The sequence below is a fragment of the Gemmatimonadaceae bacterium genome (assembly GCA_036003045.1).
Lineage (GTDB): Bacteria > Gemmatimonadota > Gemmatimonadetes > Gemmatimonadales > Gemmatimonadaceae > JAQBQB01.
In genome coordinates this window covers 57,672-173,014 of record DASYSS010000022.1, presented here as the reverse complement: position 1 = coordinate 173,014, position 115,343 = coordinate 57,672, and the positions used below count along the sequence as shown (strand labels likewise).

At 66.2% G+C, this 115,343-nt stretch carries 91 protein-coding genes (2 of these 91 cut by a window edge); 56 read left to right on the top strand and 35 right to left on the bottom strand.

From position 1 onward, the window contains the following. The 3 genes from VGQ44_04705 to VGQ44_04695 form a co-directional block, all read left to right on the top strand. Positions 1–398, top strand: partial view of an ABC transporter permease gene (locus VGQ44_04705; protein HEV8446091.1) — the final stretch only. It extends 484 nt beyond the left edge of the window; 398 of the gene's 882 nt are visible here — the last part of the coding sequence; its start codon lies off the left edge, out of view; the stop codon is at positions 396–398. A gap of 194 nt (positions 399–592) precedes the next feature. After that, complete coding sequence (locus tag VGQ44_04700) at positions 593–1,882, top strand: MFS transporter (GenBank protein ID HEV8446090.1); 1,290 nt, start codon at positions 593–595, stop codon at positions 1,880–1,882. A 247-nt stretch (positions 1,883–2,129) separates the two neighbouring features. Continuing rightward, a complete protein-coding gene (locus tag VGQ44_04695; protein ID HEV8446089.1) occupies positions 2,130–3,992 on the top strand; it encodes a hypothetical protein in 1,863 nt (620 codons plus the stop codon). Between the two features lie 321 nt (positions 3,993–4,313). Here the strand turns inward: VGQ44_04695 and VGQ44_04690 are convergent, their stop codons facing one another. The 10 genes from VGQ44_04690 to VGQ44_04645 all read right to left on the bottom strand — a co-directional run bounded on the left by VGQ44_04690 (position 4,314) and on the right by VGQ44_04645 (position 17,548). Continuing rightward, entirely contained in the window at positions 4,314–4,934 is a 621-nt protein-coding gene (locus VGQ44_04690; GenBank protein ID HEV8446088.1) for an ANTAR domain-containing protein, read from the bottom strand. A 52-nt stretch (positions 4,935–4,986) separates the two neighbouring features. After that, positions 4,987–7,011, bottom strand: a complete 2,025-nt coding sequence (locus VGQ44_04685) for an ATP-binding protein (GenBank protein HEV8446087.1) — start codon at positions 7,009–7,011, stop codon at positions 4,987–4,989. Positions 7,012–7,023: 12 nt separating this feature from the next. After that, the gene (locus VGQ44_04680; GenBank protein HEV8446086.1) at positions 7,024–8,262 is read right to left on the bottom strand and encodes an NAD(P)/FAD-dependent oxidoreductase; all 1,239 of its coding nucleotides are present in this window, start codon (positions 8,260–8,262) and stop codon (positions 7,024–7,026) included. 10 nt (positions 8,263–8,272) lie between these two features. Next, a complete protein-coding gene (locus tag VGQ44_04675) occupies positions 8,273–9,880 on the bottom strand; it encodes a sodium:solute symporter (GenBank protein HEV8446085.1) in 1,608 nt (535 codons plus the stop codon). Beyond that, entirely contained in the window at positions 9,881–10,039 is a 159-nt protein-coding gene (locus tag VGQ44_04670) for a hypothetical protein (protein HEV8446084.1), read from the bottom strand. It abuts the gene before it with no gap. Continuing rightward, a complete protein-coding gene (locus VGQ44_04665; GenBank protein HEV8446083.1) occupies positions 10,036–10,236 on the bottom strand; it encodes a hypothetical protein in 201 nt (66 codons plus the stop codon). Before VGQ44_04665 ends, VGQ44_04670 begins: the two co-directional genes overlap by 4 nt. Beyond that, positions 10,233–12,875, bottom strand: a complete 2,643-nt coding sequence (locus VGQ44_04660; protein ID HEV8446082.1) for a PIG-L family deacetylase — start codon at positions 12,873–12,875, stop codon at positions 10,233–10,235. Before VGQ44_04660 ends, VGQ44_04665 begins: the two co-directional genes overlap by 4 nt. Before the next feature lie 56 nt (positions 12,876–12,931). Next, the gene (locus tag VGQ44_04655) at positions 12,932–15,685 is read right to left on the bottom strand and encodes a 2-oxoglutarate dehydrogenase E1 component (protein HEV8446081.1); all 2,754 of its coding nucleotides are present in this window, start codon (positions 15,683–15,685) and stop codon (positions 12,932–12,934) included. A gap of 70 nt (positions 15,686–15,755) precedes the next feature. Beyond that, positions 15,756–17,162 carry a HAMP domain-containing sensor histidine kinase gene (locus VGQ44_04650; GenBank protein HEV8446080.1) on the bottom strand — a complete coding sequence of 469 codons (1,407 nt, stop codon included), beginning with the start codon at positions 17,160–17,162 and terminating at the stop codon, positions 15,756–15,758. Continuing rightward, positions 17,126–17,548 (bottom strand): hypothetical protein, encoded by a 423-nt coding sequence (locus VGQ44_04645; protein HEV8446079.1) that lies wholly within the window; start codon positions 17,546–17,548, stop codon positions 17,126–17,128. Before VGQ44_04645 ends, VGQ44_04650 begins: the two co-directional genes overlap by 37 nt. A gap of 153 nt (positions 17,549–17,701) precedes the next feature. On the opposite strand from VGQ44_04645, the gene VGQ44_04640 reads away from it, so the two are divergent. The 15 genes from VGQ44_04640 to VGQ44_04570 all read left to right on the top strand — a co-directional run bounded on the left by VGQ44_04640 (position 17,702) and on the right by VGQ44_04570 (position 41,010). Further along, the gene (locus tag VGQ44_04640; protein ID HEV8446078.1) at positions 17,702–18,517 is read left to right on the top strand and encodes an SDR family oxidoreductase; all 816 of its coding nucleotides are present in this window, start codon (positions 17,702–17,704) and stop codon (positions 18,515–18,517) included. 208 nt (positions 18,518–18,725) lie between these two features. Beyond that, positions 18,726–19,970, top strand: a complete 1,245-nt coding sequence (locus VGQ44_04635; GenBank protein HEV8446077.1) for an enolase C-terminal domain-like protein — start codon at positions 18,726–18,728, stop codon at positions 19,968–19,970. A gap of 16 nt (positions 19,971–19,986) precedes the next feature. Beyond that, on the top strand, positions 19,987–22,227 hold the full coding sequence (locus tag VGQ44_04630) for an alpha-glucuronidase family glycosyl hydrolase (GenBank protein ID HEV8446076.1): 2,241 nt from the start codon (positions 19,987–19,989) through the stop codon (positions 22,225–22,227). A 56-nt stretch (positions 22,228–22,283) separates the two neighbouring features. Beyond that, complete coding sequence (gene xylA, locus VGQ44_04625) at positions 22,284–23,456, top strand: xylose isomerase (protein HEV8446075.1); 1,173 nt, start codon at positions 22,284–22,286, stop codon at positions 23,454–23,456. Then, positions 23,457–24,962 (top strand): xylulokinase, encoded by a 1,506-nt coding sequence (xylB, locus tag VGQ44_04620; GenBank protein ID HEV8446074.1) that lies wholly within the window; start codon positions 23,457–23,459, stop codon positions 24,960–24,962. A gap of 18 nt (positions 24,963–24,980) precedes the next feature. Beyond that, positions 24,981–26,033, top strand: a complete 1,053-nt coding sequence (locus VGQ44_04615; protein ID HEV8446073.1) for an ABC transporter permease — start codon at positions 24,981–24,983, stop codon at positions 26,031–26,033. Continuing rightward, positions 26,030–27,529 (top strand): sugar ABC transporter ATP-binding protein, encoded by a 1,500-nt coding sequence (locus VGQ44_04610; protein HEV8446072.1) that lies wholly within the window; start codon positions 26,030–26,032, stop codon positions 27,527–27,529. The genes VGQ44_04615 and VGQ44_04610 overlap by 4 nt, the downstream gene beginning before the upstream one ends. A 9-nt stretch (positions 27,530–27,538) precedes the next feature. After that, on the top strand, positions 27,539–28,804 hold the full coding sequence (locus tag VGQ44_04605; GenBank protein HEV8446071.1) for an SGNH/GDSL hydrolase family protein: 1,266 nt from the start codon (positions 27,539–27,541) through the stop codon (positions 28,802–28,804). Between the two features lie 370 nt (positions 28,805–29,174). Next, positions 29,175–32,216, top strand: a complete 3,042-nt coding sequence (locus VGQ44_04600) for a SusC/RagA family TonB-linked outer membrane protein (protein ID HEV8446070.1) — start codon at positions 29,175–29,177, stop codon at positions 32,214–32,216. A gap of 32 nt (positions 32,217–32,248) precedes the next feature. Further along, on the top strand, positions 32,249–34,075 hold the full coding sequence (locus VGQ44_04595) for a RagB/SusD family nutrient uptake outer membrane protein (GenBank protein ID HEV8446069.1): 1,827 nt from the start codon (positions 32,249–32,251) through the stop codon (positions 34,073–34,075). A 20-nt stretch (positions 34,076–34,095) separates the two neighbouring features. Beyond that, on the top strand, positions 34,096–36,414 hold the full coding sequence (locus tag VGQ44_04590) for a glycoside hydrolase family 3 N-terminal domain-containing protein (protein HEV8446068.1): 2,319 nt from the start codon (positions 34,096–34,098) through the stop codon (positions 36,412–36,414). Between the two features lie 17 nt (positions 36,415–36,431). After that, on the top strand, positions 36,432–37,985 hold the full coding sequence (locus VGQ44_04585) for an MFS transporter (GenBank protein ID HEV8446067.1): 1,554 nt from the start codon (positions 36,432–36,434) through the stop codon (positions 37,983–37,985). Positions 37,986–37,995: 10 nt separating this feature from the next. Continuing rightward, positions 37,996–39,132 carry an endo-1,4-beta-xylanase gene (locus tag VGQ44_04580; GenBank protein HEV8446066.1) on the top strand — a complete coding sequence of 379 codons (1,137 nt, stop codon included), beginning with the start codon at positions 37,996–37,998 and terminating at the stop codon, positions 39,130–39,132. Positions 39,133–39,157: 25 nt separating this feature from the next. Then, the gene (locus VGQ44_04575) at positions 39,158–39,877 is read left to right on the top strand and encodes a FadR/GntR family transcriptional regulator (GenBank protein ID HEV8446065.1); all 720 of its coding nucleotides are present in this window, start codon (positions 39,158–39,160) and stop codon (positions 39,875–39,877) included. After that, positions 39,877–41,010 (top strand): endo-1,4-beta-xylanase, encoded by a 1,134-nt coding sequence (locus VGQ44_04570; GenBank protein ID HEV8446064.1) that lies wholly within the window; start codon positions 39,877–39,879, stop codon positions 41,008–41,010. The genes VGQ44_04575 and VGQ44_04570 overlap by 1 nt, the downstream gene beginning before the upstream one ends. 227 nt (positions 41,011–41,237) lie before the next feature. On the opposite strand, the gene VGQ44_04565 is transcribed toward VGQ44_04570, so the two are convergent. The 5 genes from VGQ44_04565 to VGQ44_04545 form a co-directional block, all read right to left on the bottom strand. After that, positions 41,238–43,889 carry a glycoside hydrolase family 3 C-terminal domain-containing protein gene (locus VGQ44_04565; GenBank protein ID HEV8446063.1) on the bottom strand — a complete coding sequence of 884 codons (2,652 nt, stop codon included), beginning with the start codon at positions 43,887–43,889 and terminating at the stop codon, positions 41,238–41,240. Further along, positions 43,886–44,935, bottom strand: a complete 1,050-nt coding sequence (locus VGQ44_04560) for an aldose epimerase family protein (GenBank protein ID HEV8446062.1) — start codon at positions 44,933–44,935, stop codon at positions 43,886–43,888. Before VGQ44_04560 ends, VGQ44_04565 begins: the two co-directional genes overlap by 4 nt. After that, positions 44,932–49,554 carry a glycosyl hydrolase 115 family protein gene (locus tag VGQ44_04555; protein HEV8446061.1) on the bottom strand — a complete coding sequence of 1,541 codons (4,623 nt, stop codon included), beginning with the start codon at positions 49,552–49,554 and terminating at the stop codon, positions 44,932–44,934. Before VGQ44_04555 ends, VGQ44_04560 begins: the two co-directional genes overlap by 4 nt. A gap of 41 nt (positions 49,555–49,595) precedes the next feature. Then, positions 49,596–50,024, bottom strand: a complete 429-nt coding sequence (locus VGQ44_04550) for a hypothetical protein (protein HEV8446060.1) — start codon at positions 50,022–50,024, stop codon at positions 49,596–49,598. 110 nt (positions 50,025–50,134) lie between these two features. Further along, positions 50,135–51,223, bottom strand: coding sequence for a THUMP domain-containing protein (locus tag VGQ44_04545; GenBank protein HEV8446059.1), 1,089 nt, complete (start codon positions 51,221–51,223; stop codon positions 50,135–50,137). 111 nt (positions 51,224–51,334) lie between these two features. On the opposite strand from VGQ44_04545, the gene VGQ44_04540 reads away from it, so the two are divergent. Then, positions 51,335–51,847, top strand: a complete 513-nt coding sequence (locus VGQ44_04540) for a hypothetical protein (GenBank protein ID HEV8446058.1) — start codon at positions 51,335–51,337, stop codon at positions 51,845–51,847. 58 nt (positions 51,848–51,905) lie between these two features. Further along, positions 51,906–53,027: a mechanosensitive ion channel family protein gene (locus VGQ44_04535; protein ID HEV8446057.1), complete on the top strand. Its 1,122-nt coding sequence runs from the start codon at positions 51,906–51,908 to the stop codon at positions 53,025–53,027. Between the two features lie 16 nt (positions 53,028–53,043). On the opposite strand, the gene VGQ44_04530 is transcribed toward VGQ44_04535, so the two are convergent. From VGQ44_04530 to VGQ44_04520, 3 genes are read right to left on the bottom strand one after another with little or no spacing between them, the layout of a single operon-like run. Then, positions 53,044–54,117, bottom strand: coding sequence for a dihydrodipicolinate synthase family protein (locus tag VGQ44_04530; protein HEV8446056.1), 1,074 nt, complete (start codon positions 54,115–54,117; stop codon positions 53,044–53,046). Then, positions 54,104–55,108 carry an NAD-dependent epimerase/dehydratase family protein gene (locus VGQ44_04525; GenBank protein HEV8446055.1) on the bottom strand — a complete coding sequence of 335 codons (1,005 nt, stop codon included), beginning with the start codon at positions 55,106–55,108 and terminating at the stop codon, positions 54,104–54,106. The genes VGQ44_04530 and VGQ44_04525 overlap by 14 nt, the downstream gene beginning before the upstream one ends. 4 nt (positions 55,109–55,112) lie before the next feature. Then, on the bottom strand, positions 55,113–55,592 hold the full coding sequence (locus VGQ44_04520; protein ID HEV8446054.1) for a SufE family protein: 480 nt from the start codon (positions 55,590–55,592) through the stop codon (positions 55,113–55,115). Between the two features lie 96 nt (positions 55,593–55,688). Here VGQ44_04520 and VGQ44_04515 point away from each other — a divergent pair, with 96 nt between their 5' ends. The 3 genes from VGQ44_04515 (at position 55,689) to VGQ44_04505 (ending at position 57,392) form a co-directional block, all read left to right on the top strand. Then, positions 55,689–56,117, top strand: coding sequence for an OsmC family peroxiredoxin (locus VGQ44_04515; protein HEV8446053.1), 429 nt, complete (start codon positions 55,689–55,691; stop codon positions 56,115–56,117). 87 nt (positions 56,118–56,204) lie between these two features. Further along, the gene (locus VGQ44_04510; protein HEV8446052.1) at positions 56,205–56,585 is read left to right on the top strand and encodes a cupin domain-containing protein; all 381 of its coding nucleotides are present in this window, start codon (positions 56,205–56,207) and stop codon (positions 56,583–56,585) included. Positions 56,586–56,600: 15 nt separating this feature from the next. Beyond that, complete coding sequence (locus VGQ44_04505) at positions 56,601–57,392, top strand: SDR family oxidoreductase (protein HEV8446051.1); 792 nt, start codon at positions 56,601–56,603, stop codon at positions 57,390–57,392. Between the two features lie 57 nt (positions 57,393–57,449). On the opposite strand, the gene VGQ44_04500 is transcribed toward VGQ44_04505, so the two are convergent. Both VGQ44_04500 and VGQ44_04495 read right to left on the bottom strand, forming a co-directional pair. Then, positions 57,450–57,938, bottom strand: coding sequence for a hypothetical protein (locus VGQ44_04500; GenBank protein ID HEV8446050.1), 489 nt, complete (start codon positions 57,936–57,938; stop codon positions 57,450–57,452). 152 nt (positions 57,939–58,090) lie between these two features. Beyond that, complete coding sequence (locus VGQ44_04495) at positions 58,091–59,011, bottom strand: protein phosphatase 2C domain-containing protein (protein ID HEV8446049.1); 921 nt, start codon at positions 59,009–59,011, stop codon at positions 58,091–58,093. A 208-nt stretch (positions 59,012–59,219) separates the two neighbouring features. Here VGQ44_04495 and VGQ44_04490 point away from each other — a divergent pair, with 208 nt between their 5' ends. The 3 genes from VGQ44_04490 (at position 59,220) to VGQ44_04480 (ending at position 63,217) form a co-directional block, all read left to right on the top strand. Next, a complete protein-coding gene (locus tag VGQ44_04490) occupies positions 59,220–61,052 on the top strand; it encodes an amidase (protein ID HEV8446048.1) in 1,833 nt (610 codons plus the stop codon). Positions 61,053–61,193: 141 nt separating this feature from the next. Beyond that, positions 61,194–62,423 (top strand): histidine kinase, encoded by a 1,230-nt coding sequence (locus VGQ44_04485; protein HEV8446047.1) that lies wholly within the window; start codon positions 61,194–61,196, stop codon positions 62,421–62,423. Continuing rightward, a complete protein-coding gene (locus tag VGQ44_04480; protein ID HEV8446046.1) occupies positions 62,423–63,217 on the top strand; it encodes a LytTR family DNA-binding domain-containing protein in 795 nt (264 codons plus the stop codon). The genes VGQ44_04485 and VGQ44_04480 overlap by 1 nt, the downstream gene beginning before the upstream one ends. A gap of 9 nt (positions 63,218–63,226) precedes the next feature. Here VGQ44_04480 and VGQ44_04475 read toward each other — a convergent pair whose 3' ends face one another. From VGQ44_04475 to VGQ44_04455, 5 genes are all read right to left on the bottom strand, one after another. Continuing rightward, positions 63,227–64,147: a TIGR01777 family oxidoreductase gene (locus VGQ44_04475; GenBank protein HEV8446045.1), complete on the bottom strand. Its 921-nt coding sequence runs from the start codon at positions 64,145–64,147 to the stop codon at positions 63,227–63,229. A 97-nt stretch (positions 64,148–64,244) separates the two neighbouring features. After that, positions 64,245–64,427: a hypothetical protein gene (locus tag VGQ44_04470; GenBank protein HEV8446044.1), complete on the bottom strand. Its 183-nt coding sequence runs from the start codon at positions 64,425–64,427 to the stop codon at positions 64,245–64,247. 1 nt (position 64,428) lies between these two features. Next, entirely contained in the window at positions 64,429–64,806 is a 378-nt protein-coding gene (locus VGQ44_04465) for a response regulator (protein ID HEV8446043.1), read from the bottom strand. A 34-nt stretch (positions 64,807–64,840) separates the two neighbouring features. Continuing rightward, positions 64,841–65,149 carry a hypothetical protein gene (locus VGQ44_04460; GenBank protein ID HEV8446042.1) on the bottom strand — a complete coding sequence of 103 codons (309 nt, stop codon included), beginning with the start codon at positions 65,147–65,149 and terminating at the stop codon, positions 64,841–64,843. 100 nt (positions 65,150–65,249) lie between these two features. Beyond that, a complete protein-coding gene (locus VGQ44_04455) occupies positions 65,250–65,471 on the bottom strand; it encodes a hypothetical protein (GenBank protein HEV8446041.1) in 222 nt (73 codons plus the stop codon). Positions 65,472–65,783: 312 nt separating this feature from the next. Between VGQ44_04455 and VGQ44_04450 the strand changes: the two genes are divergently transcribed. The 3 genes from VGQ44_04450 (at position 65,784) to VGQ44_04440 (ending at position 69,551) form a co-directional block, all read left to right on the top strand. Next, entirely contained in the window at positions 65,784–67,235 is a 1,452-nt protein-coding gene (locus VGQ44_04450; GenBank protein HEV8446040.1) for a sigma-54 dependent transcriptional regulator, read from the top strand. A 3-nt stretch (positions 67,236–67,238) separates the two neighbouring features. Then, complete coding sequence (locus VGQ44_04445; protein HEV8446039.1) at positions 67,239–68,363, top strand: acetamidase/formamidase family protein; 1,125 nt, start codon at positions 67,239–67,241, stop codon at positions 68,361–68,363. Positions 68,364–68,798: 435 nt separating this feature from the next. Further along, a complete protein-coding gene (locus VGQ44_04440) occupies positions 68,799–69,551 on the top strand; it encodes a FliA/WhiG family RNA polymerase sigma factor (protein ID HEV8446038.1) in 753 nt (250 codons plus the stop codon). A 15-nt stretch (positions 69,552–69,566) separates the two neighbouring features. Here the strand turns inward: VGQ44_04440 and VGQ44_04435 are convergent, their stop codons facing one another. After that, the gene (locus VGQ44_04435) at positions 69,567–70,727 is read right to left on the bottom strand and encodes an FAD-binding oxidoreductase (protein HEV8446037.1); all 1,161 of its coding nucleotides are present in this window, start codon (positions 70,725–70,727) and stop codon (positions 69,567–69,569) included. A gap of 207 nt (positions 70,728–70,934) precedes the next feature. On the opposite strand from VGQ44_04435, the gene VGQ44_04430 reads away from it, so the two are divergent. Continuing rightward, positions 70,935–71,345 carry a hypothetical protein gene (locus VGQ44_04430; protein ID HEV8446036.1) on the top strand — a complete coding sequence of 137 codons (411 nt, stop codon included), beginning with the start codon at positions 70,935–70,937 and terminating at the stop codon, positions 71,343–71,345. Here VGQ44_04430 and VGQ44_04425 read toward each other — a convergent pair. Beyond that, a complete protein-coding gene (locus tag VGQ44_04425; GenBank protein HEV8446035.1) occupies positions 71,337–71,993 on the bottom strand; it encodes a hypothetical protein in 657 nt (218 codons plus the stop codon). The genes VGQ44_04430 and VGQ44_04425 overlap by 9 nt on opposite strands. Positions 71,994–72,271: 278 nt before the next feature. Here VGQ44_04425 and VGQ44_04420 point away from each other — a divergent pair, with 278 nt between their 5' ends. The 17 genes from VGQ44_04420 (at position 72,272) to VGQ44_04340 (ending at position 92,493) form a co-directional block, all read left to right on the top strand. Continuing rightward, positions 72,272–72,895 carry a hypothetical protein gene (locus VGQ44_04420; protein HEV8446034.1) on the top strand — a complete coding sequence of 208 codons (624 nt, stop codon included), beginning with the start codon at positions 72,272–72,274 and terminating at the stop codon, positions 72,893–72,895. Between the two features lie 10 nt (positions 72,896–72,905). Beyond that, positions 72,906–73,406, top strand: a complete 501-nt coding sequence (locus VGQ44_04415) for a DUF6644 family protein (GenBank protein ID HEV8446033.1) — start codon at positions 72,906–72,908, stop codon at positions 73,404–73,406. A gap of 11 nt (positions 73,407–73,417) precedes the next feature. Further along, the gene (locus VGQ44_04410) at positions 73,418–73,972 is read left to right on the top strand and encodes a Rieske (2Fe-2S) protein (protein HEV8446032.1); all 555 of its coding nucleotides are present in this window, start codon (positions 73,418–73,420) and stop codon (positions 73,970–73,972) included. 26 nt (positions 73,973–73,998) lie between these two features. Next, positions 73,999–74,448, top strand: a complete 450-nt coding sequence (locus VGQ44_04405; protein ID HEV8446031.1) for a Rieske 2Fe-2S domain-containing protein — start codon at positions 73,999–74,001, stop codon at positions 74,446–74,448. A 54-nt stretch (positions 74,449–74,502) separates the two neighbouring features. Then, on the top strand, positions 74,503–75,183 hold the full coding sequence (locus VGQ44_04400) for a deoxynucleoside kinase (GenBank protein HEV8446030.1): 681 nt from the start codon (positions 74,503–74,505) through the stop codon (positions 75,181–75,183). A gap of 15 nt (positions 75,184–75,198) precedes the next feature. Further along, positions 75,199–75,510, top strand: coding sequence for a gas vesicle protein GvpG (locus VGQ44_04395; GenBank protein ID HEV8446029.1), 312 nt, complete (start codon positions 75,199–75,201; stop codon positions 75,508–75,510). Further along, positions 75,507–77,375 (top strand): ArsA family ATPase, encoded by a 1,869-nt coding sequence (locus VGQ44_04390; protein ID HEV8446028.1) that lies wholly within the window; start codon positions 75,507–75,509, stop codon positions 77,373–77,375. Before VGQ44_04395 ends, VGQ44_04390 begins: the two co-directional genes overlap by 4 nt. Positions 77,376–77,385: 10 nt before the next feature. After that, positions 77,386–78,198: a GvpL/GvpF family gas vesicle protein gene (locus VGQ44_04385; protein HEV8446027.1), complete on the top strand. Its 813-nt coding sequence runs from the start codon at positions 77,386–77,388 to the stop codon at positions 78,196–78,198. After that, positions 78,195–78,425 (top strand): gas vesicle protein GvpJ, encoded by a 231-nt coding sequence (gene gvpJ / locus VGQ44_04380; GenBank protein ID HEV8446026.1) that lies wholly within the window; start codon positions 78,195–78,197, stop codon positions 78,423–78,425. The genes VGQ44_04385 and gvpJ overlap by 4 nt, the downstream gene beginning before the upstream one ends. Next, a complete protein-coding gene (locus VGQ44_04375) occupies positions 78,422–79,174 on the top strand; it encodes a GvpL/GvpF family gas vesicle protein (GenBank protein HEV8446025.1) in 753 nt (250 codons plus the stop codon). Before gvpJ ends, VGQ44_04375 begins: the two co-directional genes overlap by 4 nt. Positions 79,175–79,176: 2 nt before the next feature. Then, positions 79,177–79,539 carry a gas vesicle protein K gene (locus VGQ44_04370; GenBank protein HEV8446024.1) on the top strand — a complete coding sequence of 121 codons (363 nt, stop codon included), beginning with the start codon at positions 79,177–79,179 and terminating at the stop codon, positions 79,537–79,539. A 33-nt stretch (positions 79,540–79,572) separates the two neighbouring features. Next, a complete protein-coding gene (locus VGQ44_04365) occupies positions 79,573–79,926 on the top strand; it encodes a gas vesicle protein (protein ID HEV8446023.1) in 354 nt (117 codons plus the stop codon). Positions 79,927–79,980: 54 nt separating this feature from the next. After that, positions 79,981–80,280 carry a gas vesicle structural protein GvpA gene (gene gvpA / locus VGQ44_04360; protein ID HEV8446022.1) on the top strand — a complete coding sequence of 100 codons (300 nt, stop codon included), beginning with the start codon at positions 79,981–79,983 and terminating at the stop codon, positions 80,278–80,280. 21 nt (positions 80,281–80,301) lie between these two features. Beyond that, positions 80,302–82,536 (top strand): ATP-binding protein, encoded by a 2,235-nt coding sequence (locus VGQ44_04355; GenBank protein ID HEV8446021.1) that lies wholly within the window; start codon positions 80,302–80,304, stop codon positions 82,534–82,536. Positions 82,537–82,769: 233 nt separating this feature from the next. Further along, the gene (locus VGQ44_04350) at positions 82,770–83,678 is read left to right on the top strand and encodes a glycine zipper 2TM domain-containing protein (GenBank protein ID HEV8446020.1); all 909 of its coding nucleotides are present in this window, start codon (positions 82,770–82,772) and stop codon (positions 83,676–83,678) included. A gap of 466 nt (positions 83,679–84,144) precedes the next feature. After that, a complete protein-coding gene (locus tag VGQ44_04345) occupies positions 84,145–88,590 on the top strand; it encodes a DEAD/DEAH box helicase (GenBank protein HEV8446019.1) in 4,446 nt (1,481 codons plus the stop codon). A gap of 150 nt (positions 88,591–88,740) precedes the next feature. Then, complete coding sequence (locus tag VGQ44_04340; GenBank protein HEV8446018.1) at positions 88,741–92,493, top strand: carboxypeptidase-like regulatory domain-containing protein; 3,753 nt, start codon at positions 88,741–88,743, stop codon at positions 92,491–92,493. Positions 92,494–92,711: 218 nt separating this feature from the next. On the opposite strand, the gene VGQ44_04335 is transcribed toward VGQ44_04340, so the two are convergent. From VGQ44_04335 to VGQ44_04315, 5 genes are all read right to left on the bottom strand, one after another. Next, positions 92,712–96,626: a S53 family peptidase gene (locus tag VGQ44_04335; protein ID HEV8446017.1), complete on the bottom strand. Its 3,915-nt coding sequence runs from the start codon at positions 96,624–96,626 to the stop codon at positions 92,712–92,714. A 512-nt stretch (positions 96,627–97,138) separates the two neighbouring features. After that, the gene (locus VGQ44_04330) at positions 97,139–99,640 is read right to left on the bottom strand and encodes a DUF2723 domain-containing protein (GenBank protein ID HEV8446016.1); all 2,502 of its coding nucleotides are present in this window, start codon (positions 99,638–99,640) and stop codon (positions 97,139–97,141) included. Positions 99,641–99,663: 23 nt separating this feature from the next. Further along, complete coding sequence (locus tag VGQ44_04325) at positions 99,664–100,896, bottom strand: M56 family metallopeptidase (GenBank protein ID HEV8446015.1); 1,233 nt, start codon at positions 100,894–100,896, stop codon at positions 99,664–99,666. A 5-nt stretch (positions 100,897–100,901) separates the two neighbouring features. Next, complete coding sequence (locus VGQ44_04320) at positions 100,902–101,297, bottom strand: BlaI/MecI/CopY family transcriptional regulator (GenBank protein ID HEV8446014.1); 396 nt, start codon at positions 101,295–101,297, stop codon at positions 100,902–100,904. Positions 101,298–101,379: 82 nt separating this feature from the next. Then, complete coding sequence (locus tag VGQ44_04315) at positions 101,380–102,945, bottom strand: FAD-dependent oxidoreductase (protein HEV8446013.1); 1,566 nt, start codon at positions 102,943–102,945, stop codon at positions 101,380–101,382. A 114-nt stretch (positions 102,946–103,059) separates the two neighbouring features. Here VGQ44_04315 and VGQ44_04310 point away from each other — a divergent pair, with 114 nt between their 5' ends. The 3 genes from VGQ44_04310 (at position 103,060) to VGQ44_04300 (ending at position 106,181) form a co-directional block, all read left to right on the top strand. After that, positions 103,060–103,584, top strand: coding sequence for a putative metal-dependent hydrolase (locus tag VGQ44_04310; GenBank protein HEV8446012.1), 525 nt, complete (start codon positions 103,060–103,062; stop codon positions 103,582–103,584). A gap of 197 nt (positions 103,585–103,781) precedes the next feature. Beyond that, positions 103,782–104,141 carry a hypothetical protein gene (locus tag VGQ44_04305; protein HEV8446011.1) on the top strand — a complete coding sequence of 120 codons (360 nt, stop codon included), beginning with the start codon at positions 103,782–103,784 and terminating at the stop codon, positions 104,139–104,141. A 186-nt stretch (positions 104,142–104,327) separates the two neighbouring features. Continuing rightward, positions 104,328–106,181: a protein kinase gene (locus VGQ44_04300; protein ID HEV8446010.1), complete on the top strand. Its 1,854-nt coding sequence runs from the start codon at positions 104,328–104,330 to the stop codon at positions 106,179–106,181. A gap of 148 nt (positions 106,182–106,329) precedes the next feature. On the opposite strand, the gene VGQ44_04295 is transcribed toward VGQ44_04300, so the two are convergent. The 3 genes from VGQ44_04295 to VGQ44_04285 form a co-directional block, all read right to left on the bottom strand. Continuing rightward, positions 106,330–106,887 (bottom strand): hypothetical protein, encoded by a 558-nt coding sequence (locus VGQ44_04295; GenBank protein ID HEV8446009.1) that lies wholly within the window; start codon positions 106,885–106,887, stop codon positions 106,330–106,332. A 61-nt stretch (positions 106,888–106,948) separates the two neighbouring features. Continuing rightward, a complete protein-coding gene (locus tag VGQ44_04290; GenBank protein HEV8446008.1) occupies positions 106,949–107,254 on the bottom strand; it encodes a hypothetical protein in 306 nt (101 codons plus the stop codon). A gap of 29 nt (positions 107,255–107,283) precedes the next feature. After that, the gene (locus VGQ44_04285) at positions 107,284–109,020 is read right to left on the bottom strand and encodes a M28 family peptidase (GenBank protein ID HEV8446007.1); all 1,737 of its coding nucleotides are present in this window, start codon (positions 109,018–109,020) and stop codon (positions 107,284–107,286) included. A gap of 256 nt (positions 109,021–109,276) precedes the next feature. Between VGQ44_04285 and VGQ44_04280 the strand changes: the two genes are divergently transcribed. The 6 genes from VGQ44_04280 to VGQ44_04255 all read left to right on the top strand — a co-directional run. Further along, complete coding sequence (locus tag VGQ44_04280; protein HEV8446006.1) at positions 109,277–110,389, top strand: Re/Si-specific NAD(P)(+) transhydrogenase subunit alpha; 1,113 nt, start codon at positions 109,277–109,279, stop codon at positions 110,387–110,389. Then, positions 110,386–110,682, top strand: a complete 297-nt coding sequence (locus VGQ44_04275; GenBank protein ID HEV8446005.1) for an NAD(P) transhydrogenase subunit alpha — start codon at positions 110,386–110,388, stop codon at positions 110,680–110,682. Before VGQ44_04280 ends, VGQ44_04275 begins: the two co-directional genes overlap by 4 nt. Continuing rightward, a complete protein-coding gene (locus VGQ44_04270) occupies positions 110,682–112,070 on the top strand; it encodes an NAD(P)(+) transhydrogenase (Re/Si-specific) subunit beta (protein ID HEV8446004.1) in 1,389 nt (462 codons plus the stop codon). The genes VGQ44_04275 and VGQ44_04270 overlap by 1 nt, the downstream gene beginning before the upstream one ends. A 169-nt stretch (positions 112,071–112,239) precedes the next feature. Continuing rightward, entirely contained in the window at positions 112,240–113,313 is a 1,074-nt protein-coding gene (gene ada / locus VGQ44_04265) for a bifunctional DNA-binding transcriptional regulator/O6-methylguanine-DNA methyltransferase Ada (protein HEV8446003.1), read from the top strand. 152 nt (positions 113,314–113,465) lie between these two features. Then, positions 113,466–113,822, top strand: a complete 357-nt coding sequence (locus tag VGQ44_04260; GenBank protein HEV8446002.1) for a PadR family transcriptional regulator — start codon at positions 113,466–113,468, stop codon at positions 113,820–113,822. Continuing rightward, positions 113,819–115,343 carry the 5' portion of an ABC transporter permease gene (locus VGQ44_04255; protein ID HEV8446001.1) on the top strand. The gene runs 1,130 nt beyond the window's last position, so 1,525 of the gene's 2,655 nt are visible here — the first part of the coding sequence; the start codon lies at positions 113,819–113,821; the stop codon falls past the right edge of the window. The genes VGQ44_04260 and VGQ44_04255 overlap by 4 nt, the downstream gene beginning before the upstream one ends.

Sequence of the window (115,343 nt, the reverse complement as noted above, 5' to 3'; positions counted from 1 at the left end):
GAGTGCGCGCGGTCGGCGAGCATCCGGCGGCCGCGGTGACCGTCGGCGTTCCGGTCACGCGTGTGCGCTATACCGCGGCGGCGCTGTCGGGCGTGCTGGCCGCGCTTGGAGGCGCGTACTTGGCGCTGGACCAGCATCAGTTCAGCGCCGAGATGACGGCGGGCCGCGGGTTCATCGCCCTCGCGGCGACGATATTCGGCCGTTGGGATCCGGTGCGGGCCGCGCTGGCCTGCCTGCTGTTCGCCGCGGCCGAAACGCTCCAGATCCAGCTTCAAGGATCGCAAGCCATCCCGTCGCAGTTCGTCGAGATGATCCCATACGCGCTCACCATCATCGCCCTGGCCGGCGTCGTGGGGCGAGCCGTTCCACCCGCGGCCCTGGGCCGCGTCGCGGAGTAGATGCCGTTCGGATTTGATCAGGACCGTTGCTAGGCGGGCGACATCGGCCGCCTATTTAGGCTCTGGCCGCCAGGCCTCGGGGAGTGCGTTTTACCAAGTGGCGCCGAGGGTTGGTCCGGCAGCGAGATTTCAGGGCGCGGCATCGGGTGCGCGCCGTACGACGACCCTCGTAGGCGACCCCTCCCCTCCCGTTCGTGGCGACTCGCAACAACGATATCGGAAAACTGGTAGTCCTGATGGTCACGGCGTTCATCGACATGGTCGGAACGCTGATGATCATCCCGCTCCTTCCATTCTACGCGAAGAATTTTGGAGCGAACGGACTGATGGTCGGCCTGCTCGTGTCGTCGTTCGCCGTCGCGCAGCTCGTGAGCGCGCCGATGTGGGGCCGATTCTCCGACCGTTACGGCAGGCGACCGGCGTTGATCGTCGGCATGTCGGCGTCGGCGATCGCCTACGTCATCTTCGCCTACTCGAACACGCTGTGGCTGCTCTTCTTGTCGCGCCTCGTCCAGGGGTCGGGCGGCGGGACGGTAAGCGTGATTCAGGCATACGTCGCCGACGCGGTCGAACCGGACCAGCGGGCCAAGGCCTTGGGCTGGCTCTCGGCGGCGACCAACGCGGGCGTCGCCCTCGGTCCCGTCATCGGCTCTCGCTTCGTGGAGATCGGCCCGCACGCGCCGGGGCTCGCGGCTGCGGCGCTTTGCGTTCTCAACAGCATTTTCGCATTGCGGTACCTCGTCGAGTCGCGCGACATGGTGGAAGCCCGCTCGAGTGTCCATAGGCGAGGAAGATCGCGGGATGCGGTGATGCGAGTCATCACGCATTCGAGCGAGGCGCCTTCGCGGCTGGTGTGGATTTACGCGATCGGCATCGGCGCGTTTCAGGGACTCAACGCGATTCTCGCGCTCTTCCTGGCGGCGCGCTTCGGTGTGACGTCGCACACAATCGGGTATTTCTACACGTACATCGGTGTCATCTCTGTCGTGACGCGAGCGTTGATCCTCGGTTGGGCGGTGGACAAGTACGGCGAAGCAAGACTGTCGCGAGTGGGACAGATATTGCTGGCCACCGGTCTGGCGATGTTGCCGTTCATTCACCGGATGCAGGATCCGGCGGCGTTCGCGGCGCGGTTGGGCGGAATTCTTCCGGTCTCGGCCGTAGCGTTTCTGCCGTTTCTGCCGCTCGCATTGGCGGTTGCGCTGCTGCCGCTTGGGACGGCGTTCACGTTCCCGTGCGTCACCGCGTTGCTCTCGCGCGTGATCCCGAGCAGCGAGCGGGGTTTGTACATGGGCGTGCAGCAAACGTTTGGCGGAACGGCGCGCGTTCTTTTCCCGATTCTGGCCGGATTCGCGTTCGACAGGATGCAGGAAGCGCCGTTTCTGATTTCGGCCGCGCTCGTGGCCGGCACGATTTTCCTTGGGTTGGGTATGGAGGAAATTACCCGCCCAAAGCACGAACCTGAGCCCGCGGCGGCGGCTTAGTCGTCATCGAGTGGGCACTACGTCGCGAACTCTTGGGAGGGGCTTCATGTTGTTTGGTCGATCTCGCGCGGTTTCTTTGCTGGTGGCCGGCCTTGTCGCAGGGGGCGCAGCGCTGGCGACAGCGTGCGGCGGGTCTGATGGCACGACAGGTACCGGATCGAATTCTCCGTCGAACCTGTCCATCGTCAGCGGCAACGGGCAGGTTGGCCTGCTCGGCACAGCCCTCGCGGCGCCCCTAGTGGTAAAAGTGACGAGCTCCTCCGGAACGCCTTTGGCCGGCGTCTCGGTGCAGTTCACCGTTTCCTCCGGAACTGCGACGGTCACGCCGGGAACGGCGACCACCGACGCGACGGGGCAGGCGAAAGCGACGGTCACGCTTGGATCGTCGGCCGGAAACATTTCGATTACCGCGACGGTCGCCGGGTCGACCGGGTCGGCTCTATCGCAGCAATTCGTGGTCACCGCCGGAACGTCGTCGCAATCGCTCGCTTGCTCGGCCGGCTCGCCGCAGACGCCCTCCGCGGGTGCCGTGGTGGCGGGTGTGAGCGGAACGGGCATCTGTCTCGGTGCGGCTGCTGGCGGCTCGGACTACGCCGTCGCCGTGTTCTTCGGCAATCCCAATCAAAGCGCTCTGGGCCAAGTCAACGTCACGTCGCACGGCGCGACCGGCCTTTCGACGCCGGATGTCGCGCCGCTGGCCGACGTCTTCGCGACTCCGCAGCGCGGAGCCCCGCTCACCATGCGCGTCTCCGATGCGCAGGAACAGTTCGACCTGAAGCTCCGCCGGATCGCGAAGACGCAACTCGCTCCGCTCGTTCCCTCAGCGCGCGCCGCAATGCGCGGCGGCGCACGGCGCAACGTGATTCCGAGCACGCTTACGTTGAACCAGATCGTCACGCTCAACGCGCAGGGCGAAATTCCGTGCAGCAGTCCGATCAACATCGGCGCGCGCGTCGCGGCGATCTCAAACGCGTCCTACGTGTTGGCCGACACGGCCAATCCGCCCGGGGGATTCTCGGACGCGGACTATGCGTCGTTCGCGGCGCAGTTCGACACGCTCATCAATCCGCTCGACATCGCGACATTTGGCACGCCGACGGACATCGATCACAACGGGAAGATCATCATGATCTTCACCAAGGAAGTGAACAAGCTCACGCCGCGCGGCGCGAACGGTGTGGTGGGCGGGTTCTTCTTCGACCGCGACCTTTTCCCGACCACGACGTCGAACGGTCTGGGCGGGTGCGCGACGAGCAACTTGGGCGAAATGTTCTACCTGCTCGTTCCCGACCCCAACGCCGTGTTCAGTGACAAGCGCCCCTTTAACGACATCCAGGCGCTCACGCCGGGGACCCTCGCGCACGAGGAGCAGCATTTGATCAACGCGGGCCGCCGTCTCTACGTGAACACGACGTCCGATTACCCCGAAGCCACCTGGCTCAACGAAGGACTGAGCCACATCGCCGAGGAATTGTTGTTCTACAAGGCGACCGGGCTCGCTCCGCGACAGAACATCGACCTAAACGCCGCGAGGACGGTCGCTACCCAATTCTCCATGTACCAGGGAAGCAATTTCGGCCGCTACAACGAGTTTCTCTCCAAGCCGGCGCAGACGTCGCCCTACGCCGACAACGACGATCTCAATACGCGCGGCGCGACCTGGAACCTGCTGCGGTATTTGGCCGACCACAAAGGATCCGGCGACGGGTCGACGTGGTCGACGCTCGTGAACGCGGTCGACACCGGCCAGACGAACGTGTCCAAGGTGTTCGGCTCGGACTGGCTCACGCAGACCCGCGACTGGGCCACGTCAGTATTCAGCGACGACGTACCCGGCGTGACCGACGCGCGCTTTCTCGAGCAGAGCTGGAACATGCGCAGCATCTTCCCGGGCCTGGCGAACGGCAGCGGCGGCGCGCTCAACAAGTTCCCGCTCAACGTGACGCCGCTTTCGGACGCGCTGCCGGCGAACCTGCTGATCAACGCGGGCGGCGTGGCCTATCTACGGTTCACGGTTCCGGCCGGCGGGCAAGCGTCGATCGACTGGACGACGGCCGCGGGGCTGCCGGTGAGTCCCTTCTTCCAATTCACGGTCGTTCGAACACGGTAGAAGGGCGGATCGAAAGCCCCCAAACCTCAATGAGGTTTGGGGGCTTTGTTTTGGGCGCAATCGTTCGGTCTTCTTGTTGCGCACCGGCATCGCGTCCGTTGAGGCGAGCCTAGCCTCGAGCACGAGCTTACAGCAAGAGCCGCGAGCATCGGCGGCTCCTCGCTCTCACGGCTGTCGCTCGCCGCTAGGCTCGCGCCAACGAACGCGATAGCCCGCGGCGAAAGAACCGGGAAGCTCTCGCACCACTCCAATCTCAGTTCTCAGATGCAGCAAAGTAAAAGGGCGCCTCACGGCGCCCTCTTTCGTTCCAGTCAAAGACCCTCACGCTTTTTCTTTCGCCGTCTCCGCCAGACTCGGCTCACTGGCCAGCACCGCGCGCGCGATCTCGACCATGGGGACCGACCGGTCCTGGCTCGTGCGCTGCAGGATGCGATACGCTTCCTGCTCCGACGAGCCGGTGCGGCGCATGAGAATTCCTTTCGCGCGCTCGATCGTCTTGCGGTTCTCGAGCGCCTGACGCGCCGACTCGGCGTCGTGCCGCGCGGACGCGAGCTCCTTGGCGCGCGTCGCCGCGAGGCGGATCGTCGAATCGAGCACCTTCGGCGGCGCGGGCTTCGGCAGGAACGCGATAGCCGCCGTCGACGTCACCTCGCGGTCGCTGAGCGACAGCGTGTGATCGCCGCTGAACAGCACGACCGCCACGCCGGGAATCGCTTGCGTGATCGCTTCGGCGGCTTCGATGCCGGACCCGTCCGGCATGTGCACGTCGAGCAAAACGACGTCGGGCGCGACGTCCTTCGAGCGCTCGAACGCCTCGCGTCCCGTCGACACTTCGGCAACGATCGTGTGGCCGAGTGTGCTGAGCAGGTCGGTGAGAAGCGAACGTGCGTTGTCGTCGTCTTCCGCGACGAGGAGTCGAATCTTGGGTGCGGCGTCTGTCATCGTCAGCAATCTGGGCACGCGCCAATGGTGGCGCCAGCGGCGAGCGGGTCCGTCAACTCTCCGCGGCGACCTGCGCAAGCAATTCGGATGTTCTAACGGGCTTGCGAAGAATGAAGTCACCCTCGGCGCCAGCACCGGCGCCGCCGGGTTCCCAACCTGTCACGACTCCAATACGAATCGACGGCCACCGTTGACGGACCGCGGCGATGAGCTCCCATCCGCTGCCGTCCGACAATCCGATGTCCGTCACCAGCACCTCGTAACTCGCTCCCGGCGCTTCGAGCCGCGTCAGCGCTTCCACGACGCCAGCCGCCGCATCGACGTGGTGACCGTCGGACTCGAGCAGCGCCTGCATGAACTCCCGGCTGTCGAAGTGGTCCTCGACGAGCAGGATGCGGCGCGGTGTTCGCCGGCGGTGCTCAACGGCCGAGCCCGCCGATGTGGCCGTCGCCTGCGATGAAGCGGCCGGAAAGATCAGGCTGATCGTCGTTCCCTGCCCGAGTTCCGACACGATCTCCGCCCGTCCGCGATGCCGCTTTACAATTCCATAAACCTCGGCAAGGCCCAGTCCGGTTCCCGCGCGCCCCTTCGTCGTGAAAAACGGCTCGAAGGCGCGCTCGCGCACCTCCGCGGACATGCCCATTCCCGAGTCGCTCACCTCGAGGCGGGCCTCGTTGCCGTCTATCGACGTTCGCAAGCCGAGCGTGCCCCCGTGCGGCATCGCGTCCAGCGAGTTTTGCACGAGGTTGAGCAGCGCCTCGCGGATCTCACCGCCCAATCCGCGGATGATCGCGCCGCGTCCGAGGTCGCGTTGCAGCTTGACCGTGCCGCCGCGCGCGCGCTCCGCCCAGAGCGGCCGGGTCATCGCCACGACCTCGTCGCAGACGAGCGAGAGATCGACGGCTTCCTCCCGCTCCGACTGCATCGGCTCCTGACGAATAAACCGGCCGACGCGCGCCGCGGTCGCGGCGCCGGTCTCCGCCGCTTTGGCGATGCGCACGGCGTAGTCGCGGACCGCGGCCGGATTGTCGGCGTTCGTTTCGAGCAGATACGACGCCGCCATGATCGGGTTGAGCGCGTTGTTCACGTCGTGCATCACGCCTGCGGCCAACTGGCCGACGGCGGCGAGCCGCCGTTCGCGGGCGCGCGCTTCCTGGAGCGCGAGCAGCTCGGCGGTTCGTTCCTGCACCATCCTCTCGAGCCGCTCGGCTTCGGTCGAGACTCGCTCGAACAGTTCGGCGGTGCGCCGGGCCTCTTCCTCGAGCGCTTTGGCGAGGTGCGTCTTCGCCGTGACGTCGCGCTCCACGGTGACGGCGCCGCGGATCTTTCCCTGCTCGTCGTATAGCGGATTCGAGTTGACCTCGATGATTACCGAGGCCCCCTCCGCGCCGCGGCGCACGGAAAGCGTCTCGCCGCGCACGCGTTCGCCGCGCAGTGCGCGCGCCGTCGGGTGCTCGTGCATGAACAGGCTCGTGCCTTCCATCGTACGCGGACGGTCGAGCTGCCAAAGCTCGCGCAGCGTCGTCGGCGGGGTGGCGGCTCCCGCGTGATCCTGGATCGCCTGCGTGTTGGAGCGAACCGTGCGTCCGTCGATGTCCACGACGCGCACCGAGTCGGGGATGACGTCGAAGATCGACTCGAGCTGCGCGACGCTTCGGCCGAGCGTTTCGCGAAGCTCTTCGCGCTCGCTGACGTCCGACCCGGCGAACAGGATCGACCGGCCGCCGGCGTCCTCACCGATGGCGGTGAACGTCGTCTCGATCAGTCGGCGTCCGTTGCGGAAGTGGAACGGCACGCGCTCCGCCGCCCGCCCGGTGACGCCGCGCACCGCGGCGTCGATTTGCTCGGTGAGGTCGGCCAGCGCGTTGGGAAAGGCGTCGTAGATCGATACACGGGTCGACGCCGGCGCATCGACGCCTGTGAGCTCGCGATAGCGCGAATTCGCGCTGGTCAGGCGGAGATCGGCGTCGAAGATCGCGATCGAGAGCGGAATCGTCTCGATCAACGATTCGAAGCGCACGCCGCCGAGTCCTCCGCCGATGCTCACAAAATCGAAGCCGGCCGCCTGTTCGGTCACTCCGACACCTGCTCAGTCATGCGTGATGAGCCGCGCGCCCCGTTGGTACGTGAAGAAGGAATACGCCCATTCGACCAGAACGACCGCCCGGTTGCGAAATCCGGCCAGATACATGATGTGCACCAACAGCCAAGTCCACCACGCCAACCAGCCACGGAGATGCTTACCGGCCACGACCCCGACGGCCTTGTATCGCCCGATCGTGGCCAGGTCGCCCTTGTTGATATAATGAAATCGCTCCCGCCCTTCACGCCGCATGGCGTGAAGAACGTTCCGCGCTGCCGCTTTCCCGCTTTGGATCGCCGCCGGGGCAATGGCAGGCACGGCTTTCCCGCGGCTGCGCAACACCGCCAGGTCCCCGACGACGAACACGTTTGGGAGGCCGGGGACGCTCAAATCGTCCTCGACCACCACGCGCCCGGCCCGGTCGGTCGGGACACCGAGCGATTTCCCGAGCGGCGACGCGGCGTTCCCGGCGGCCCAGAAGACCGTTCGAGCCTCGATCCGTTCTCCGTCGGCCTCGACCCAACCGTCGCCGAGGTTCGTGACACGAGCGTTCGTCCGAACCTCGACGCCGAGCTCGGTCAGATCACGCAGCGCCCGCGCCGACAAATCCTCCGGCATCGCGGGCAGGATCCGCGGTCCGGCCTCGATCAAGAGTATGCGCGCGCTCGCGGTGTCGATGTGACGAAAGTCGCTTGGCAAGGCGAAGCGCGAAATCGTCGGGAGCATTCCGGCCAGCTCGACGCCCGTCGGTCCGCCACCGACGATGACGAACGTCAACTCGGCGCGCCGTTCGGCTTCGTCCGTCGTACGGTCGGCCCGCTCGAACGCCAGCAGCCAGCGCTTCCGAAGCTCGATCGCATCGGCCGCGCTCTTGAGACCCGGAGCGTACGGTTCCCACTCGGGGTGGCCGAAGTAGGAATGGCGGGCGCCCGCCGCGAGAATGAGAAAGTCGTACTCGACGTCCTGCCCGTGGTCGCAGTGGACGATCCGCCGCACCGGATCGATCGACTCGACATCCGCAAGCATGACGTCGGTGTTGCGCTGCTTGTGCAATAACCACCGGATCGGCGCGCAGATGTCCGTCGGCGCGAGTGTCGCCGTCGCGACTTGGTAGAGAAGCGGCTGAAAGACGTGGTGATTCGTGCGGTCGATCACGAGCACCGAGACGTCCGCGTCCTTGAGCACCCGCGCGGCGTAGAGCCCACCGAACCCCGCGCCGACGATGACGACGCGCGGACGAGTCATCGCCGGGGGCTCAGGGCTGCGCGGCGACGCGCGCGGGAGAGGATTTCGGGCTGAGCGCGCTCAACGCCAAGCCGACGGCCAGCACCACGACCACGGCGATCAGGTTGTGCCAGAGGAACGAGACGCGCGGCGCTCGGAAATTCACGACGCTCACCGCGGCGAGTCCGGTGATCATGCCCACGAACGCGCCAAGGGACGTGGCGCGCGGGATCATCGCGAGCAGGAAGACGCCGAGGATCGATCCGTAAAAGAACGAGCCGAAGCGGTTTACGACCTCGATGAGCGACCCGAGATTCACGGCGTAGTGCGCGACGATGCATGCGAACACGCCCCAGAACGCGATCGACGCGCGCGAGACGCGGAGGTAGTGGGCGTCCGTCGCCTGGGGCTTGATCCAGCGGCGGTAGAGGTCGATCACGGTCGCGCTGGACAGCGAGGTGAGCTCGCCGGAAATCGCGTTCATCGCCGCGGCGATCACCGCCGCGATGAAGATGCCGGCCAGCCCGAGCGGCAGATGGTCGATGACGAACCGCGGAATGATGTAGTTCGCGTCGTTGGCCGGTCCGTGCGTCAATCCACGCGCGTAGTCCAGTGCCTGGCTCCTCAGCGCGTCGCGCAACATCGGCGAGCTTGCCGTGTCGTACCGCTGCTGAAGATCGGCGAGCAACTGTGGAAACGCGTTGTGCACCGCGCGCTCGTGCGCCGGATTGAAGAGGATTGGCCCCTTGTGGTACTCGTAGTACACGAACACGAGCACACCGACGAGGAGCACGAGCGCCTGGAGTGGGATCTTCCAGTAGGCGCTCATCAACAGCGACGTGCGCGCTTCGTCCACCGATTTCGCGGCGAGGTAGCGCTGCACCTGGCTCTGGTCCGTTCCGAAGTACGACATCATGAGGAACGTTCCGCCGATGAGCCCCGACCAGAACGTGTACGTATTCGTGAGGCTGAACGAGAAATCGAACACGCGCAGATGCCCCGTCGCGCCGGCGACGTGAAGCGCCGTCGATGGGGACACGGGGATCTGGATGAGCAGCGTGATCACCACCGCCAATAGCGCGCCGACGATGAGGAACATCTGCTTCACGTCGACCCACGTCACCGCCTGCACGCCGCCGATCATCGCGTAGAGGACCGCCGGAACGCCGATGATCGCCACGCACCACCAGAGGTTCCAGCCGAAGATCGCCGAGAACACGACGGCCGGCGCGGCGATGATCGTGCCGCACGACATCCCGCGCGACAACAGGAAGAGAAACGCGGTGAGCGATCGCGTACGCGCGTCGAACCGCCGCTCGAGATACTCGTACGCCGTGTACACGCCCGCGTTCTTGAGCAGCGGCACGAGCGTGACGCCGAGGATCACCATCGCCAACGGCAATCCGAAGTAGAACTGGATGAACCGCATGCCGTCGGTGGCGCCCTGCCCCGTCGTGCCGATCATCGTCACGGCGGAGAGCTGGGTCGCCATCACCGACAGTCCCACCGCCCACCAGGGAAGGCTCCGGTGCGCGAGGAAGTAGCCCTCCATCTCGGTCGTGCCCTTGGACCGGCGAATCCCGTGGGTCACCACGTAGGCGATCCACCCCACCACGATCACCCAGTTGAGCGGATTCATTCAGTACGAGAAGGTGGACTGGAGAAGCCAGAGCAGCAGGAGCGTGATCACCTGGACACCGAGTACGCTGAGGAGCGTCTTCACGAATCGACCGCGCGCGGCCGCGTCCTGCGGCTGTTGCGCCGACCGGCGATCCGCTTTGGCCGATCGGCCGCTCATCGCCGGCCCCATGCCAGCCGAACGCCCAGCGCGATCAGCAATCCACCGGTCGCGCGCTCGAGCCGCGCCTTCACCTTCGGCCGCGTCAGCATGGCACTCAGAACGTTGCGCATCACGAGCGCCATGTCGGCGCCGGGTAGAACCGTCAACACCGCAGCGACGCCGACGAAGGCGACCAGCCGCGGATCGAGACTCACGGACGCACCGCGTCCGACGGCGGATGCGGCGGCCGGTTCGCCGCGGCGGGAGTCGCCGAGAGCAAATTGACGAACAGCCGCGCCGCGCCGGGGTTTCCCGCCGGCAGTTCGCGGAAGAACGCGAACGTCGTGTACACGTAGACGCCTTTGCCGAGCGGTGCGATCAGCACGGCGCCGTCCTGCGGCGGATCGCCCTTGTCGTTCATCGAGAACACGGTGCGATACGCCGGATCGAACGTGCGCGGCATGTACAGCGCGCGCTCCTGCACCCAATCCGCGAAATCGTCCTGGGTGATCTTGTTCGGCTTCGAGAGAAGCGGCGAGCCCGGATCCAACACGCGAACCTGTGCGTTCTCGTCGGTCACTCGGTCCTGCGAGCGCGGCGCGGTGACCGGATACGGAAAGATTCCCGGCCGGCCGTACGGCGCCTGGCCGTACTGCGCGACGAGCGTTCCGCCATTTCGCGCGAACGACATCAGCGTCCCGTTGTTGGCCAGAAGCGCCGGATTCGTCTCGTACGCGCGCGGTCCGACGACGATCGCCGAGAATCCGCCGAGGTCCTGCTGCGGCAACGTGAGCGGATCGAGCTCGTAGACCGAGAGGCCGAGCTCCTCGAGCATCGACATCACGTTGTCGCCCACGCCGCGGATGTAACCGACCTTCATGTTCGCGTACGTGATGTTGACCGCTTGCAGCGTGACGACCGAGCTCCGATAGAACCGAAGCGGCCGGATGTGCGAGTACTCGACCGGCACGAATCCCAGGCTCGACGTGCGTATCGCGCCGTTGTCGGCTGCGAGGGTCGCGCTGGCTTTGATCTCCTGGCGTCCGGCCGGAAGAACACCGCGCACGCGGAAATAGAGGTGCGCGTCGCCGAACGCGGTGAGCGAGGCGTGCCGCGATACCGAATCGGCGTGAAGCCCAGCGGGCAACTGGAGCGTCACATCCACTTGTCGCGCGACCGCGTCCGCCGAGTGCACGTAGACGAGCATCGTGCGGTCGAACGGCGCGCCGGCCCGCGCGTACTCCACCTCGTGCTGGAGCAGCACGGAGATCTCAGGCACCGTCGCGATGGGCCGGCGCACCTCGCCGCGCGCCGGATCGGCGAAGCGATAGACGATCGGCCCCTCGCGCATGACGACCGGCACGCCGTCGACACGCAGTCCGACCTCCGCGCCGGATTCGAGCCGCCGGTCCTCCCCCTCGATCATGTCGGCGCGCGGTTGTACGAACATGTCGCCCTTCGGCGCGCTTCTCAGCCACCACGGAAGCGACAGTCGAGCGGGAGCGCGGTACGTGATCTGTTGCGTCGCCGTACTGTCGGGCAGGATCTCACGCCGCTGCCGTGACGCCACGCCCAGCGCGTTGATCAGCGATACGCGGTCGAGCGCGAGCGACGACTTGCCGCCGTTGTAGACGCGCACGGTGACGGGCACGGTATCGTTCGGCGCGATGAGGTCGCGCGGCGCGGTGATGTCCACCGAGACACCGGCCGCTCCGAGCAGCGCGTCGGTCGCGCGCTCGTTGGTGGTCGAGAGCGACGACCATAGATCGCGCTCGGCCGCCGTGCAACTGTGATCGTCCGCCCCCTCGGCGCCCGAGAACCCGCACGCTTTGCCGGTGCCGGCGCGCGTGACGAGACGCTCGTACGCCGCGAGCGGCGCGACCATCGCCGATGGGTTCACGAGGTTCTCGGCGGCGACGACCGCCGTCCGCGCGGCGGGAAGCGAGTCGAGCGCGGCGCGGGCGGAATCCGCCAGACGCACCGCGTTGAACCGCGCCCACGTCGTGTCCATCCCGTCGAACAGTCCCGTCTCCGGCGCGTCGGCGTTGGACACGCGCGAGACCTCGAGCTTCACGGCGGTGTAGACCGGTCCGACGCGGGGAAGTGCGCCCTGTCCCTGCGAACGATGCTGCGAACGACTCTCGGTCGCGATCTCGGAGTACGATTCGCCGAGCATCGGCGCGTACTCGCCGACGTCGAAGGCCAGCGACGCGCCCGAGCCGTTGCGACGCAGCCGGTAGAACTTCGACGGCGTCCACGCGTCGAGGTCGGACAAGCGCCTCGGCGGAAAGCGCACGGTGTCGCCGGCGGCGTCGAATGCCTCGCGCGCGATGACGCCCGAATACTGATGATGTCCGTGCCCGTCGGCCGGCGTGCCCGACCACACGGAGATGATGACGTGCGGCCGGAAAGCGCGAATCACCGCCACGACGTCGGAGAGAATCGAATCCTTGGGCCAATGCTCGAGCGTTTCCTCGAGCGTCTTCGAGAATCCGAAGTCGTACGCGCGCGTGAAGTACTGATGCCCGCCGTCGATTCGGCGCGCGGCGAGCAGCTCTTCCGTGCGGATCATGCCGAGCGCGGGACCCAGCTCGTTGCCGATGAGGTTCTGTCCGCCGTCACCGCGCGTGAGGGACAGATACGCGGTCTCGACATGTCGCGCCTTGGCCAGCCACGCGATGAGCTGCGTGTCCTCGTCGTCGGGGTGCGCTCCGATCATCAGCACGCGCGCCGTCGTGCCCAGGCCGGCGATCTCTTCGCCCAACTTTGCCGCGTCCGCGCGCTGCGCGTTTGCCCGCGTGTTTGGCGCGATGACGAGGAATGCGGCGCAGAGCAGCGAGGCGATCGACTTCATCCAGGGTGGACGCGTGGACCGGTGGACCGGTGGACCGGAACTGCCGGAGGTCGAGCTCATCGAGCCGCCGGTGTCTTTCTCCGGCCGGCCGGCGAATATGTCAGCGCGTCCTTCACGATGCGAGCTTGCTCCTCGTCGTGAACAGCCTTGTGTCCCTCGGCCGGGCTCGACCGCTCCGGACGTCCGATGTACCGCAGCGTCGTCACCGTGCCGATCGACGCGCGGAGCCGCGGCTGCACGTAGCTCCACGCGCCCATGTTCTTCGGCTCCTCCTGCGCCCACACGACCTCTTCGACGTTCGGGTATTGGTCCACCAGATCGCCGACTTCGCGGGGCCACGGCGCGATTTCCTCGACGCGGATCAACGCGACGTTCGACGGATGCTCGCCGGCCGCAGTGAGATCGTAATAGAGCTTGGCGGTGCAGAAGACGAGTCGCTGCACCGCATCGCGCTGCCGTGACGCGACGGGATCATCGAGCACGCGGTGGAACGAGCCGCCCGCCAGCTCCTCCAGCTTGGAGAGCGCCGCCGTGAGTCGCAGCAGCGACTTCGGCTGCATCAGCACGAGCGGCCGTCGCGGGCGGCGGAGCGCCTGCCGCCGCAAGATGTGGAAGTACTGCGCGGGCGTCGACGGATATGCGACGACCATGTTGTCCTCGGCGCAGAGCTGCAGAAAACGCTCGAGCCGGGCGCTCGAGTGCTCGGGTCCCTGCCCTTCGTAGCCGTGCGGCAGCAGGAGCACGATCCCCGATTCGTGGCGCCACTTCGCCCGGCCCGCCGAGATCAGCTGGTCGAAGATGGGCTGCGCCACGTTCGCGAAGTCGCCGTACTGCGCTTCCCACAAAACCAGCTCGTTCGGTGTGGCGATGCTGAATCCGTACTCGAATCCGACCACCGCCGTTTCGGACAAGGGGCTGTTGTAGATCTCGAATTCACCGCCGGCCTGCGGAAGATGCGCCAGCGGCGTGAACGATTCGCCCGTCTCGGCGTCGTGCAACACGGCCTGACGATGTGAGAACGTGCCTCGCTCGGCGTCCTGCCCGGTGATGCGCACGCTCACGCCTTCCGTGAGGAGCGACGCGAACGCCAGCGCCTCGGCGTGCCCCCAGTCGATGCCGCCGCTATTGATCGCGCCGCGGCGCCGCGGGACCGTCCGCTGGAGCGTCGGGTGCAGCTTGAACGTCGACGGCCACGCCAGCAGCTGTTCGTTGAGCGCCACCAAGCGCTCGGACCGAACGGCCGTCTCCGAATCGCGAACGACTCCGCGCGGCGCTTCCGGTTTCGAGAGCGTCGGCGGATTCTCGTGCTTCATGTCCTGATAGATCTTCTGCAGCCGCGCGCCGATATCAGCGTCGGCCGCCTTCACGTCCTCGTCCGTCACGACGGTTTCCCGAACGAGACGCGCCGCGTAGACCTCGCGCGCCGTCGGATGCGCCGCGACGACCTTGTACATCATCGGCTGCGTGAAGGCCGGCTGATCGGCCTCGTTGTGGCCATGCCGTCGGTAGCCGACGAGGTCGATCAGAAAATCCTTGTTGAAGCGCCGACGGTAGGCGATCGCCAAACGCACCGCCTGGACGCAGCCTTCGGCATCGTCGGCGTTGACGTGCACGATCGGGATCTCGAAGCCCTTCGCGAGGTCGCTCGCGTAGTGGGTCGATCGGCCGTCGATCGCGTCGGTCGTGAAGCCGACCTGGTTGTTCGTGATGATGTGCATCGTGCCGCCGACACGGTAGCCGGCGAGCAACGACATGTTGAGCGTTTCGGGGACAACGCCTTCGCCGGCGAACGACGCGTCGCCGTGCACGACGATCGGCAGCACCGACGCCTCGTCGCGGGTGTTCGGCGCCGAACCGCTGATGCGTTGCCGCGCACGCGCCACGCCCTGCGCCACGGGATTCACCAGCTCGAGGTGACTCGGGTTCGACAAGAGCTCGACGTTCACCATCCCGCCGTTCGCGACGGCGATCGTGGCCGCGAAGCCCATGTGGTATTTGACGTCACCCGTGTCGGAATCGCTCGTCATCGCGACGGGCCATCCCTCGAACTCCTCGAACAGCGCGCGATAGGTCTTGCCCATCACGTGCGTCATCACGTTCAAGCGGCCGCGATGCGCCATTCCGAGCACGACCTGCCGCGCTCCGGCTTCGGCGCCGCGAGCGATCGCTTCGTCGAGCATCGGCACGAGCGCGTCGACGCCCTCGATCGAGAAGCGCTTGACGCTCACGTACGCGCGGCCGAGAAACCGCTCGAGCGCGTCCACGATCGTGAGCCTCGTGAGCAGCGCTTTCTTTTGGTCGCTGGTGAGCGGCTCCGACGCTTCGCCCGACTCGATCGTCTCGCGAAGCCACTGCCGCTCGGTCTCGTCGCTGACGTGCTCGAACTCGTAGCCGAGGCTCGTGCAATAGAGCTCGCGCAGACGTCGAACGAGATCGGCGGCGGTTCCGCGGTCGGATCGTCCGAGCACCGCGGCCGGAACGTCGTCGAGATCCGATTCCGAAATCCCGTGAAACTCGGGCGCGAGCTCGGCCGCGCCCGGCGGCGTGGATCCCAGCGGGTCGATCGGGACGGCCAAATGGCCGAACTTCTCGATCGCGGCGGCGAGGCCGGCGGCGCCGGCCGTCTTGCGCAGAATGCTCGCGTCGTATGTGCCGGAGCCCGGCGCGGCTTCGGCGCGCCCTAGGCTCTCGGCGAAACGAAAAAACTGGCGCCACGATTCGTCGACGGACACAGGGTCGCGACGATAGGCGTCATAAAGCTCGGCGATGTAGCCGTCGTTGAATGCACTCGTAGTGGGAAGACCAGACATAGATGAAAGTTAGTTGACCCCTGCCCCCCCCGGCCCGGAACTCCGTGGTGCGGGGGGTGCGGCGCAACGACTATTCGTCGTCGGTGGGAAGGACGAGGCGGAACGCCGACCCCTCGCCCTGATTCGACTCGAACTCGATGCGCCCGCCGAGGAGGTCAGCCAGGCCCCGGGAGATGTAGAGGCCGAGTCCCGTGCCGCCGTGCCGGCGCGTGAGGCCGGCGTCGAGCTGGGCAAACGGGCGAAACAGTCGCTCGATGTCCCGCTTGGCGATGCCGATGCCCGTATCGCGAACGGTGAACCAAACGGCGCCCGAACGTTTTTCCAGCTCGATCCGCACCTCGCCGAAATCGGTGAACTTGACCGCGTTTCCCGCGAGGTTGATCAGGATCTGCCGCACCTTGTCCACGTCGCTCGTCATGCGAATGGGCTCGTCCGGCACGCTGACGGCGAAGGAGAGATGTTTCTGCCGCGCCATCGGTTCGATGACGGCCGCCGTCGCGCGCACGAGATCCGCGGCGAGAAAATCGGTCGGCCGCACGACCTCGCGTCCTTCGTCCAAACTCGAGAACGCGAGCAGTTCCTCGATCACCGCCGCGAGGTGCTGCGTCACCGACCGCATTCGCTCGAGCACGTCGAGCTGGCTGTCCGACAGCGGCCCGATGACCTGATCGGCGAGCAGCTCTTCGTATCCGGCGAGCGCGGTCAGCGGCGTCCGCAGCTCGTGTGACACCGTGGCGAGGAAGCGGCTCTTCGCGCGGTCGGCGACCTTCGCCTGCTCGAGCAGCTCGGCGTTCCACAGCGCGAGCGCCGCGTAGTCGGCGATGACGCGGAGCCGGTGCGCGTCGCGTTTGGAGAACACCGGCTCGGCCATGTCGCGCGTGACGGCGAGGACGCCGAGGATCACTTCGTGCGCCATCAACGGCGCGAGGAGCATCGGCCCCACGCGTACGTCGGGCACGACGCGCAGCAGCGGACGCGCCGATCCGCTGAAGTTTTCGACGGCGACGACGTCGCGCGTGCGCAGCACCTCGCGCGCCAATGAACCAGGAAGCGCGAAGCGTCTTCCGCGCGCGATGCCGAGCGAGCCGATGGCGGCGACGAGCTCTCCTTCGTTCGCCACCGCTTTGAGCACGGCGGCGCCGCTCCCTCGGCATTGCTCGGCGCCCGCGTCGCAAAGGATTTGAAGCAGCGTCGTCGTGTCGTTCTCGCCCGCCATTTGCCGCGCGAGCCGTCGCAGCGCTTCACTCTCGCTCGCGCGCTCGACGTCGGGCAGCTCGATGACCACGCCGTCGGAGTTGCGGCACACGGAAAGCTCGATGCCGCGTTCCTGCGGGTCGCCGAGGACGACGCGTCGCGTGACGCCGTCGCTTCGTGTCGCGATCAGCGCATCGATGAGTGGCTTGGCCGGGACGATCGCGGGAGCGTCGTCTAGGCTACCCGTCAGCGCGGGTGAGCGCTGAGGGTCGGTCCCGGCCACGGTAGCACGTTTTGCTGGTTGACCCGGCCGCGCCGTAGCCGCACGGCGGACAGGAGACGCTGAGCGTCCTCACGCTCGAGCGTCGGGAGATACAGAAAGCCGGCGACACCGTTCGTGTCGAGCAAATGCGCGTCGCCGGGATGGCGCGTCAAACTCACGGCGATCAACGGTATGCCCGAGCGCAACGGATCACTCTCCCAACTCGCCAAAGGTGTGGCCGCCAGCAGATCGTAGTCGCAGATCACCGCGTCGAGATCGCTCGTCGTAACGAGCGTCATCGCCTGATCCATCCCGACGCACGGCACCGTCTCGGCGCCGAGGTCGTCGAAGTAACGGCACAAGTGCTCGGTCAGAAACGGGTGTCGAGCGACGCACATCACGCGCATGCGTCGAATATACCGAACGCGGCGCGCACTGTTCAGAGGCACGAACGCACAACACGCGCGTGACGTTTGTCACGCGTTCATGCTCGCGATTCTGTCGGGATCGCCATAGTGTTCGTCCGACATGAGCCTGTCGTTCAACTATAGTGCCTCCCGGTGACGAACAACCCGTTCGACCTGACCGGCAAGGCGGCGCTCGTCACGGGCGGCTATGGCGTGCTCGGTGGTACGATCGCGATCGGTCTCGCCGCGGCCGGCGCGCGCGTCGCCGTGCTCGGCCGGCGACAGGATCTCGCGGCGGCGAAAGTCGATGAGATCCGCAACGCCGGCGGCGAGGCGATTCCCCTCGTCGCCGACGTGCTCGAGCGTGACGCGGTTCGTTTGGCCAGCGACGAGGTCCAACGCGCGTGGGGACGCATCGACATCCTCGTCAACGCGGCCGGCGGCAACGTCCCGCGCTCGCGCAACGACAATCGCAGCATCTTCGAGGTGCCGCTCGACGCGTTCGACGAAGTGATGCGCTTGAATCTTCACGGAACGGTCGTCCCATCGCTCGTCGTGGGCGAGGCGATGGCGCGGCATGGCCGCGGGTCGATCATCAACATCTCGTCGATGGCGGCGACATCGGCGATCAGCGGCACGCTTGGCTATTCGGTGGCAAAGTCGGGTATCGATTCCTTTACGCGCTGGTTGGCGATGGACCTCGCGCGGAAGCACGGCGACGGCATCCGGGTAAACGCGATCGCGCCGGGATTCTTTGTGTCGGCGCAAAACCGGGCGGTTCTCGTGGACGACGCCGGCCAGCCGACCGCGAGGGCACGCGCGATCGTTCAACGGACGCCGATGGGCCGCTTCGGCCGCCCCGACGAGTTGGTCGGCGCCGCCCAGTGGCTGGCCAGCGATGCCGCGTCGTTCGTGACCGGGGTCGTGATCCCAGTGGACGGGGGATTCAGCTCGTTCAGCGGCGTCTGATCGCCACTCATATCGATGCGGAGCCTCAACTTGCTCGCTTCAAACGCCGGCCGTCAGATGGCCGCCATTCGAGCGAAACGCAGAACCTGAACGTGGCGAATGCTTGACAGAACCCACCGATTGCGGCCAACATAGCAGAGATAAGGTCAATTGATCTTTCGCTCAACCTTCAGGCGAGAGAGAGTCCAGCCCACTCGCCAGCGGCCGCATGAAGATCATCGACGTCCGGACCACCCCTGTCAGTGTCCCCATCGAAGCGCCCCTTCGCCACGCGAACGGGTGCCACTGGGGTCGCTTCGTGCGCACGATCGTCGAGGTTGAGACCGACGACGGTCTCATCGGACTCGGTGAAATGGGCGGGGGCGGAGAAAGCGCGGCCGCGGCGTTCGCGGCACTCAAGCCGTACGTCATTGGCCACGACCCGGCAAAGCTCGAAGAACTGCGCTTCAAGGTCTCCAACCCGACCGCGTCGCTCTACAACCATCGCACGCAAATGGTCGCCGCGCTCGAATTCGCGTGCCTCGACATCCTCGGACAGGCGTGGGGCGTTCCGGTCTCCGACATCCTCGGCGGGCGTCTACGCGATCACGTGCCCTTCGCGTCGTATTTGTTTTTTCGTTACGCCAACGCCGGTGACGGGAGCGGTGAGGTTCGCACCTGCGAGCAGCTCGTTGCCGAGGCCAAGGCGCTCAAGGCGAAACACGGCTTCACGACGCACAAACTCAAGGGCGGCGTGTTCCGCCCGGAGTACGAGCTCGAGTGCTATCGGGCGCTCGCCGAGGAATTGCCCGGCGACCGGTTCCGATTCGATCCGAACGGCGTCTGGTCCACCGAGCAGGCGATCTGGTTCGGCCGGCATATCGAAGATCTGAATAACGATTATCTCGAGGACCCGGTCTTCGGGCTCCACGGAATGCGGCGCGCGCGCGAGAAGCTGCGCACGCCGCTCGCCACGAACACGGTCGTCGTGAACTTCGAGCAGTTGGCGGCGAACGTGCTGCAGACCGCCGTCGACGTCATTCTGCTCGACACGACCTTCTGGGGTGGAATTCGCGCCTGCGTGAAGGCCGCGGCGGTGTGCGACACCTTCCAGCTCGGCGTCGCGGTCCATTCGTCGGGCGAGTTGGGCATTCAGCTCGCGACGATGCTTCACCTGGGCGCGGTAATCCCGAACATCTCGTTCGCCGCCGACGCGCACTACCATCACCTCGTCGACGACGTCATTCAGGGCGGCAAGGTGTCGTACTGCCGCGGCAGCATCCCCGTGCCGACGGCGCCGGGACTCGGCGTGAAACTCGACCGCGACCGGCTCGGGATGTATCACGAAGCGTTCTGTCGCCTCGGCGGCTATCCGTATGACCAGGATCCGCTGCGACCCGGTTGGGCGCCGCTCGTGCCGAACACGGATTGGGCGGATCATCTCGACGCGCGCGTCCCGCAGATTCCCGTCTGACGGGACGGCCTTCCCCGTGCGCCGAATCGTCGTGCTCAGTGGCGCCGCACTCGTCTTTCTTGCGGCGGCGAGCGTCGCGCAAAAGGCCGCATTTCCCTCGGAAGACGGCTACGATCTCTGGCTCCGCTATCGGCTCGTAGCGAACGCGTCGCGTCTCGCCGAGTATCGCGCGGCGATCACGGCGATCGACGTCGACGGCGAGTCGCCGACACTGAGCGCCGCGCGCGACGAGTTGACCCGGGGACTGTCCGGCCTCCTGGGGGCAGGCAGACCGATCGCGTCGAAGAACTCGATTGTCGACGGCATCGTCATCGCGGGTACACCGACCAGTTCGGCGACGATCAAATCGCTGTCGCTCGACACGGCGATCGCGCGCGTCGGCGACGAGGGCTATTTGCTGCGCGCGATGAACGTGCGCGGGCACCGCTCGATCGTCGTCGCGGCCAAGACGGATGTCGGCGTTCTCTACGGCGCGTTCGCCCTGTTGTCACGGCTCCAGCAATCGATGCCCATCGCGAAGCTCGACGTCGCCGGCGCGCCGCGTATCCGGCTTCGCCTCATCGACCATTGGGACAACCTCGATCGCAGCATCGAGCACGGGTACGGCGGACAATCGCTCTGGGAGTGGGACGCACTGCCCGATTCGGTCTCGCCGCGCTACGGCGACTACGCGCGCGCCGAAGCGTCGATCGGCATCAACGGCGTGTCGATCACGAACGTGAATGCCAACGCGCGCGCGCTCACTGCGGAGTACCTGCAGAAGGTCGCCGCGCTCGCGAACGTGTTTCGCCCGTACGGCATTCGCGTCTATCTCACCGCGCGCTTCAGCGCACCGATCGAGATCGGCGGTCTCGAGACGGCGGATCCGCTCGATCCGGCCGTTCGCGCGTGGTGGAAGGCGAAAGCCGACGAGATCTACGCGGCCGTGCCGGACTTCGGCGGTTTTCTCGTCAAAGCGAACTCCGAGGGTCAACCGGGCCCGCAGGACTACAAGCGCTCGCACGCCGACGGCGCGAACATGCTCGCCGACGCCGTGGCCCCGCACGGCGGTGTCGTCATCTGGCGCGCGTTCGTTTACAGCAATGACGTGCCGGGCGATCGCGTGAAGCAGGCGTACAGCGAATTCACTCCACTGGATGGCCAGTTCCGCGAGAACGTGCTGATTCAGGCCAAGAACGGTCCCCTCGATTTTCAGCCGCGCGAGCCGTTCTCGCCGCTCTTCGGCGCGATGCCGAAAACGCCGCTCATTCTCGAATTCCAGATCACCAAGGAATACCTCGGCGAGGACGCGCACCTCGTCTTTCTCGGATCTCTCATGTCCGAAGTGCTCACCGCCGACACCTGGGTGCAGGGCAAAGGCTCGACGGTCGCCAGGGTGATCGACGGCTCGCTGCACGGCTACAAGCGAACCGGCATCGCCGGCGTGGCCAACACCGGCACCGATCGCAACTGGACCGGATCGCACTTCAATCAAGCGAACTGGTACGCGTTCGGCCGGCTTGCCTGGGATCCCGGGCTGTCGCCGGCGGCGATCGCCGAGGAGTGGACGCGGCGAACCTTCTCCAACGATCCGAAGGTCGTCGCGCCGGTGGTGCACATGATGCTGGTGTCGCGCGAGGCGGTCGTGAACTACATGACGCCGCTCGGTCTCGCGCACATCATGGGCACCGACCACCACTACGGTCCTGCTCCGTGGGCCCGACTCGCCCGCGCTGACTGGACGCCGGCGTACTATCACCGCGCGGACAGCATCGGCCTCGGCTTCGAGCGTTCGCCGCACGGCAGCGACGCCGTCTCGCAATACGCGCCGCCGCTCCGGCAGATGTTCTCCGATCGCGCCACGACGCCCGATTCGCTGCTGCTCTGGTTTCACCACGTCGGCTGGACGGAGCGAACGAGGTCCGGCCGCACGTTGTGGGAAGATCTCTTCCATCACTATCGCGAAGGGATCGACACGGTGCACTCGATGCGGCGCGCGTGGAACACGCTCGCTGGACGCATCGACAGCGCGCGTTTCCACGACGTCGACGATTTCCTCGCCATCCAGGAGCACGAGGCCGTTTGGTGGCGCGACGCCGTGCTCTCGTACTTCCAGACGTTCTCGCGCCTCCCGGTGCCGAACGGATACGCGCCGTTCGCGCATCCGTTGTCCTTCTACCGCGCGCTTCCCTGCCCGGTCGGGACCCCCGCCGATCCGCAGGCGGGCCGGTTCACCGCACTCGACAAGCGCAAGCCGCGCTGTCCGCCCGTGTACTGACGACTGAGCGCTCGGCACCAGCTGTCCACCCGTCCACCTGTCCACCCATCCAATCGATGGCCGTTCACGATCCCGACGCTCCGCGTCCTGAACATCACTTCACATTCGGACTCTGGACGGTGGGCAACATCGGCCGAGATCCGTTCGGCGATCCGGTCCGCGCTCCAATGGCGCCCACGCGCATCGTGCGTGAGCTCGCGAAGCTCGGCGCGTACGGCGTGAACCTGCACGACAACGACCTCGTGCCGCGCGAGGCGAGTGCCTCGGACCGAGACCGGATCGTACGCGAGTTCCAAGGCGCGCTCGACGAGACCGGCATGAAGGTCCCGATGGCGACCACGAACCTGTTCGGCGACCCGGTCTTTCGCGACGGGGCGTTCACGAGCAACGACTCGCGCGTGCGCGAGTACGCGCTGCAGAAAACGATGCGCGCGATCGACCTCGGCGTGGAGCTCGGCGCGGAGACGTACGTGTTCTGGGGCGGGCGCGAAGGCGTCGAGACGAACGCGGCGAAAGATCCGCGGGAAGCGGTGAAGTGGTTCCGTGACGCGATCGATTATTTGTGCGAGTACGCGCGGTCGCAGAAATACGCGCTGCGGTTCGCGCTCGAGCCCAAACCGAACGAGCCGCGTGGCGACATCTTCTTCCCGACCATCGGGCACATGCTGGCGTTCATCTACACGCTCGCGCACCCCGACATGGTCGGCCTCAACCCCGAGATCGCCCACGACACGATGGCCGGCCTCGATTTCTCCCACGGCGTCGCGCAAGCGCTCGAGGCGGGCAAGCTCTTTCACATCGACCTCAACGCGCAGAGGCCCGGCCGGTTCGACCAGGATCTGCGCTTCGGCAGCGAGGACGTGAAGGGCGCGTTCTTTCTCGTGAAGCTGCTCGAGGACGCGAAGTGGCCGGGTATGCGGCACTTCGACAGCCACGCGTATCGCACGGAGGACGACGCCGGCGTGTGGGACTTCGCGCGCGGCAGCATGCGCACGTACCTCATCCTCAAGGAAAAGGTGGCGCGCTTCAACGGCGACGCCGAGGTTCAGGGAATGTTGAACGAGCTCAAGTCTCGCGGCGCGGCGGCCGGGGCGCGGAAGCGATTCTCGCCGGAGGGCGCGCGCGACCTCAAGTCGCGCGAGTTCGACCTCGACGCGATGCGAAACCTCGGCTACGCCTACGAGCGCCTCGATCAGCTGACGATGGAGATCCTGCTCGGAGTGCGCTGAGTGGCGCGCGCCAGCTTTCTCGGCGTCGACGTCGGCACGAGCGGCGTGAAAGCGATACTCGTCGACACTTCGGGTGAGGTTCTCGCCTCGGCGATCACACCGCTTCAACTCTCGACGCCGCACCCCGGCTGGGCGGAGCAGGATCCGGACGCCTGGTGGGCCGCGACATCGGCGGCGATTCGTACGGTGCTCGCCGCGCGACCGGGCGAGAGCCCGGACGCCGTCGGCGTCTCGGGGCAAATGCACTCGTCCGTGTTTCTCGACGCGCATGGCGAAGTGATCCGCCCCGCGCTCCTGTGGTGCGACGGCCGTACGACGCAAGAATGCCGCGAGATCACCGAGCGCATCGGCGGCGAACAACGTCTGCGCGACCTGGCATCCAATCCGGCGCTCGAGGGATTCACGCTGCCGAAGGTGCTCTGGCTGCGCCGGTACGAGCCCGAAGCGTTTGCCCGTCTGGCGACCGTGATGCTCCCGAAAGACTTCATTCGATTCAAGCTCACCGGCGTCGTGGCGACCGAGCCGTCGGACGCGTCGGCGACGTTGATGTACGACACCGCGCGAATGCGCTGGAGCAACGAGATCCTCGATGCGGTGAACGTGCCGCGATCGGTCGTTCCCGACGTCGGCGGCTCTTCCGAAATCCTCGGACGCGTTTCGGTCGAAGCGGCCGGAGCGACCGGACTGCGGCCGGACACGCCGGTCGTCGGCGGCGGGGCGGACAACGCGTGCGGGGCGGCGGGCGTCGGCGCGATCGCGCCGGGCGAAGCGGTGTCGAGCTGGGGCACGTCGGGAACCGTACTGGCGCCGATGTCCGAGCCGCGTGTCGACCCGTCGCTCCGCGCGCACACATTCTGCCACGTCGTCCCCGGCGTGTGGTATCTGATGGGCGTCGTGCTCTCGGCGGGCGGCGCCTTCGCCTGGTATCGCGACCAGCTCGCGCGCGACCTCACGAGCACGGGCGAAGCGAACGAACGGCTCAACGCCGAGGCGATGGCCATTCCTCCCGGTGCCGACGGCGTCACGTTTCTGCCGTATCTCCAGGGCGAGCGAACGCCGCATCGCGACGCCTCGGCGCGCGGCGCGATTCTCGGGCTGAGCCTCGCGCATTCGCGCGCGCACGTCACACGCGCCGTCGTCGAGGGAGTGTGCTTCGCGCTTCGCGATTCGGTGACGATCCTCCAGGAGCTGGGCGTCGTGCCGAATCACATGCTCCTCACGGGCGGCGGGGCGCGTGTGCCGTTCTTGCGACGGATGCAAGCCGACGTCTTCGGGCTGCCGGTGTTCACCGTGAACCGAGAGGAGGGTCCGGCGTACGGCGCCGCGCTTCTCGCCGCCGTCGGCGCGGGCGCGTTTCCCGATCTCGCCGCCGCCGCGGCGGCCACGTTGCAGCGAGCAGCTGTCGAGGAACCCGCCCCGAGCGCTCACGCGGCCTACGATGAGCCCTATCGACGTTTCCGCGAGTCCTTCCACGCGGCGCATACAGCCGCAGATTCAAGGCGCTGATCGGCCCTCGCCCAATACATGCGACGCGTCCTTCGACATCTGCTCGGCCTGCAGGAGGCCGGCCTCGTTCTCGTTCTCGTCGCGCTCGCGATCGCGTTGACCGTGCTCGCCGGATCGCACGTCGATCCACTGACCGGACGCACGGTCAACAACTTCTGGAACTCCTACACGCTGATTCAAACGGCGACCGACGCGACGTTCTTCGCCATCATGGCGATCGGCGCGACGGTCGTCATCATCTCGGGGGGCATCGACCTCTCGGTCGGCTCGGTGTACGCGCTCTCCGGCGTCTCGATGGCGCTGCTCCTGCGCGCGCTGGGTCCGATGAGCCCCGCGACGACGACCTTCGTCGGGCTGGTGACCTGCGTCGGCGTAGGACTCCTCAGCGGACTCTTGAACGGCGCGCTGGTCGTGGGGCTGCGTGTGCATCCGTTCATCGTCACGCTCGGCACGATGTGGATTCTCCGCGGCATCGCGTTCGTCGCCACCCATGCCCTCAGCATTCTCGTTCCGCCGGCGCTCACGCACGTCGCGAAAGCGTCGCTCGGGTTGCGCGGCGGACTCTATCCCGTGCCGATGCTCGCGATGCTCGCCTGCTGCGTCATCGGCACGATCTACCTCACGCGCACCGTGATGGGCCGCCACATCTTTGCGTTCGGTGGCAACATCGAGGCGAGCCGCTTCGCCGGACTCTCCTTGCGACGGATCCAGATCGGCGTGTTCGTCGTCGCCGGCCTCACCGCGGGATTCGCCGCGTTCCTCGGCGCGAGCTTCTATGGGTCGTCGTCGTCCGGCGACGCACAAGGGTACGAGCTCTACGTCATCGCGTCGGCCGTCGTGGGCGGCGCGAGCCTCGTCGGCGGACGCGGGAGCGCGCTCGGCGCCACGCTCGGCGCGTTGCTCATCGTGCTCATTCGCCAATCCATTCGCACGCTTCACTTCGACCAGAACTACGAGTGGATCGTCATCGGCTGCGCGATCATCCTCGCCGTCGTCATCGACCAGTCGAGCACGCGGCTGACCGCGCGCCGGCTCGCCGGACGAGCGGCCGTCGCGGGTGAGTCGCCGTGAGCGCCGCCGTTCGTTTCGAGGGAATCACGAAGCGATTCCCCGGCGTGCAGGCGCTCACCGACGTCACCCTGAGCATCGCCACGGGCTCGTGTCACGCGCTGTGCGGAGAGAACGGAGCCGGCAAGAGCACGCTCGGAAAGATTCTGGCCGGGATCTACGCACCGGATGAAGGCCGTCTCGTCGTGAACGGCCGCGAGATGCGCTTCTCCGGACCGCGCGACGCGTTCGCCGCGGGCGTCGGCATGGTGCACCAGGAGCTTGCCTTCTGCGAGAATCTTTCCGTCGCCGAGAACCTCTGCCTCGGCGCGCTGCCGGTGTCGCGCGGACTCGTCGATCGGCGCGCGGTCGTGCGCCGCGCGCGAGAGATGCTCGCGGCGATCGGAGCCGACCTCGACGTCACGCAACGTTTGGGCGAATTGCCGATCGCGCAGCAACAGGTCGTTCAGATCGCGGTGGCCGTCGGCGGCGGCGCCCGCATCATCGTGTTCGACGAGCCGACGAGCAGCTTGAGCCAGGTCGAGGCCGAACGCCTCTACGAGCTCATCGCGCAACTCAAGTCGCGCGGAGTCACGTGCATCTACGTCTCGCACCGAATGGCCGAGGTGTATCGGCTGTGCGACACGATCTCGGTGCTGCGCGACGGCCGCCACGTGGCGACGAGACCGGCCGCCGAGTTGAGCGAGCCTGATCTCGTGCAGTTGATGATCGGCCGCCCCATCGCCGCCTACTTCGGCGGTGAGCACGCGGCTGACAGACAGGCATCGACTGGCGAAGAATTGCTTCGAGTCGAGCATCTCTCGTCGAGCGGGCGCTTCGAGGACGTCTCGTTCTCGGTTCAGGCGGGCGAAGTCGTCGGCCTCGCGGGACTCGTGGGCGCGGGACGCTCGGACATCGCCGAAACGATCTTCGGCGCGCGTTCTCGGACCGGCGGACGCGTCACCATCTCGGGTAGCGCGGCGAACGTCGCGAATCCGGCCGAGGCGATCCGGCTCGGCATCGCGCTCGTCCCCGAGGACCGCAAGCGACAGGGGCTCGTGCTCTCGGAGAGCGGACGGCGAAACACGTCGCTGCCGCTGCTCGATCGTCTTTCGCGGCTGACGTGGCTCAAACAGTCCGAGGAGCGCGCGCTGGTCGAGCGGCACTTTCATATGCTGCGCGTTCGCGCCCCCGACATCGACGCGCCGGTCGCCGGTCTCTCGGGCGGCAATCAACAGAAGATCGTGCTCGCTCGGTGGCTTGCCGCGAACGCGAAGCTGCTCATCCTCGACGAGCCGACCCGCGGCGTGGACGTCGGCGCGAAAGCGGAGATCCACGCGCTGATCGCCGAGCTCGCGGCCAAAGGAGCCGGCGTGCTGCTGATCTCGAGCGAGTTGCCCGAACTGCTCAGTCTCTCGACGCGGATTCTCGTGCTGCGCGCGGGACGCCTCGTCGGAGAAATGCCGGCACGCGGCGCGACGCAGGACGGGCTGTTGCGCCTCATGGCCGGCATCGGATAGGAACGCACAATGCTGATCAATTCACGCCTGCGGCGAACGGCCCTCGCACTCGCGATCGCGACGATCGCTTCTTCGTGTGGACGATTTCACAGCTCGGGCGATGCGGGTACGGACTGGACCGGCGCCTGGACCGCGGCGCCGCAGCTCACTGAACCGAACAACATGCCGCCGGCCCCGCCCAACACGCCGCCCGTGCCGGGGCTTTCGGGAACGACTCTTCGCCAAGTAATCCATCCGTCGCTCGGCGGCACGCGATGGCGCTTTCGCGTGTCGAACGAGTTCGGCGACGGACCGCTGGTGATTCAAACGGCGCACGTCGCGCGATCTCCCGTGCGCGGCATGATCGACCCGACGACGGACGCCGCGCTGCTTTTTTCGCGCAAGACGTCGGTCACGGTGCCGCGAGGCCGGGCGGCCGTGTCGGATCCGGTTTCGTTCGCCGCCGACGCCTTCTCCGACATCGCGATCACCCTGTACGTGCCGCAAGCGCCGAACGCGTTGACCGGACACCCCGGGTCGCGCACGACCTCGTTCATCACCTCCGGAAACCAGGTCTCGGAGGTTGGCTTTCCGATATTCACCGAGGTGCTGCACTGGTATCTGATCAGCGGTGCCGAGGTGATGTCGAACGCCGCCGGCGCGGTGGTGATACTCGGCAACTCGATCGCCGACGGACGCGGTTCGACGAACGACATGAACGACCGCTGGCCGGACGATCTCGCGCATCGACTCGCCGAGGCGCGCTCCGCGAACGGGCGGCCGGCCGTCGCCGTGCTGAACGCGGGGATCGGCGGCAACGCCGTCGTGCGCGGAGGACTCGGTCCAACCGCGCTGGCGCGATTCGATCGCGACGTGCTGGCGCAGGCGCGCGCGCGGTGGGTGATCGTCTGCGACGGAGTGAACGACATCGGCGGCTCGCGTCCCGATTCCGCGGCGGCGGTCGCGCTGCACCTGATCGACGCGTACGGCGAGATGATTCGGCGCGCGCACGCGCGGGGTATCAAGGTGTTCGGCGGGACCATCATGCCGTTCGGCGGATCGCAGTACTCATCGCGGGAACACGAAGCCGCGCGGCTGGCCGTCAACGCGTGGATTCGAAAGGCAGGCGCGTTCGACGCCGTGATCGATTTCGACGCCGCGACGAGAGATCCCGGCGACCCGAGCAGGCTCCGCGGTGACGTCGATGGGGGCGATCACCTCCATCCGAGCGCGGCCGGATACCGCATCATGGCGGCCGCCGTCGACCTGTCCCTGTTCGCCGCCCCGCGGGACTAAATCGGCGTTTCAGCCGTGCAACTCCATGTGAGAGTGCGCGTTCGGTCTCTGTGAACCTGCGGACGCGGCGAGCGAGAACCGCCGCTCGCCAAGGTCCGGTAAGGGCTCGAGAGCGGTCTTGACAGGTGCGACCGCGGCCATAAAATCGTGTGGCCATTGTGTGATATGATGACTTTGCGGCCTGATCCCTCTGGCCAGGAAGTCGGCTCGGAAACTCGCGGACGCACAACTCCACCTCCGCCCTCGTTGTGACACCGCAGCGCGCGATTCCCACACGCGGCGCTCGGAAGGGCTGGGACATTGTCGCCCCGAGCGTATTTGCTGTCCGCTCTCCTCGTCGTACGAATTCTCATTCTCGGAGGAACGACTGATGGGACGCCGGATTCTCCTTGCGGTCATCGCGCTTTTCGCGACCGCGGCCGTCGCCACGGCACAAACTGGCGGACGGATTGTCGGCAAGGTGACGTCCACCGACGGGCGGGCGCTGCCAAGTGTCAACATCTCGGTGACTGGCATGAATCGGGGTGCGGTGACGGACACCGCCGGCCGATACACCCTCGCCAACGTGCCGAGCGGCGCCCACAACATTCAGGCCCGCGGCATCGGCTTCGGTTCGTCGACGACGACCGTCCAAGTCGTCGGCGGCCAAACGGCGACGGTGAACTTCTCGCTGACGCCGACGGCCACCGAGCTCACGCCCATGGTCGTGACGGGCTACGGTGAGCAGGAGCGCCGCATCGTCACTGGCGCGTTCGGCACCGTGACCGGAGCGCAGCTCCAGGACATCCCGACCAGCGATCCGATGAAAGCGCTGCAGGGACACGTGGCCGGCGTCGAGATTGTGGCGTCGAGCAACGAGCCGGGAGCCGCGATGAACGTGCGCATCCGCGGCGTTCGCTCGCTCACGGCGAGCAACGAGCCGCTCTATGTCGTCGACGGCGTGCCGCTCGGCGGCGGCATTCAGGATTTCAATCCGTCGACGATCGAGTCGATCGACATCCTCAAGGATGCGGCGGCGACGGCGATCTACGGGAGCCGAGGCGCGAACGGCGTCATCCTCGTGACGACGAAGAAGGGCGGTCTGGACGGCATTCACACCCAGTTCACCGCCGACATGTACTACGGAAATCAGGCGCCGGTTCGGCTCATCCCGATGATGAACCTCCAGCAGTACGTGCAGTACATGCATGACGCGGCCGCGGCGAACGGACAGGATACGAGCCTCGCGAAGCTCTTTCCCTCCGCGAAGCAACAGCTTGCGGTCAAACAGGGCATCACGACGGACTGGCAGAAGGCGGTGCTGCGTACCGGACTTCAGCGCAGCTTGCAGGGCGGCGCGAACGGAGGTTCCGGCGACACGCGCTACGCGATCAACGGGAACTACTTCGGCCAACAGGGCGTGATCCCCGGCCAGGGTTATACGCGCGGATCGGCCTTCGCCACACTCGATCACACATCGGATCGACTCCGCGTGGGTCTCACGGCGAGCACGTCGCGCATCCTGACCGACCAGGGTGAAGGCGGCGGCGCCTACGGCTACGCGCTGGCCATGACGCCGCTCGGCAGGCCGACGAACTACACCAACCCGGATTCGGCGGGTCTGCTCGATCCGCGTCCGGATGACGATCCGCTCAACATCAATCCGGTGCTCGAGGCGCAGTCGGTGACGCGCCAGCAGACGGTCAATCGCGTGTTCGGCTCGGCGTACGCAGAACTGAACATCACGAACGGGTTGACCTATCGCATGAACTTCGGCCCCGACTACACCGCGCTCACCGACGGTTGCTACAACGGTCCGTGGACGCACGGCACCTGCGCGAACCTCGGCGCGAACAGCACGAACCAGGGGCAGCCGCCGCAGGCCGGGCAGTTCAATCAGGAAGACTTCACCTACACGCTCGACAACATTCTCCGGCTGAACAAGACGCTCGGCGGTATCCATCAGTTCGATATCACGGGTCTCTACAGCGTCCAGCAGGATCACTTCACGAAGGACTCGCTGTACGCGTCGAACCTGCCGTACAACACGCAGCTCTGGTACGACCTCGGCTCGGGCACGGCCGGCAACGAGGTGAGCCGGATCTCGCAGTGGTCGCTCGAGTCGTACATGGCGCGCGTGAACTACACGCTCTTCGATCGCTACTCGCTGTCCGGAACGGTGCGGTCCGACGGATCGAGCCGTCTCGCGCCGGGACACAAGTGGGCCACGTTCCCGTCGGTCGGAATGGCGTGGCAGGTGGGCGACGAGCCGTTCTTCCGCAACTTCCGCTCGATCAGCGCGCTCAAGCTGCGCGGCAGCTACGGCTCGACGGGCAACACGGCGATCTCGCCGTATCAAACGGAAGGCACATTGCAGTCGCGACTCTACACGTTCGGCTCGACGCGCGTGCAGGGCTACAAGCCCGGCACGATTCCGAACCCCGATCTCTCGTGGGAGCGGACCGACCAGACGGACGTCGGCTTGGACTACGCACTCTTCAACAGCCGCATCTCCGGCACGTTCGACTACTACAAGATGAAGACGCACGACCTGCTGCTGACCGAGTTGCTGCCGGTGACGTCCGGCTTCACGTCGACGCTGCAGAACGTCGGCGCAACGAAGAACACCGGCTACGAGATGTCGTTCACCACGGTCAACCTCCAGAACTGGCGCGGGCTGACCTGGACGAGCGATGTCAACTGGTCGACGAACAAGAACGAGATCGTCTCGCTGGCAAGCGGCGCGACGTCCGATGCCGGCAACGGCTGGTTCGTCGGACACCCGATCAACATCAACAACGATCCGAACCGCCGTCTGTTCTACGACTACAAGTATCTCGGCGTCTGGCAGTACGCCGACACGGCGACGATGAACGCGTTCAACGCCAAGGGCAGCACGTTCAAGGTCGGCGACCCGCGCGTGGCCGATGTCAACGGCGACGGTAAGATCGACGCCAACGACCGCACCTTCGTCGGCGACAGTTATCCGGGCTGGACGGCCAGCCTGTCCAACCGGGTCACGTTCCACAACTTCGACCTGTCGGCGCTCGTGACGGCGAAGTGGAACTACACGTTCATCGACGGCACGCCGCGCAGCTACTTCGGCCGCTTCGGCAACATCGCCGACTTGGACTACTGGACGCCGACGAATCCGACGAACAAGAACCCTGCGCCCACGACGGGCGGCGTGGATCGGCTCTATGCGTCGACGCGCCTCTACACCGACGGCTCGCACTGGCGCATCCGCAACATCACCGCGGGCTACACGCTGAACCAGCGCGACGCGCAGCGGTTCGGTCTGCACAGCTTGCGGTTCTACTTCACGGCGCAGGACCCGTACATCAACACCAGCTACGTCGGCATCGACCCCGAGTTGGGCGGCGCGGTCCCGACGCTCAGGACGCTCCTTCTCGGCACGAACATCGTTTGGTAAACCGACCCCACATCACACACGAGACTACTCAGATGAAGCGCATACTGATGTCGACCGTGACGCTGGGGCTCGTTGCCGGAGCCTTCGGCTGCGTCAATCTCGACGAAAAACTGATCACCGGCGTGAGCAGCGAGTATTACTCCACGCCCGACGGTCTCAACTCCGCCGTCATCGCCAGCTACGCCCAGCTGCGCGGCTTCTATGGCCGCGAACAGCTGCTGTCGCTGACGCAGGTCGGTACGGACACCTGGATGGCCGCCGACCAGTCGGGATCCAACAACAAGGATTTCGACAGCTATGGCGGCGGCTTGAACAGCACGGTCGCGCCGCTCGCCAACACGTGGAACCCGGCGTATCAGGCGATCAACACGCTCAACGCGGCGCTCGATCGCGGACCGGCCACGCAGGGACTGTCCGCCGCGGTGAAGAACTCGCTCCTCGGCGAAGCGCACTTCCTGCGCGCGCTCAACTACTTCACGCTCGTGCAGCAGTTCGGCGACGTGACTCTCTCGGTGCACGAAAACAAGGGCGTGCAGCAGAGCGCCGTGCGCGATCCGGCGGCGAGCGTGTACGCCGCGATCCTCGCCGATCTGGATTCTGCGATTACGCTGCTTCCCGTGACGCAGGCGGACTTCGGCCGAGCGACGAAGGGCGCGGCGCAGGCGTTGCGCTCCAAGGTGTATCTCACCCGCGCCTACAAGGACTACTCGCCCGGCAAGCAGGCCGACTTCCAGGCGGCGCTCGCCGACGCGAAGGCGGTCATCGCTTCCGGGACGTACTCGCTCGAGCCGGTGTTCGCGGACCTCTGGTGCGTCGCGCGTCCCGCCGATCCGGGCCGGACCGGATACTGTGAAAACACGGGATATCAGGGCAACCGGAAGGAATTCATCTTCACCGTGCAGTTCGGGCCGAACGGCGTCTACAACGCGACCAACGTCGACGCCGACAACGAGTACAACTACCTCCACCTCGTCTTCCTCGGCCAATACGACAACAACGGCATCTGGGCGGGCACGCCGCGCGACTTGAACAACGGCCGCCCGTTCCGCCGCCTCATGCCGACGCCGTACGAACTGAGCCTCTGGAACAAGTACATCGGCACGCCGGGCGCGAGCGACATCCTCGACACGCGCTTCGACGCGACCTTCCAGACGACGTGGATCGCGACGGTCGGCGGCGTGAAGAATCCCGTGGGAACCTGCCCGTCGTGCACGAGCAACGCGACGGTGAACGTCGGCGACACGGCGGCCGTGTACTACCCGTTCGGCGTGACCACGGCGCAGCGTCAGAGCAAGGCGTACGAGATCCTCACGCCGTGCCCGACCGACCAAGTCGCGCAGCCGACCGCCGCGACCTACTGCGGCGACCGGAACAACGCGAACGACGGCTTCTTCAACTGGCAGCATTTCCCGTCGCTCAAGAAGTATCAGGACAACCTGCGCGCCAACCTCACCGCGCAAGAAGGCGGCAAGGTGCAGGTCATCCTGCGTCTCGGCGAGATGTATCTCGTCGCGGCGGAGGCCGACGTGCAGCTCAACAACCCGGCGGAAGCGGCGCAGATGATCAACGTGCTGCACGTCCGCGCGGCGAGCCCGGCGCACAAGAACGACTACAACGTCACGGCCGCGCAGATGAACATCGACTACGTCATGGAAGAGCGGGAGCGTGAGATGGCGGGCGAGTTCACGCGGTGGTACGACCTCGTTCGCGTCGGCTCGCAGTACTTCGTGGATCGCGTCAAGAAGTTCAACCCGCACGCCACGAACCTCGCGCTCCGGCACGCGCTCCGTCCGATCCCGCAGTCCCAGATCGATGGTGTGTTGATCGGGCCGAAGTACCCGCAGAACCCAGGGTACTGACGCTCATGGCGGTTGAAGGGATGAGCTCCACCGTCAGCGGCGCGCCGTACCAGGACGCCTCGCTGACGGTGGAGCAGCGGGTCGCCGACTTGCTCTCGCGCATGACCCTCGACGAGAAAGCGGCTCAGATGATGTGCGTGTGGCAGCAGAAGGCCACCACGCTGGTCGACGCGCGCGGCGAGTTCGACCTCGAGAAAGCGCGCGCCTCGTTCGGCCACGGAAACGGCATCGGACAGGTCGGCCGGCCGAGCGACGCCGGCGGCGGCCGCACGGCGCGCCAGCAGGCCGATCTCACCAACGCCATTCAGAAATTTTTCCTCGAGGAGAGCCGGCTCGGGATTCCGGTGATCTTCCACGAGGAGTGTCTGCATGGACACGCCGCGCCTGGCGCGACGAGCTTTTCGCAACCCATCGGATTGGCGGCGACGTTCAACCCGACGCTCGTGGAAACGTTGTACACGATGACCGCGCTCGAGGCGCGCGTCCGCGGAACCCACCAGGCGCTCACGCCGGTGGTGGATGTCGCGCGCGATCCGCGCTGGGGACGCGTCGAAGAGACCTTCGGCGAAGATCCATACCTCGTCTCGCGCATGGGGATCGCCGCGGTACGCGGATTCCAGGGCGACGCTACGTTCCGCGACAGAGCGCGCGTCATCGCGACACTCAAGCACTTCGTGGCGCACGGGCAGCCGGAATCAGGCATGAACTGCGCGCCCGCCAACGTGTCGGCGCGCGTACTCCGCGAGACCTTTCTCTCCACCTTCGAGGCGGCGATCCGCGAGGCCGGTGCGCTCAGCGTGATGGCATCGTACAACGAGGTGGACGGCATTCCGTCGCACGCCAATCGCTGGCTGCTGCGCGACGTGCTGCGCGACGAGTGGGGCTTCGAGGGTTTCATCGTCTCCGACTACTACGCGATCTGGGAGCTCTCGGATCGCCCGGAGACGCACGGGCACCACGTCGCGCACGACAAGCGGGAGGCGTGCCTCCTCGCCGTCCGTGCCGGCGTCAACATCGAGCTGCCTGAACCTGATTGCTACCTCCATCTTACAGAGCTCGTTCGCGACGGCTCGCTCGCCGAGCGTGAGCTCGACGAGCTCGTCGCGCCGATGCTCGCCGCGAAGTTCGCGCTCGGACTGTTCGACGACCCGTACGTCGATCCCGACGAAGCGGATCGCGTCGTGGGGTCCGACGCGCATCGCGATCTCTCACTCCAGGCGGCGCGCGAGACGATCACGCTGCTCAAGAACGACGGCGATCTGCTTCCTCTGGACCTGCGATCGATCGGCACGATCGCCGTGATCGGGCCAAACGCGAATCGCAGTCTGCTCGGCGGCTACAGCGGCGTTCCCAAGCACGACGTCACCGTGCTCCAGGGCATCCGCGACTTCGTCGGCGACCACGCGCAGGTCCTCTACAGCGAAGGCTGCAAGATCACGCTCGACGGCTCCTGGAACGCCGACGACGTCGTCGCGAGCGACCCCGCCCAGGACCGGCGGCAGATCGCCGAGGCGGTCAACGTCGCGAGGCGCGCCGACGTCATCGTGCTGGCCATCGGCGGCAACGAACAGACGTCGCGCGAGGCGTGGAACCTTCGCCACATGGGAGATCGCGCGAGCCTCGAGCTCCTTGGCCGACAGAACGAGCTCGTTGACGCGATGGTCGCGACCGGCAAGCCGGTGGTCGCGCTCGTGTTCAACGGCCGGCCGCTTTCATTCGTGCACCTCACGGAAAAAGTGCCGGCGATTCTGGAGTGCTGGTATCTTGGCCAGGAAAATGGACGTGCGGTCGCCGAGACGCTGTTCGGCGAGAACAACCCGGCCGGTAAGCTTCCGATCACCGTGGCGCGATCGGCCGGCCACGTCCCGGCGTTCTACAACCACAAGCCGTCCGCGCGGCGCGGCTATCTGTTCGACGACGTCTCGCCGCTCTATCCGTTCGGCTTCGGGCTGAGCTACACGAGCTTCGCGCTCACGAACGTTCGTCTCGACCACGCCGTGATATCACCCGCAGGCGCGACGATGGTTCGGGTCGACGTGAAGAACACGGGCGACCGCGCCGGCGGTGAGGTCATTCAGATGTATGTCCGCGACGTCGTGAGCTCGGTGACGCGGCCGGTGAAGGAGCTCAAAGGGTTCGCGAAAGTTCGGTTGAATCCCGGCGAACAGACGACGGTCGCCATCCCGATCGATGCAAGCTCGCTCTCGTTCTACGACGTCGCGATGCGGCGCGTCGTCGAACCGGGCGAGTTTCGGGTCATGGTGGGCACATCGTCGCGCGACGAAGACCTCGAGACCGTCGTGCTCCGCGTCGACGCCGCGCGCGCCCCGCATCCCTAGACGGAGCCACTCGCGACATGGCCAAGCCGCAAACCACGGAGCGACTTCCGTTCATCGAGAAAGCTGGATACAGCCTCGGCGACGCCGCGGCCAACTTCGTCTTCATGACGATGATTCTGTTCCAGCTGAACTTCTACACCGACACGATGGGCGTGGCGGCCGGCGTCGCCGGCACGATGCTGCTCGTCGGGCGCCTGTGGGACGCGTTCTTCGATCCGATGATGGGCGTGCTGGCCGATCGCACGAACACCCGCTGGGGAAAATTCCGGCCGTGGGTGCTGTGGACCGCGGTGCCCTGGGCCGTCGTGATGGTGCTCGCGTACACCGTGCCCGGTTTCGGCACGGCGGGGACGATCGCCTGGGTCGCCTTCACGAACATCGCGCTCATGACGCTCTACTCGGCGAACAACACGCCGTATTCGGCGCTGAGCGGCGTGATGACGGGGGACTCGAACGAGCGCACGTCGCTGTCGTCGTACCGCTTCGTGGCCGCGATGCTGGCGCAGTTGATCGTCGGCGGATTCACATTGCCGCTCGTCGCCAAGTTCGGCCACGGCAACAACGCGGCCGGCTGGCGCATGACGATGACGCTCTGGGCCGTGGTGTGCGTCGTGTGCTTCGTCATCACGTTCGCGACGACGCGCGAGCGCATCCAGCCGCCGCCGCAGCAGCGATCGGACGCGCGCCGAGATCTCAAGAATCTGCTCCGCAACGGTCCGTGGTTGGCGATGTTCGTGCTCACGCTCGCGCACTTCGTGTTCGTGGCGATGCGCGGCGGCACGATGTTCTACTACTTCAACTACTACGTCGACCAGGCACGCCTCGCCGAGTTCATCCAGCGGATCGGCTTGCCGCAGGCGACGGCCGCGCAGCCCGACGGCGGCCACTACGTCATGAACGTGCTCGGGTTGATCCTGACCGCGGATCGCTCGAACGTGGCATCGGTCGGGTTCAGCCTGTTCAACATCGCGAGCCAGGCGGTCACCGTCGTCGGCGTGGTGATGTCGACGTACCTGGCGATGCGGTTCGGCAAACGTGCCGTGGCGCTCGTCGGGTTCTCGCTCACGACGATCTTCCTCGCCGCGTTCATCCTGCTCCCGGCGAGCTCGATCGAGGCGACCTATGGGCTCGAGCTCATTCGCGCGCTCTCGTACGCGCCGACGATCCCGCTGATCTGGGCGATGTTCGCCGACGTCGCCGACTACGCCGAGTGGAAGACCGGACGGCGTACAACCGGCGTCGTCTTCGCCACGATCCTTTTCGCACTCAAGACGGGTCTGAGCCTCGGCGGCGCGATCGCCGGCTGGCTGCTGTCCGGCTATGGCTATCGCGCGAACGCGACGCAGACCGAGCACGCGCTCATGGGCATTCGGCTGACCGTGAGCGTGTATCCGGCGATCTGTCTCTGCATCGTCGTCGCGTGTCTCTTCTTCTATCGAATCAACCGCTCCGTCAACGAACGGATGGCGGCGGAGCTGGAAGAGCGCCGCCGATCGTACGAAGGCGGAGTCGGTGTCGCTGCTCCCGGAACCCTGGTCGGAAAGGAGGGATCGCTTGCGATCCTCAAATAGTCGCCATCGAGTGAAACTCGCGCTCGCCTTCTCGTCGCTGGCAGTCTGCGGCTGCACGCACGGCGGAATGAACACCGGCGGCGGCGCGCCGTCGTCGCTCAAGGACGCATTCGCCGGATCGTTCCACGTCGGCGCGGCGGTGAACGAAAACCAGTTCACGGGGCGCGACACGGTCGGCGCGACGCTCATCGTCCGTCAGTTCAACACCATCACACCGGAGAACGTGCTGAAGTGGGAGCACGTGCATCCGGGCCTCGGTGTGTACGACTTCGCCGCCGCCGACCGCTACGTCGACTTCGGGACGCGCCACGGCATGTTCATCGTCGGACACACGCTCGTGTGGCACAGCCAGGTGCCCCGCTGGGTGTTCCAGGACGGCGCCGGGAATCCGGTGAGCCGCGACACCCTGCTCGCCCGGATGCGCGACCACATCTTCACGGTGGTCGGCCGGTACAAGGGACGCATCAAGGGTTGGGACGTGGTGAACGAAGCGCTGAACGATGACGGGTCGCTTCGCCGTTCTCCGTGGTATACGATCATCGGCGAGGATTATCTGGTGAAGGCGTTCCAGTTCGCGCACGAAGCCGATCCGAGCGCGCAGCTCTACTACAACGACTATTCGCTCGACAACGCGCCGAAACGAAACGGCGCCGTCGCGCTGGTGAAGCGGTTGCAAGCGGCCGGCGTTCCCGTGTACGCCGTCGGCTCACAGAGCCACGACAAGATGGACTGGCCGAGCGTCGCGCAGGTCGATTCGACCATCCGTGCGCTGAGCGCCACCGGAGTGAAGGTCAACATCACCGAGCTCGACGTCGACATTCTTCCGCCGGCCACGCAGAACCGCGGGGCCGACGTCGCGACTCGAGGCCAGGCGTCGGCGGCCGCGAATCCGTATGCCGCCGGACTCCCCGACTCGGTGCAGCGCGCCCTCGCCGCGCGGTACGCCGACCTGTTTCGCGTTTTCGCATCCCATCGGAACGTCATCGACCGCGTTACCTTCTGGGGCGTCGGTGATGGCGACTCATGGCTGAACAACTGGCCCGTCCCCGGGCGGACCAGTTATCCGCTGTTGTTCGACCGAGCCGATCGCCCGAAACCGGCGTTCGACGCGGTGATGTCGGTGGCCGCCCGCGCCACAGCGCGGTAGGCACCGCCCCACTGGAGACGGCCCAATGAGAGACGCATTCGCGCCGGTTCTGAAGCAGAGCTTGTCCGACAAGCTCGCGCAGCGGATCCGCGCCATGATACAAAAGGGCGATTACGGCCAGGGCGACCGCCTGCCGCCGATCATGGAAATGGCCAAGCGATTCAGCGTCGGCCACCCGACGATCCGCGAAGCGCTCAAAAAGCTCGAGACGATGGGCATCGTCGAGATTCGCCATGGCTCGGGCGTCTACGTGAGCCGCAGCGAGGAGGTTCTCGTCCTGGCGAGCCCGGACTACCCCGGCACGGTCACCAAGAAGCTGCTGCTCGATCTCATCGACACGCGCATGCCCCTCGAGATGAAATCCGTCTCCGAGGCCGTGAAGAACGCGACGCTCGAGGATTTGGTCGAGATGCGCCGGCTGCTCAAGCAGGCCGGCGACAACTTCGACGACGACGTCGTGCTGAACGAGACGAACATGGGGTTCCACCGTCAGATCGCGATCGCGTCCGGCAACACGGTGCTGCTCCAGCTGCTCGACGTGCTGCGCGATCTCTTCACCGAGGAGCAGCGCTTGATCCTCGGCATTTTCGGTTCGCGGGAGCGCGACCACCGTGAGCATCTCGCCATCCTCGAGGCGCTGGAAAACCGGGATGAACCGCTCGGCGTCGAGCGCATGCGGAAGCATCTTCAGGGTGTCGCCGACTCCATCCATCGGTGGGATCCGGACAACCATCCGGTTTCGTGATGCGCGCGTTTCCGGGAGTGGCGGCCGCGGCGGCGGCCCTCATTCTCGGCGCATGCGGCGGGAGCGGCGACTCCGGCACGACGACGCCCCTGGAGAAGACGTGCGCGCAGGATCCGACGCAAGCCAAGTGCATCACGCCGCCGACGACCACGCTTCGCGGGTTGGCCTCGGCAAAAGGGCGATCGTTCGGCGTCTCGGTAGACGCGGCGTTCTTCGGCGCCAGCCCGGCCGCGTACGACGCGGTCGTCGCGCGCGAGTTCAACCTGATCGTCGCCGGCAACGTCATGAAGTGGAGCTCGATCCACCGCGACTCGCGTTACTCGTACCGGTGGACGAACCCCGACTCGATGGTCGCGTTCGCGCAGGCGAACGGGATGAAGGTGCGCGGCCACACGCTGGTCTGGTATCAGCAGAATCCGGCGTGGCTCACGGGCGCGACGTGGGATCCCGACACGCTCAAGGTCGTGCTCAAGGAGCACATCGACAGCGTGGTCGGCCACTACAAGGGAAAGATCCTCGCCTGGGACGTCGTCAACGAAGCGTTCAACGACGGCACGGGCTCGCTCCGCGTGACCGGCTCGCCGTGGGCAACGACACTCGGCGCTGGCTACATCGACCTCGCGTTTCAAGAGGCGCGCGCGGCCGACCCGGCAGCCCTGCTCTTCTACAACGACTACAACCTGGAGACGCCGGGGCTGAAGCAGGACTCAGTGTTCGCGCGACTCAGCGGCATGAAGTCGCGCGGCGTTCCGATCGACGGCATCGGCTTCCAGGCGCACTTCCAGGTCAATGCCGACGCGACCGGCGTGCCGTCGAAAGAGACGCTCATCGCGACGTTCAACCGCTTCGCCGCGCTTGGCCTCAAGATCCACATCACGGAGCTCGACATCCGCGTCCGCACGCCCGGAGCGACGTCCGCCGAGCTGACAGCGCAGAGCCAGGGGTTCACGAACATCACTGCCGCGTGTCTCGCGGTGGCGGCGTGCGAAGCGATGATCGTGTGGGGGTTGAACGACGGCGAGTCGTGGGTGAACAGCACATTTCCGGGGTACGGCCAGGCGCTGCTATTCGACGATTCGTACGGCAAGAAGGCGACGTACAACGCGGTGACCGCGTCGCTACAGGCGCCCTAGTCGGGGTTTGGCCTCCGGCCACGCTGTTGTTCCGCAAACAATTCAACGCAGATGCCGCAGATCCGTCACTGCGATCCCGCAGATGAGACTGCGTGGCTGCTTTTCCAATAAGCCCCTTTGCGCTTTGCATCTGCGGAATCGCCGTTCAAAGTCTGCGTCATCCGCGTTGAGTTTTTCCCGCCGCCGATCGTAGCTCGCGTCGCTGAGCGTCACTGGATGCCCGACTCCTATTGGATCTTGATACTCTTCTCCAATCGTATGTCCGCCGACGATGCCCCCACTCTCAGCCGAATCGGCTCCGCCTCGACCACCCACTGGTGCTTCGCCGCGTTCCAGTACGCGAGCGACTTCGCGTCGAACCGCATCGTGACCGTCTTCGTCTCGCCCGGCTGGAGCGGGACGCGGGAATAGCCGCGCAAGTCCTGCTTCGGCCGCTCGACCGACGATCCCTCGTGCCGCACGTACAGTTGCACGACCTCGTCCCCCGCCCGCGCGCCGGTATTCGTCACGTCCACGCTCACCGTCACCGATCCGTCCTTCGCGACCGACTCGGTATTCGTGCGCAGGTTCTTATATGAGAACGTGGTGTAGCTCAGACCGAATCCGAACGGATAGAGCGGTGTCCCGTTGAAGAAACGGTAGGTGCGGCCGGCCATCTTGTAGTCGTCGAACGACGGCAGGTCGTTCACGCTCTTGTAGAACGTCACTGGAAGACGGCCGGCCGGATTGTAGCTGCCGAACAACACGTCGGCGATCGCCGTTCCGGACGACTGACCCGGATACCAGGCCTCGATGATCGCCGGCACGTGATCCTGCGCCCAGTTCACGGCGACGGCGCTGCCGCTCATCAGCACGAGGACCGTCGGCTTGCCGAGCGCGACGACCTGTTCCATCAACCGCTCTTGAGGCGCCGGCAGGTCGAGGCTCGTGCGATCGCCGCCACGGAAACCGTCGATCTGCACCGGCATCTCCTCCCCCTCGAGGCGAGCCGTGAGTCCGAGCGCCAACACGACGGCGTCGGCCTGTCGCGCGGCGTCCAACGCCTCCGCGGCGAGCGCTTCGTGCGGAGCCGACCACACGAACTGAAGATCGGCGAGCCCGTACGTTTCCTCCGCCTCGACGCGAACGCGATACGAGCGGTTGCTCTGCAGCGTGAGCGGCGCGCCTTGCGAGAGACGCGGATCGGGGAATTCGCCGTCGTGCGACGGATACACCGACTGCGTGATCAAGCTGTCGTCGAGGTACAGCCGGAACTTCATCGTGCCGACCAACCCCAAGCGATACGTGCCCGTGGCCGGCGGCCGGAACGTACCGGTCCACCGCACCGCGAAGTCGTCGGGATTCATGTTGACGCGAGGCGCCCCATCCTTCCAGTTCGCGTCGATCGTCGCGTCGACGCGCGTGAAATACGGCGTGCCTCCGATCGTGTGCGAATTGAAATACTCGGCGTCCAGTCCTTGGGTGCCGTCGCGCGACGAAAACACCTTCGACGGCACGACGTCGAGGACGGGAAATCCGTCGGCGAGGTCCGACCCAACAGCGTACAGCACGCGGGCTTCGGGCAGCGCCTCGCGAATGCCGCGCAGCGGCGTCACGGCGTCCGACGGCATTCCGTTGTAATTGCCGAGCAGCATCCGCCACTGATCGGCGTTGGGGCCGATCACGGCGACCGTCTTCAACCCCTTCGACAAGGGCAACGTGTTGCCCTGGTTCTTGAGCAGCACGATGGACTGGTCCGCCGCGTTGAGCGCGATGGCGTGGTGCAGCGGCGAATCGAGATCGCCGATCGGAATGCTCGCCCACTGCACCTTCGATTGATCGTCGAACATGCCCAGCTTGAACCGCGCGAGGAACAGCCGGTACACCGACGTGTCGATCTGCGCCTCGCTGATGAGCCCCTGCTTCACCGCGTCCGGCAGGCTCGGCGTGTACGTGCGCGACGAGTTCGCCGAGGTGATCGAGCACTCGAGATCCGTCCCGGTCTTCACCCCGTCGGCCGCGGCTTGAGCCGGGGTGGCGGCGAATTTGTGGCGCCTATGAATGTCGTCGATCGCTCCACAATCGCTCACGACGTAGCCGGGGAACTTCCATTCGCCGCGCAGAATGTCGCGCAGAAGCATGTCGCTCGCGCACGCCGGCTTGCCGTCGATGCTGTTGTACGCGCACATGAGCGAGTACGCGCCGGCGTCCTTGATGCCCATCTCGAAGTGCGGCAGGTAGCTCTCGCGCAGATCGCGCTCGCTCACCACCGCGTCGAACGTGTGGCGTTCGGGCTCGGGACCGCTGTGCACCGCGAAATGCTTCACCGTCGACACGGTCTTGAGGTATTTCGGATCGTTCCCCTGCAATCCGCGGATGAACTGAATGCCCATCGTCCCCGTGAGAAACGGGTCCTCGCCGTACGTTTCCTGGCCGCGGCCCCAGCGCGGGTCGCGAAAGAGGTTGATGTTCGGCGACCAGAACGTGAGGCCTTGATAGCGCTGATGGCTGTCGTGCCGGATGTAGTCGTGGTACTTGGCGCGCGCTTCATCGGAGATGACGGTCGCGACGCGCAGCATGAGGCTGTCGTTCCAGGTCGCCGCCAGTCCGATGGCCTGCGGGAACACCGTCGCGAGCCCCGACCGCGCGACGCCGTGCAGCGCCTCGTTCCACCAGTTGTACTCGGGCACGTTGAGCCGAGAAATCGCCGGCGCGACGTCGTTCATCTGCGCGACTTTTTCCTCGAGCGTCATGCGCGACACCAGGTCTTTGGCGCGCGCTTCGAACGTCAACGATTGGTCGAGGTACGCCGGCGTGGCGCGCTGCGCATGCACGGTGAGCGGCCACACGAACAGCACGGACATTCCGAACGCGCGGAGACTCGAGCCGGGTCGTCTCATGTCGTTGAGAATCGGTAGACGGTCGTGGAAAGGAATTCCTCGCCGGGGCGCAGTACGGTCGTCGGAAACTGCGGCTGGTTCGGCGAGTCGGGAAAATGCTGCGTTTCGAGAGCGATCGCGCCGTAGCGCTGATAGCGATGGCCGCCTTTTCCAGGCCGGCCGCGATCCAAATGGTTGCCGGTGTACACCTGGAGCCCCGGCTCGGTCGTCGAAATCTCCAGCGCGCGTCCGCTCTCCGGATCGCGCAGCCGGGCCGCGAACGCAGGCGCGGGGCCCTGCGCCCTATTCAATGAGTGATTCAGGACGAAGTTGTGATCGTAACCGCCGCCGCCGCCGCCGATCCGCAGCTGTTCGTCGTCGTCGACGATCCGCTCGCCGATTTCGTGGGCCGTCAGAAAATCGAACGCCGATCCGCGCACGCCTCGGAACGCGCCGGTGGGGATCTGATGGTCGTCGACCGGCGTGATGTACGTCGCGTCGATCTCGAGCTCGTGCCCCAGTATGTCGCCTGCGTCGTGGCCCGCGAGGTTGAAGTACGAGTGCTGCGTGAGGTTGACGACGGTCGGCGCATCGGTGACCGCGCTGTACGACACCGTGAGCGCGTTGTCGTCACCCAGCGCGTACGTGACGCGCGCGAGCAACTGGCCGGGATAGCCTTGATCTCCCGCGTCGCTCTCCAGCGCCAGCACCGCGCCGGAAATGCCCGAACGCCGAAAGGGCGCGACCCGCCAGGTCCGGCTCGAGAATCCGCAGGGGCCGCCGTGCAGCTGATTCTCGCCGTTGTTGAGCGGCAACGGGTATTCGACGCCGTCGAGCGAGAAACGTCCGCCGGCAATCCGGTTCGCGAAGCGTCCGACGAGGCAGCCCATGTAGCGACCGTCGTTCGGGTACTCGTCCGCCCTGTCGAAACCCGTCACGACGTCCGCGAAATGGCCGCGGCGATCGGGCACGCGAACCGATGTGATCGTCCCGCCGCGCGCGATGAAATCGATCTCGACGCCGTTTCGGTTCGCCAGCGTGAAACGTTCGGTGTCCGTCGAGCTCACGGAGATGCGTACGCGTACATGCCCAACATCGTGCCGACGAAGCCGCCGGCGTGCTTGGTGCTGAGGATCGTGCCGTCCGCGTCGCGGAGGAGCGGAATCCACTCACCGGCGCGACGACCAAAAGAGAAATCGTATCGGCCGCCGCGTGCGTCGATCTTGAGGAACACGGTGCCGCCCGCCGGCATGCCGAGTGGCGCGCTCGCGAGCACGCTGTCCTTGGCGCGTGCCCCGTCGGACATCTCGACGCGGATGACCGTCGAGTCACCGGAGCGGGCGACGCCGATGAAGTAGTGGTGCGTCTCGTTCTGGAACGCCACCAGCCCCGCCTTGTCGCCCGGCCGCTCGGGGTCGAAGCGCATCGCCGTCGACGCGGTGGCGACGATGTGTTGCTGGCGCCGTCCGACGAACGACGGCTGGCCCGGACCGCTGATGTCGTCGCCGCGCGCTTGGATGGTGAGCCAACCCGGCCTCGACGTGAGATCGTACCACGTCTGCCGAACGGTTCGCATGAACGTCCAATAGTTGGCGAGCGTCGCCCCGGAAAAATCGTCGCGCACGTCGAAGTTGCCGCCGCCCATCGCAATCGACGCGCTGCTCACGGGAAGCTTGGGCCGCGTCAGAGCGTATGGAACCGTCTCCTTGCCCGATAGAATCACCGGCCAGCCGTTCTCCCACCGCACGGGCAACAGGAACGTCTCACGCCCGATGTTGTAGGTGTCGTTCGCGTACGGCCGCGTGCCGAGAAAAACAGCCCACCACTCGCCATTCTGGGTCTCGACCAAATCGGCGTGTCCGGTGGACGTCACCGGAAAGGCTCGCGACGGATCCAGATGGCGCTGCGTGAGAATCGGATTCGCGTCGTAGGCTGTATACGGACCGCGCGGCGACGATGCGCGAAACACGACTTCGGAGTGCTGGTCGGCCGTGCCGCCCTCGGCGCAGATCAGGTAGTACTGCCCCTTCACCTTGAGGATGTGAGGCGCCTCGATCCAGATCGGTTTCTTCGCGATGTCGACGCCGCCGTTCACGATCACCGACCGTGGACCGACCATCTTCTTGTTGGCGACGTCGTACTCCTGGATCCAGATCGCACGGTGCCCTTCATACAACGGCGCCTCGATCGGCGGGCCGTTGTTCGTGATGTACGCCCGTCCGTCGTCGTCGAAGAAGATCGATGGGTCGATCCCGTCGACCTCGCGCAGCCAAATGGGATCGGACCACGGCCCGGCAGGGTTCGTCGCCGTCACGATGAAGTTGCCGCCGCGGTCGATGAGCGTGGTAATCATGTAAAACGTGCCGTCGTGGTAGCGGATCACCGGCGCGAAGATGCCGCGCGAGATCCCGGCGCTATCCACGTGCAGCTGCGACGGCCGATCCAGCACGCTTCCGATCTGGGTCCAATGGACGAGGTCCGTGCTGCGGAAGATCGGCACGCCCGGGAAGTACACGAAGCTCGACGTGACCAGGTAGTACGCGTCGCCCGCGCGCGTGATGCTCGGATCGGGATAGAACCCGGCGAGAATCGGGTTGAAGAACTGGTCCGGGCGGCGCGCGAGTGTCGTGTAAACGCTGTCGTGGCCTTGGTAGTCGAACCAGTCGAAGCGGGCGAGCGGCGGCGTTCGGCGAGCACCGGGCGGCGCAAGCGCGACGTCGCCGTCGGCGCTGCCTTCTCTCCCGCCACCGTCGGTCGACTGTTTCGTCGGCGTCCAGCGGTTGAAGCTCTCCGGCGGGCCGAGGTACGACGGCGGGATCGGCCGCGGCGACACGACGAGCCGTTGCAATACGACGCCCGGGTCGACCATCCAGAACTTGAGCACGTGCCGGCCGGGACGCGTCAGCGTGTGCGACGACACCGGCTCCAGAACGTCGTTGGCGACGGCGCGCTCCCAACCCCGCTGCGACGTGTCCGTCCACGCGCGCACGATCTGCGGCGGCTCGTCGTCGATCGACACCGCGTAGCGAAGCCCGCTCGCCGAATTGGTGAAGTTGAGCGTCGGAGACAAATAGGCGTGCACCTGCACGCTGCCGCTGTCGAACATGAACAAGTCGTATTCGAGACGCGGTGTATTTCCGCCAGGCGTCACGCTTGCCGACGTGACTGGGATCGGTGTGATCGCCGCGCCGGTTTTGCCCAGACTCGGCACGCGCAGCCAATTGAACGGCGTCGGCGCCACTTCACGCGAAAAGTGCTCGGCGTCGATCGCAATGAGGCCACCTGACTCGATGAATCCCGACACGGCGTCGCGGGTCGGTGACGCCGGATTCTCGACCGGCGCTTGCACGACGATGCGAGAATCCTTGGGCCCGGTGATGGTGATCGCGACGCGGTGCGTTCCGACGGGCGCCCTTTTCCAGTCGACGGAGACCGCAAGTCGACGCTCGGTCGTGATCGTCCCTTTCGCCGGTGAGACTTTGACCCACGGCTGCGCGGCGCTGGCCGTGAACGCGAACGGCGTCTTGCCGCGGTCGTACACGTCGACGTGGTACGTCGGCCGAGTGTAGGCATCGAACGGGGCGAGCGAGAGCTCGCGCGCTCCGGGTGCGCCGGCCTGCGCCACGGTCATGCCGCCCGGTTGGCCAACGTTCGACGACGCGCTGTTCTGTTCCACGACGGCGACGCCCATCTCCGCGCGGGCCGGCACGACGATGGAGTCGACGCGCGGCATCGTGTTGCGCGGCGGCTCCTGCCAGTACGTGTAGCCGATGTGCGTCTGGTCCATCATGTGGTTCCACTTGCCGCCGGCGAGTTTCGTGTTGTAGTAGCGCGTGATCTCGGCGTCGTGGTCGAACAGCCGCCGTGCGCTGTCGGCGAGCGTGTTGGTCGCGGCGCGTCCCTCGGCGGCGTACATGCGGTTCCGCGCGACGGTGACGTAGAGCTTGTTCAGATTTCCAGCGGCTTCGATCGGGTGCAGCACGAGCTCGTAGTACGCGTCGTGCTGAGTCGGGGTGAGCTTCGCTTCGACCTTAGTCGCGACGGAGAGCAGCGAATCGTAGGCGGCGACGACGCGCTCGGCCTCGCGATAGTTCCGCAGGCTGTAGGTGAGCGTGTCGAGGAGCTCCGGCTTGCGACGGCCCGCGAAGTCCAGCGTCTTGGTGATGATCTCGCCGATCTCGGTCGAGCGCTCGCTCCCGAACTGCTGCGCGGCCCAGCGACGCGTAAACGCCGGCAGACTGGCCGCCGGAATTCGATTTGGATTCCAGGCGTAGGTGAGAAAAAAAGAGATTGGGAACTCCATCGGCTTGAGGTCGCCGACGTTCACGATCCAGATGCGCCGCGCGCCGTACTCATAGGCGAGGTGCATCTGCTCCCAGACGCGGCCGATCGGGTTCGTGTTGATCCACTTGTAGTTCCGCGGGCCGCCGACGTAATCGAAGTGGTAGTAGATCCCGAAGCCGCCGGAACGAGCCGTGTCCGCGCGCGCGGGAAGACGCCGGATGTTCCCCCAGTTGTCGTCGGAAAAAAGCAGCGTCACGTCGTCGGGGACGCGCATGCCCTTGTCGTAATAGTCCTGCACTTCCTTGTAGAGCGCCCAGTCCTGCGGCGTCTGCGACGCGGGCTTGTCGGTGACCGACGCGATGATGTCGCGCTGATCGTGCACGATTCGCTCGAGGAGATCGATGTTGCTCCCGGTCGTCATCGGCGTGTCGCCGTCGCCGCGCATTCCGACGGTGACGATGCTCTCGCGTTTCCCCATGTTCTTGATGCCGTCGGCCCAGAACGCGCGCAGCGTCGAATCGTTCTTTTCGTAGTTCCACTCGCCCTTGCCGTAGCGCTTCCATTCCTGCTGCGCGCGGAGCATCGGCTCGTGGTGCGACGTTCCCATCACGATGCCGTAGTCGTCGGCGAGCTGCGGATCGACTTTGTCGTCGTCGTTGAACGCGTTTCCCCACATCGCGGGCCACAAGTAGTTGCCTTTGAGCCGCAGGATCAGCTCGAAGACCTTCTCGTAGAACTTGTGGTTGATGCCGCCGAACTTTTCCTTCGCCCATCCGGAGAGCGCGGGCGCTTCGTCGTTGAGGAAAATGCCGCGGTACTTCACCGCGGGCTCGCCGTCGCTGTGCGCGCCAGGGAGCACGTAGAGGCTGGGTTGCCGGCGCACCGGCACGTCCGCCCACCACGTCCACGGCGACACGCCGATCGACGACGATACGTCGTACAGTCCGTAGATCGTACCGCGCTTGTCGCTTCCCGCGATGATCAGCGCGTGATCGACGTCGGCCGTCGGCTTTTCGACGATTTGAATGAGGAATGTCTCCCAACGCCCGGCGACGCGGGAGACGTCGAGTTTGCGATCGCGAACGAGCCCGTCGATGAACGCGTTGTGCCCGAGCGTGCCGGCGACGATCACGGTGCGCGTCTTGGCGGGCATTTCCGAGTCGACGGTGATGGCCGGGGCGCCGCCGCTCACGTGTCCGAGATCGCCGGCGAGATCGCGCGCGGCGCGTTGCACCCCGACGAAGTCGGCTGGGCTGACGACCAGTCGCGTGGCGCGGTGGGCGGCGACGAGCGGAAATCGTCCCGCGCCTTCCGCGGGCGTTACATATGGAAGTGCAGCCCCCTGCGCCTCGATCGCCCGCCCCGCGCATACAACCGCGGCGAGCCAGAGAGATACGGTCACCAGATGTCTTTTGGTACGCCAAACAACCCCGTAACTCATTGTCATCGAACCAGATCCGTCACCATTGAAGGAGGCGCTGGATCGGTGCCGGCGGGATGCGTCGACACATAGATCACCCCCGCGCCATGCCCGATTCCCCATCGCCCAGTCGCTGCTATGCCATCGTAAAACCGCATGTAGACGATGGTGTTCGCCGCGATCTCGCGCAATGTCTCGGTCCCGCCGAGTTTCGTGTTGTCGAGGTAGACCAAGACCTCGCTCGGCGTCCGAAAGCTGTCCGTCCCGCGCGCGTTCAACCAGTTCGACCGCAGAGCCTCCACCGCGTCGTACGCGGTGTTGAAGTGGCTTTCCGCGATCTGCTCTTTAGTCAACGTTCCATGGTCACGAGCCTCTCCCGCCTTGAGACGGGAGGCGCAGCCGCATACGACAACGGCCGCGGCCAGCACCGCGATTCGCGCGATTTGTCGCATCATTGCCTCCGGCCGGGTGGACGCCGGGTGTCGGCCGCCGGTTTGCGGCCGCCTTGATTCAAGCTGTCGTGAGCGCCTTTGATCTGCAAGAATCCGGCGACGCCTGTCGGTCAGCGCGTCGCATCACCCCTGACGTTGCCGACCATCATTCGCACGGGAATCCCCCCGTTCCGCGTCGCGAAGCATTCGCGCAGCTCGAGGCCGACCTGACCCGCGAGATGTTTGTCGGCGAGAAGTAAACCGACCGTCCACCCCTCGAGCTTCGCGCGCGCGACGTTGCCGAGCTGGGCGTAGAGATTCCAAACCCGGTCTCGCTCGCCCACCCGAACGCCGTATGGCGGATTGGAGACCAGCCATCCGCGACCGCTCGGCGCTTCGAGCGCTGAAATCGCCGCGACGTTGAATGCGATGTCGTTCTCGACCCCCGCGCGCGCGGCGTTCGCCCGCGCGGCGTCGATCGCTCCGCGGTCGCGATCTGCCGCGATGATCGGCCCGGGAGCATTCGCAAGTTCGCCCGCGTGCGCGCCGTCGACGAGCTTGGCCCAGGCGGCCGCGTCGAAGTCCGGCCACCCTTGAAACGCGAATTCACGATCTCCTCCGGGGGCCATTCGCCGAGCGATGCGCGCCGCCTCGATCGCGATCGTTCCGGAGCCGCACATCGGATCGACGAGCGGTGCGTCGCCCGCCCAATCGGCGGCCAAGAGCATCGCCGCGGCGATCGTTTCGCGCAGCGGAGCCTTCGCCAACTGCTGCCGATATCCGCGGCGGTGCAACAGTTCCCCCGACGTGTCGGCGCTCACCGTGCACACGTCGTGAAAGAGTCGCACGACGAACAGCTGCGCGTTTCCGCCGGGCGATTCGGAGTCTTCCTCTTCTCCCTCCGCGGATTTCTTCGCTTCGAATTTCACTCCGGGAACGCGTCGCGCGACCGCGTCGGCGAGTCTTTGCGCGACCGCCGCGCTGTGGTAGAGCTTCGACTTCCGGCACGTGACGCGAAATCGAACCGTCGAGCCGGACGTCAGGAATCGCTCCCACGCCACACGGCGCGCCGCCAGCTCGAGCTCGAAAAAAGCGCTCGCCTTGAACTCGGCGACTCGCACGAGCACCCGGCTCGCCGTGCGCAGCCAGAGGTTTGCGCGCGCGACGGATTCCATCGATCCGCGCCACCCAATCCCGCCCTCGAAAATCTTTGGGCGCACACCCAAAGCCGCGGCCTCACCCGCGCAGATCGCTTCGAGACCGGGAGCGGTGACCGCGAACGCATCGACGTGGTTACGCTGGTGTACTAGCATCACGACCCAACTTACCGCATGAGAACTTCATTCGTCGTCTTTGCCGTCGCCGCCATCACGGCGGGCGCGTGCACCCATAGCTCCTCCGGCCCGGCCGCGCCGTCCCGGCCCGTCGATTCGTTCGGCACGTTGAACGGCGCGCACATCGAGCTCACCGCCGAAGGCGGAATCGCTGCGTTGTCTACGAGCTGGCGGGCCAACCACGACGACCGCTCGTTCGTCTACGCGCGTCGCCACGTCTGCGGCACGAGCTGCCCCGCGCCGATGGACTCGGCCTCGGGCGCGTTCACGCCGGCCGCCGCGGATTCGTTGTTCAGCGTCGTTTGGAGCCTGGCGCCGATGAATCTGCACGACGACTACGGCACGACCCACAATGCGGCGGACATGTTCCAGTACACGCTCCGCATCACCTTCGACGGCGCCACGAAAACGGTTCGCGCCGACGACGGGACCATGCCCGACGCGATGCGGCAGATCGTCGTCATCCTCGGCGCCACCATCGACTCGGCGAGGGCGCACGGCAAGACCTGACGCCGGGAGCGCACCGCGGCGGGTTTGAATTATCATTGGTCGTCTCTCAGACGACCGAATGCGCGCGTTTCAATTCCTGTCCGACCTCTACAACTACAACACGCTGCGCGAGTGGATGACGGCGGCGATCGTCGCCGTCGTCGTGTTCGTCGTGGGCATCGCGCTTCGCGAGCTGCTCGTCAAGCGCGTCGGCGCGCTCGCCGAGCGCACCACGAACCACGTCGACGACATGGTCGTCGAGCTGATCGCGAAGACGCGGGCGTGGGTGATCGCCGTCTTCGCGTTGATGTCGGGCATCGCGCAGCTGACGCTGCCGCCGCGCATCGAGTTGATCGTCGGCCCGTTCAGCAAGCTCGTTTTCCTCTGGCAGACGGCGCTCTGGGGCGCCGCGGCCGTCGGGTTCTGGGTCAAGTACTACTCCATGAACCGCACGGCGAGCAACGACCGCGCGAGCGTCACGATGATCACGGCGATCGGCGTCGCCGCGAAGGTCATGCTCTGGACGCTCGTCGTGCTCGGCGCGCTGGAGTGGGCGTTCGGCCTGCACGTCACGACGCTCATCACGGGGCTGGGGATCGGCGGCATCGCGATCGCGCTCGCCGTGCAGAACATCCTCGGCGACGTGCTCGCGTCGCTCTCGATCGTCTTCGACAAACCGTTCGACGTGGGCGACACGATCGGCGTGGGGGACGTCACGGGCACCGTCGAGCACATCGGACTCAAGACCACGCGTGTTCGCAGCGTCTCGGGCGAGCAGGTAGTCATCGGGAACGCGGATCTGCTCAAGAGCCGGCTGCACAACTTCAAGCGGATGTATCAGCGCCGAGTCGTGTTCCGCCTCGAGATGGCGTTCGATACCCCGCCAGACGCGCTGCAGCGGCTGCCGGCGATCGTCGAGGAGATCATCACCGCGCAATCGCCGGTGAAATTCGACCGCTGTCACATCGCCGGCTTTGGGGACGCGTCGGTCCGCGTCGAAGCCGTCTACTACGTGCTGGACCCGGACTACAAGCGCTACATGGACATCCAGCAGGCGATCAACCTCGAGGTCCTCCGCCGCTTCGCGACCGAGAAGGTGCAGTTCGCGCTGCCGACGCGCACTGTGATCCACCAGGGACCGATGGCGACGAAGCTCGCGGTGACGAGCGCGTCGCCGCGAGAGCCGAGCGACGATATTTGACCGTCGCTCGCGACGATCAGTCGACGATCAGCCCTGCGTCCGTGACCTCAGGGTAGCTGCGCTCGACGCGCGTGATCTCGTCCGACTGCCCGGGCGACAGCACTTCGTCCGGATCGAGGCACCAAATGCCGTCGAGCAGGCCTTGGCGGCGCAGCACTTCGTGAATTCCGGGAATGCAGCCGGCGAAGCCGTTGGCCGAGTCGAAAACGGCGGCATTGGCGTCGGTGAGCGCGGCGCCGTGTGAGAGAAGCGTCGGCCCGAACTCGCCGGAGGCGCGCGCGTCCTTGATCGCCGCGAGGAGCGCCACGGCGCCGCGCGTCCATACCGCCCACTGTCCGAGCAGGCCGCCGTCGATCCATCGCAGCACGGTCGTCCCGCCGACGCCGATCGGAAACGGCGTGAGGAGATCGGCGACGATGTTGTCGTCGTTGCCCGTGTACAGCGCGATGTCGTCCCGGCCGGCCTCGACGACAGCTCGCACCACATCGATCGTCTGATACCGGTTGAACGGCGCGATCTTGATCGCCCACACGTTCGGGATTTCGGCGAATTCACGCCAGAATCGATACGACAGGACGCGGCCGCCGACCGCGGGCTGCAGATAGAAACCGAAGAGCGGAATGATCTCGGCGATCGTGCGGCAATGTGCGAGCAACTCGTCGTCGCTCGCCGCGCCGAGCCCACCGAGGCTGAGCAGGCCGGCGTCGTAGCCGACCGCCGCCGCCAGCTCGGCTTCGCCGGCCGCTTGCGCCGTCGGACCACAAACGCCGGCGATCATCGCGAAGATCCGCCCGTGTTCGACCTTGGCGCGGGCTTCGTCCATCGCCAGCTCGAGGACCGGGTGGAGGAGACCGACACCCGAGTCGCGGATCGCGAACTGCGTGGTGTGCACGCCCACCGCGACGCCGCCCGCGCCGGCATCGATGTAATAACGCGTGAGACCTCGCTGGCGCGTTTCGTCGAGCGCGCGCGATTCGGTGAGCGCGAGCGGATGCGCGGGGATCACCTGGCCGAGCCGCAGATGTTCGCGAACGCTCCGCGCCGGCGCGCCGGCGGCGGCGGGGCTCACGGCGCTCTTAGAACTTGCCATCGCGAGTCTCGAATTTGGTCGGTTTGCCGAGTAACGGCCCGCCGTTTTCGACCCAGTCGGCGACCCAGCCGCGAAGCTCTTCGAGCGGCACCGACATTGGCGCGAACGACGAGCGAAGCTTGCTCGTGTTGCTCAGCAGCGCGTCGGGCCGCTCCGTGCCGGTGAAGCGCGGCGCTTTCTTGAAACGTTCGCCGAACCACGTCGCCAGCTCTCGAACCGAAAGCGTCTCACTGCCGGTGAGGTTCACGACGAACGGCGGCGAGCTGGTGAGCGGCAGCGATTCGATGGCCACTCGGTTGGCGTCGCCCTGCCAAATGACGTTCACGTAACCCATGTCCACCGAGATCGGTTCCGAGCGAAATACCTTGAGCGCGATGTCGACGAGCACGCCGTAGCGCAAATCGATCGCGTAGTTGAGGCGCAGGATCGCCATGCGCGTCCCGTTCGCGCGCGACGCCATCTCGAACAGGCGCTCTCGCCCGAGGCACGACGCCGCGTACTCGCCGACCGGCGCGAGCACGTCGGTCTCGTGCGATCCGCCGGATTCAACCGGCGTGAGCGCATACACGTTGCCCGTCGAGAACGCGACGATGCGCGACTCGCGATACCGATCGGCGCAGTACGCCGGCACGAGGGTGTTCATTCCCCATGTCAGCTCCGGGCTGCCCGTCGTCCCGAATTTCTGTCCCGCCATGAAGATCACGTTCGGCGCATCGGGAAGCTTCGTCACCGCATGGCGGTCGAGAAGATCCGCCGAAACCGTCTCGATACCGGCGTCGTCGAGTTGCCGCCTCGCTGCGGCCGACGACCAGCGCGACACGGCCATCACGCGGCGCGAGTCGCGCGCGGCGCGGCGAGCCATGCGGGCGAGCGACGGACCCATCTTCCCACCCGCGCCGAGCACGATGACGTCGCCCGGGCAGGCGGCAAGCGCCGCCTCGGTCTCAGGTCGCGGTGACGACAGTGCGTCGTCGAGCTCGGCTTCGGTCATGTGGTTACGCGGCGCCTCGTTCCGCCGACGCGCGCTCAGCGTGTCGCTTGATGCGCGCGACCATCGCGTTGAGGCCCACCTCTCGCCCCGAGAGCCCGATCCCTTCCATCACGTGGTGCACGAAATCGTTCGGAATGGCCAAGGTCGTGGCCGGTGGCTGCTCGTTGATCGCGGAAAAGAGAATGGCAAGAAACGCGGCCACCGTTGGCGATTGCTTGACGTCGAGCTCGGCGTAGAAGTGAAGCTTGCCGTCGTGGAATTCCGGGTAGAGCTCCACCGCGGTCTGGCACTCCGGTACCGCGAACTGCGCCCGATCCAAATCCCTGAACCGCTGCGGGACGGGCTCGAGCTTCTTGGAGTAGTAGACCAGGGTCTGCATCTTTTCTTCCCGGCTCATCGCGCGGAAGCGCGACAGCACGCGCTCGATGCTGGGCGGCACGCGCTGCGCTGACGCGGGAAGAGGCCGAGGAGGAACGTCGCTCATCGCTCGGATTCAATGGCCGGCGTTGAACGGCGTCAAGGCGCGTCGGAGGTCAGTCGGCGCGATTCAACAGCCGCATACACGATAGAGGAACCTGAGATGCCGACACGGGATGCGAAGGCGCGTTGGGAAGGTGGGCTCAAGGGCGGCACGGGAACGTTCAGCACGGCCACCGGTCTGAGCGCCGATTACTCGTTTAGCTCTCGGTTCGAGTCCGGCGCGGGCTCGAACCCCGAAGAAATGCTCGCCGCGGCCGAAGCGGCCTGCTACAGCATGGCGTTCAGCGGCGCGCTCGAGCGGAACGGAACGCCCGCAACGAGGGTCGAGACCTCGGCCAAGTGCACCGTCGAGCGGGTGAACGACGCATTCACGATCACGCGGATCGAGCTCGAGGTGAACGGCGTCGTGCCATCGATCGACGACGCGACCTTTCAGAAGATTGCCGCAACGGCGCGCGACACCTGCCCCGTTTCGCGCGCCCTCAAGGGCAACGTCGACATCCAGCTCAAGGCCACGCTCGCGTCGTGACCATGGGGGATCGGGGAATCGCTTGCCATGCGCCGCGTTGTGCCGCAGCGTTACGCGAGCCTCACTCACACACCTACCGCTGAACCCATGTCTACCACTGCCGAACGCAGCGTCACCTACTACAAGTGGGACGAGATCCCCCGCGAGAACGTGTCGCCCCTCCTCGACCGGAAGCTGATCACCGGCGACAAGATGATGCTCGCCCACGTCTATCTGAAAAAAGGCTGCATCGTCCCTAAGCACACGCACGAGAACGAACAGCTCACCTACATCCTCGAGGGCGCGCTTCGCTTCTGGATCGGCGAAGACGAGTCACAGACCCTCGTGGTGAGCGCGGGGCAAGTGCTGCACATCCCGTCGATGGTGCCGCACAAAGCCGAGGCGCTCGAAGACACGCTCGACGTGGACATCTTCGATCCGCCGCGCCAGGACTGGCTCAACAAGACGGACGCGTACCTCCGGAAATAGCGCGCCGCCTCAAACATGGACCTCGGGCTCAAGAACAAGGCCGCGCTCGTCGTCGCGGCGAGCAAGGGATTGGGTCGCGCCGTCGCCGAGGAGCTCGCGGCCGAAGGCGCGAACCTCATGATCTGTGCGCGCAACCGCGAGGCGCTGGAATCCGCGCGCGACGAGATCGCCAAGTCGACCGGCGCCGACGTGCGTGCGGTCGCCGCCGACGTGTCGCAGGCGGACGGGATTACCGCCGTCACGAGCGCGGCGCTGAGCGCGTTCGGACGGGTGGACATCGTCGTCACGAATGCCGGCGGTCCTCCAGCCGGCATCTTCGAGATGCACGACTGGGCGACGTGGCAGCGCGCCGTCGATCTCACGCTGCGCAGCGCCGTCGAAGTCACGCGCGTCGTGCTCCCCGGAATGCGTCAGCGGCGTTGGGGACGCGTCATCCACATCACGTCCATCGCGGCCAAGCAGCCGGTCGACAATCTGATGTTGTCGAACAGCATCCGCGCCGCGGTCACCGGATTTTCACGGACCCTCGCCAACGAGGTGGCCGCCGACGGCGTGACGGTGAACACGCTCATTCCAGGCTACACTCGCACGGAACGCGTCGAAGAGCTGGCCGTCGCGAACGCGACGAAAGAGAGCACCACGCCGGCCGCCGTCATGGCGCGCTTCGAGCGCGAGATTCCGATGCACCGACTCGCCGAGCCTCGCGAGTTTGCCGCCCTCGCCGCCTTCATCGCGTCGGAACGCGCGAGCTATATCACGGGCCAGTCGATCGCGGTCGACGGTGGGTGGATTCGAGCGTTGATGTAGGGGGGACGGTGGACCGGTGGACCGGTCACTGCTTAATAGCGCTGTCGGATCTCCCGGTCAACCGAAGTATCTCGCCGTCCACCCGGATTCCGCCGGCTGCTCGAAGCGCGTGCGCCAGGCCGATGCCGCGCTCACGCCGGTGTCGAACACCGGTGTGGTCTTCGGGACATCGCCGCGCTTTACTTGCTCCACGAACTGATCGCGCGACGTCGTCGCGATCCCGTTCGCCGTTCGATAAAAGACGCGGCCGCCGCCGACGAGGCGAGAGTCCACGCTCCGCTCGAGCTGCTGCAACGCGCGAAACAGCCCGTCGATCGAGCATCCCGACGCATTCTCGGCGTTCACGTCCACGCCGATCGCGAGAAACCGGTGATCGCGCCAATCGCGCGCACACACCAGCGGCACGCCATGGGCTTTCCAGGCAGCGAGAAAATGGTCGACCGCGCCGAGCACCGCCGCCTCGGCGTCGCCGGTCAGCTCGCGGTCGCTGGCAAAAACCCAGAGGCGAGCGGAATCCGGCAGCGTTTCAAATGGAACGATTGGCATCGTCTTGAAAGATAGGCGGGGTTGCACGGCGGCCGTCTTGCCTGGAACTCTTGGTTCGTCGCGCCCGGTGAGCCGCTACCAAGCGATCCGGGGCCAGCCAAGCCAATCGACGGTCATTCGGCGCACGGACCAAGGCGATCTGCGAGCAACGATCAGACGTTGGGCACCGGCGTGCCCATCGGGGGCGTCATTATGCGGCGCCGCACCACGACGATCGTGATGTTGTCGCTGCCACCGCGCTCGAGCGCCAGGTCGAGGAGTGATTTGCAGACGTCCTCTGACGCCGAATTCTTGCTGATCTCTTTCGCGATCTCGTCGTCGGACACGTGTTTGGTGAGGCCGTCACTGCAGAAGAGAAGCACGGAACCGAACCGATCGATCCGCACGCGTGTGACTTCGGGAATCGCCTCCTCCGCCTCGCCGCCGACGGCGCGCGACAGCACGTGTCGATACGGCGACGAGGCAAGGCGCTCGCGCGGCATCACGCCCTGATCGACCAATTCCTGCGCGACTGTCTGATCGCGCGTCACCTGTGTGATCTTGCCGTCCCAGTAGTAGTACGCGCGGCTGTCGCCCAACTGCACCACGTAGAGCCACGGCCAAATCACGATGCCGAGCGTGAGAGTGGTCGCCATCGGCTTCGGGCCGCCGCGCTGCTTGGCCTCGGTGCGCACGGCCTGGTGCGCTTCCATCACGGCGACGCGCAGCGATTCGAGGAAGACGTCTTCTTCCAACGAGCCGGTGTCGTGATACGACTGGAGGCTCGACGAGACGTACCGCATGATCGTCTCGGTCGTGATCCGCGAAGCGTCCCCGCCGTCGGCGTTGCCGCCGACGCCGTCGGCGACCAACATGATCGTCGCTCGCCACTCGCCGCGCAGTGGGAGCAGATCCACATTCGGCAGGCTGGTCGCGTGGACGATCACTTCCGGATGGACGGTGCACGCGAGAAAGTGGTCCTCGTTCTCCGCGCGCTTCTTGCCAGGGTGGGTCAGCCCGAAGAGGTCGATTTCGTCGTTCCGAACGCGCTGACTCCGATTCACGTTCGTGGTGAACATCTCGGCGACTTTCATCGAGCTTCTCGGTTCCGTTCCCACGTTCTCTCCCTCGTAACGAGCAAGAGGCGCTCCGTCCGTGCCTAGCATGTCTCCGGCGAGCGCCACGGGCAAGATCCGAGCATCGCGAAGGTTTCGGCAACGAAATCCCTTGCTGGCGCGTTGGCCCCGAGCTAGGGATTAGTCTCGCGCTCCTCACGATACCTTCGCCACCTCCGCACACCTCATGTCCACGACAACGTACGATCGGCGCGCGTTCATGGCCTATTTCGGCTCGATCGGGCTTGGAAGCACGCTCTTGCCCGGAGTGCTCTGGGCGCAGGCGGCCCAGCAGCAAGGCGCCGCCATCACGGCCGAGCAGATCGCGGCCGCCGAGGAAGTGGCGGGGCTCAAATTCTCGGACGCGGAGCGCACGGCGATGGCGAACGGATTGAGCCGCGCGCGCGACTCCATCGGCCAACTGCACAAGGAACCGCTCGACATGAGCATGTTCCCGACGATCGTCTTCGACCCGCTGCCGGTGGGCAAGGAGCTTCCCAAGAAGACCAAGGAACCCGCCGTGCGCGCCAAGGTGCCGGTGATGGCGCGGCCGGGAAGCCTCGACGAGCTCGCGTACCAGCCGGTGACGCAACTGTCGGAGCTCGTGAAGACGCGCAAGGTGAAGCCGTCGGAGCTCACCGACATGTACCTGTCGCGGCTCAAGCGCTACGACCCGCAGCTCCACTTCGTGATCAACCTGACCGAGGAGCGCGCGCGCAAGCAGGCGGCCGACCTCGATTCAGAGATTGCTCATGGCCACTATCGCGGCCCGCTGCACGGCATCCCGTGGGGCGCAAAAGATCTGCTCGCCGTGCGCGACTACCCAACGACGTGGGGCGCGGGCTTGTATCAGGATCAGAAGTTCGACTATGACGCGACGGTGGTGAAGCGCCTCGACGACGCCGGCGCCGTGCTCGTCGCGAAGCTCACGCTCGGCTCGCTGGCGCAGGGAGACCGCTGGTGGAAAGAGCGCACGCGCAACCCGTGGAACCCCGAAACCGGATCGAGCGGCTCGTCGGCGGGACCGGCTTCAGCGACCGCGGCGGGCTGCGTCGGCTTCAGCATCGGGTCGGAAACGAACGGCTCGATCACCTCGCCGTCGCGTACGTGCGGCGTCGCCGGATTTCGTCCGTCGTTCGGCCGCGTGCCGCGCAGCGGCGCGATGGCGCTCTCGTGGACGACCGACAAGCTCGGCCCAATCTGCCGGTCGGCCGAGGATTGCGCGCTGGTCTTCGAGGCGATCCAGGGCCCCGACGGCATGGATCGCTCGATCAAGGCGTATCCGTTCAACTGGAACGCGAACAAGAAGCTCTCGTCGCTCAAGATCGCGTACGTCAAAGCGGACTTCGAGCGCACGGTGAATGGCCAAACCACGGCAATTCCAGAGGCGTCGAACTTCCTCGAAGTAATGCGGTCACTGGGCGCCAAACCAGAACCGATAGATGCGCCGACGCCGAATTACGGCTACCTCGATTCGATCATCCTGGACGCGGAATGCGGCGCCGCTTTCCAGGTCGACACGCTAAATGGCCGGATCAAGGAGCTGGAGTCGTACAGCAGTTGGCCGAACACGTTCCGCACGGCGGCCTTCATGCCGGCGGTGGACTACGTGAATGCCAACCGCGTCCGCATGCGCGCCATGGAGCAGATGTGGGACCTGTTCTCGAAGTATGACGTTCTCCTTACTCCGCGTGAGAACACCTCGGTCACGAACATCACCGGAACGCCCTCGATCGTCGTGCCCACCGGATTCGCCATCCCGCAATTCGGGCGTGGGGGCGGCGGGGGCGGCGGGGGGGGCGGCGGCGGTCGAGGTGGCCGGGGTGGTGGCGCGGCGCCGGGTGGGGGGCGCGGCGACTCCGCGGCTGCGCCCGCAGGACCCCCGCCACCGACGATTCCGCTGCCCACGGGCATGTACATCATGGGCCCCATCTTTCAGGACGAAAAGAATCTGCTCGTCGCCCACGCGTTCCAGCAGGCCACGGACTTCCACACGAAGCGTCCGCCGCAGTTCGCCTGAGAGTTTTACAAGAACGCTACAGGCTGGGAAAACACTTTCTCGCGACCGGGTGTCTAATTGGTCGGCGGCGGGGATGAAACCGCCGCCGACCGTTTTCTGTAGTAGTGCTGAGACGCCGTCGCGCTCCCTGATCTCCCGTCGATGACAGCCTCGTCCGCCCGCACGGCCTCCAAGCGCAATCCGTTCGCCACGCGAACGCCCGCCGTCCCGCAGGACTCCATCGCGCAGACCGGCGAGTACACGATTTTTGGGCTCGCGCGCTCCGTGGACGAATCGGTGATGCGCGGGCGGCGCATCAGCTTCACGCTGATTCTCTTTGGCGTCGCCACGATCATCGCCGTCCTCTACTCCGCGGAGCGATTCGCCTACAGCCGATTCGTCGGTGAAGCGATCTCGCTGCGGAACCTTCTGCCGGCCGAGCTGATTTTCACGTATGCGTGGGCTCTGCTCACGCCGCCGGTGATGATGATCGCCAAGCGATTCCCGGTGTGGGGACACTCGCCGCGCCTTCGCAATTGGGGCGTGCAGGTGGGCGCGCTCGCGGCGTTCGTCGTGACGCACGCGGCGCTTTGCTCACTGGTGATGGCCGCGATCGCGCCCGGAACGACGCTGCGGCAGTTCCCGGCGCTGTTCGGGAATACCGTACTCTCGTGGACGGTCGTCGATTCGATCGTCTTCTGCGCGCTCGTGACGGTGCACCACGCGGTCGTCTATTACCGCGTCTCGAAGGACCGCGCGTTGCGCGCGTCGCAGCTCGAGGCGCGTCTCGCGCAGACGCAGCTCCACATGCTGCGCATGCAGCTCCAACCGCACTTCCTCTTCAACACGTTGCACTCGATCTCGGCCCTCATGCACAAAGACGTGCGGCGCGCCGACTCGATGGTCGCGGCGCTGAGCGATCTGCTGCGCATGTCGCTCCAGAACATCGGCGCGCAGGAAGTGCCGCTCCAATCGGAGCTCGACTTCCTTCAGCGGTACGTCGAGATCATGAGCCTGCGCTTCGGCGACCGGCTGCGCGTCTCGATCGACGTCGACCCGGAGACGCGCGACGCGCGCGTGCCCAACCTCTTCCTGCAGCCGCTCGTCGAGAATTCCTTCCGGCACGGCTTCAGCGACCTCGGGCAAGGCGCGATCGCGATCTCGGTGCGCCGCGAGGGCGACATGCTCTGTTGCGACGTCCAGGACGATGGCCGCGGACTGCGCGCCGGCCACAAGGAAGGACTCGGCCTCGCGAGCACGCGCCAGCGACTCGCGCATCTGTACGGCGACCGGCACACGTTCTCACTCCGCGGCGCACCCGGACAGGGTGTCCACGTCACGATGGCGATTCCGTTTCAACCTTCAGAACCTGACCTCACGGCGGCAGACTGATGACTCCTCCCCCCTCCCTCCCGACCGACGGCACCACGAAAATCCGAGCACTCATCGTCGACGATGAAGAGCTGGCGCGCGACCGCGTCGCGTCGTTGCTCGCCGAGCAGCCCGACGTCGAAGTCGTCGGCACTTGCGCCGACGGCGCGAGCGCCGTCGAGATGATCGAGCGCGAACAGCCTGACCTCGTGTTCCTCGACGTGCAAATGCCCGGCATGGACGGCTTCGACGTCGTCGAGAATCTCGACCGCGACCACGTGCCGGCGATCGTTTTCGTGACCGCGCACGACGCGCACGCCATTCGCGCGTTCGAGATCCACGCGCTCGACTTCCTCCTCAAGCCGTTCGACCAGGCGCGCTTCGAGAAGGCGCTCGAGCGGGCGCGCGAGCACCTCGCGCACGACAAGTCGTCGTCAATCGACTCGCGCCTCGTGTCGCTCCTCGAGGAGCTGCGCGACGAACGCAAATACCCGGAGCGTCTCATCGTGAAGTCCAGCGGTCGCGTGTTCTTCGTCCGCGCCGAGGACATCGATTGGGTCGAAGCCGCGGGCAACTACGTGAAGATTCACACCAAGAACGAAGGCCACCTGCTTCGCGAGAGCATGAAGAACATGGAGGCAAAGCTCGACCCCAAGACCTTCGTGCGCATCCATCGCTCGGCGATCGTGAACATCGACCGCATCAAGGAGCTGGAGCCGTGGTTCCACGGCGAATACGTCGTGATCCTGCGCGACGGAACGCGGCTCACGGCGAGCCGCGTATTCAGCGACCGGTTGAGCGCCGCGATCGCCTGATCGTATCGTTCAGGCGGCGGCCGGATGGGGGTGGGGGCGCGGGCGCACGACCGACTCGAGCGCCTCCCGTAAATCGGGCAGGGCGAACTCGAACCCGTCCGCGAGCAGTTGACGAGGGAGCGCGCGCTGGCTGGCCAGCGCCGCTCCCTTTGCCATTGGTCCGTACAACAGCTCGAGGGCCAGCCGCGGCACCGGAAAGATCGCGGGACGATGCAGCACGGACGCCAGCACCCGCGTGAACTCGGCGTTGTCCACCGGCGTGGGCGCTGTCAGGTCGAATGGACCTTCAGCGCCGTCGTGCTCGAGGAGAAAGCGCAGCGCGCGAACCATGTCCGAGATGGCGATCCAACTCATCCAGTGACGTCCGTTCCCGAGGTGGCCGCCAACGCCGAGACGGAACGGGGTGAGCATTTTCGCCAACGCCCCGCCGCGCCGATCGAGCACGATGCCGGTGCGGCTGATCGCGACGCGAATGCCCGCGTCGCGCGCCGGCAACGTGGCCGCTTCCCAGTCCTTGCACACTGACGCGAGGAAATCGTCGCCGGCGCGGCTCGTCTCGTCGAGGATTTCGTCGCCGCGCTCGCCGTAGTAGCCGACCGCGGAGCCGCTCACGAGCACGCGCGGCCGAGGCGTGAGCGACGCCATGGCCGTGGCGACGAGCGTCGTACCGCGCACACGGCTTTCGCGGATGCGACGCATCGACTCGCGCGTCCAACGCTGCGCGATGTTTTCGCCGGCGAGGTTGACGACGGCGTCGATGCCGGAGAGCGCCTTGGCGTCGATCTCGTCTCGCCCCGGATTCCACGCGACTTCGTCACGCGCGCGCGTCGGGCGCCGAACGAGGCGTCGAATCGAATGGCCGTCCGCGACGAGCGCGCGAACGAGCGCCGATCCGATCATGCCGCTGGAGCCGGTGACGGCGATGAGCAAGTGAGTTCTCAGGTCGCGGAGTCGCTAGTCACAGAATAACAGCGACGGGTCCTGAGTTGTGTTCCCCTAAGGGGAAGTTGCCGCGGGCGTGACCGGTCTAGTCTGCTGCGTTCAGCCGCTGATCTTCGACCGGTGCATCGCCCGCGGCGACCGAAACCGCCTCCGCGGACGCGTCTTCGGATTCTTCCGACACGCGCATTTCCTGGATCGCGCGATCGACGAGTCGGAGCGCCGCGTCCGACTCGTAGAGGAGCTCGTCACGCCGTGCCGACGAGCTCATGTCACGCCGCCGCGCCGACGCCGGCGAGGACGCGCTCGATCTTTTCCTTGAGCGCCGGTGGCGTGAAGGGCTTGTGGATGTAGCTAGTCACGCCGGCGTCGACCGCGGCCACGATTTCATCGCGCGCACCGCGCGTCGTGACCATCAGAATCGGCACCGACTTTCCAACCGGGTGGGCGCGCACCGCGCGGGTGAAGTCCGGGCCGCTCATCTCGGGCATGTTCCAGTCGGTGATGATGAGGCCGACGCCGGCCGACAGATGGCTCAACGCGATGAGACCGTCGGCCGCTTCGATCGTATCGGCGAAGCCGATGCGTCTGAGCGCGTTGACGACCATGCGCCGCATGGTCGGAGAGTCGTCGACAACCAGGACCTTCATGCCCGCTGACCTCTGATCTCGCGTGAAGCGAGGATCAGAGATCCCCGCTGGCGAGCAGCCGACGCGCAATCACCTCGGCTACTTCGCGCGTGTTGTACGTCCCACTGCGCAAACGATCCTTCACCGCTTCCAAGTCGGTTCCCTCGAGCACCGCCGACGAAGCGTCGGCGACCCGCTCAGTCACATCGACGTCGGCGAGATCGGCGACCATGTTGCGTCGCGCCGTCGCCGGTTTCCGCCCTTTCTTGTTCCGAGGGTCCGCCGCGACCGGAGCAGGCGCGTGAAGGTCCTCGGACAACGTGCCTTCGGAAGTGGGCGCCTGGGTGTTCGGATCGATCTGCACAGCTTTGAGCCTCCGACCTGAGTATCGACGAGAGAAGTGCGCGGTTGAGGGGGTGGCCACAATAAAAGGGGCCGACCCGGGGCAACACGACGTTCCAGACTTACGCTTTCAGTACCGGATCAGGTCGATTGCGCGCCTGGCTGTTCACGCTGAGCAGCTCGCCGGCAACGTAGCCGTACAGGCTGGCCAGGCGCGGTGCGACGTCTCCACCCCGCTTGAAGTCCAGATTCCGGATCGCTTGCAGGACCATGCTCGACGCATCCACCAGGCAGTTGTACGGCTCAGCAGCGTCGTCGTGTGTGGCAAGGTGCGAATCGCTCATGCCTCTGGTATCGGGCGGGCGTTCTGACGGCTTAGCGAGCCCCTTGTGCTGTAAACAGTTGAGCCTCTCCCCCTCCCAGAGCGTTGCAGTTTGCACTTTGCGAGGACCGTTTGACCGGCGGGTGGACGGGTGGACGGGTGGACAGCTGGAAGGTCGGCGTCTGAGGTCGCGGTCTCGCGCTGCAGCCACATCCTGTCCACCAGTCCACCAGGTTCGCCGGTCCATCGGGGTTACAGCCGGAAGACGCAGAGCGTCTTGGAGGAGTATCGGCGTATCAGCGCCGATAGTTGAGCGCGCCCCTCAAATCGCACCATGGCGACGATTCTCTGCCTCGACGACGAACCGGCAATCGGCCTGATCCTCCAGGATACGCTGGAGCGTGCCGGCCATCGCGCCGTGGCGGCTCACAACGTCCCGCAGGCCCTCCAGGCGTTGGCGGGAAACGGCGGCTCGATCGATCTGATCATCTCCGACTACCGCATGCCGGGCCTCACCGGCCTCGAGTTTCTGGCGTTGCTGCGGCAGGAAGGGCACGACACGCCACTCATCATGCTGACCGGCTACGGCAGCATCGAGCACGCGGTGTCGGCCATCAAAGCGGGTGCGATCGACTACATCACCAAGCCCGTTCGCCCCGAACAGCTCGAGCTCGCGGTGAATCAGGCGTTGGAGGTCGTTCGGCTTCGGCGGGAGAACGAGCGTCTTCGCCGCGAGGTGACCGAGTTCCGCAACGAGCGGCAGATCATCGGAAACAGTGCGCCGATTCGCCGGGTGCTTCAGACCGTGTCGACCGCTGCTCCCACGCGCGCGACCGTATTGCTCGAGGGCGAGTCCGGCACCGGCAAGGAGCTGTTCGCGCGCGCGATCCACGCCCAGAGCGATCGACGCGACGGTCCGTTCATCCAGCTCAACTGCGCTGCGCTCCCCGAGGGACTCGTCGAGAGCGCGCTGTTCGGCCACGAGAAGGGCGCGTTCACCGGAGCGATTCGCCGAGTCGAGGGGGCATTCGAGCGGGCGCACGGCGGGACGCTGCTGCTCGACGAGATCTCGGAAATGCGCCTGGACCTTCAGGCCAAGCTGCTCCGCGTCCTGCAGGAACAGGAGTTCGAGCGCGTCGGCGGGTCGACGGCGATCAAGGTCGACGTCCGCATCGTCGCGACGACGAACCGGGATTTGGCGGCGTTCGCCGCCGCCGGGAATTTTCGCCAGGATCTGTACTATAGGTTGGGCGTGATCCCCGTCCGCTTGCCCCCGCTTCGCGAACGGAAGGAAGACATTCCGCTCCTGTCGTACCGATTCGCGGCGCACTATGGGCAGGAGATCGGCAAGGAGATCAAGGGGATCTCTCCCGATGCAGCCGAACTGTTGCAGCAATACGATTGGCCGGGTAATGTCCGCGAGTTGCAGCACGCGGTGGAGCGGGCGGTGATTCTCAGCACCGAGTCGGTGATCCCGCTGCACGCGTTCGACGGGCAGCGATTCGGTTTGAGCGGCGCGTGGAGCGGACCGACGCCGGCAAGGATCTCCAACGGCCTGGTTCACTCGAACGGCAACGGATCATCGGCGGCAGCGCCGGCGATTCCGGACGGTGCCGTCGTGATCACGTCGCTCAACGTAAATCGTGCCGAGGCGAAGCTCATCGAACGCGCGCTGGAAGTGGCGAACGGCAACCGGACTCGCGCGGCGGATTTGCTCGGCATCAGCGTGAGGACGCTGCGCAACAAGTTGAATGGGACGAAGGCGGACAGCGACGGAGGGAGTTAGGGCATGACGAATCGCGCGGTTTTCACATCGGTGCTTTCGATCGGGGTGTTGGCGGCGACAGGCTGCCACACCCCGTCTTCGGTTTCAGCGACGCCAAGCAGCGGCTTGTCAGCGTCGACGGCGCAGCTGTCCAACGCGTCGTGGCCGGCGCCGGCCCCCGGCAAGACGTACACGCTGATGCCAACGCCCAAGACCGTCGCCTGGGGATGGTATGACGCCGCCGGCGAGCCGGTATTGCGCGTCGCATCCGGTGACGAGGTCATTCTGCGTGCGCTTTCCACGTGCGCTCCCGCCTCGCTCATCCGCGCCGGACTCGACTCGAACCGCGTCGAGCAGCAAGCAAAGGACATCTACGCGGCGCGTTCGACGATGAAGACGGGTCCCGGCGGACACATTCTCACCGGCCCGATCTACGTCGAGGGCGCGGATTCCGGCGACGTGCTCGAGGTGCGTTTCAAGTCCATCCGGCCGGCGATCAACTACGCTTGCAACTCCTTCGGCCCGCGGAGCGGTTTCCTGCCGGAGGATTTTCCGGGTGAATCGCACTCGAAGATCATCGAGCTCGACACGGTGAAGATGCTCGGTCACTTCGGTCCGGGAATCGTGATTCCGCTGCATCCGTTCTTCGGCAGCGTCGGCGTCGCACCGCCGGCGTCGATGGGGAAGGTGAACAGTGCCCCGCCCGGCATACATGCCGGGAACCTCGACAACAAGGAGTTGGTCGAGGGCACGACGCTCTACATCCCGGTGTGGACCAAGGGCGCGCTGCTCGAGGTCGGCGACGGACACGCCGGCCAGGGGAACGGCGAGGTGGACATCACGGCGATGGAGACGTCACTCATTTCTCGCATGCAGCTCGTCGTGCGCAAGGACATGCACCTTTCGTGGCCGCGCGCCGAAACGCCGACGCACTACATCGCGATGGGCACGGACTCCGCGCTCGTGAAGGCGACCAAGACCGCGGTCCGCCAGGCAATCGAGCTTCTCGTGGACGTGAAGCACCTATCCCGGGCGGACGCCTACCAGCTGGTGAGCGTGTCCAGCGACGTCGACATCACCCAATTGGTGGACGGCACGGTCGGCGTACACGTGATGATCCCGAAGGCGATCTTCACCAACATGCGCTAATTCGTTTCAGCGTTCCGCTTCCGCGGGCGCACTTCAGTTTTTCGCGGCTGAGGTTCTCATCGGGCGGGGCGACAAAGTCGCTCCGCCCGATTCATTTAACCCCCGCTTCCGCGCGTTCCCGATCGGCGGGTGGATCATTTCCGCCGACCTCACCGGCAAATCCTGCCGTTCAAACGTTTTTTGCCGGGTCTGGCACTTCGCTCAAGTCGCGAGACCACCCTGCCTGCCAATGTGGTAAATCTTTTGGCACAAGCAATTTAGCTTCTCCAGGCTCTCTGGCGTTTTGCACTGAAGCAAGTGGAGCGAACTGGTCCACGGCGTGCCAATGATGAGACGCGCATCACGTTTGGCCGCACGCTGTTCCCACCCGTTGGACCGCCCTCCCCCCCCGCTGGACTGCTACCCCGACCGCCAACCTGCCGGGAGTCGAACAACATGGAATCGCGTCTCACGTGGAAGGCCTACGCCGCCGGCGATCTGGCCGCCCGCGATGCTCTTCTGATAGAGAATCTCAGTCTCGTGCATCACGTCGCGCGTCAGCTCGAGCGCAAGCTGAGCAACGAGCTCGATCACGACGAGCTGGTGAGCGCAGGAACGCTCGGCCTCATGGCCGCGATGAACGCGTTCGACCCGGAACGCGGCCTCGCGTTCAGCACATTCGCCGTCCCGCGCATCCGCGGCGCGATCCTCGACGAGCTTCGCCGACAGGACCACGTGCCGCGTTCCGTGCGCCGCAAGACACGCGACATCCAGGCCGCCAGCTCCGCCGTCGCCGCGCGGGTGGGCCGAGCGCCGGAAGATTCCGAAGTCGCGCAGGCACTCGGCGTCGACGTTCAGACTTTGTGGAAGTGGGAATCCGACGTCGAAGGCGCTATCCGCGTCCCGATCGACCGCCCTGCCAACGAGCGCGGCGAAACGCAGTCCTCGCTGCTCGACCTACTGCACACCGATCCGTCGGACGCCGTCGACGAACAGCTCGGGAAAGAGCAGGAAGTCGCGATCCTTCGCGAAGCGATCATGCGGCTCAAAGAGCAGGAGCGCACGGTGCTCGCGTTGTACTACTTCGAGGAGCTCAAGCTCCACGAGATCGCGGAAATCCTCGGGCTCACCGAGTCGCGAGTCTCGCAGGTCAGATCGAAGGCGCTGGCGAGACTCCGCGAGCAAGTGGGGATGTCGCTGGCATCCTAGGTCACCGGTCACCGGCTACACCACGTTGTATTCGCCGACGACGCCGCCCGTCGAGAAGCGCGCGATGCGCAGTGGATCGATGTCGATCGTCGTCGCGCGGCCGTCGAGAATCTCTTCGGCCATGAGCATTCCGGCCGCGGGACCGTGCATCAGTCCGTGGCCGCTGAAACCCGCGCACACGAAGAGTCCTTCCACGTCGGGCAACGCGCCAAGAATCGGTTGGTCGTCGGGCGTGACCTCGTAGAGACCCGCCCACTCGGCGGCGATCTCGGCGTCGGCGAGCAGCGGCATCCGTTCGATCGCGCGCTGAAAGTGCTCCAGCCGCCAGCTCTCGTCCACGCGAGTGTCGAAGCCCGGCGGTTCGGCGCGATTCGACATCCCCGTGAGAATGCCGTCTCCTTCGCGATGGAAATAGAGAGCGCGCGCAAAATCGATCACGAACGGGAAATCGGCGCGCAGCGCCGGAATCGCGTTCGTGACGGCGATCTGTCGTCGAATGGGCTGAATCGGCAGATCCACGCCGGCGAGCGCGCCGACGTCCGCCGACCACGGGCCGGCGGCGATCACCACGCACGGCGTCTCGATCGTGTCTCGCGGCGTCCGGACGCTGTGAACCCGATCGTTCGAAACGTCGATCGCCGTGACGGGAGCGATCGTCTCGAGCGTCGCGCCCAGTCGGCGCGCCTGGCTCAGGTATCCCTGGAGAAGTCCGTGCGGGTCGACAAGACCGTCCGCCGGACACCACGAACCGCCGATGATTCCGTCGAGATCGATCTCAGGCGCCAGCCCGGCGATCTCGCCGCGATCCACGAGACAGCTCGGCACACCGAGCCGGTTCTGAAGCGCGACGTTCGCGCGGAACTGCGCGAGATCCGCTTCGTTGTCGAGCAGGAACAGGTACCCGCAGCGGCGCAGGCCGACCGCTTGGTCCATGTCGGCGGAAAAGCGCTCCATGGTCGCGATGCTCGCCTTCGACAGCTCGACGTTGACCGCGGTCGCGAACTGGTGCCGCACGCCGCCCGCGTTGAGGCCCGTCGAGCCGAGGCCGAACATCTCGGCGCGCTCCACGACGACGACGTTCGTGCACCCGCGTCGGGCGAGATGGTAGGCGATGCTCGCGCCCATGATGCCGCCGCCGATGATTACGACGTCCGCCGTGCGTTTTGATGAGGGCATGGAACGAAAAGTTACGCGAGTTGCGTCGACCCGACGCCCGGCAACTTCCTCCACGTCGGCAAGGAATTCCCGCCGAGGAATCCGCCGCCGCAACACGCGCGAAATGGTAACATGTTGATGAGAAACGTCATATCGAGGCGGCCGACTCCGATACTGAACGGCATCTCGATTGCTTTTGAAAGACCCGCTGTTTCCCCCCGCCCAGCCATGTCGACGGCCGTCGCGTCCTCCCCCTCCCCGTCCCTCTCCTCGCCAATCGATTCGCTCGCCGAAGCGCTCCTTTTGGAGCGCCGGCTGCTCGACGCGTTGAGCATCGTCGTCCGCCGCCAACGCACCGCCGTGGCCACCGACGACCTCGACGCCGTCGGCGACTGCGTGTTCGCGACGCACCGCATGCTGGTCACGCTTCGCGAGGCGCGTTCGCACCGTCGCACGATCGGCGCGCTGATCGGACTCCCCGGAGGCGTGGGCTCGGACGGCGGGACCGATTCGCTCGAGCGCGCGCTCGGCGCCCGGATGACGCCGGCCATTCGCGCCGCGCGCGACGAGCTGCATGCCGCGGCGCGGGCGCTCGCGCGCGAGGTGGCCGCCTCGCGAAATCGCGTCGCCTCAAGCTGAGCGCTGGTCCGCGGACCGGCGCATCTTGAGCGTCGGAACGCGGAGCTCCACGCAGCCTTCCCGCCGCTCGAGGCTTCCACCCAACGACGTCGACAGCCGCTCGGCGTACGGTTCGTGTGCCGGTGTCGGGATTTCGCTGACAGGCGGCGTGGTCACGCGAAACTCGATTCGCACCCATCGATCGTCGGACTCGATCGTCGCGTGGACCGCGGCGCGGTTTTGTTTGGCGAGCCGCTTTGCGTCGGCGAGAATCAATACGAGCACGCGAACGAGCGCCCATCGCTCTGCCCGCACGGGCTCGACGAAACGCGCCGGGGCGATCGTGAATGGCGTGTCTCGCAGATCGTGAAGAAACGCGTGCACGACGAGCACGTCGGCGAGGACATCGTCGATGATGAGAGGCTCCTCACCGACACCGACAGCTCGAGGGAGCAGTCTCACGACCCGGGAACAGTCCTCGAGGCGTGTCAATTCGGTGGCGAGGCTGGAGAACGCCGGATCGTTCGGCGGAAGGTCGCCGAGTCGCGTCAGTTCGAGCAGCGCCGACAATGACCCGATTCGGTTGTTTAGTGCGTGATGAATACCGTGGCACACGTGATCCACGAGCGTGAGCCATTCGTCGGCTCCAGCCCCGAGGCCGTCCAGCACGGTTGCTGTGGGCTGTGGGGCGACCCTCAGCGCTGAATTGGGATCCTGCGGGAGGGGGTGTGCGCTCGCATGCGTCATTTTGGGCTCTTCGAAACGGGAAACCGGGGAGGAGCGCGAGCACGTGCGACGTTGGGAGCGCGCGGAAAGCTAATGCGGAGATTGAACTTTGGGCCCTGATCGCGGTCGTGGGAACGTGAGAACGGTGAAGTTGGTTGATTGGACTACCGGGGCCGGCGATACTCCTTCCCGACCCCTCCGAACCCTGGTCCGGAAAGCCATTGATGGTGCTCGAACTGTTGCTCATCGGCGGCGCGATCGCCTCGACAGCGGCCCCCGTCCCTGCCCCGAGGGTGACCGACTCGTCGACCGCGGCCTTTGCGGTCGCACAGCCGGCGCCGGCGGATACGGGGCTGCTGCGCTTTCTGCGAATCCCGATCGATACGCCGACCCCGAGGACCCGGCCGCGCGCCATTCAGCTGAGCGACTGGTACTCGCGGCGGCTCACGATCCACCGGTACGTCGCGTATTCGACGATTCCGGTTTTCGCCGTGCAGTGGATCGCGGGGAACCAGCTGCTCAAGGAGAGCCGGGCAGCGCCGGAGTGGGCAAAGTTCACGCATCGAGCAGGCGCGACAGCGCTCGCGGGGATGTTCACCGTAAATACGGTGACCGGCGTTTGGAACTGGTGGGACACACGCGCGGTGCCGCAACACCGGGCACTACGCACCATACATGCGTTCACGATGATCGCCTGTGATGCCGCGTTCTCATATACGGGAGCGAAACTGTCGAACGACGCGGAGACGAGTCAGTCGGCGCGGACTCTGCATCACAGGGTGGCGCTAATCTCCATGGGTGTCACTGCGCTGTCAGGAACAGCAATGAAGATTTGGAACAAATAATCCGTCCGACATGATCGTCCCAGAATTCATCGTTCATTTGTTCAAGCCGTGGAACCATTTCTACAGTCACTCGAAGATGGCCGAGACGGTCGTGCAGTCCCTGCACATCGGCGGCGTCTTGATGGCGGGTGGACTGGCCATCGCGGCCGACCGGGGGACGTTGCGCGCTTTGCGCACGCCGGCTCCGGACCGCGCGTTTCCGATGCGCGAGCTCGCCGCCGTGCACCGGTGGGTGCTGACGGGCCTCACGATCGTGGTGATCAGCGGGCTCGGCATGCTCGCGGCCGACATCGAGACCTTCTTCGGATCGTGGATTTATTGGACCAAGATGGCCCTGGTCGTCGTATTACTGGTGAACGGGCTCGTGATCGTGCGCACCGAGGCGGAACTTCGAGCCAACCCGCACGAGGACTCACCGCATTGGGCTCGTTTGCGGCTTCGCGCGGTCACGAGCATCGCGCTGTGGTTCGTCATCACCGTGCTCGGTGTATCACTCGTCAACCTGTCTTGAGTCAGTAGCTGATGTCTTCACGTACGAACGATCATGGCATGGACGGCAGCGGGGCATCCGAGGATCCATGCGCCCGGTGCGCGGCCATTCCGCGCCGCGACTTCTTGCGCGAGGCGGGACTGTTCGCGGCCGGAGTGTTGGTCGCTCTCGGTGCGGCGCCGTCGCGCGCATTCGCGACCCCCATCGAGTTCATCTCGGCGACACGCGACGGGCGTGAGGACAAGACGTATCCCATCCCGGCACAGGATGGCGTACAGATCGACAAGGACGCCGAGGTGATGCTGACGCGGTGGCAGAACAAGGTCTATGCGTTCGCGCTGGCCTGCCCGCACCAGAACACCGCGCTCCACTGGCAGGACAAGGATCAGCAGTTCGAGTGCCCCAAGCATCACTCGCGCTTCGACATGCAGGGCGTCTACATCAAGGACAGCGGGCGCGCGACACGAGGGCTCGATCGGCTGGCCATTCGGAAAGACGGGAACAACGTCGTCGTCAACGTGGACAAGCTCTTTCAGGAAGACGACGACGAGGCAAACTGGAAAACGGCGTTCGTCGCTCTCGCCTGACCGCGCGAACGTGAACCGGACCTGACATGCCGTGCAGCGACTGTTTCAATCGACGTGAATTCCTCGCGCGGAGCGCGCTCGCCGCGGCCGCGCTGGTCGCCGCGGAGGGATGCGGCGACGGGCAGATCGGTCCTCCGTCGCACGGCGGAGCCGGCGGCAATCCGAACGCCCCGGTCGGCGGTCCGGTTACGATCACTGTCTCGCAGTTTCCAGGATTGGCCACCGTCGGCGCGATCGTCGACATCGGCCACGAGCGCGCGGTCGTGCGGCAGAGCGCGACGACGTTTCTCGGCCTTTCCCGAATCTGCACCCACGAACAGTGCGACGCGGACGTCGTGAATAACATCTTCAACTGTCCGTGCCACGGATCACTCTTCTCGGCGAGCGGCGCTGTGATTCGCGGGCCCGCGACCGAGCCGCTCTTCCAACTCGCCACGACGTTCGATCAAGCCGCGGGCACGCTAACCGTCGAATGACCTCGTAACGTTTTCGACGTTTGAACCCGCCGGGATTTCGCTGTAAGTTGGCGAATGCTTCTCGGCGTCGCGGGGATGGTCGGCACTGGAAAGACAACGCTTTCTCGCGCGCTGGCGTCGCGGTTCGGTTTGCAGATGGCCCTCGAGAGCGTCGACGCGGACAACCCGTGGCTCGAGAGCTTCTACGCCGGCGAAGAGGAGATGCACACGTACGCGATGCATCTCCAGCTCCACTTCCTCGCGACGCGTTTCGCGTCCATGCGACGCATGCGCGGCCTCGGCGGCAGTTGGGTGCTCGACCGCACGTGGTACGAGGATGCCGAGATCTTCGCGCGCGGCCTGTTCGAGCAGGGCTACATGACGTCCGACGAGTGGACGCTGTATCGCCGCCTGTACGGCGAGCTGCTGCACTCACCCGCGGCGCGTCCGCCTCGGCTCCTGATCTATCTCTACGGGCCGCTCGACGTGATCGCCGAGCGCATCGCGACGCGCGGGCGACCGAGCGAAAAGGAAGTCGCGGCGGAATATTGGCGATCGCTGCACGAGCGGTACGAGCGGTGGATCGCGCACTTCCGCCATTGTCCCGTGCTCGCCATCGACGTGCGCGACTACGACCTCGTTGCCGACGGTTCGGCGGTGGACGAGATCTCGGCGCGCGTGCGGCAACAGCTCGAGGGCGAGCTGCCGCAGACGGAGCTGTGGCCGGCGGTGTCGCGCCGCGTCGCATTCGCGTGAGGCGTCGAGCGTTCGATGGGACTCCTGTCGAAGATTCTTCTCTTTCCCATCTCGGGTCCCGTCGCCGGGATCAAGTGGTCGCTCGGTAAAGTCCAGACGGTCGTCGAAGAAGAACTCACCGACGACGCGCCTGTGAAGCAGGAGTTGATGGAGCTTCAGCTCCGTCTCGAGTTGGGGGACATCGACGACGCCGAGTACGTGCGGCGCGAGTCCGAGTTGATGGCGCGACTGCGCGAAGTTCGTCACTGGCGCGAACACTTCGGCAAGGGAACGAGCGGCGGCCCGGTGCGCGTCGCGCGCCACGACACCGACGACCGAACGGAGTGAGCGCGCTCGACCCGCTGCTCGACCGACTTCCACGCATCGTCCTCGTCGCCGGCAAAGGCGGTGTCGGCAAGACGACCTTCGCGGTAGGGCTCGGCGCCGCGTTCGCGCGCCGCGGCGAAAAGACGCTCGTCGTTTCGACGGATCCGGCCGCCGCACTGGGTGACGTGATCGGCGCGCCGGTTGGCGACGTCGCGCGAAGCGTTCGCGGAGCGCCGCGCCTGCAGGCGCGTCAACTCGACTCGACCGAACTGCGTCGTGAATTCCTCGCGCGATGGCGCGCGGTGATCGCGGAGATCGTCGACCGCGGCACGTACCTCGCCCGCGCCGAGGTGGATGGATTGGTGGACGCCGCGCTCCCCGGCGCCGACGAGATTTTCGCGCTGCTGGCCCTCGCCGATCTGATCGTGAACCAAGACGGCCCGGCGAGGATCGTCGTCGATACGGCGCCGACGGGACACACACTTCGCCTGCTCGCGCTGCCCGACACGTTCCGCGCGCTGCTCGACGTCCTTGACACGATGCAGGACAAGCATCGCTTCGTCGTGAGCGCGCTCACACACCGGTACAAGCGCGACGCGGCCGACGCGTTCATCGACGAAATGCGGTCGCGCGTCGACGCGCTGAAGCGAGCGCTCGCCGACCACGGCTCCGTCGCGGCTGTCGTGATCACACGGGCCGAGCCGGTCGTCGCGCTCGAGACTGAACGCTACGTCGACGCGCTTCGAGCGCTGGGCGTCGGCGTCGCCGCCCTTGTCGTGAACGCCGCGGCGGCGGATGGCGATCCGCTCGGCGGCTTTCGCTCGATCGACACCACGATTCCCCGGTGGGTTGTTCCGCGTCGTGCGACGCCGCCACGGGGCGTCGCCGACGTAAGCGCGACGATCGCGCAGTCGGCGACCACTGCGCCGCGGCGACCCGCGCGGCGACGGGCCGCGAAAGCGTCGCCGCGGCCGGCACGCGGCCTGGAGCTAGCGAGTCTCGTCCGGCCGCTGACGATCGTCGGCGGCAAGGGCGGCGTCGGAAAATCGACGGTGTCGTGCGCGCTGGCGATCGCCGCCGCCGATGCCGAGGGCGGGCCCGTGCTGCTCGTGTCCACCGATCCGGCGCCGTCCATCGCCGACGCGCTCGGCGATTCCGATCAGTTGCGGTGGCGCGAGGAGCGGCGCGTAACCGGCGTGAAAGGTCTCTCCGCGCGACAGCTTGACGCATCAGCGGCATTCGCGGCATCGCGAGACCGCTATCAGTCGCAGATCGATTCGATGTTCGGCGCCGTGGTCGCGCGCGGCGCGGACGCGGCGCGCGACCGCGCGGTGATGCGCGATTTGCTCGCGCTCGCTCCGCCGGGGGTGGACGAGCTGTTCGCGCTCTCGCTTCTCGGCGACGAGCTCGCGGCCGGGCGGTTCACGCGCATCGTCGTCGATCCCGCGCCGACCGGACATTTGCTCCGCTTGCTCGAGATGCCGGCGACCGCGCTCGATTGGAGCCACCGCCTGATGCGGTTGATGCTCGAGTATCGCGACGTCGTCGGTCTCGGCGACGCGGCGGCCGAGCTTCTCGAATTCTCCAAGCGAACGCGTGCGCTCGACGCCCTGCTCCGCGATCCGGCGCGCGCGGGAGTGATGCTCGTCACGCTCGACGAGCCCGTGGTCCGTGCACAGACGCGCCGTCTTGCCCGGTCGGTGCGGCAACGCGACTGTGACGTGATCGCACTGGTTTGGAATCGAAGCAGGCGCGCGGTCGACCCTCTTCCTCAGTTCGTGGCCGCGCGCCAAGTTTGCGCCGCAGAGACACGCCCGCCGCCGGTCGGCGTCGCGGCGCTGCGAAGATGGTCGCGCTCATGGCGCGAGGTACGCTCCACGGGTTGAGTGTTCTCGAATGCCCTCCACATCCGTCTGCTACGTTTACGGCGTCGTCCCATCGGCGATCGACCTCGCGTCGGCTCCGGCGGGTGTCGATGACGCGCGCGTCGCGCTCGAACGGTGCGACGGCGTAGCGGCGTTGATGTCGGCGGTGGACGGCGACGTCTACGCGCCGGCGGCGCTGGAGCAGAGCACGGCCGACGTGGAGTGGATGAGCCCGCGTGCCGTCGCGCACGACCGCGTCCTGACCTGGGCGAGCGACCGCGGTTCAGGCGCCGTCGTGCCGATGCCGATGTTCTCGCTCTTCACGGGCGCCGACGCCGTCCAGCGAATGTTGCGCGAGCGATCGTCGCAGTTGGGGGACACACTGCGGCGCGTCGCGCTAGGACGGGAGTACGCGCTGCGAGTGTATCGGGTCGACGCGGAGTTGATGGACGCGATGACCGGGTTCAGCCCGCATCTGGGCGAGCTCGCGAGCAAGGCGGCGGCCGCGACGCCGGGGCAGCGGTATCTGCTCGAGCGGAAGCTCGCCGACGCGAAGCGCGAAGAAATGCGCGGCGTCACGATGGAGATCGCCGACGCGATCGTCGGCGCGCTCGCCGTTCACGCCGTCGACACGGTGAAATCGCCGATTCCGCGCGTCACCGACGCGGCGGGCCGCGGGCCGATGGTTCTCAACGCCGCGTTTCTCGTCGCACCCGACCGCTTGAACGCGTTTCAACAGACACTCACGTCGCTCGTCGAGCAGCATGGGGCGCGCGGCTTTCGCTTCGACTTCACCGGACCCTGGCCGCCTTATCACTTCGCCGGCGCCGGTGTCAACACATGACGACCGATGATGATGAAATCGACAACCGTCAACTGGCTCTCGGCGATTTGCTCAACCACGTGCTGGACAAGGGTCTCGTGATCGGCGGGACGGTCACGATCTCGGTCGCGGACATCGACCTCCTCCTGGTCGATCTTCGCGTGCTCCTTACGTCGGTCGAGACGATCACGCGCCGCGGCATCGAGCGCAGCGGCCCCGCTCTCACGCCTCTCGCCAACCCGCGATGAAGACGCACCTCTATTGTGTCCTCCCGCAGGACGATCGGATCGAGATGCCGACCGGATTGAGCGGCGTCGCCGGCGCGCGCGTCCGAGCGATTCCCGTCGACGGCGTCGTCGCGTGGGTGAGCGACGTCGAACGCGACGTACCCGTGTCGGTGGAAGGCGTGCGTGCCCACGACGCGGTTGTCGAGGCGGCGCTCGAGATGGGATCGACGCCGGTCCCGGCGCGCTTCGGGCAGCGTTTCGCGGACGACGCGGCCTGCCGGGATGCGCTTTCTAGCCGGGCCGCGTCGGTCGAGCGGCTCGTCACGACCGTGCAGGGTCTCGTCGAAATGACCCTCGTGCTCACTCCATCGACGCGCCGGATGCTGCGGGATCTGCAGCCGGTGCTTCCGGAGATGTTCGATCTCGATTCTTCGGGGACCGGCCGGCGTTACCTCGAGGCGCTACGGGCGCGCGAGGACGCTACCGGCGCGGTTCGGTCCGCTTTGGACCACCTCGGGGCGCAACTGGATGCCGCGACCAGCGATTGGGTCGTGCGCTCCGCCGTCCACGATCAGGTGACCCGCCTCCCGCTCCGGACGATCTCGCATCTCATCGCGCGCGAATCGATCCCTCAGTACCGGCGGGCGCTCGGCGAGGTAAGGCCGGACGGCGAGTTCCGGTTTCTCCTGATCGGGCCGCGCGCGCCCTACAGTTTCTGCTCCCTCACGGGGGAACCCGTCGGGACGCACGGCATGAAACTGGCGGACTGAGCATGACCAAATCGGAGTCGGCGCCCGGCTCTCCGAGCGGAGAGGCGGCGATGGCCGGTGGGCAGCTCGAGGCCGAATTGACCGCGGTGGCTCGAGCGCTTCCTGAGCGAATAAACGCCGACCCCGAGCGAGTTGAGCAAGGGCTTGCGCGACTTGTCTTGACCGTGATAGAACTGCTGCGCGAGGTGCTCGAGCACCAGGCTGTTCGACGGATGGACGGCGGGACGCTGAGCGAGGAGCAGGTGGAGCAGCTCGGATTGGCGCTGCTCAAGCTGAATCACCGGATGGACGAGCTGAAAGGCATCTTCGGGCTGACGGATGAGGATCTGAACATCGATCTCGGTCCGTTGGGCCGGCTGCGGTAACCGCAGTACGAACACTCACTTCACGGCTACTGCATGCCAGAGCTCGTCAGCCCCTCGAGAACGCACGGCTTGGTCGACATCCTCGACCGCGTCCTCGACAAGGGACTCGTCATCGCGGGCGACATCAAGATCAATCTCGCGAACGTCGAGCTGCTGACGATTCAGGTTCGCCTGCTCGTCTGCTCGATCGACAAAGCAGAACAGATCGGCTTGAACTGGTGGCGGACCGACCCGCGCCTGACGACTTCCGTCGGCGTGGCCGCGACGACACCTGCGGTAGAGGCTCGACTGGCGCGAATCGAGGAACAGCTCACACGCCTCGCACAGTCGTCCGGCGTGAGCAGCGGCTCGTCGAGCGTGCGGTCGAAGCCGCCGAGACGGTCATAGACATGATCAGCACCCTGAGCAGTCCGGCGCTTTAGCAACGAGGAAAAGGATAACATGGCCGTCGAACGCACCCCGAGCGGCAGTTCACTCATCGATGTCCTCGATCGCGTGTTGGACAAAGGCATTGTCATCGATGCCTGGGTGCGAGTTTCGCTGGTTGGAATCGATCTTGTTACGGTCGAGGCTCGCGTCGTCGTGGCTTCGATCGATACGTACCTGAAATACTCGGAAGCGGTTGGAATAACGACGCCGGTGTCGAGACCGCGAGAGATCGCCGCCGGCGACGAGTTGGAGCGGGTGCAGCGTGAAAACGCCGAGCTCCGCCGCCAACTCGAGGAACGGAAGGCCAAATAGCTCGCCGGAGAAGGTCCTAAGATGGCTGTGCTCGGAGACCGCGAACTCGCCGGTCTCCTCTCTTCGATCGCCGAGGCGCCGGATTATCCGACGGCGACCTCGCATTTGCTCGCCCAGCTCGCGGAGATCACCGCGGCGCGGCGAGCGGTGATGCTCAAGGTCGACCCAGCACAGCACAGCCTGGTTGCCATCGCGAGTAACGGCTTCGATTCTCCGCCGCCGCCGTTCAGCGTGTCGCTCGGCGATCTTTCGAGCCCGCTCGTCATCAGCGCGCTCAGTCTGCTTCCCATTCGCGGCTTGTCCGAGTTGGGGCCGCGGGCGTTCGACGCGATGACGCCGTGGGTCGGCGTCCCGATGTCACAACCGCTGCAGCGCGGCGCGCTCGAGGTGATGAGACAGGAGCGCGCGGCGGAGCTGATCTCGTCGCGATCGATGACGATGCTCTCGCCGTTCGATCATCGCGTCGCGACTTCCCCGGCTGGCGTCATCCTGCTGGCCGGCGACATCGACGCGTCAGCCGCCGATTCGGCCATCCAGCTGATCGCCTTGGCAAGCCCCATCGTCGCGCGCCTCGCGGCGCTGCACGAGGCGAATGAGTTGACCAACCGGCTCTCGCAGCATCGCGAGCGGCTGACGCTCGTCGTCGATTCGCTTCCCGATCCGGTCGTCATCACGAACGCGTCGAACGACATCATCGTCCAGAACCATCGGGCCGAGCGCCTACTCCAGGCGCGCGACGACGACTCCGTCGGACGGCGGCGCGCGGTGGAGTTGAACAACCTTCTGCTCACGGCCTTCCTCTCGAAGGCGGCCATGAGCGGCGGCGTGCAGCACGGCCCGCGAGAGCTGAACCTCGTCGACCCGGACGAGGGCAACGATCTGCTCTTCGAAGTCCTCGCCCACCCGCTCGGCGAACGATCCGGTCAAGAGGATTCCGTTCTCTCCGTGCTCCGCGACGTCACCGACCTGCGACGTGCGGCGAACGAGTTGGAACGGCAAGTACAACGCGTTCGCCAGGGTGAGATCAGTGCGCGCGGTGAGCGCGACCGCCTGAACCTCGTCCTCGAAAACGTCGCTGATCCGATTCTCGTCACCGACGAGCGGTCGAACATCATTCTGATGAACGATCAGGCCGAGGTGCTGTTCCAGGAAAGCGAGTCGGAGCCTCGCACGCGCCGCGAGTTGGCAAACGTGCGTGGGAACGACACGAAGTTCACGTCGTTCATCTCCGAATTCGCGATGCTCGACGACGACTCGCGCCGCGAGCGGATGACGCTCGTCTATCCGCGTTCGGGAACGAACCTGCCGGTCGAGGTCGTGTCGGGTAAGGTCAAGAACGAGCGCGGCGAGCCGATCGCCGTCGTCTCGGTGCTGCACGACCTGACGAAGCAGGTCGAGAACGAGCGCCTCTACGACGCGTTGAAAAAGCTCAATAGTGAGCTGGAACGGCGCATCCGCGACGCGACCGCCGACCTCGCCGAGCAGAACGCGCGGCTCCAGTGGCAATCGCAGGAAGTCGAGCGCGCCAACAAACTCAAGTCGGAATTCCTCGCCAGTATGTCGCACGAGTTGCGCACGCCGATCAACGCGCTCATCGGCTATACCGCGCTTCTGCTCGACGGCGTGCTGGGCGATGTGAACGGTCGCCAGCGCGACGCCCTCATGCGCGGGCGCGCCGCGGCCGAACATCTGCTCGCGCTCATCAACGACATCCTCGACCTCGCCAAGATCGAAGCCGGCAAGATGCCGCTCCGTCTCGAAGAGGTGTCGTTGCGCGAGGTCACGCTCGAGGTGACGCAGCAGGTCGAGCCGATGGTGCGGAAGAAACAACTGCAGTTCACGATCGACATCGCGCCGGACTGCCCTCCGATCTACTCCGACCGCACCAAGATCAAGCAAATTCTTCTGAATCTCCTGTCGAACGCGGTGAAGTTCACCAATCGCGGACGCGTCACGGTCGAGGCCCACCGCGCGGTGGATGGGGTGCGCGTCGACGTGGTCGACACGGGCATCGGGATTCGCGCATCGGACCTCCAGGCCATCTGGGAAGACTTCCGCCAGGTCGACCAATCGCGGACCCGCGAATTCGGGGGGACGGGACTCGGTCTCAGCATCACCCGAAAGCTCCTCGACCGACTCGGTGGGTCGGTGGACGTCAGGAGCACGTACGGCGAGGGGAGCACTTTCTCCGTTTACCTTCCCCTCCGGCTGCCGGCCGCGGCGTCAGAGTATTCCGTGATAGAGGTGTCGGGGTAAAGAGGCACCGGGGAGGAGGCGGCGTGGGGAGACCTGGAACGGGCACGGCGGCAGAGTGCGGTGGCTAGAACTCCTCGTCGCACCACCCCTCGCGCGTTCCAGGTCTCCGCACCCCGCGCCGCACCCGTTCCAGGTCCCCGCACTCCGCGCCGCACTCCTTCCCGCGAACCGCCTCGTAACACTGGGGTACTTGATTCCGTCCATAGTGTGAACCTGCTCTGGAGATAGTGCCCATGTTCGGCTCGACAACCCTGGCGCGCGGGTCCGCAATGCGCTGGACCGCCGTTGGCCTGGCGCTCGCGTTCAGCGCGGCATGCTCGGATAAAGAAGCGTCGTCGCGTGCAGCGGCGGATTCGTCGCTCTCTCGCGATCTGGCTTTGGCGAACGCGCAAACGACCGCCAGCCCGCAGTTGCGCGATACGGCGACCGCACCCGCTCCGGCTCCCGCGCGCCGTGAGCAACGCGAAGATCGTCCGGCGCCCGTCCGTACACACACGGCGCGAAGACCTCAGGTCGAGCAGCCGCCTCAGCAGTCGCACGCGGCGCCGCCGCCGACCGTGCAGCCGCCCCCGGTAATGCCCGCCCCGGCGCCCGCGGCGATCCCGGCAGCCACACCTGCGCCGGCGCGTGGTGAGATCGGCTCCGGCTCGACCTTCGCGCTCACCAACGGCACCAAGGTGTGCACGTCGAACGTCCCCGGCGACAAAATCGTCGCGACCCTGAACGAATCGGTCACTGGCTCGAACGGCGCGGTGATTCCATCTGGCTCGACGGTCGTGCTCGAGGTGGCGTCGACGACGCCCGGCGAGAATGGCGCCGACCCGAAGATCGCGCTCCGCGTGAAGAACGTCGTGGTGAACGACAAGACGTACTCGGTCGCCGGCGACGTCACACCGCTCGCTCCGCTCGACAAGACCAAGATCGCCGACGGCGGAACGGACAAGACCAAAGTCGTCGGCGGCGCGATCGCCGGCGCGATCCTCGGCCAGATGATCGGGCACAACACGAAGGGCACTCTGATCGGGGCCGCCGCAGGCGCCGCCACCGGCGCGGCAGTCGGTCACACGAGCGAACAGTACGCGGCGTGTCTGCCCGCTGGCGCTCCGCTTCGATTGACGCTCTCGTCGCCGATCGTCATGTAGCGCTTGAGGCCCTGGTAGCGGCGAACGGCTCGGCTGACGGTGTCGGTCGAGCCGTTTGACTGCTCGCCATTGGCGATCCGCCGAGTGGGCCACGGTCTTGTGGGATGTCGGACGTCTGAAAATCTGACGTCTCACGTCCACCAGCCCTGGCCGTTCGGCGACGGGATGGAAGCCAAGTCACCTTTCCTCGCTGAGTCGAGCGCGGCCCGGCGAGAGCTGGCTGACGGGGGATGTCAGATTTCAGACCTCCGATTTCGAGCCCAAGATCGGGGCGCGCGTCGCGAGACAAACCGCCCAATCGGCGCGATCCGTCCTGAGAAACTCAGATCTCAGATGGCAGGCGTCGGGACCGCCATCCCGCCGTAGCTTTCCCTATCCGCCGCGAGTGACTGAGTTGCCCAAAGCAGCGCCCTTCCCCGTCGAACTCCATCCCCTCGTCCGCGTTTGGTTCGAGGAATCCCTCGGCGTGCCTAGCGCGCCGCAGCGCGAGGGGTGGCCAGCGATTGCGAGCGGCGCACACACGCTCATCCTGGCCCCCACGGGCACCGGGAAAACGCTCACCGCGTTCCTTTGGGAACTGAACCAGCTCATCGTCGACGGCGCGACGGCCCCGCTGCCCAACGCCGTGCAGATCCTCTACGTCTCGCCGCTCAAGGCGCTCAACAACGACATCCAGCGAAACCTCGAGCAGCCGCTGACCGAGCTGCGCGAACGATTCGAGGCGGCGGGCGAGTCGTTCCCGGAGATTCGGGTCGCCGTTCGCACGGGCGACACGCCGCAGTCGGCGCGGGCGCGGATGATTCGGAAATCGCCGCACATCCTGATCACGACGCCCGAGTCGCTGCACATCATGCTGACCACAGTCCGCGGGCGCGGCATGTTCAGCGGCGTGCGCGCGGTGATCGTGGACGAGATCCACGCGATCGCGGGCAGCAAGCGCGGCGCACACCTCGCGCTGACGCTCGAACGATTGGATCGCCTGTGCGACGATCAGCCGCAGCGCATCGGGCTGTCGGCGACGCAGCGTCCGCTCGACGAGATCGCGCGCTTTCTCGTCGGCCAGGACGTCCAACGCGGCGGCGATCCGACGCCCCGTCCGTGCACCATCGTCGACTGCGGGCTCGTCAAGCGAATCGAGCTGAACGTCGAGTCGCCGGTGGACGACCTCGCGCACGTCGGCGGCACGATTTGGACGTCGGTCACGCCGCTCGTCCTGCGCCACATGGCCGAAGCCCGCACGACGCTCATCTTCGTCAACAACCGCGCGCAGGCCGAAAAAATGGCCGCGCGCGTGAACGCGCTCGCCGGCGAAGAAATCGCGCTGCCCTACCACGGATCGCTCTCACGCGAGCGGCGCCTCGTTCTCGAGCAATCGTTGAAGGCGGGACGGCTTCGCGCCCTGGTCAGCACGAGCGCCCTCGAGCTGGGAATCGACATCGGCTCGGTCGACCTCGTGCTCCAGCTCCAGTCGCCCAAGCGAGTGGCAAACGGTCTTCAGCGCGTGGGCCGCGCGGGACACTCGCTCGCCGCGGTGAGTCGCGGCGTGTTCGTCCCGACCTTCCGTGACGACGCCCTCGAGATGCTCGCGATCGTGCGAGCGATGCGCGGCGGCGACGTCGAGCCGACGCGCGTCGTCCAGAACGCGCTCGACGTGCTCGCGCAGGTGATCGTTGCCGCGGTGTCGGTCGACGACGACTGGACGAGTGCCGACCTGTTCGATCTCGTGCGGCGATCCTACCCGTACCACGCGTTGACCCGCTCGGCGTTCGACGAAGTGCTCGAGATGCTGTCCGGGAAATATCCCGCCGACGTCGCCGCCGAGCTGGATGCGCGGCTTTCGTGGGACCGCGTCGGCGATACCCTCACGGCGGCGCGCAGCTCGCGCATGGTCGCCATCATCTCTGGCGGCACGATTCCCGACCGCGGACTCTACACCGTCAACCTTCCCGACCGCACACGGCTCGGCGAGCTCGACGAAGAGTTCGTGCACGAGACGCGCGTCGGCGACGTCTTTCAGCTCGGGTCGTCGACCTGGCGGGTAAACACGATCGAGCACGATCGTGTGATCGTCACGCCCGCCCCCGGCGCGCCCGCGCGAATGCCCTTCTGGCACGGCGAGTACTCGGCCCGGTCGTCGCACTTGGCGTCGTCCATCGGCGCGTTGCGTCGCGAGTTGGACGCCGCGCGAACGCCCGCGGCGATCGACGAGCTCGCCGGCCGATACAACAGCGACAAGGCGACCGCGCAGTCGCTCGTCGAGTACGTGCACGAACAGCGCGCGGCGACCGGCGCCGTGCCCGACGAACGCTCACTGATCGTCGAGCAGTTCCGCGACGAGACGAACGCTGTTCGCGTCGTCATTCACGCGCCCTTCGGCGGGCGCGTGAACGCACCGTGGGGAATGGCGCTCGCGCACCGAGCGCGCGAGATCTTCGGGCGCGGCAGCGTCGTCCAAGTGCAGACGACCGACGACGGCGTGATGCTCCGATTTCCCGATCTGCGCGAATGGGTGCCACTCTCGCTCGTGTCGGACATGACGGCGGGCGAAGCCGAACGCCGCATGCTCGAGGAAGTCGGTTCGTCGTCGCTGTTCGGCGCGCGCTTTCGCGTCAACGCGGCGCGAGCCCTGCTTCTCCCGCGCGGCACGGCCCGACGGCGAATGCCGCTTTGGCTCCAGCGTCTCAAAGCGCGCGATCTGCTCGACGCGGTCCGCGAGTATCCATCGTTCCCGATTCTCGTCGAGACGTACCGCGACGTTTTGCAGGACGCGTTCGACATGCCGGCGCTCGCGCGGATGCTCGACGACCTCACGAGCGGCGCGATCGCCATGCGGTCCGCGCAGACGGAAATGCCGTCGCCGTTCGCGTTGTCCTTCCAGTTTGGCTTCGTGATGGCCTGGATGTACGCCGACGATACGCCGCATGCCGAGCAACGGGCCGCTCTGCTCTCACTAGATCGAGCGCTGCTCGACGAGTTGCTCGGTACCGAGGGCGCCGACGCCGAAACGCTCGTCGTGCTCGAGCAGATGCTCGCGCGGCGGAGGGGAGTCGCGCCCGGCTCGCGCGCCCGAACCGCCGACGAGCTCGCGATTCTCCTCGACCGCGCGGGCGATCTGTCGCTGGACGAGCTGCGCGAGCGAACCGCCCAAGAAGCCGAAGGTCGGCTCGGTGACCCGCTCGGCGAGCTGCGCGAACGCGGGCGCATCGTGGCGGTCGAGGTGCCACGGGAATCAGGAACGAGGGACAGTCGCTACGTGCTCGCCGAGACGGCGCCGCGATACGCCGCGGCGTTCGGCGCGGCATCGCCGACGCGCGTCGCCGCGCGGCGTGAGATCCTCGTGCGCTTCATTTCACTCGCCGGCGTCGTGTCGGTCGACGACGTCCTCCGCCGATATGCCTTCGACGCGGATTGGGTGCGTCAACGATTCGACGAATGGACGCGCGGCGGACGGCTCGTTCGCGGCGCCTTCGGGGGAGGCAGCGACACGACTGAACGTTGGTGCTCTCGCCGTCTCTTGGAACGAGCGCGCCGGCGCGAGCTGTCGCAGGCACGAAAGCAGATCCAAGCAGTGGACCTCGAGCGCTTTTCGCGGTTCATGTTCCGCTGGCAGAACGTCGCGCCGTCCACCCGACGCGCGGGCGACGACGCAACCACGCAAATCGCCCGGCAGCTGTACGGCGTGTCGCGTCCCGCCGAGCTGTGGGAACGCGAGCTGTTCCCGAGCCGCGTAGCCTCGTACGACTCGAGCGCCGTAGCCAGACTCATCGCCGCCGGCGAGATGGTGTGGGTTGGCGGCGGCGCGCCGTCGGCGCACGACGAGGCGCCCGTACTCGCGAACATCCGAATGATTCGTCGAGGCACCGGTCGCGCGTGGCTGCCCGAATCGCATCCGCCGATCGGCGAAGCGGCGACGGCGACGCTCGAGGCGATGACCCGACTTGGCGCCGTGTTCTTCGACGAGCTGCTGGCCGAAACCTCGTTCTCGTCGCGGAAGTTGAGAGACGCGCTGCGAGAGCTGGTCGGCGCCGGCCTCGCGACGAACGACACGATCGACGCGATGCGCGCGGTCGTACGCTGGCGGCCGCTCGTCTCGCCGCGCGAACGTTCGCGCCCGGATCCCACGCGATGGCTTCCAGCGGACTACACGCCGTCGGCAAATCGGTACGTCGTGCAACGGCGACCGAACCTGCGCCGACTCCCGCGCTGGCAGCGTCCCGATCTCCCCGGCGGCGAATCCGACGCGTGGCCGGGCCGTTGGTCGCTCATCGCGTCGCCGCGAGTCCTTGGTACGCCGAACGACGAGTCGTCGTTCGCCGAGGCCGTCGCGCGACAGTGGCTGGATCGCTATGGCGTGGTGGCGCGCGAGATGTGGCGCCGCGAACGCCCGATGATCCCTTGGCGCTCGATCTACCGCGAGCTGAAGCGTCTCGAGTTTCGCGGCGACGTGCGGCGCGGATACTTCGTGCGCGGTCTTTCCGGCGCGCAGTTCGCGCTCCCCGAAGCGGTCGAGGCGCTCCGCGCCGATGACGCCGGCGACGACGAATCCGTCGTACTCGCGGCGGCCGATCCGGCGAACGTGTTTTCGCTTCCCATCGCCGGCGACCCGGCGCGCGATCCCTTCGTTCGGCCGCGCAGCTCGAGCGCACTGCTGGTCGCGATCGGCGGCCGCGTGATTCTTATCGCGGAGCGCCGAGGATCACGAGTCGTCGTCCGCCCTGGGTCGGATGAGGCGATCGTGACACGCGCGGCGGAGGGGTTGATCGGACATCTCTCGAGCCGTTTGCGCCGTGATCTCGTGCTCGAAACGATCGACGGCCAGCCGGCGGCGGCCAGTCCGCACGCGGCGGCCTTCGAGAAAGCGGGATTCAGGCGAGGGCGAACTGACCTCAGGTATCTGCGTCCGACGCGCTGATACGCGGGGTTGGTTTTCCAGTCCACCGGTCTACCGGCTTACTTGAATTAGAATCAAGATCCTGTCGAGACCGTTTCAATGCCCGGACACAGGCGTGAAACGCCCGTCCATATCCATGCGTAGTACTCGGGTTCAACACCAAACTCCCCGATGCCTATCCGCCCGTTGATCCGCGGCACCATCGTGGTAGCCGCGCTGTCCCTCTTCGGCCGAGCCGCGCTCGCGCAGCAGCGAACGGACGTCATTCGCGGCAGAGTGGTCGCCGCGGACAGTTCGGCCCTTCAGAACGCGGTGGTGATGGTGGTCGATACCGCGGCCAAGGTGCCGCACCCGACCCGCACCGATTCGACGGGCCGCTACTCAGTCACGATCGAGAACGGCGGTGGCACGTACATCGTGGCCGTCACGATGCTCGGCCAGGCGCCGCAGCGACGGACGGTATCGCGCCGCCCCGATGGCACGATGCCCGAGGTGGACTTCAAGATGTCGCCGGTGGCTGCCCAGCTCGACGCCGTAAAGTCTGTCGGTGAGCGTCCCAAGGCGGCTCGCTCGGACGCGAATGGAGACTTCAGCGTGGGCGGGACCACGTCGTATCAGAATCCATCGAGCGGCCTCAGCGGCGACGTCACCGGAGACCTCTCAGCCCTCATGGCGACACTGCCGGGCATCTCGGTGACGCCCAACATCGACGGATCGCTCAGCATCTCAGCGTTTGGGATCGGCAGCGACCAGAACGGCCTGGTGCTCAATGGAATGAACTTCGGGGCAGCCGTGCCGCGCGACGGATTCCGCGTCGCGGTCGTGTCGGCCTCGTACGATCCCGGCCGCGGCGGCTTTGCCGGCGTGCAGCAGTCGCTGCGAATGCAGCCTGGCAACAATACGATCTCCCGATCCACGCACGTCACGTTCGACGCTCCCGGGTTGCAGTGGACGTCTCCCGTCGCGTCGAACCTCGGCACCACCTACGGCCAGCAGATCGCCAGCGGATCGGTCGGCGGTCCCATAGTCGTCGACAAGGTCTTCTACTCCACCGCGTATCAGTTCTCGCGTCGCGCGAGCAGTCTGACGAGCCTCGAATCAGCGAACGATGCATCGCTTCTCGCGCTGCACATCAACCGCGACTCCGTCAACCGGCTGATGGGCCTCATCGGCACGACGGGCATTCCGGAGCGCACCTCGCGCGTGCCAAACGGCCGGGAGAACACGGAGGGCCGCCTCTCGTTCCGCTTCGACTTCGAGCCGAACGTGCCGCCGCCGGCACCCGGAAACTTCTTTCTGAACGACGCCACGTTCGACGACTATTACCTCGAGTTCGGCGGCACGGTGCGGAACAACGGCGGTGCGATGGTGGGCGCAACGTCGATTCCGTCGTCGGGCGGTGAGATCACACATCGTGACGGGTGGGCGCAGTTCACAGCCGCCAAGTATCTCCCGCGCAACACGCTGAACGAAACGACGATCAGCTTCGGCGGCGCGCAGGATCGTACGAACCCCTACCTGGATCTTCCGGCCGCCAACATCCTCCTCGCGTCCGGGTTGCCGGACGGAGGCGTCGGCATCTCGAACGTGCGTGTGGGCGGAGCCAGCGCCCCGCAGAGCGACAGCAAGACGTGGTCGACGGAGCTCCGGAACGCGACGACGTACAACACCTGGGACCGGCACCACTCGGTCTCGCTCACGTTGGACGCGACGCTGGACGGATACTCGGTCCAGCAGGACGCGGGCTTCGGGACGTTCGCGTTCAACTCGCTCACCGATTTCGCCAACGGCACGCCGACCAGCTTCTCGCGCACACTCACCGCGCTCCACACGAGCGGCACGGGAATGACCGGCGCGATCGGAATCGGCGACGTGTTCAACACCAACAACACGGCGCCCGGATACATCACGATCGGTTCGCCGCCGCCCGGGCGTCCGACCTTCCAGTATGGCGTGCGCGTCGAGGGCAACCGCTTCGGCTTCGAGCCGGCGTACAATGCCAAGGTCGATTCGATCTTCGGCGTGCGCACGGACCACGTTCCCGACGGCGTGCGCGTGATGCCGATGATCGGGTTCATGTGGCCGTTGTTCCCGGTCCTCAAGATCAACGGCCTTCCCTTCGGCCGTCGCGGCAACATCAGCGGCGGAATTCGCGAGTACCGTGGTACCCTGTCGACGCGCTCGGTCGATTCGTACACGCGTCAAACCGGGCTGCCGAGCGCCATTCAACAGCTGTACTGCATCGGCGGCGCGGCCCCGACGCCGGACTGGCAGGGTTATCAGCACGGCGAATCGATTCCGAGCGAGTGCGCCAACGGAGCCGCGTCGACGCCGCTCGCGCAGACGACGCCGCCGGTCGCGCTCTTCGCGCCGAATTACTCGTTGTACGACAGTTGGCGCCCCGCGTTCAACATGAACTACACACTCAACACCATGTTCCGTGTGTCGATGAACGCGACGTGGGCGATCAACCGCAGCGTGGCCGGCAACTATGATCTGAACTTCAATCCGACGACCCGCTTCAGCCTCGCGAACGAAGCCAACCGGCCGATCTACGTCGCGCCGACGAGCATCGTACCGACCACCGGCGCCGAGACCTTTTCCGACTCGCGGGTCTCGTCAGACTTCGCGCACGTGGCCGAGGCGCGCTCCGACCTTCACAGCGACGTACGCTCGATCGGCTTCACGCTCAACTACGCGCCGATTCGAATTTTCTTCACGGGGCCGAACAGCGCGTTCTGGTTCTCGTCCATATCCTATACGTACAACGACGCGCGCGAGCAGTATCGCGGCTTTCAGAGCACGGCCGGCGATCCACGCGACGTCACATGGTCGCGCGGCGGCATCGCGAAGCACGTTGTGACCTTCTCGTACAATCGAAATCAGGGCAATCTCGGCACGGTCGCGATCCAGGCGCGCATGCAATCGGGCACGCCGTTCACGCCGATCGTCGCCGGCGACGTGAACGGCGACGGCTACTCCAACGACCGCGCGTTCATCTTCTCGCCTTCCGGCGCCGATACGACGTCGGCGAGCATGGCTCAACTGCTCAAGAACGCGCCGTCGTGGGCGCGCTCGTGTCTCCAGAAGCAGGTGGGCAGCGTCGCCGGCCGAAACAGCTGCGTCGGCCCGTGGTCGTTCCCGCAGCTGAACATGACCCTCTCTCCCGATCCGTACCGCTTCGGCTTTCGCAACCGCGGATCGGTCACACTCATCTTCACGAACATCTTGAGCGGGCTCGATCAGGCGCTCCACAGATCCGACAAGTTGCACGGCTGGGGACAGTCCGCGTTCGCCGATCCGACGTTGCTCACGGTGCGCGGCTTCGACCCGACCACGAACCGGTTCAACTACACCGTGAACCCGCTCTTCGGCAGCACGACGCAATTCCGCAGCGCGTTCCGTTCGCCGTTCGTGATTACGCTCGACGTCAGGCTCGAGGTCGGTCCGGACCGCGAGACGCAGTTCCTCGAGTCATTGCTCCGCCCACGTGGCTCCGAGGGCGCCGCGCTAACGGTGGACCAAATCAAAAACCGCATCGCCCGCGGCTTCAACCCGATCGATCAGTTCCTGCAGCAGAAGGACAGCGTGCCGTTGACGAAGGAGCAGGTCGATAGTGCATCGAAGATGTCGAAGAGGTACTCAGTCCGGCGCGATTCGATCGCGACCGAGGTCGCCCGATATCTCGTATCCCGCCAAGGCAACTACGGCGGCGCGGAAGTCCGCGAGCACTGGCACGCCGCCGGCATCGCTAGCTACCGAGGCTACATCGACGACGTGCGCACCGTCGTATCGCTTCTGACGCCGGAGCAACGGACGGCCATCGAGGCGAAGCCGGGCCTCATCGGCTTCGTGAATCTCGCCCAGATCAAGGACGAGGACATTCCCGCGATCTTCCGCGGAGCGATGGCGTCGCTGCCATGAAGGAAAAACCGCAACAGCCGACCACCGATTCGCGCGGATGTGTACGGCGATTCACGCGGATGAGCGTTTTGGATCACCCCTCCTTTTCATCCGCGTGAATCGCTGTTCCAATCCGTGAAAATCGTTGTTCCCGGCTGTTCGCGCTTTGGGTGACCAACTCGACTGAGCCGGTCACCCAAAGTGTTTTCCAGCGACTTACACGACGATCGGCTCACGCGTCAGCGATGGCCGTCTCCGTTCCGGAAGGGGGCCGGCGGGGCATACAGGATCACTTCCTGCGGCCGCTCCTCCGAATCCACATCGACGACGACCGCCGTCCGAACGCGTCCGTTCCATGCACGCGTCAGGACGTGTTCCAGCTCGGTCTCGCGGCACTTGAAGTGACGCGGACCGTCTTCCGTCTCGAGCACGAAGCCTTCGAAATCACCGAAGCGGTCGTAAACGATTCCATCGACCTTTCCGGTAAATCGAACGCGGACGTCACTGCCGGGCGTCGGCGACGGCTTCGGGCTCCCGCCCGTGTGCGGCTCCGGGTGCACGCCGCTTCCGTCCGGCGACGGACGAATCCGCGTCGGATCGCCGCCGAGGGCCTTCACGCGATCGCCGATCACGCTGACGTATCGCTCGAAGACCGGATACCAGCGGTTCTCGTGCGGGATCGTCTGCTCGATGAACTTCAGAACCGAGTACGTCCGCTCCTCGGGTTCGAGGATCGTCTGCTTGGTGCGAACCGGAATCTGAATCTGGAACGCGCCCAGCGTGTGACGCGACTCGGGTCGTGAAGTCGGTTTCGTCGGTACAGGCGTCGGACGCGCGCCTTTCGACCGCGTTCGGGGCTGCGGCGTCGGCGGCTCGACGTGTTTCGTCGCGCTCGACGTGATCTGTCGAACGACGACGGTGAACGACTGTCCGCGACGAACCGTCGCCGGCAGATCGATCGTGAGCAGACCCGCGTAGCCCGGGCCCGCTCCCGGCGGCACCGGCATCCACGTGGCGCCTTCGGCGCGGCACGCCAACGTGTGGTCGTCGATCCGGCGCAGCGTCGTCATGCCGTACATCTTCGCCGCGAGATCGAGAATCTCACCGGTGTGCGCGCCCGGCAGGTAGATCGTCGCTTCGCCCCCGGCCGGCGTATTGCCCCAATCGATCATGATCTCGTCGGGCGTCCAGCCCGGCGGCAAGATCTCGTGGGTCGGCTTGATCTCGAACGTGTTCGGAATCCGGTGTGACGCCGCCGTGCCCGGATTGTCCGACGACACGATCGACAAGTTGCGCTGCGACAACTTGTCCGACGTCGCCGGCGACTGGCCGTTGGTGATCGGCTCGGGATCGAACGCGAGCTCGACGACCATGCACTGATGAATGCCGCGCACCAACTGCTGAACGCTCTGCCGCCCAGACGTGAACGGCCCGTCCGACGTGACGTTCACCGGGAAGCGGAGCTGGTTCGGCTGATTGATGTCGACCCAGACGCCGAAATACGCATCGCGCTCGTTGCCGCTCGCGTCGTGCTGAATCGTCTGCACGTTCGCGAAGTCGGTCTGCGCGTCCATCGTCTGACTGCCCGTGTCGACGCGCGGAGCGGCGAAGAATGGAATCGTCGTCACCTCGCCGGCCACGGTGCCGAGCAACGGGATTCTCGTCGTGCCGTTCACCGCGCTGCGGTACGTGGTCGACACGTCATACGTCGTCGACGTCGTCGAGGCGGGGAACGCGCGGAAGAACGCGCGCACCTGCGTCGCGTCGACCGACAACGCGCGATAGCGAACACGCGCCACGGCGAAGTTGAACACCGGCGTTCCGTTCACCTTTTCCGACAGCTCGAGCTTCGACGTGTCTTCGTCGGTCGAAATGAGGTCGAACGGATGCCCGAACGGCGTGTGAGCGTTGAACGCGCCGATGATGTTCGTGATGAACGAATTCGCCGCGTTGGCGCCGGTTCCCATCACCACGCTCGGCAGACCCGCCAGCGACTGCCCCGGCTGCAGCTGGAACACACGAACGTCGGTGCTCAGCCACGACACCGGGCCGTCGACCATGAACGGGTTCGGCTGCGTGATCAGATCGATCACCGCCGTGCCCGACGTCGAATGCGTCGTCGCCGTCAGCGAGACCGGGATGTCCTCCGCCGTGAACGCGTTCGTATTCGTGAACACGACCTGGTACACGAACGTGAATCGCTGCGGCTGCGCCGGCAGCGACGGCAGCTCGGCGACGAGCGCGCTCGGACGAATCGTGAAGCCGGTCGGCGTCGGCGACTCGGTGAAGGTCGGCGCCCACGCCTGCAACTGCGCCGGCGTCGGATTCGTCGTCGTGATGCCGAGTTCTGCGGGTGTGAAGCCGTCTACCGTGACGTAGAAGGCCGCGTCGACCACGGCCGGATTCGAGACCTGCAGCATCGCGTCGATCTCGTCCTTTCCGAACGTGCTGCGATCGGTGATGATCGTGACTTCCTTCATGAACCGCGCGGTCAGCGCCGCGAGCAATCCCTGGCCGTCGACGACGCCGAGTCCGGTCGCCGCGTCCCAACCCGGGCCCGCGGTATAGCCGGGCGCACCACCGGTCGCGTTACTAGCATTGTCCGCAATGTCGCGAATCACACCGGTGTTGTTGAGCGCATACAGCAGCGGATTCAAGAATCCGACGGTGCGTCCGAGCCGCGCGTTGCACAAAGCGACCAGAGCCGCATAGAGCGGCGCGGTGGCGCTCGTGCCGCCAACCCCCGGGAAGCTCGAGCCGTCGACGACGAGGTTGTAGCCGCTCGCCGGATCGGCGTTCCCGGCGATGTCGGGAATTCCGCGGCCCTGATGACCGTCGTTCGCCGACAGCGGAATGCCGGCGCCGATCTGATAGGTCGGCAGCGAGAAGAAATCACTGATGCCGCCGCCGGTCGTGCCGAACGACTGCGACCACGTCGTCTCCGTGAACGACGCGCCGGAGACGTCGCTGATGCGCGTCCCGCCGCACGAGCTCACGAACGGATCCGACGCCGGATACAGCACGTGCGCCGCGCCGTCGCCCTGTCCGCAATCCGAACCGCTGTCGCCGGATGCGGCGAACACCGTGACGCCGAGCGCGGCCGCGTCCTGGAACGTCTGGTTCACGGCGTTGATCGCCTGCTGCGTCCACGTGAATCCTTCGATCCCCTCGAACTCGGGCCATCCCCAGCTGATCGAGAGCACCGACGGATTGTTGGTCGCGTCGTGCACGGCGCTCGTGATGACGTCGACCCATCCCTGCTCGGTCCACGGCGCGAAGTAGACCGCGACGCCGGCGTTGGCCGCCACCGACGATGCGACGCAGATGTCGAGCGTGACTTCGCCGTCTTCGTTGATGTCGGCCCCGGGGTTGTTCGTCACACCATCCATCCCGACGACCACCGGTGTCGGCGCGGTGAATCCTCCGCCGAGACCGCTGAAGAATTGATTCAAGTCCGTCTGCGCGAAACCGCCGCCGAATTCGACGAGGCCGATCGTCTGTCCGGCTGCTCCGGGCGTGACCGGATAGTCGTACAGCGACGCGACCTGCGGCGGTGTGAGCGCGCTGACGTTGAGCGATGGTCCCCCTCCGAGCTCCGTTGAAGTGTCGACCGTGCCGATGCGGCCGCTCGCCGGCGCGAACGCTTTCGGTGCACGCGGCGCGACGCGCGTTCCCGCGCGGCGAGCCATCCGTCGATTGTCGAGTCCGAACACACCTTCGACGACCTGCGCGACGTCTTGCGGCATGTTCACGGCGCCTTCACGGCCGCGATAGGTCTCGGTGGTCGATTCGTAGCGTCCAAGGTCGACGCCGAACGCCTGGTTCATCTGTTCGACCGTGCCGAACACTTTCACGATGCGTCGAGCGGTGCTGGTCTCTTCGACCTCGAGCCCCTTCGAGCGCGCGAACGACACGACGAGGTCGAGGTCGGCTTTCGACGCGCCGAAACGTTCGGCGAACTCTTCGCGCGACATGTGACCGGTGGTCGTGTCGGCGTTGTGATGAACCGGTAAGGCTGGCGCGTCGGTGCGGCGACGCACGCGAATGGTGACGGAAAGCTTGGCCGACGGATTCTCCGCGGCCACCCGGCGCGCACCGGGTGCGGGGCGTCTCTCGCTGCCCTCGATCGGGCGGACTGCAGTGGGACTCGGCATGCGACCTCCTCCAATACCGGAGAGAGTGGGGAGCTCATGGCCGCGTCGATTCTTTCGCGACGCGTGACGCTGATTGTGAATTGTTCGCGAAGGGTGCGGCGCCCGACCGATGACCGACATCGGCCATCACGGAAGGCGCGCCGGCTCGGCGCGACCACGACGCCCCGCGATTCCGCCGCGCCGCCGGCGTTAGGCGGTGGGCACAGCCGTGTTCGTCGGGCGTCGCCGACGGCGAGATGATGTGGGTCCGATACGCGATGTGCCGCGCACCGGACCCATATCCATCGTCGTCCACGCCGTCCGTGCGAGGTGGCCGACGACACTGCGCAGGGCCACCGCGGGACGCCGACAATATAGGAGGCGTCGCACGAGGGTCAATACGAAATTCGGAACGTGATTACGATTATCTGATTAGCAAACGTAACAGTCCGCTTCGTGTCCGGCTTTCGCGACAAACTCGAGCGTGGCCGCGTTCCGATTTCTTCGCGCGACGCGACTCGCGCGAAGCGCCTTCAACGGCGGCGCGGCTTGATCGGCTCGGCACTCTGCGTCTTGAGCCGCGTCTCCCCGGCCGGCGCGAGCGTCACGCCGGCGGAGTCCGCCGTCTCTGGGCGGCGCATCGCCTGCTCCACCCCGCGAACGACGTCGTCCAGCCGCGTCGCGCGCGCCACGTCGCGCGTCGTCGCCAACACCGCGCTCGCGCCCCTCGAATCGCCCTCGGCGCGCAACGCCTCGGACAGCTCGACACCGCCGAACAGGTACAGCGCCGGCATGCTCACCGACGGCCGGTCTACCCAACGCCCTTCGGATGCGATCGCGCGCGGCCCCGTGAACACGTCGTTCCACAACGCCCGCGATCGCGCCACGTCGAGCCAAGCGTCGCCTTCGATGTAGACGGTGTCTCGCGTCTGCGCGGTTGGTGGCACGAACAGCTTCGAGGCCAACCCTTGCGTCAACACGTTGTCGCCGAGTCCGAGCGACCGCGGATATCCGCCGGCGGATCGCGCGAAATAGATGGGACGATCCGGCCACGAATCCTGAATCATCCGCAGCACGAGAGCGTCGGCGCGCATGAGGACGCCGTTCTCCAACCGCCGCGGGTCGATCGTCGCGTGTAGCGCGCCGCTGTTGAACACCATCGCCCCCGGGAGCTGAATGTATTCTGGATACGAATCGGCGTCGGCGAACGTCATGTGAAGCGGCGGAGCGGTCGGCTTGTGCCAGACCTTGTCGCGATAAATCGCCGGACCCCGCGCCGCATCGTAGTCGTAGATCGGGCGCCTGATGATCTGCCGCGCGTACCACTCGGTGTTCAGCAGCGACGTGTTCGCCACCACGACGTCGCGGCGAATTCCCTCGACTTCCTGCGCGTACCACAGCGGGAAGGTGTCGTTGTCGCCGACGGTGACGAGCACGCCGTACGGCTCGACCGAGTTCAGCATGTCCGCCGCGACGTTGCGCGTCGCCTGATGATGCGAGCGCGGCGCCGCACTCCAGTTCGTCGCCAGCGGAACCAGCGCGAGCGCCATCGCCGGTGACGTCAACACCCACCCCCACCCGGTCGGCTCGGCCTCCGATGGTTTTCCCTTCTTTGCGTCGCGAGTTCCGACGAGCGCCGCCAGCGACTCCCACACGTAGACCAGCCCCAGAGCCGCCCACACTCCCCACGCCGAAAAGCTCCAGATGAAGAAGTAGTCGCGATCGCGAACCTCATGGTCCTGCGGCGACGTCGGATTCTGGGAGCTCCCAAGCTTGAAGTTGAGATAGTAGACCAGCAGCAGCGTCATCGTGAACATGAGCGCGCTGAAGTACCAGAAGCTCGGCCGGTCACGCGCCGCGTGCGCCCGCGCGCCAGCGAGCCCCAGCACGAGAAAGGTCGCCGCAAGCAGCGACTGCGTGAGCGGCCACGACTCGTCCGCGTCGCGCATCCATTGCCACTTGAAGTAGAGCCACCACATGCCGACCTGTTCGCCGAGGCTCGCCTGGCGGTTCTCGAGCGAAGGCTTGGCGTACTGTCCGCGGTTGAAGTTGTAGAGGAACGAATCGAGCGTCGCCTTCGAGAGCGTGCACGACAGCTCGAGCTTCGTGCGGCAGCCGGTGGGCTCGCCTTCGTTCACCGCCGGGAAGTACGCCGCGCGAATCGGTTGCGTGGCGAACGGGCTCAATCCGAGGAGAGCGGCGCCGGCGCACGCGAACATGAGCCGCCCGCGGAGCAGCGTACGCGGACGAATTGCCAGAATCGCGACGCCCAGCGCGCCGACCGGAAGCATGCCCGCCATGTGGTTCGCGTACCCGAGGCCGCACAGATACGCCGCGAGCACGAGACGACGGTCGCCGAACGGCCCCTCAGGGTCGCGCGTCCAACGCACAGCAAGCCACGAGACAATCGCGATTCCGGCGAGCGAAACGGTGTACACCTTTTCGTTCACGACCGACTGGTTCCACACCGTGAACGCGAGCGCGCCGATCAACGCGCCCGCCGTGGCGCCGACGATCCGCAGCGCTCGCGACCGAAGCCAGCCGCGCAACACGTGCTCCGTGATCAGGAACCAGCACCCTGCCGCCACCGCGCTCGCGATCGCCGCGAGCACGTTGATTCGCGACGCGACCGATGGCGCGACCGGCAGCAGCGAGAACGCCCGGCCGACGATCACGAACAACGGGTTTCCTGGTGGATGCGGCAGGCCGAACGTATAGGCGGCCGCGATGTATTCGCTCGTGTCCCACATCGCCGTGGACGGCGCCAGCGTCAGCAGATAGAGCCCGAGCACGCACGCCGAGACGATTCCCGCGGCGGGATACGACGGCCGCTCCCCTTCCGCGTTGCCCGTTTCTCCCCCGCTGGTCCGATGCCAGATCACGAGCGGCACCAGAATGCAGTACGCGATCGCGAGAAGGATGGCCGATACCGTGATGCCGCCGCGGACGAGGTCGACGAACCCGGCGCCGAACGCCGCGACGGTAATGAGTAATAGATAATTTTTTGTCTCTTTGAGCCAATCGGCAGCCCGCATGACCTACTCCACTGTGAAAGTTCCTATCGAAGCGCGGCCGGTGAAGCCGACGCGCTGTCGGGGCGCAGGCCGAGCGCGTAGCGCGCCCACGCCCGCACGCGCGGACTCGGGTCGCGCTCAGCGGCGCTACGCGCAAACGCGACCGTGTCCGGGTGATGCGCCAACCCGATCACGGCGTACGCGCGCGATTCCCATCGCGAATCGCGCATCAAGCTCGCGAGCACGTCGCGCGTCGGCACGACCTCCACCGCTCCCAGAGGCACCGACGAGATCGCGCACGCGGCGGTCACCGCGAGCACCCAGCGTTTCGCCAGCGGCCGGACGTCATGTCGCGCGTCGAGAATCAAAGCGAGACGCGAGCGCAGCGGCCCCTCCCCGCGGCCTCCGGCCGAGAGCGCGAGCGCCGTTTGCACGCTCGGCGGGCCGGCCGACGACACGGCGATCAGGAGCTCCGCGTAGTCGCTGCGTGCGACGCCCGACGAGATCACTCGGTCATCGGCGGCGCGTTCTGTGTCTCGACGCAGCGACCGCCCGATCCACCACGCACCGGGATGGAACCAGTAGAGCGCGCCCGCGACGCGAGCGACGAGCCCGAACGCCCAGTCGCCGCGGCGCACGTGCGCGAGCTCGTGACAAAGCACCATCCGGCGCGAAGCTCGCGACCAACCGTCGGCCGCAGCCGGCAACACGATCACCGGACGCAGGACACCCCACGTCATCGGCACAGCCACGTCGCCGCTTCGGAACAACCGGACGCCGCGGCGGACGCCGAGCCGCGATCGAGAATTCTCCAAGTCGCTCGCCCATGACCGATCGCCGTTTAGCGCCCGCGCTCGAGCCAGCATTCTCCGCGCACGCCTGGACGCCACGGCCGTCGGCACCAGCGCGACCAGCACGCCCGCGAGGTACGCGGCGAACGCGAATTGAATCCAGTCCGGTCCACCCGCCAACCGATGCGGCGCGAAGTCCGCGACGCGAATGCGCCCGAGCGCGACGAGCGGCGCGGCGACGACGGACGGAACCGACCACCCGGCGAGACGCAGCGGAAGGACGCGGCCTACGAAAGCGACGAGCAGCAGCACGGCCGCGGCACGCCACACGAGCACTCGCCCTTCGGCCGACGCGCGACGAAGCGCGAGCGCTCCCACGGCGGCGCCGACGATCGGCGCGGTGGCCAACAGCGACGCGGTGTACACCGACGCGGCGGCGCGCGCGCTGTCCGCGGCGGAAACCGGAAAGTCGGCGAGCGTCACCATTTGAGCTATTTCCCCTCGGCCCGTAATCGTTTGATGACGTTCGCCAATTCGCTGCGCTCGGCTCCCGTGAGGGGGCGATCCGCGTCATCGAGCAACGCGACCACGGCTGCCGTGCGCGACCCGCCGAAAAACGTGCCGATGAGATGACGCACGGCGCTCTTTTGGGCGACGTTGCGCGGTGTGGTCGGATAGTAGACGTGCCGCGGACCATCTTTCTCGTGGCGCAGGTGCCCTTTGCTCTCGAGGATGCGCAGCATCGTCCGAACCGCCGCGGCAACCGGCGGATCGGGAAGACGCGCGTGGATGGTCGCCGCCGTTGCGCCACCGGCAGAATACACCACGTCCATGATTTGCCGCTCTCGGCGGCTCAGGTTGGTCGAAGTCGAAGCGGTTCGAGGCATCGGCTAGAGAAAATATTGTCTCAAGGAGAGAATATTTTGGCTGAACCGCATTATGTCAAGCGTAGCGGGCCGCCCCCGGTGGTCACCGGGCCCCGGCCACTGCTCCCGTCTGCCGCTCCATGTCGAACTCGCCCTTGAGGCTTTCTTCGTCGCGGAACAACGTCGCCAGGGCCAACAGTTGGCCGCCGCGCAGGAAACGCACGGCGACGTCGTGCTTGGCCGCCTTGCCGGACACCTCGACCTTGTCCCACTTTTCGGCGTGCCCGACGTAGTTGATGCTGATGTCGTAGTGCGCGCTCCAGAAGAACGGGACCGCGTCGAATGGCTCGTGCGCGCCGAGCATGTTGCGAGCCGCCGCTTGTCCCTGCCGCTGCGCCACGACCCAATGCTCGACACGGATCCGGTCGCCCGTGTGCGGGTCCGGCCATCGCGCGATGTCGCCCGCCGCGTACACGCTCGCCGCGCTCGTCCGAAGGAACTCGTCAACGACCACGCCTTTGTCCATGTTCAGGCCGGCGTCTTCCGCGAGTACGAGACGCGGCTTCACGCCGACGCCGAACACCACGAGATCCGCCGGCAACCGGGTGCCGTCGTCGAGCACGACCGCGTCCTCCTCGATTCGCTGCGCGGTGTGTCCGAGATGGAAGACGACTCCGTGCTCCTCGTGCAGCCCTTTGATGAACGTGCCGAGGTGATCGCCGAGCACGCGCCCGAGGGGAAGCGTTTCCGGGGCGACGACGTCGACGCCGACATTTCGCGCGCGCAGCGACGCAGCGACTTCGAGACCGATGAAGCTCGATCCGACGACGACCGCATGCCTGGCTTTCTCAGCCGCGGCGATGATCGCGCGGCTGTCGGCGAGCGTTCGCAGGTAGCGGACGTGCGGCAGGTTCCCTCCCGGCGTGTCGAGTCGGACCGGTTCGGCGCCCGTGGCCAGGAGGAGCGCGTCGTACGTGAGCGGCTCTCGGTTCTCGAGCTCGATTTGCTTCCGCGACGTGTCGATTCGCTTGACTCGGCTCCGCACGACCTCGATGCCGTGACCGCGATAGAAGTCGTCCGGACGAAGCGGAATCCATTCTTCCGGGGCGTTTCCGGCGAGGTAATCCTTCGAGAGATTGGGCCGGTCGTAGGGCGCGGCGTCATCGGAGTCGACCATCGTGATTGCGCCATCGTGCCCGCAGCGGCGAAGCATTTCCGCGGCCGCGCTTCCCGCCGCGCCGGCCCCGACGATCACCACGTTCCTGATCGACGGGTCGCGCGTGAACGACGCGGATCCCGAAGGCGCGAGTGGGTCTCGCTCGAACTTGCCGGTCACGACGACTTTGCCGTCGCGCAGCTCCGTTGCCCAACGCGCGACGGGAGAGAGGGCGGGCGCGTGCAACGCTTCGCCCGTACGAACGTTGAAACACGCGTGGTGCCACGGACACCGAACTGTGTCGCCATCGAACAGTCCCTCGGCGAGCGGACCGCCGTAGTGCGTGCACGTCGCGGCGATCGCGCAGAAGTCGCTGCCCCCGCCCGTGGCAGGCCTGACGAGCAGCACAGCTTCGCCACTTGCGTGACCGAGGAGCGCTCCGCCGCGCTCGATACTCGCTGCGTCGACGCCTTCGCTGAGATCAGGACCCGTCAGCTCGTTCGACCCGGCCATTGTTTTTTCTATCCTCGAATGAAGTACGTGCTCGGCACCAGTACATTCCGATGATGGAGCGTTCCCTCGCTCGCTCCGACACCGTCATCCATCTCACCGCGACACGGCCCTCTTATGGAAGATCTGCGATATCCCGTCGGACGCTACCAGCGGCCTCAGTCGCTGACGTCGGATCAAAGGCGCACCGCCATCGACGCGATTGCCGCTGCGCCCACGCTCCTCCGATCCGCGATCTCCGGACTCGACGACCGGCAGCTCGACACACCGTATCGACCCGACGGTTGGACCGTCCGGCAAGTCGTGCACCACGTACCCGACAGCCACCTGAACGCATACACGCGCTTCAAGCTCGCGCTCACGGAAGACACGCCGACCATCAAGCCGTACGACGAGGCGAAGTGGGCGCGTCTCGAGGATTCACGCTCCACGCCGATCGCGACGTCGCTCGCGCTGCTCGACGCGGTCCATGACCGGTGGATCCGGGTACTGCGCGCCATGTCGGCGTCCGACTTCGCGCGGACGCTGAAACATCCCGAGAACGGCGTGATGAACCTCGACCAGATGCTCGCCTTGTATGAATGGCATGGGAAGCACCACGTCGCGCATGTAACGAATCTTCGCAGCCGCAACGGATGGTGATTCGCGCCGACTCTTGAGCGGCGTTTGTTCGGTCGGCGTAACACCATTTGAGAGAATAGGTTCCCGCCGTTTCTGACCTACGGCGGCCCCCGCAACGCCCGGTCTTAACGATCGAAGTGCAGCTCTCGTCTCCTGAGTGTATGCAGGCACCACCCGGTGCATGACGAAACACTCAAGAACGTTCACAGGAGCGGCACATGATCAGGAGCGTAAAGACGGCCGTGCTCGGCGCGGCGATGGCGGTCGCCGCGGCGGGAATCGCCGGCGCACAGACCACGACAACCCCGACCCCGACTACGAAGCGGGAAGCGCGGGACCTCAGGCGCGATCATCGCGACCTCGTGCGCGATCGCCACGACGTGCGGACCGACGAGCGCGACCTGCGCGCCGACAAGCGCGACGTTCGCCACGACGTCAAATCGGGCGAATACAAGGAAGCTCGGCAGGATCTCCGCGACGTCCGTCAGGACCGCCGCGACGTCGTGGGTGACAAGCACGACATCCGCGCAGACAGGCGGGACATTCGTCAGGATCGGCGTCGCATCGCGAAGCCGTAACGCGGCCGCTGAAGGTCGAGTGGCGAACGGGTTCCAAGGTTCCCCGAACGCCCCTCTTCCGATGCCCCAGGTTGCCCCAGCAGCCTGGGGCATCGGCACGAATTGGCCTAATTCCCCCCGAGCGCGAAAGCGCTGCGGCGCGTAGATTTGGGGCGATGCGTCGGGACTTGGACTAGACCCGAGAAAATGGCCGATCACCAGGACGACGACGAACAGCCTTCCGCGGCGGGACCCGCCGGCCAGCGCGCCGGGGGAACGGGCACGTCCGATACCGGCCCGCATCCCGCGGCTTCGCCGCATCCCCTGCTCGATAGCCATCTCGGCTCGGGGCTGATCGCACAACAGCCGACCCCGGCGCCCGATCAAACGGTCGCGGTCACCAAGGTCTGCCCGCAGTGCGGCGGCGAATACGAGACGTCCGACCGCTTCTGTCCAAAAGACGGTTCGCCACTCCGGCCAAAGACGGGCGGGGATCCGCTCGTCGGCCGAGTCATCGCCGATCGCTATCTCATTCTGGCACGCCTCGGCGAAGGCGGGATGGGACGGGTGTATCTGGCGGAGCACGTGAAGATGAACCGCCAATGCGCGATCAAAGTGATGAACCCGTCGCTCGTGAACGACACCGAGTCGTCACAGCGATTCGCGCGCGAGGCGTCGAACGCCGCGCGCATTTTGCACCCGAACGTCGCCGCGGTCTTCGACTACGGCGAAGCGGACAAGGTCGTCTACCTGGTCATGGAGTACGTCGACGGCGAGTCGCTGTCGTCGATCCTCCAGAAAGACGGCGCGCTCGATCCGCGCCGCGCGATCGATCTCGCGCGCCAGGTCGCCGACGGACTCCATGCCGCGCATGAGCTCGGCATCGTCCATCGCGATCTCAAGCCCGACAACGTCATCGTCACACGGAATCGCGCGGGCAAAGAGATCGCAAAGGTCGTCGACTTCGGTATCGCGAAGGCGGTAAACGACTCGAAGGAAGACGCGCTCACCAAGAGCGGACTCGTGATCGGCACGCCCGAGTACATGAGTCCCGAGCAGCTGCTCGGTGATCCGGTCGACGCGCGCACCGACGTGTACGCGCTCGGCTGCATTCTCTTCCAGTGTCTGACGGGCAATGCCGCGTTCGCCGCCGACACTCGCGAGCAGATGATTCGACGACGCCTGCACGAGCCGGCGCCGCACATTCGAGATCTCATACCGGCGTTGCCGGCGCGGCTCGACACGCTGATCGTGCACATGCTGGCCCGCTCGCCGAGCGATCGGGTGGCGACGGCGGCGGAAGCACGCGATCAGCTGGATCCGGCGTTGACGTTGAGCGGCTGGGATCCGCGCACGATGACGCAGGGCGTGGGCGACAGCAGCGACGCGACGAGCATTATGCCGGCCGCGGTGATCACGGCGCCGACGGACACACAGGTCGGCGGCACGAGCGTCGCACCGGCGAAGAAGGGCGGGCGCGGAGCGTTGATCGGATCGTTGATCGGCGTGGTCGCGATCGCGGCGGCGGTCGTGTTCTTCGTGAACCGGCCGCATGGGAAGCAACCGGCGGCGACTCCTCCGACGACGGTTCAGACCGACTCGGCGCACGCGGCGCCACCCGGGGTCGCCGCGACGAATCCCGCGATTGACACGTCAGGGACAGCGAAGGGGCCCGGGGCGTTGGTATCGCCTAAGGCTGATACGACACCTCCGAAGCCGTTAAAACCGGCTCTCGACACCGCCGCGATCTCAGCGCTCGTCGTCGCAATCAAGAGCGGCGACATCGAGAAGGTGGCGCAGAAGTTCCCGGGAATGACCGACGATCAGCGAAAGTACCTGAGCTTCATCTTCAATCCGAATCAGACGATCGGCGCGACCAAGGCGGTTTGGGCTTCGGCGACGTTTACCGGCGACACGGCGAAGATGCCGCTCGAAATCCGTGTCCCTGTGACGCAGAAAGGAACCGGATCGACGACGTTGGTGGCGCTCAAATACGGCGCGGTCTTCGTCCAGAGCAAGAGCGGGAAATACGCTCTCGTCGCCTTGCTCCCGCGACAATAGAGCAGCAGCGGAAGTCCCGGAAACATCAACGGCGTCAAGGCGATGTTCTTTCGCTCTTGACGCCGTCTTTTTTTGGGAGGCTTCGGTTTTGGAAGTGTCGGAGTTTTGGAAATCTCGTTCGAGGACTTCGGAGTTCGGCAATTTCGTCCTATGGAGTTTTCTTGCCGATCTTCGTCTTCACTTCGTTCGAGACTTCGTCGAGGAGGGCGTTGTCGACTCCAACGTCCCATTCGTCGTCGCGCTGCCAGTTCGCCTCGGCGCGCACGAGGACCTGCTTCCAATCCTCGCCGACGAAACGGATGATCACACGCGTGCGATAGCGAAGGTCGGGCATGCCGGCGCGCGAGAAGCTCGCCTGCCAGGGCGTCATGAGAAAGCCTGCCTTCTGATCGCTGACGTCGATCGAATACTTCGACGAGAGCACTTCGTTCGCCCCGCGCCAGAGCGTCGTCTTGGACACGCCTTCGCGTACATCGATGAGGCGCGAGACCTTGAGATCGGCCGTGGTCCGCGAGAACGACGGTGGCGGGCCACCGGTGGTGAGCGGCGCCGGCGTAGGAGCGGGGGTCGTCACCGGGCGACCAGCTCCGGTCGCACCTCCCCCGGCGCCACCGCCTCCGCAGGCCGTCACGACGAGCGCGACGCACGCCGCGGCCACCGGAGCAAGGCGACGAGTCCAGACGACGAACGTTGCGGACCGCGGCATCGCGGGTGACTCCGTGAAGGTTTGGCGCAGGTGCGCTTGCGCTCTCATGCCACCATTGATTCTAGTGCTCGCGCTCATGATTGCCGCTGGCTTGTTCTCGAGGGGTGAGGTTTGCAGGGGACGGATCGCGCACGTCCTTGTACGGCGGAATCTCGTACAACCGCTCGACAATCTCGATCGCCATTCCCTGCGGCGCTAGTTCCTGTGCCGCCCGGAAAGGAATCCGGTTCAAAGATTGCCGCCGCACGCTGCCCGCGATGCCCAGAATGCGCTGCGCTCGATCCATGCTCCCCCGACGTTCGCCGCCGAGACGAGAATCGTCCGGTATCGCCAAGTGGTAGACCCCCGCCAGCGCGGCGGCCGTCACGCTTTCACCGAGCTGTCAGCCCGGCAAAATCACTGTACACACTGACCCATCGGGTCCGGCTTGGGATGATCGACCACCGGCCGATGCTCGAGGTTCGCCACCTTGAGCGCAATGTCGTACACCAGCGTCGCGACACGCGCGAGATGGTCGTAGTCGATGTACTGCGGCTCGTCGGTCACCTCGTGGTAGTCGCGGTGGCCGCCGGTCGAGAAGAAAGCGATCGGAATTCCGTATCGCGCGTACTCGTAATGGTCGCTGCGGCAGTAGTACTGCTGCGGATGTCCATTTGCGTCGAACTGATAGTCGATCTTGAACGGCCTCGGCTGCGTCTTGTTGACCGCCTCGACGATGTCTCCCAGTTCGGTCGAGAGCCGGCGGGAGCCAATCAGTTGCAGGTACGTTGGCCCGCCGCCTTTGATGTCGTATGACGCGCCGCGCCCGATCATGTCCATGTTGAGCTGCGCGACGATCGAATCGCGCGGGACCGTTGGATGGTCGGTGAAGTACTGCGAGCCCCAGAGGCCTTTCTCTTCTCCGGCGTGCCAGACGAAGAGAATGGAGCGCTTCGGTTTGGCCGGGCCTTTCGCGAACGCTTCGGCGATTTCCAGCGTGGCCACGGTGCCCGAGCCGTCGTCGTCGGCGCCGTTGTAGATCGAGTCCAGCCGCGGCGGATTTTTCTTCCGGAGGCTGTCGATGATCTGCCGAATTTTCGTCTGCTCCTCGGCCGTCGCCGGGCGGTCGCGATCGTCCTCGCCCTGCGGACGGACGACTGCGTCGAACGCGCGAAGAGAATCGTGATCCACCGGCGTGTGGTTGAAGCCGATATGATCGTTATGCGCGCCGATCGCGACGTATTGGCCGGCAAGTTTGGGATCGCTCCCCTTGAGAATCGCGACTACGTTGCGCGCCGGAGCGCGGACCGAATCGAAGACGATCGCGCCGTGGATGGTCCCACCCGGCGCGGCGCGCGTGAGGCTGTCGAGCGACTTGCCCGCGAGCGCGGCGCCCATCGCCCGCGTGACGTATAAGAACGCCGGCAGCATTTCCTGTGGCATGCCGCCGGGCGGCGGGTCGTCGAGCCCCTCGGACGCCTCCATCAGCGCCTTCCGCTCATCGGGCTCGAAGCCCTCGAGCGAGACGACCGCCACGGCCGCGGACTTGAGATAGTAGCCGGTGAGCGGCTGTCGATAGCCGGCGATCAGCGGTTTGCCATTGGGCCCGTTGGCCACCGCGAGGACCACGAACTTTCCTTCGGCGGCCGTCGGCGCGACGAGCTTCGCCGTGTCCACCGGGAGCGTGAGCGTCCCTCCGAAGATGACCTGTGTGTTGTCGATCGGCCGCACCTTGCCGCCAAACAACGAGTTATCGCGCGGAACGAAATCGGTGCCCAGGGCGAACGACTTTCCCTCGATGCTTATGGAAGTCTTCGGCGACACCTTGTGATCGAAGACCGGGAGATCCTGGAAGAAGGTTCCGCTGTCGCCGGCAGGGGTCAGGCCGAGTCTCCGCACTTCGGATTCGATGTAGGCCGTCGCCTTGAGGTGGTATTGCGTGCCGAGTTCGCGCCCCATCATCGAATCGTCGGCGAAGATATAGAGGCGAGTCATCAAGTCGGCCGCAGTGATCGCGGCGGTCGTCGGCTCGGGTGTGTGCTTGAGAGGCAACGATTTGGCCGCCGCCGGAGCAGCGGGCGCCTTCTGCGCCGCGATGTCCACCGGCAGTGAGGCGAGTGACAGCGTCGCGACCGCCGACGCGGCGAATCGCACGCGACCCCCAAATCGAGACCCAAAACGAGACGTGGCCACGGCCGGCTCCCGAGAGGTGACGACACCGGAATATCAAACTTCATGCGACGGCGACGCGACCCTCGAGATGTAAGGGTCGCGCAAGTCGTGACGCCCCAACGCCTCCAGCCCGGCTGTTTGCGCCGCCGCCCGGCGCGCGTAGCTTCAAGCTCAGCAGCGTTTCCCCGACGGCGCGCGTTAGCACGCGAGACGCCCGCGTGCCGACACCCGCAACTTCATGAAAATCAGCGTTCCATCCGAATCCGCTCCCCGCGAGCAGAGGGTCGCACTCGCGCCTGACAGCGTGGCGCGGCTCGTCAAACAACTGAAGCTCGAGATCGCCGTGCAGCGCGGGGCTGGGATTCGCGCCGGCTTCCGCGACGACGCGTATCAGGCGGCCGGCGCGACCATCGTGCCCGACGCGGCCGCGGCCTTCGCCGCTGCCCCGGTGATCGCGAAGGTCCAGCCCCCGGACTCTCAGGAGATTGCCCGAATCGCCGAGGGGTCGACCCTCATCTCTCTCCTGAGGCCGGGTCAGAGCGCCGACGTCGTGCAGGCTCTTGCCGAGCGGCGCGTTTCCGCTCTCGCCCTCGAGCTCGTTCCCCGCATCACACGCGCCCAGTCGATGGATGTGCTCTCGTCGCAGAGCACCGTCTCCGGCTACAAAGGCGTGCTGATCGGCGCCTCGGCGCTGGGAAAGTTTCTCCCGATGCTCACGACGGCCGCCGGCAACATTTCGCCGGCGAAGGTCTTCGTGATCGGTGCGGGCGTCGCCGGCCTTCAGGCGATCGCCACCGGCCGGCGATTGGGCGGCGTGGTGTCGGCCTTCGACGTGCGCCCCGCCGCTCGCGAACAAGTGCTCAGCCTCGGCGCAACGTTCGTCGCGAACGAGCTGGTCGCCGAAGACGCGCAAGCCGCGGGCGGGTATGCGCGAGCACAGACGACGGACGAACAGACGCGCACACTCGCCGCGATCGCGGGACACATCAAGGATCAGGACCTCGTCGTCACCACCGCGGCGATTCCCGGACGTCCCGCGCCCAAGCTGATCACGGCCGAGATGGTGGCATCGATGCGTGCCGGCTCGGTGATCGTGGACCTCGCCGCGGAGACGGGCGGCAACTGCGTGCTGTCGAAGCCCGGCGAAACAGTCGAGGCTCACGACGTCACGATCATCGCGCCGCTCAACGTGCCGAGCACCGTGGCGTTCCACGCCAGCCAGATGTTCGGCCGGAACATCTTCGAGCTGCTCAAGCATCTCGTGAAGGACGGCGTTCTCCAACTCGACCCGACGGACGAGATCACCGGCGCGATGTTGATGACCCACGACGGACGGGTGCTCAAACAATGAATCTTCTCGAACTGTACGTCTTCATGTTGGCGGCATTCGTCGGCTTCATGGTCATCTCGCGCGTGCCGCCGCTCCTCCACACGCCGCTGATGGCGGCGACGAACGCCATCTCCGGCATCTCGCTGGTCGGTTCGCTGATCGCGGCGGGCTCGGCGCGCGATCACGTGGCGACGATCCTCGGATTCATCGCCGTCGTCGCCGCGTCGAGCAACATCGTCGGCGGATTCCTCATCACCGACCGCATGCTGCGGATGTTCAAGTCGGGCAGCGACAACAAGGCGGGACCGCGCTGATGCGCGAGCTCTTCATCCAGGCGAGCTACCTCATCGCCTCCGCGCTGTTCATTCTTGGACTGCGCAGCCTCACTCGCCCCGACCGAGCCCGCCGCGGCATGCAGCAGGCGGCGGTGGGCATGTTGTTCGCCATCGTCGGCACGCTGCTGAACCACACCCTCGTCGACTACCGCTGGATCGCCGCCGGACTCGTTCTCGGCGTGGTGATCGGCTACCCGATGGGCCAGTGGGTGCCGATGACGGCGATGCCGCAGCGAATCGCGATCGCGCTCACGTTCAGCGCGCTCGCCGCGACGCTCGTCGGTGTCGCCGAGTATCACTCGGAGATCGTCGCCGGCGGGCTGCCCACGCGCGCGACGATGCTCGCGCTGGACTTCGAGATCATTCTCGGATCCATCACCGTCGGCGGAACGATCGTCGCGGCGGGCAAGCTCCAGGAATGGATTACATCGAGGGCCGTCACGTACACGGGTCAGAATCTCGTAAACGCGGCGTTTTTCCTCGGCATCATTGCGCTGGCGGTTTACACGATCGTCGACCCGGCGGCCGGCTGGGCGTTCTACGCGATGATCGCGGCGTCGTTCGTGTTCGGCATCCTGTTCGTCATACCGATCGGCGGCGCGGACATGCCGGTGGTCGTCGCGTTGCTCAACTCGTACTCCGGCCTCGCGTCGTGCGCGATGGGGTTCGCGATCGGCAACGTCATCCTGATCATCAGCGGCTCGCTCGACGGCGCGTCGGGATTCATCCTGTCGATCCTGATGAGCAAGGCCATGAACCGGTCGTTCAGGAACGTGCTCTTCGGCGCGTTCGGCAGCGAGACGGCCGCGATCGGCGCCAAGTCGTCGGCCGGGTTGAGCGTCCGCTCGATCAGCGTCGAAGACGCCGCGATCCAACTCGCGTACGCGCAGCTCGTGATCGTGATTCCCGGCTACGGCATGGCCGTCGCGCAGGCGCAGCACGCCGTGCGCGAGCTCGCCGAGTTGATCGAAAAGCGCGGCGGCGAAGTCAAATTCGCCGTTCACCCGGTGGCCGGGCGAATGCCAGGCCATATGAACGTCCTTCTCGCCGAAGCGAACGTGCCGTACGACAAGCTGTACGACATGGACGAGATCAACAGCGAGTTCGATCGCGCCGACGTCGCGCTGGTCATCGGTGCGAACGACGTCGTGAACCCGGCGGCGCGCAACGACAAAGCGTCGCCCATCTACGGGATGCCGATTCTGAACGCGGATCATGCCAAGAGCGTGATCGTTCTCAAACGCGGCATGTCCGCCGGTTTCGCCGGGATCGAGAACGAGCTGTTCTACGACAAGCGCACGAGCATGCTGTTCGGCGACGCCAAGGCCTCGCTCACGGGCCTCATCACCGAAATCAAGAACGTCTGACCGCGGGAAAGGCGCGCGATCACACACGCGCCGAGCCGCCCGAGGTCAGCCCCACCCCGAACCCGGCCGCGCTGAAGAGCGCAGCAGGCGAAATTTGAGAGCAAGGTTCGGATAGCTCGGCGGCGCGGTGCGGGGGTAGGTTGCGCGTGCCTACCAACGGGAGCAAATCATGGCGACGATGGCCGTCACTTCGAACGAAACGACCAGGATCTCGAGCTCCACCGCCTGGCATGCGGTCGAGCGGAGAGACTCGACCTACGACGGACGCTTCGTGTACGGCGTCCGCTCGACGGGGGTGTTTTGCAAGCCGTCGTGTCCGTCGCGGCGCGCGTTGCGCGCGAACGTCGAGTTCTTTTCGACGACCGCCGAAGCGGAGCGCGCGGGCTTTCGTGCGTGTCGCCGTTGCAAGCCGACGGATGCCGGAGTCCATCCCGCCGTCGAGCGCGCGCGCGAATACCTCGACGCGCACACCGACCGTCTCGTGTCGCTCGACGAATTGGCCGCGGCGGTCGGGATGAGCGCATCGCACGTGCAGCGTTCGTTCAAGCGCGTCGTGGGCGCCTCGCCGAAGGCGTATCAGGCCGAAGCTCGCATGCGGCGCTTCAAGGCGCGTTTGCGCGCCGGCGACACGGTGAGTCGCGCCACATACGAAGCCGGATTCGGGTCGAGCAGTCGCGTGTACGAGCGTGCCGCGCAGTCGTTGGGTATGACACCCGCCTCCTATCGGCGAGGCGGTGCCGGCGTTCGGATCGCTTACACGATCGAAGACGCACCGATCGGGCGCGTGCTGGTTGCGACGACGGAACGCGGAGTGTGTGCGGTCGAGCTCGGCGCCACGGACGCCGATGTCGAGCGCGCGCTTCGCGCCGATTTTCCGAAGGCCTCCATCGATCGCGACGACTCGGCGAATGGAACGTGGGTGCGCGCCGTACTCGATCGCGTGCGCCATCCGGAACAACAGCCGTCGAATCGAATACCGTTGGATCTGACCGGAACCGAGTTTCAGCGCCGCGTTTGGAACGCGCTTCAGGCGATTCCGGCGGGCGAACGCCGATCGTACGCGCAGGTGGCCCACGCAATCGGCGCTCCCGGCGCGAGTCGCGCCGTCGCGCAGGCGTGCGCCGGCAACCGTGTCGCGGTTGTGGTGCCCTGCCATCGGGTCGTTCGCGGCGACGGACAGCTCTCCGGTTACAAGTGGGGCGTCGACCGGAAACGCCTCCTGCTCGCCCAAGAAAGCGAATAACCGGCACCGGGCGGCGGACCGGTCGATGGCCGGACCGGTCCACTCGAACCTGCCCTCCCGTCCCACCTCGCTTGCGATGCGCGCGCCCCACGCCCATTATACCGCGCGACGGTATAGCGCTCGATGATATAGGACTCGGGGAACGGCGCATCATGACGAACCGCGACACCATCGACCCGACAGGCCCGCTCTCGGTGCAGGTCTTTCAGATCCTGCTTTCGCTGGTCGACGACGACCTGCATGGCTACGCCATCATCCAGGACGTCGCGCGGCGAACGGACGGAGAAATCCGGCTGACGGCCAGCACGCTGTACGCCGCCGTGAAGCGTTTGCTCGACAACGGGTGGATCGAGGAGCTACGCCAGCGTCCGCGCGCCGGCGACGACTCACGCCGGCGATACTACCGCCTGACGCCGCGCGGGCGACAGGCCGCCCGCGCCGAGGCGCTGCGCGTCGAGCGGCTCGCGGGCATGGCCAGATCCAAGCAACTCATCGGCGCGCGACGATGATCGTCCGTGCGTACCGCGCCCTGTTGGCGATCCTGCTGCCGTCGCGATTTCACGACGCGTTCGCCGACGACATGGTCGGCGTGTTCAGCGAACTAGCGCGGCGGCGGGGCGCGCGCGCCTTGTTCGAAGAGCTCCCCGGACTGATCGCGCTCGCCGTGCGCGCCCGGCGCAGCGATCGAACGACGCGAGCCCACGAGGTCGATAGCAGGCTGGAGGAAAACATGTTGGATTCGTTGACGCAGGACATCAGGTTCGCGGTCCGCGCGCTCTTGAGCGCGCCGGCCTTCTCGCTCGTCGCGATTCTGACGCTGGCGCTGGGGATCGGCGCGAACAGCGCGATCTTCAGCGTGGTAAACGGCGTCCTGCTCAGACCGCTCGCCTTTCCCGACCCCGAGCGGTTGGTGAGTGTGCGCCAAGTCGAGATCGTGAAGGGCGTCTCGAATACCACCACCGTTTCGGCGGTGAATCTCGATGACTGGCGCGCGCGTCGCCGGATGCTCGTCGACATCGGAGGCTATTTCTACATCGAAGGAATGAGCGGTACCGATCTCACTGGAATCGGGGAACCGCAGCGCATCTCGACCACTTTCGTTTCGCCGGGATTTTGGAATACCCTCGGCGTCGCGCCCGAAGTCGGCCGCGTTCCGCGCGACGAGGAGATGGTGCGCGGCGCGAACGACAAGCTGGTCGTGCTGAGCCACGACTTCTGGCAGCGCCAGTTCGGTGGAGAACGCTCCGTCGTCGGGCGACGCGTCACGCTCGGCGGCGACTCATACGAGATCGTCGGCGTGATGCCGCCCACCTTCCGTTTTCCGGCGCCCGACGTCCAGATGTACATCCCGTTTTCGACGATCCCCGATCAGTCGATTCCGCGCATTCGCCCCGTACGCATCATGAACGTCGTCGCTCGGATGAAGCCCGGCGTCACCATCGCTCAGGCGAGCGCCGAGATGAACGTGATCACGCGTGGACTCGCCGCGGAATACGAGGACGACCGCAACCTCGGCGGTGCGGCGGTGACGCCGCTTCGCGACTCGATCGTGGGAAAGGTGCGAGCCAGCTTGCTCGTGTTGCTGGGCGCGGTGGGATTCGTGCTCATCATCGCCGCGGTGAACCTCGCGAGCCTGTTGCTCGCGCGCGCCACGTCGCGCGAGCGAGAATTGGCGATTCGCGTCGCACTCGGCGCCGGCCGATCCCGCGTCATTCGCCAGCTGTGCACCGAGAGCATGGTTCTGGCGATCGTCGGCGGTGTGCTGGGGATCGGAGTCGCGGTGTTGGGCAAGGCCGGGCTCCTTCGCCTCGCGGCCGGACAGCTCCCCCGGGCCGAAGAGGTGGGGCTCGACTACCGCGTGGTGTTGTTCACCGCGGGGCTGACCATCGTCACCGGCGTCGCGTTCGGGTTGATTCCGGCGATTCGCGCCTCGTCGCCCGAGCTGCAGCAGTCGTTGCGCGAAGGATCGCGCGGGGCCACCAGCGCGGCCGGTGGACTGCGAAACGCACTGGTCGTGGCCGAGGTGGCGC

Coding starts and splice junctions, on each gene's coding strand:
- VGQ44_04690 (HEV8446088.1), bottom strand. CDS start 4,934: ATGACAGACGCCGCACCCAAGATTCGACTCCTCGTCGCGGAAGACGAC.
- VGQ44_04680 (HEV8446086.1), bottom strand. CDS start 8,262: ATGACTCGTCCGCGCGTCGTCATCGTCGGCGCGGGGTTCGGTGGGCTC.
- VGQ44_04675 (HEV8446085.1), bottom strand. CDS start 9,880: ATGAATCCGCTCAACTGGGTGATCGTGGTGGGGTGGATCGCCTACGTG.
- VGQ44_04670 (HEV8446084.1), bottom strand. CDS start 10,039: ATGAGCGGCCGATCGGCCAAAGCGGATCGCCGGTCGGCGCAACAGCCG.
- VGQ44_04660 (HEV8446082.1), bottom strand. CDS start 12,875: ATGAAGTCGATCGCCTCGCTGCTCTGCGCCGCATTCCTCGTCATCGCG.
- VGQ44_04655 (HEV8446081.1), bottom strand. CDS start 15,685: ATGTCTGGTCTTCCCACTACGAGTGCATTCAACGACGGCTACATCGCC.
- VGQ44_04645 (HEV8446079.1), bottom strand. CDS start 17,548: ATGCGCGTGATGTGCGTCGCTCGACACCCGTTTCTGACCGAGCACTTG.
- VGQ44_04635 (HEV8446077.1), top strand. CDS start 18,726: ATGAAGATCATCGACGTCCGGACCACCCCTGTCAGTGTCCCCATCGAA.
- xylA (HEV8446075.1), top strand. CDS start 22,284: ATGGCCGTTCACGATCCCGACGCTCCGCGTCCTGAACATCACTTCACA.
- VGQ44_04615 (HEV8446073.1), top strand. CDS start 24,981: ATGCGACGCGTCCTTCGACATCTGCTCGGCCTGCAGGAGGCCGGCCTC.
- VGQ44_04605 (HEV8446071.1), top strand. CDS start 27,539: ATGCTGATCAATTCACGCCTGCGGCGAACGGCCCTCGCACTCGCGATC.
- VGQ44_04600 (HEV8446070.1), top strand. CDS start 29,175: ATGGGACGCCGGATTCTCCTTGCGGTCATCGCGCTTTTCGCGACCGCG.
- VGQ44_04595 (HEV8446069.1), top strand. CDS start 32,249: ATGAAGCGCATACTGATGTCGACCGTGACGCTGGGGCTCGTTGCCGGA.
- VGQ44_04590 (HEV8446068.1), top strand. CDS start 34,096: ATGAGCTCCACCGTCAGCGGCGCGCCGTACCAGGACGCCTCGCTGACG.
- VGQ44_04585 (HEV8446067.1), top strand. CDS start 36,432: ATGGCCAAGCCGCAAACCACGGAGCGACTTCCGTTCATCGAGAAAGCT.
- VGQ44_04575 (HEV8446065.1), top strand. CDS start 39,158: ATGAGAGACGCATTCGCGCCGGTTCTGAAGCAGAGCTTGTCCGACAAG.
- VGQ44_04570 (HEV8446064.1), top strand. CDS start 39,877: ATGCGCGCGTTTCCGGGAGTGGCGGCCGCGGCGGCGGCCCTCATTCTC.
- VGQ44_04565 (HEV8446063.1), bottom strand. CDS start 43,889: ATGAGACGACCCGGCTCGAGTCTCCGCGCGTTCGGAATGTCCGTGCTG.
- VGQ44_04550 (HEV8446060.1), bottom strand. CDS start 50,024: ATGCGACAAATCGCGCGAATCGCGGTGCTGGCCGCGGCCGTTGTCGTA.
- VGQ44_04540 (HEV8446058.1), top strand. CDS start 51,335: ATGAGAACTTCATTCGTCGTCTTTGCCGTCGCCGCCATCACGGCGGGC.
- VGQ44_04535 (HEV8446057.1), top strand. CDS start 51,906: ATGCGCGCGTTTCAATTCCTGTCCGACCTCTACAACTACAACACGCTG.
- VGQ44_04530 (HEV8446056.1), bottom strand. CDS start 54,117: ATGGCAAGTTCTAAGAGCGCCGTGAGCCCCGCCGCCGCCGGCGCGCCG.
- VGQ44_04525 (HEV8446055.1), bottom strand. CDS start 55,108: ATGACCGAAGCCGAGCTCGACGACGCACTGTCGTCACCGCGACCTGAG.
- VGQ44_04520 (HEV8446054.1), bottom strand. CDS start 55,592: ATGAGCGACGTTCCTCCTCGGCCTCTTCCCGCGTCAGCGCAGCGCGTG.
- VGQ44_04515 (HEV8446053.1), top strand. CDS start 55,689: ATGCCGACACGGGATGCGAAGGCGCGTTGGGAAGGTGGGCTCAAGGGC.
- VGQ44_04510 (HEV8446052.1), top strand. CDS start 56,205: ATGTCTACCACTGCCGAACGCAGCGTCACCTACTACAAGTGGGACGAG.
- VGQ44_04505 (HEV8446051.1), top strand. CDS start 56,601: ATGGACCTCGGGCTCAAGAACAAGGCCGCGCTCGTCGTCGCGGCGAGC.
- VGQ44_04500 (HEV8446050.1), bottom strand. CDS start 57,938: ATGCCAATCGTTCCATTTGAAACGCTGCCGGATTCCGCTCGCCTCTGG.
- VGQ44_04495 (HEV8446049.1), bottom strand. CDS start 59,011: ATGAAAGTCGCCGAGATGTTCACCACGAACGTGAATCGGAGTCAGCGC.
- VGQ44_04490 (HEV8446048.1), top strand. CDS start 59,220: ATGTCCACGACAACGTACGATCGGCGCGCGTTCATGGCCTATTTCGGC.
- VGQ44_04485 (HEV8446047.1), top strand. CDS start 61,194: ATGACAGCCTCGTCCGCCCGCACGGCCTCCAAGCGCAATCCGTTCGCC.
- VGQ44_04480 (HEV8446046.1), top strand. CDS start 62,423: ATGACTCCTCCCCCCTCCCTCCCGACCGACGGCACCACGAAAATCCGA.
- VGQ44_04470 (HEV8446044.1), bottom strand. CDS start 64,427: ATGAGCTCGTCGGCACGGCGTGACGAGCTCCTCTACGAGTCGGACGCG.
- VGQ44_04465 (HEV8446043.1), bottom strand. CDS start 64,806: ATGAAGGTCCTGGTTGTCGACGACTCTCCGACCATGCGGCGCATGGTC.
- VGQ44_04455 (HEV8446041.1), bottom strand. CDS start 65,471: ATGAGCGATTCGCACCTTGCCACACACGACGACGCTGCTGAGCCGTAC.
- VGQ44_04450 (HEV8446040.1), top strand. CDS start 65,784: ATGGCGACGATTCTCTGCCTCGACGACGAACCGGCAATCGGCCTGATC.
- VGQ44_04445 (HEV8446039.1), top strand. CDS start 67,239: ATGACGAATCGCGCGGTTTTCACATCGGTGCTTTCGATCGGGGTGTTG.
- VGQ44_04440 (HEV8446038.1), top strand. CDS start 68,799: ATGGAATCGCGTCTCACGTGGAAGGCCTACGCCGCCGGCGATCTGGCC.
- VGQ44_04435 (HEV8446037.1), bottom strand. CDS start 70,727: ATGCCCTCATCAAAACGCACGGCGGACGTCGTAATCATCGGCGGCGGC.
- VGQ44_04430 (HEV8446036.1), top strand. CDS start 70,935: ATGTCGACGGCCGTCGCGTCCTCCCCCTCCCCGTCCCTCTCCTCGCCA.
- VGQ44_04415 (HEV8446033.1), top strand. CDS start 72,906: ATGATCGTCCCAGAATTCATCGTTCATTTGTTCAAGCCGTGGAACCAT.
- VGQ44_04410 (HEV8446032.1), top strand. CDS start 73,418: ATGTCTTCACGTACGAACGATCATGGCATGGACGGCAGCGGGGCATCC.
- VGQ44_04405 (HEV8446031.1), top strand. CDS start 73,999: ATGCCGTGCAGCGACTGTTTCAATCGACGTGAATTCCTCGCGCGGAGC.
- VGQ44_04400 (HEV8446030.1), top strand. CDS start 74,503: ATGCTTCTCGGCGTCGCGGGGATGGTCGGCACTGGAAAGACAACGCTT.
- VGQ44_04395 (HEV8446029.1), top strand. CDS start 75,199: ATGGGACTCCTGTCGAAGATTCTTCTCTTTCCCATCTCGGGTCCCGTC.
- VGQ44_04385 (HEV8446027.1), top strand. CDS start 77,386: ATGCCCTCCACATCCGTCTGCTACGTTTACGGCGTCGTCCCATCGGCG.
- gvpJ (HEV8446026.1), top strand. CDS start 78,195: ATGACGACCGATGATGATGAAATCGACAACCGTCAACTGGCTCTCGGC.
- VGQ44_04375 (HEV8446025.1), top strand. CDS start 78,422: ATGAAGACGCACCTCTATTGTGTCCTCCCGCAGGACGATCGGATCGAG.
- VGQ44_04370 (HEV8446024.1), top strand. CDS start 79,177: ATGACCAAATCGGAGTCGGCGCCCGGCTCTCCGAGCGGAGAGGCGGCG.
- VGQ44_04365 (HEV8446023.1), top strand. CDS start 79,573: ATGCCAGAGCTCGTCAGCCCCTCGAGAACGCACGGCTTGGTCGACATC.
- gvpA (HEV8446022.1), top strand. CDS start 79,981: ATGGCCGTCGAACGCACCCCGAGCGGCAGTTCACTCATCGATGTCCTC.
- VGQ44_04355 (HEV8446021.1), top strand. CDS start 80,302: ATGGCTGTGCTCGGAGACCGCGAACTCGCCGGTCTCCTCTCTTCGATC.
- VGQ44_04350 (HEV8446020.1), top strand. CDS start 82,770: ATGTTCGGCTCGACAACCCTGGCGCGCGGGTCCGCAATGCGCTGGACC.
- VGQ44_04340 (HEV8446018.1), top strand. CDS start 88,741: ATGCCTATCCGCCCGTTGATCCGCGGCACCATCGTGGTAGCCGCGCTG.
- VGQ44_04335 (HEV8446017.1), bottom strand. CDS start 96,626: ATGCCGAGTCCCACTGCAGTCCGCCCGATCGAGGGCAGCGAGAGACGC.
- VGQ44_04330 (HEV8446016.1), bottom strand. CDS start 99,640: ATGCGGGCTGCCGATTGGCTCAAAGAGACAAAAAATTATCTATTACTC.
- VGQ44_04325 (HEV8446015.1), bottom strand. CDS start 100,896: ATGGTGACGCTCGCCGACTTTCCGGTTTCCGCCGCGGACAGCGCGCGC.
- VGQ44_04320 (HEV8446014.1), bottom strand. CDS start 101,297: ATGCCTCGAACCGCTTCGACTTCGACCAACCTGAGCCGCCGAGAGCGG.
- VGQ44_04315 (HEV8446013.1), bottom strand. CDS start 102,945: ATGGCCGGGTCGAACGAGCTGACGGGTCCTGATCTCAGCGAAGGCGTC.
- VGQ44_04310 (HEV8446012.1), top strand. CDS start 103,060: ATGGAAGATCTGCGATATCCCGTCGGACGCTACCAGCGGCCTCAGTCG.
- VGQ44_04305 (HEV8446011.1), top strand. CDS start 103,782: ATGATCAGGAGCGTAAAGACGGCCGTGCTCGGCGCGGCGATGGCGGTC.
- VGQ44_04300 (HEV8446010.1), top strand. CDS start 104,328: ATGGCCGATCACCAGGACGACGACGAACAGCCTTCCGCGGCGGGACCC.
- VGQ44_04295 (HEV8446009.1), bottom strand. CDS start 106,887: ATGCCGCGGTCCGCAACGTTCGTCGTCTGGACTCGTCGCCTTGCTCCG.
- VGQ44_04280 (HEV8446006.1), top strand. CDS start 109,277: ATGAAAATCAGCGTTCCATCCGAATCCGCTCCCCGCGAGCAGAGGGTC.
- VGQ44_04275 (HEV8446005.1), top strand. CDS start 110,386: ATGAATCTTCTCGAACTGTACGTCTTCATGTTGGCGGCATTCGTCGGC.
- VGQ44_04270 (HEV8446004.1), top strand. CDS start 110,682: ATGCGCGAGCTCTTCATCCAGGCGAGCTACCTCATCGCCTCCGCGCTG.
- ada (HEV8446003.1), top strand. CDS start 112,240: ATGGCGACGATGGCCGTCACTTCGAACGAAACGACCAGGATCTCGAGC.
- VGQ44_04260 (HEV8446002.1), top strand. CDS start 113,466: ATGACGAACCGCGACACCATCGACCCGACAGGCCCGCTCTCGGTGCAG.